Genomic DNA, 115,343 nt, shown 5'->3' with positions numbered 1-115,343 from the left:
GGGCGAAGGTCTTCACCCGCAGGGTGTAGAGCAGCCGCTCTCCGGTGCGTCCGGTGGTGCGGACCTGGGCCACGCCGATCAGCCAGTTCGCCGCGACGACCAGCCCGGCGACGGCGGCGGCCGCCAGCAGCACGCCTCCGGCCTGCCGGGCGACGCCGTGGTCCACCCCATGGCGGACGAGGACCGGTACGGCGATCTGGGCTCCGGCGTCGAGGGCGACCAGCAGCAGTCCGAGGATCAGCGGGAGCCGGAAGGGGCGCAGCAGGGTGCCGAGGTGGAACTCCGGGTCGGCGGCGACGGCCTGTTCGGTGGTGACCTTCGGGTCGGCGGCGGGCAGCGGGAGGCGGGCGAGTCCGGCGATCAGCTCGGGGCTCGGCGGGGCCGAGCCGAGCACTCCGCCGCCGGGTCCGCCGCGTCCCGGCCCGGAGGTGGCGGCGGCCTCGGCGAGCGCCTGGGCGGCCCGGACCGCGGTGCCTTCCTCGGGGTCGACGCCCGCGGCCTCGTCCCGCAGCCACAGGTCCGCGGTGACCCCGCCGGCCGGCGCCTCGGCCACGGGCTCGGAGGCGGTCGGCTCGGCGGTGGACAGCAGCGTACGGAACAGGGCTGAGCGGGACCGGAGTTCGTCCAGCGTGCCGGTGTCCGTGACGCGGCCGCCGTCCAGCACGGCGATCCGGTCGGCGAGCTCCAGGGTGGAGCGGCGGTGCGCCACGATCAGGGTGGTCCGGCGGCGGGTCTCGGCGTGCAGCCCGGCGTGGATATCGGCCTCGACGCGGGCGTCGATGGCGGAGGTCGCGTCGTCCAGGACCAGGATCGCCGGGTCGCCGACCAGGGCGCGGGCGAGCGCGACGCGCTGGCGCTGACCGCCGGAGAGCGTGAGGCCCTGCTCGCCGACGACGGTCTCGTAGCCCTTCGGGAGCCGTTCGACGAACGCGTCGGCGCGGGCGATCCGGGCGGCGGCGCGGATCTGCTCGTCCGTGGCGTCCGGCGCCCCGTAGGCGATGTTGGCGCGCACGGTGTCGGAGACCAGCAGGCTCTCCTCGAAGACGTAGCCGATCCGGGAGCGCAGCGAGGCGAGGGACAGTTCGCGCACGTCGGTGCCGTCGACGGCGACCGTGCCGGAGGGCACGTCGTAGAACCGGGGCAGCAGCGCGGCGGCCGTCGACTTGCCGGAGCCGGCCGCGCCGATCAGGGCGAGGGTCTCGCCGGGGCGGACATCGAGCGTGAAGCCGTCGAGGAGCGGCGGGCCGTCCCCGTAACGAAAGGTGACGTCCCGCCAGGAGAGCGCGGGCGGCCGGTCGGGCAGCTCGCGGGCGTCCGGGGCGTCGGTGATGACGGGGGCCTCGTCGATGACCTCCAGGACGCGTTCGGCTCCGGCGCGGGCCTGCTGCCAGACGGTGAGCAGGGTGGCGACCTGGCGTACGGGGGTGACGAAGGAGCCGAGGTAGGTGGTGAAGGCGAGGAAGGTGCCGAGCGAGATCCGGCCGTGCAGGGCCATCCAGCCGCCGAGGGCGAGGACGGCGACCTGGCCGAGGGCGGGTACGGCCTGGAGCGCCGGGTTGTAGCGGCCGGTGAAGCGGACCACCCGCAGCCGGGAGGCGAACAGGCCCCGGGCGCGCTCCTCAAGACCTGCCAGTTCGCGGTCCTCCTGGCCGAAGCCCTTGACGACGCGGACGCCGGTGACGGTCGCCTCGACGGTGGAGGCGACCTCGGCGGCCTCCTGCTGGGCGTGCCAGTTGGCGGGGAAGAGGTCGCGGCGGCTGCGCAGGGCGATCAGATAGAGCAGCGGGCCGACGACGAGGGCGACGACGGTCAGCAGCGGGGAGAGGAACGCCATGAGGACCAGCGAGGTCAGGAACATCAGGACGTTGCCGGTGAGGTTGGGCAGGAACTGCAGCAGGGTCTGGACGAGGGTGATGTCGGAGATGGACCGGCTCACCACCTGTCCGGTGCGCAGCCCGTCCTGCTGGGCGCCGCCGAGCCGCAGCAGGGCGGCGAAGGCATCGTTGCGCAGGTCGTACTGGACGCCGAGCGAGAGCCGTCCGGAGCGGTAGCGACGGGTGAAGCTCGCGCCGAAGCGGACGGCGCCGAGCCCGGCGAGCAGGGCGATCCACGGGGCGAGGGAGCCGGTGGAGCCGGCGAGGCCGTCCACGACGTGGCGCAGGACGAGGGGCAGGGTGGCGGTGGCCAGGGCGGCGACGAGCGCCGCGCCGAAGGCGAGGAGGAGGTCGGTGCGGTGGCGCAGGCAGTAGGCGAACAGCCGCCGGGCCCAGCCGTGTTCGGGGTCGGGCCGCCGGCCGGCGCCGGTCCCCGGGTGCTGCCGGGGGCCGGCGCCTTCGCGCGCCGTACAGTCCGTCACCGGGCCCCTGCCGTGGCCGGGGCGGCGGCGACGCGGTCCGTGCCGGTGCCGTCGAAGAGCTGGTTGGCGGGGCGCGGCAGGCCGTAGTGCTCGCGCAGGGTGGCGCCGGTGTACTCGGTGCGGAACAGGCCGCGCTCCTGGAGGATCGGGACGACCCGGTCGACGAAGACCTCCAGGCCCGAGGGGAGCACGGCGGGCATGATGTTGAAGCCGTCGGCGGCCCCGCTGTCGTACCAGTGCTCGATGGTGTCGGCGACCTGCTCGGCGGTGCCCGCGAAGGTGCGGTGGCCGCGTCCGCCGCCGAGCCTGCCGATGAGTTGACGTACCGTCAAATTCTCGCGGCGGGCGAGTTCCACGATGAGGGTGTAGCGGCTCTTGGCGCCCTCGATCTCGTCCTCGGTGGGGATGTCCTCGGGGAGTTCGGCGTCGAGGTCGAGGTCGTCCGGGGCGATCTTCAGGCGCAGGGCGAGCTGCCGCTTGGCGTACTCGGGGACGATGAGGCGGTCCAGCTCGGCGTCCAGCTCCCGGGCCTCGGCCTCGGTGTCGCCGATGACGGGGACGATGCCGGGCAGGATCTTGATGGTGTCGGGGTCCCGGCCGAGCGCCACGGCCCGCGCCTTGACGTCCTTGTAGAAGGCGATGCCCTCCTCCAGGGTCTGCTGGGCGGTGAACACCGCCTCGGCGTAGCGGGCGGCGAAGTCCTTGCCGTCCTCGCTGGATCCGGCCTGCACCAGCAGCGGGTGACCCTGCGGCGGGCGCTGGACGTTGAGGGGTCCGTCGACGCGGAAGAACTCGCCGCGGTGCTCGATGGCCCGGACCCGGTCGGCGAGGGCGTGGACGCCCTTCGCCTTGTCGGCGACGACCGCGTCGTCGGCCCAGCTGTCCCACAGTTTGGTGGAGACCTCGACGAACTCGGCGGCACGGCGGTAGCGCTCGTGGTGCAGTGGGGTGTCGTCCAGGCCGAAGTTGCGGGCGGCGTCGGCCCCGGCGGTGGTGACGATGTTCCAGCCGGCCCGACCGCCGGAGACATGGTCCAGCGAGGCGAACCTGCGGGCCAGGTTGTAGGGCTCGTTGTAGCTGGTGGAGGCGGTGGCGATGAGCCCGATGTGCTCGGTGGCCCCGGCGAGCGCGGTGAGCAGAACGGTGGGCTCCAGCTTGGCGGCGGGGCGGCGGCCGGGGTCGCCCATCAGGACCGGGCTGTCGGCGAGGAAGAGGGAGTCGAGGCGGCCGCGTTCGGCGATCCGGGCGAGGTTCTTGTAGTGCTCGATGTCGGAGCCCGCCTCGGCGGGGCTCTCGGGGAGCCGCCAGGACGCCTCGTGGTGTCCGGTGGACATGAGGAAGGCGTTGAGGTGGAGCTGCTTGCGGGGTTCGGCGGAAGGCATGGGTGTCTCCAGGCGGGTGCGGGAGGTGTTCCCGTACGGGTGAGGTGAGTGGGCGGTCGCGCGCCACTGCGGCGGGGGCCGGTGCGGTCTGCGCGTACGGGGCGGGCGGGCGAGCCTGGACGCGTACGGGTCAGGCGGCCGGTGCCGTACGCGTACGGGTCAGGCGGTCGGGGCCGGCTGCTCGACGCCCAGGGCCGCGAGCAGGGCGTCGCGGTACTCCTGGAAGCGGGCGTCCCGGCGGGAGCGCGGGGTGGGCAGGTCGATGGCGAGGTCGACGGAGACCAGGCCGTCCTCCAGGACCAGGACCCGGTCGGCGAGCTCCACGGCCTCGTCCACGTCATGGGTGACCAGGAGCACCGCGGGGCGGTGGCGCTCGTACAGCTCGCGCAGCAGTCCGTGCATCTTGATCCGGGTCAGGGCGTCGAGCGCCCCGAACGGCTCGTCGGCCAGAAGGAGTTCGGGCTCCCGGACCAGGGCGCGGGCGAGAGCGGCGCGCTGCTGCTCGCCGCCGGAGAGCTCGTGCGGCCAAGAGCGGTCCCGGCCGGCCAGGCCCACCTCCTCCAGGGCGGTCAGGCCGCGTTCGCGGGCGGCGGGGCCGCGCAGCCCGAGGATCACGTTGTCCAGGACGCGGAGCCAGGGCAGCAGCCGGGAGTCCTGGAAGGAGAGCGACACCCTTTCCGGGACGGTGAGTTCACCGGAGCCCTCGACCGTGTGGTCCAGCCGGGCGACGGCCCGCAGCAGGGTGGACTTCCCCGAACCGCTGCGGCCGAGGAGGGCGGTGAACTCCCCCGGCGCGATGTCCAGGTCGATCTCCTTGAGGACGACCCGGTCGCCGAACCTCCGTACCAGCCGCTTCGTCCGGACCGCGGGGTGGACCTCGGTGATCAGCCCGCCAGGGTGCGTCGCCATGACAGGGCCCTCCTCTCGATGGCGCGTACGGCCGCGTCCGAGGCGAAGCCGAAGATCCCGTAGGCCACCAGACCCACGATGATCACGTCGGACTGGGCGTACAGCTGGGCCTGGAACATCATGTAGCCGATGCCGCTGGTGGCGTTGATCTGCTCGACGACGATCAGTCCGAGCCAGGACGAGGTAACGCCGAGGCGCAGACCGACGAAGAAGCCGGGCAGCGAGCCGGGGACGACGACCTTGCGGACGAACTGGGCGCGGCTGAGGTCGAGGCCTTCGGCGAGCTCCACGTACCGGCTGTCGATGGAGGTCAGGAAGGCGAAGGTGTTGATGTACATGCTGACCGCGACGCCGAGGGCGATGACGGTCACCTTCATCTCCTCGCCGATGCCGAGCCAGAGGATCAGCAGGGGCAGCATGGCGAGCGAGGGGATGGCCCGCTTGATCTGGAGCGGCCCGTCGATCAGGTACTCGCCGCTACGGCTCAGTCCGGCCGCGACCGCGAGCACCACTCCGCTGGTGACGCCGAAGAACAGGCCGAGCCCGGCGCGTTGCAGGGAGATGAGGACGTTGTCCTGGAGGCGGCCGGTGGCCACCAGGTCGGAGGCGGTGGAGATCACGCTGCCGGGCCCGGACAGGATGCGCGGGTCCAGGTAGCCGGAGGCGGAGGCGGCCCACCACAGGGCGATCAGCAGGACGGGGCCGATGAGCCGGCCGAAGGGCAGGGGCCGGCCGGGACCGAGCCGTCGGCGGGTGCCGCGGGCGACGGTGGGGCCGGGGTCCGGGTGCGGGTCCGCCGGTGGGGCCGCGCCCTTGGTGAGGACGGTGGGCCCGCCGGTGCGGGCGGAGGGCAGCAGGTCGGTCATGAGGTCTCCCGGTACTCGGCGGGAACGGACTCGGCCGCCAGGCGCTCGAAGCGGCGGTCGAACAGGTCGGCGACGTCCTGCTTCGGTACGAAACCGCCCTCGGCCATCAGGTTGGCGGTCTCCTGCTCCCACTGGATGGCCTTGTCCCAACTGAGCGGGAACTGCGGCTTGTTCAGGGAGGAGACGATGCGCTTGCCGTCGGCCGCGGAGACGCCCTGGTCCTTCACGTAGTACGTGTCGATCCACTCGTCCTGGTGCTCCCAGGCCCAGACGAGACCCTTGGCCCACAACGGGACGAAGTTGCGGACAGCGGCGGCCTTCGCCGGGTCGTCGAGCACCGCAACCGGGGCCCACAGGACGGTGAGCAGATCCACCACATCGGTCTTGAGGCCGGTGGCGCCGTCCTTGCCGTACTGATCGAGGTACTTGGTGAGGGTCGGTTCGCCGAGCGGCGCCACGTCGACCTGCTTGGACTGCAGGGCGGTGAGGAACTGGGTGCTGGGCAGGGCGACGAGTTCGACGTCGCTGTTCTTCAGCCCGGCCGCCTTGAGGGCGCGCAGGACGACGACGCCCTGGGCCTGGCCCTGGGAGAAGCCGATCTTCTTGCCGCGGAAGTCCTCGGCCGAGGCGATGTCCGAGCCGGGCGCGGTGGCGAAGGTGTAGAGGGGCAGCGGGCGCACCTGGACGGCGACGATCTTTGTGTCGACGCCGATGGCCTTGGCCTGGATCGGCGGAATTCCCGCATTGGAGGCGAGGTCGATGGATTCGGCCCGGAATCCCTGGATGATATCCGGGCCCGCACTCAGGTTCGGCCATTCGGAAACGGTGAAGGCGAGGTCCTTCTTGAGCCCGGCGGGTTCGAGCTGGAGCCGGGTCTGGCGGACCGCGACGGTCAGTTTCGTACCCGCCGGAGGAGGGCCCGAGGGAAGTTTTCCGGCGGGTTCGGAACTGGCCACGGTCTTCGCCTGCGGAGAGCAGGCGGCGAGGCCGAGAACCGTTCCGGTGGCGAGGGCGAGAAAAGATCTGCGGCCCACGGTTCTCGTGGTGGTGGAGGATTCGTTGGTCCGGTGACGAGGCATGGGGTGAATTCCTGAATCTCAGAGGGAGTGGTAGGCGCCGTCGTGGAACAGCAGCGGGGCCCGGCCCTCGTCGAGCCAGGATTCGGTGACCCGGGCGATGACGATCCGGTGGTCGCCGGCGGGCACGATCTGTTCGGTCTCCAGGCGCAGCCAGCCGGCCACCCCGTCGAGCACCGGCTCGCCCTCCGGCAGCCGCCGCCAGGCGGTGGGGGCGGCGAACCGGTCGATGCCGCTGGTGGCGAAGGTGCGGGCGAGCGATTCCTGGTCGGCGCCGAGGAAGTTGACGACGGTGGAGGACGCCACCTCGACATGCGGCCAGGAGGAGGTCGTGGTGCCGATGCCGTACGAGACCAGCGGCGGGTCCAGGGACAGCGAGGTGAGCGAGGTGGCGGTGAATCCGATGGGCCCGCCGCCGGAGTCGGCGGTGACGACGACCACGCCCGCCGGATAGCGGCGGAACACCTGCTTGAAACGGTCGGGGGCGTAGGCGGGGGCATAGGAGGGCACGGTGACGGTCAACATCTCTCCCGGAGCGGAAGGAGGGGAATACGGGAAATGGGCGCACGGAGGCACGGGAGGACAGCGCGGATCACCCGGCGGGAAGGTGAACATCCCGCGGGTATCGTCCTCTTGCCCTTACACCCGGAAGTCTGCTGGGTTTATCGGGAACCCGGACAGCGGCGACAACGACAGGGCCGGGAGAAAACCCTCACCGGCGCAGCCGTGCGACAGCGGCGAGCCGTGCGGGGCACGCTCTGCTGAATACGCTGTCGGCTGGTCATGAATCCATTGTCCTGTGGTGCTGTCGGGCCGGTCAACAATGCAACGTTCTGAATTAAGTCGGGTTCCGCACCGGCCGCGGACAGGGGTCGGCCCGCGTGGTCAGGACACCGCGGGCAGCGCGGGCCAGGGCCCCAGCGGGTCGGTGTACAGCGCGCCGAGCGCCACCGCGCCGCCCGCCGTGGCCAGCACCGATCCGGTGAAGCTGCTGGGCACCACGGCCCGTTCGGGGTCGTCGCAGACCCAGGAGCGCTGCGCCACCTCCGCCCGGAGGTCCGCCAGGCACTCCGGGATCCGGCCCGCTCCCGGTTCGACGACCACCAGGACCTCCGGGTCGAACATGTCCAGCAGCAGGGCCGCCGCCCGGCCGACGAGCAGGGCCCGGCGGCGGAAGAGCGCCAGGGCTCGCGCGTCGCCGGCCAGGGCGCCGTCGAGCAGTTCGGTGAACGAGCCGACGTACAGGCCCTGTTCGGCGGCGCGGCGCACCATGGCCCGCTCGGAGACCTCCGACTGGAGGCAGCCGGTACGGCCGCACGAACAGGGTTCGGCCCCGCCCGATCCGCCTGCCCCCAGCGGCAGATGGGCCACGCTGCCCGCGCCGGAGCGGGGGCCCAGATGCATCGTTCCGGAGCTGGCGAACGCCGCGTCCACCACGGCTCCGACGAAGAGCAGGACGGTGCTGGCCCGGGTCGAGGCCTCGCCGAACAGCTGCTCGGCACGGGCCAACGCCCGGGAGTGGCTGTCCACATGGACCGGAAGGCCGGTGGCGGCTTCGAGGATCTCGCGCACCGGGACGTCCCGCCAGCCCAGGTGCGGATGCTCGACGACGACTCCGGCGGCGGGGTCGACCCGGTGGCCGGTGGCGAAGCCGAGGGCGAGGACGGTCCGCCCTGCGCCGTGCGCCTCGACGAGCCGGGGCAGCCGGTCGGCGAGGTCGCGCAGCAGGGCCGGACCGCTGGCCAGGCCGCGCGGGGAGCCGCCGGGGACGGTGGCGTACGGGCCCATCGCCCCGATGGCGTGCGGCTGCCGGTCCTCGGCGACGATCCGGCCGCGCAGGTCCATCAGCGCGACGGTGGAGTGCGCGACGGCGACATGGGCCCCGGCGACCAGATAGCGGCCGGTGTCGATCTCCACGGGTATGTGGGGGCGGCCGAGCCCTTTGGGCCCGGCGGTCTCCGCGCCCTCGCGGACGAGGCCGCGCGCCAGCAGTTGCCCGACATGGCCGGTGACCGCCGCCGGGGAGAGGCCGGTGAGCCGGGCGACGGTGGACCGGGCGACGGGCCCGTGGTCGAGGATGGCGCTCAGCACGGAGCCGGAGCCGGTGCCGGAGACACGGCGGGCGGGCCCGGCGGCCGGGATGTCCGAGCGGCGCAGCGGGGCGGGGCGGCGGGCGGGCACGGGCGGACGCTTCACAGGTGTCTTCACAGGTCCTCGATGGCAGCGGGCCGTGCGGGAAGGCGTCCGGACGGAGCCTCGGGCCGAGACCTCCGGCGCCGGGCCGGAGCGGGTTCGGCTTCTCCCATGGAACGGTGGGCCCCGGGTGCGCACGCCGGAAGGGCTCCGGCGGCGGTCGCGACGGGGCGGGTGCGTTCAGGCCCGGTGACACGCCGCGGAGCACACGCGCTTCAGGTCGACATGACCTCGCGTCGTCAGGTGTGCGGATCGCTGCATGGCGCGCAACCTAGTCGGAACGGCGTAACCCGGTCAAACCGTTGACCGCATGGTGGACGGCCGTCTCAGCAGGGCGTGTTGCCCGTCCGTTGCCGCATGTGACAGGCGTGTGGCGGGCGCGCGAAGCGGGGGTGCGGCGATCGGTGCGGGGCGGTGATACCCGCGCTCCATCCGGATGATGCCGGGAATTAACCGATGATGCCTTGTCATGCCCTGTTCTACGCGCATAGCTTTTGCCCCTACTACTCAGTTCAGTTGGGGGCACCTCCCGTGCAGATATACAGATCCGGTTCCGTCCTGCTGACCGGCGCCGTCGCCGTCGCTCTCGCGGTGACCGCCCTGCCCGCCGCCCAGGCGGCCCCGTCCGCCACCGCCGTCATCTCCGAGGTGTACGGCGGCGGGGGCAACTCCGGCGCGACGCTGACCCGGGACTTCGTCGAGCTGGCCAACGCCGGCTCCGCGCCCTTCGAGGTCGGCGGTCTCAGCGTCCAGTACCTGCCGGGCAGCCCGTCGGCCGGTTCGCTGTGGCAGGTCTCCGAGCTGACCGGGTCGATCGCGCCCGGCGGCCGCTATCTGGTCGCCCAGGCCGCGGGCACCGGCGGCACGGTCGCGCTGCCCACCGCCGACGCCACCGGCACGGTCGCGATGGCGGCGGGCAGCGGCACGGTCGCCCTGGTCTCCGGGACGGCCCCGCTCACCTGCAAATCGGCGGCGGACTGCGCGGCGGACACCCGGATCGTCGATCTGGTCGGCTACGGCTCCGCGGTCGTCCGGGAGGGCAGCGGCCCGGTCCCCGGCGCCTCGGCCACCGCGTCCGTGGCGCGGGCCGCCTCGCTCGCCGACACCGACGACAACGCGGCCGACCTCGCCGCGGGCGCCCCGACCCCGGTCAACACGAAGGGCGAGACGTCCGGCGGCGGGCAGGAGCCCGAGGAGCCCGGCCCCACCGAGCCCGGTGACGTACGGATCCACGACATCCAGGGCGCCACCCGCGTCTCTCCGCTCGACGGCTCGACGGTCGACGGCGTCCCGGGCGTCGTCACCGGCGTCCGCACCAGCGGCTCGCGCGGCTTCTGGATCCAGGACACCGCGCCCGACCACGACCCGCGCACGAGCGAGGGCCTGTTCGTCTACACCGGCTCCACCGCCCCGGCCGTGCAGGTCGGCGACGCGGTCCTGGTCAGCGGCAAGGTCGCCGAGTACTACCCGGGCACCGGCACCCAGTCGCTCACCCAGATCACCGCACCGCGCACCACCGTCCTCTCCTCCGGCAACGCGCTGCCCGCCCCGGTCGTCCTCGACGCCCGCTCGGTGCCCGGCCGCTATGTGCCCTCGGCGGACGGCGGGGCGATCGACGCGCTGCCCCTGGACCCGAAGCGCTACGCGCTGGACCTGTACGAGGCGCTGGAGGGCTCCCGGGTCCGGATCGCCGACACCCGGGTGACCGGGGCGACGACCGCGTACGACGAGATCTGGGTGACCGTCAAGCCGAAGGAGAACCCGACCCGGCGCGGCGGCACCCTCTACGCCTCGTACCAGGACCAGAACACCGGCCGGCTCAAGGTGATGTCGCTGGACCCGGCGCAGCCGGTGCCGACGGCCAACGTCGGTGACGTCCTCAAGGGCCGCACCACCGGCGTCCTCGACTACGCGTCGTACGGCGGCTACAACGTGCAGGCCACCGAGCTGGGCACGGTCGTCGACAAGAAGCTGCGGCGCGAGGTGACCCGCAAGCAGAAGAAGGACGAGCTGGCGGTCGCCACGTACAACGTGGAGAACCTCGACGCGAGCGACGACCAGGCCAAGTTCGACACGCTGGCCGCGGGCGTCGCGGTCAATCTCTCCTCCCCCGACATCGTCTCGCTGGAGGAGATCCAGGACGACAACGGCGCGGTCAACGACGGCACGGTGGGGTCCGAGGCCACGCTGAAGCGGTTCACGGACGCGATCGTCGCGCAGGGCGGGCCGCGTTACGCCTGGCGCTACATCGCCCCCGAGAACAACAAGGACGGCGGCGAGCCCGGCGGCAACATCCGCAACGTCTTCCTCTACAACCCCAAGCGGGTCTCCTTCACCGACCGTCCTGGCGGCGACGCCACCACGGCGGTGGAGGCCGTGAAGGCGGGGAAGGGTGTCCGGCTCTCCGCCTCGCCCGGCCGGATCAATCCGGCGAGCGCGGCGTGGGCGGACAGCCGCAAGCCGCTGGTGGGCGAGTTCGTCTTCCGGGGCAAGCCCGTCTTCGTCATCGGCAACCACTTCGCGTCCAAGGGCGGCGACCAGCCGCTGCACGGCCGCTACCAGGAGCCGACGCGCTCCTCGGAGGCGAAGCGCATCCAGCAGGCCGCCGAGGTGAACACCTTCGTCGCCTCGCTGCTGAAGGCGGACAGGTCGGCCAAGGTCGTCGCGCTCGGGGACTTCAACGACTTCGAGTTCTCCCCGACGATGAAGGCCCTGACCAAGGGGAAGGCGCTCAAGCCGCTGATCTCGACGCTGCCCGCGTCCGAGCGGTACAGCTATGTCTTCGACGGCAACTCGCAGACGCTGGACCACATCCTGACGAGCCCCGGCATCCGCCGCCTCGACTACGACGTGGTGCACATCAACGCCGAGTTCGCCGACCAGGCGAGCGACCACGACCCGCAGGTGGTCCGGATCAAGGCCGAGGGCTCGCACGGCCACGGGCACTGAGGCCGTGACCCGGTGGGGCGGACCTGAAGCTCAGGTCCGCCCCACCGGGGCGCCCGCCTGGCGCGGCAGGGTGACCGCGCCGGTCACCGGTTCGTGCCCGGTGAAGAACCGGGAGACCAGCGAGGCCACCTCGTCGGCCCGCTCCAGCACCACCCAGTGGTCGGACTCCCCGATCGTCAGGAACCGGCTGCCCTCGATCGTCGCGGCGAACTCCCGCTGCCGCGCGGGCGAGGTCACCGTGTCGTGCTCCCCGGCGAAGACCAGCGCCGGTACGCCGGTGAGACCGCCGGAGAAGTCGGGCCGGTCGGCCAGCGCCCGGTAGAGCGAGTCCGCCGCGTGCGGCGAGTGGGTGAGCGCGTGCAGGAAGGAGCGCCGCACATAGCGTCGGGCCAACTCACGGCGGTGTACGGGTCGTTCGGGGTCCAGGCACATCAGTGCGTCGGCCGCCGTGGCGGCGAACCCCTCGCGGTCGCCGGCGGCCAGCTGCCGCCGGGCCCGCTCCCAGCAGGCGACCTGGACCGCGTCGATGTGGACCGGGACGCCGCCGAGGGCCAGGCGTGCCACCCGCTCGCGGTGGCGGCGGGCGAAGCCGAAGGCGATGGCCGTGCCGTAGGAGAAGCCGAAGATGTTGAGCCGGGGGGCGCCGAGGTCGTCGGCGATGGAGAGGACGGCCCGGCGCAGCAGATCGGCACTGGGGCCCGGCGGGAGCGGGTCGGCGCTGCCCATGCCCGGCAGGTCGGCGGTGACGACGTCTCCGGCCGGGCCCAGGTGGTCGTCCATCTGGGGCCAGCCGAACATGCCCTGGAGCGCGCCGCCGAGAATGAGCGTCGGTTCGGTGGCCGGGACGCCGCCGGGGCGGGAGTGCGGCAGGACGCGGTAGCTGTAGCGCACTCCGTCGACCGACAGGGTCCGGATGATCTCCTCGGGCATGTGCTCCTGCGTTCCCTTCCGCTCAGGCCCTGGTGAGGACGAGTGCCGCGTTGTGGCCGCCGAAGCCGAGCGAGGTCTTGACGGCGCAGTCGAAGGACGCGCCGCGGGCTTCCTTGGCCACCACGTCGATCGGGATCCGCGGATCGGGCGCGTCCAGGTTGACGGTGGGCGGGACCAGCTGGTGCTGGAGGGCGAGCACGGTGAGCGCGGTCTCGATGCCGCCGGCCGCGCCGAGGGTGTGGCCGGTCATCGCCTTGGTGGAGGTCACCAGCGGGCCGTCGCCGAGGACCCGGCGGAGCATGGTCGCCTCGATCAGGTCGTTGGAGAGCGTCGAGGTGCCGTGTGCGTTGACGTGCCCGACGTCGGCCGGGGCGAGGCCCGCGTCGGCGAGCGCGGTGCGCAACGCCCTTTCGATGCCGAGGCCTTCGGGGTCCGGGGCGACGGCGGAGTGGGCGTCGCTGGAGGCTCCGTAGCCGCTCACCTGGGCGTGGACGGCGGCGCCCCGGGCGCGGGCGTGCTCCGGGTGTTCCAGGACCACGAGCCCGGCGCCCTCGCCGACGACGAATCCGTCGCGGTGGGTGTCGAAGGGGCGGCAGGCGGCCGCGGGGTCCTCGCGGCGGGTGGAGACGGCCTTGAGGCTGCAGGCGCTGGCGATCAGGAGGCGGGTGCAGGTGGACTCGGCGCCGCCCGCGATGACGATGTCGCAGGCCCCGGAGCGGAGCATCTGGTGGGCGGTGCCGATGGCGACGGTGCCGGAGGAGCAGGCGGTGGAGACGGCCTGACTGGGCCCGTGGACGCCGAGATCCAGGCTGACGCTGCTGGCCGCGCCGTTGACGACGCTGAGCGGGGCGAGCTTCGGGGAGACCCGGCGGGGGCCGCGGCCGGCGAGGGCGGCGGCCTGCTCGTCGTAGAAGGGCAACCCGCCGTGGGCGGAGCCGATGACGACGCCGACGCGGCCGCTGTCCCAGACGGACGGGTCGAGGCCGGCGTCGGCGACGGCCTCGCGGGCGGCGATGACGGCGAGCTGGGCGAAGCGGTCCATCAGCCGCTGGGCGGCCACCCCGAGGACGGCCCCCGGGTCGCAGTCGGTGACGGAGTAGAAGAAGTCGCAGGGCAGCTCGGCCAGTTCGGGCCGGGCCGCGGCGCTCGGCACGAGGCCCTCGGTGACTCCGTGCCAGGCGGCGTCCACGCCCGTACCGGCCGAGGTGACCAGGCCGACGCCGGTGACGGCGGCGGCGAACGGGGCGAGCGGCGTCCGCCGGTAGGGCCCCGCTGTCGCCGCGCTCATGCGGTGACCTTCCCGTGGACCGCCTCGACGAGGCGGCCGACGGTGTCGCGCGAGGTGAGCGCGACGTCCTCCAGGTCCACGTCCAGCCGGTCCTCGATGAGCAGCCGCAGCTCCTCCAGCGCGAGGGAGTCCAGCCGCAGCCGGTGCAGCGGGACATCGGGGCTGATCGCCCCGGGGTCGGTTCCGAACTTCGTCACCAGCAGCGTGCTGATCTCTTCCGACGTGCTCATTCGGCTCTCCTGGGCTCGGTGACGCGGTGACGTCGGCCGCGTGGTGAGGGGAGGTGGGGGGAGGGGCCATCGGGGGACGCCGGCTGCTCCGGAAGGACCCTTTATACGCCTTCGCGGACGGGTCCCCGGTCCGCGTTCCCCCGTGCGGTGGGCGTGGTGTCCAGGTGTACGAATCCGGGGCGCGGCGCGGGTGGGTGCCAGGATGGGGGCGGAGCCCGTACGGGACGGCACGAGAGAAGGAGAAACCGATGGCGGCCGAGCAGGACGGCGATCAGGACGGCACCGCGGAGGTCGCATTGAGCCCCGCCGACTGGGTCGCCCGGCAGGCCGAGCTCTACGAGTCCTCCGGCGGCACGAAGGGCACCACCCAGCTCGGGGTGCCGTGTCTGCTGATGGATTACGTGGGACGGCGCAGCGGGACGGTGCGGCGCACGGTGCTGATGTACGGGCGGGACGGCGAGGACTATCTGATCGTGGCGTCCAACGGCGGCTCGGACCGGCCGCCGCTGTGGTATCTGAACCTCCAGGCCAACCCGGACGTCGAACTGCGGGTGAACACCGAGCGGTTCGGCGCGGTGGCGGCGACGCTGCCGGCCGAGGAGAAGGCGCGGGTCTGGCCGGGTCTGGTGGAGCTGTTCCCGCGCTACGGGCAGTATCAGGCGGGCACCGAGCGGGACATCCCGGTGGTGCGGCTGACGCGGCGCTGAGGCGGCGGGGCGCGGCAGCGGCAGGTCACCGCTCCGCGCCCTCCGGGAGCAGGTGGGCCAGCAGCAGCTTGATCACCAGGACGGGGGCGAACCAGGCCAACTCGTCGGGGACGGCCACCGAGGTCGAGGCAGCCGTGATCGCCAGGGCGGAGACGGCGAAGGCGACCGGGCGCCGGAGGTCCAGGGGGGCGATCAGGACAGCGGCCGCCCCGCCGAGCGTGAGTGCGTAGACGACGCAGGCGGAGAGCAGGCCGAACCCCGGGACGAGCAGGGCCAGGACGAACGGCTGGACATGGGCGGCCACGAACGCGAGATGACGCCGGGAGGAGCGTCCTGGGCGGTGGAACCGGCGCTTGGCGGACCGTGTGGCGTTGACGACCGTGCCGCCGAACAGATCGAAGGCCACCACAGCGATCACGATCAGCGACAACCACGTGTGCTGGGCGCGCAGGGCGAGGGCCGTCGCGAACACGGAACCGGCGAGCGCACCCGCGTAACAGATGATCCGCTCACCCCGCTCGGCCCCCGGCGCCACCAACTGTGCGTCGAGCCACCGGGCGGTCGTGACACCCGCGGTCCTCACGCCGCCCCTCCGCGGCGCAGCCCCTCGACGCACACGTCGATGATCGGCGCCGACAGCTCCGCGATCGGCAGCGCGGGATCGACGATCCACTGCAGCACACAGCCCTCGATCGCCCCGACGACCACCGCCGCATGGCCTTCGCCCACCCCCGCGCGGGAGATCCCCTCGGCCTCGGCGTCGGCGAGCAGTTCGGCGATCACCGCGCGGTACTCGCGGTACACGGCCGGGACATCCACCCCGGAGGCCTTCCCCTGCCGTCCGGCGGCCCACAGGTCGATGAGGATCCGGGCGAGCTCGGGCTCGGCCGCGACCATGTCCACCACCGACCGCACCAGCGAGGCGAGCCGCTCCAGCCCGTCCCCCGCACCGCTACGGGCCTGCTGGATCACCTCCTGCGAGCGGGCCGCGTACTCCTCGAAGGCGGCCACGAGCAAGGCGTCCCGGCTGTCGAAGTAGAGGTAGACGCTGCCCTTGGCGACGCCCGCTTCTCCGGCGACGTCGTCCACCCGCGTCGCGGCGAACCCCTGCCGGGCGAACACCCGTACGGCTGCCCTCAGGATCATGTCCCGGCGCGCCACCGAGTCGACTCTCTTGGCCATGTCGTGAGCCCCCAATTGAATGACTGACTGGTCAGTCATCATACGGCAGGCGACCCTTACGGTGTGCCCGTCCGAAACGTAAACTCCGCGATCATGACCATGGAAACAGTTCAGGCCGACCCGTCCGCCCTCGGCGGCCCCGCTCTCTTCGACACCATGTCCACGATGCGCGCCATGCGCCGCCTCAAGCCGGACGCGGTGCCCGAGGAGACGGTCGAGCAGCTGATACAGGCCGCCGTCTGGGGTCCCAGCGGCGGCAACATGCAGTGTTACGAGTACGTGGTGGTGACCGACCGCGAGGTGATGGCGCGGCTCGCCCCGTTGTGGAAGCGGTGCGTGGACGCATATCTGGCGACGACCGGGAAGTACGCCCCCGAGGGCATGGACGAGGCGGCGTACGGGCGGATGGTCGCGGCGATCGAGTATCAGCGCGACCACTTCGCCGACACCCCGGTGCTGATCGTGCCGTGCTACCGGTTCCCCGAGCCGCGGCTGGACGAGGAGGGTCTCGCTGCCTCGGCGCGGGCGCTCGGCCCGGCGGGCACGGAGCACATGATGACCACGCAGACCCGTTTCCAGGCGCTGGCCGAGGGCTCCTGCGTCTATCCGGGGGTGCAGAACCTGCTGCTCGCCGCCCGGGGGCTGGGGCTCGCCGCGAACATCACCATCTGGCATCTGATGCTGGAGCAGGAGTGGAAGAAAGAGCTGGGCATCCCGGACGACATGGCGACGTTCGCCGCCGTTCCGGTGGGGTGGCCCGCGGGCAACTTCGGCCCCGTGCGGCGGCGACCGGTCGCGGACGTGATCCACCGCGACCGCTGGTAGCCGAGGCTTCGTCAACCGGTACCGGCACCCCTGTCGGGTGACGCTCGATGTCACCCGACAGGCTCAGCGGTCCGGGTAACTCCCGTGAATTTGCAGGATGTTGCCAGCCGGATCGACCATTCCCCCCTTTGTCATGTCCCACTCACATCGATAGCCTGGCCGGGTTCGGCATCCCTCTGGCCCACCCGGGCCCGAGGGCTTTTTACTTCCTCCCACGGAGCAGGAGCCCCCATGCCCCCACGCACCGCCGCCCGAACCCGGGTCCGCGTCTGTGCCCTGGCCGTCCTCACCGCCACGGCCCTCCTCGCGACCGGGCAGCCCTCGAACGCCGCCCCCCACGCGGACACGGCCGACCCGGTGAACCGCGCCTTCGCCGAAGCGGCGCACGCGTACGACGTACCACGCGATCTGCTGGCCGCCGTCGGCTACGGCGAGTCCCGGCTGAACGGTCACGGCGGAGAGCCCAGCCAGGCGAACGGCTACGGCGTGATGCACCTGGCGAGCAACCCCGTCAACCGCTCCCTGGAGAAGGCCTCCGAGCTGACCGGCGAGAGCGCCGCCCGGCTGCGCCGGGACACCACGGCCAACATCCTCGGCGGCGCGGCCGTCCTGCGCGACCACGCCGACGCGCTCGGCCTGGACGCCGCCGAGCGCCGGGACGTCGACTCCTGGTACCAGGCGGTGGCCCGCTACAGCGCCGCCGAGGACCAGGCCGCCGCACTCTACGCGGACACCGTCTTCACCTTCCTCGCCGAGGGCGTGACCGCGAAGGTGCCCGGCGGCGAGGAGGTCCTCGTGCCCGCCCGGCCCGTCGACCCGGACAAGGGCGAGCTGTCGGCGTCCGACGTCTACGCCCAGAGCGAGGACTACCCCTCGGCCCGCTGGGTGCCCGCGTACTCCGGGAACTACGTCGTCGACCGCAAGGCCACCGTCGACAAGGTGATCATCCACACCACCCAGGGCTCCTACGCCGGTTCCATCAGCTGGTACCAGAACCCGGAGTCGAAGGTCAGCGCCCACTACACGATCCGCTCGTCGGACGGCGAGGTCACGCAGTCGGTGCGGGAGAAGGACACCGCCTGGCACGCCGGCAGCGTCAACTCCTCGTCCGTGGGCATCGAGCACGAGGGCTACGTCGACGACCCGGCCTGGTACACGGAGGCCATGTACCGTTCCTCGGCCGCCCTGACCAAGCACCTCGCGGCGCGGTACTCCATCCCGAAGAACCGGTCGCACATCATCGGGCACAGCGAGGCGCCCGGCGCCACGCACACCGACCCCGGCCCCAACTGGGACTGGAACCACTACATGGAGCTGATCGACGGCGACCCCGGCAATGGCGGCGACGGCCTGACCTTCCCCGTGTACACGACCCAGCAGTCCGGCTCCTCGGGCCCGCAGGTCTCCGCCGTCCAGACGCTGCTCACCGCGCAGAAGTACCGGCCGGGCACGGTGGACGGCCAGTTCGGCGCCGCCACGAAGAGCGCCACGCAGGCGTTCCAGCAGGACCGTTCGCTCGGCGCCGACGGGATCGTCGGCCCGAAGACCTGGACGGCCCTGCTGTCGGCCGGCTCGACCCCCCTGCTGAAGCAGGGCAGCTCGGGCGAGCCGGTGAAGCGGCTCCAGCGGGCTCTGACGGCGGCGCTCGGCACCACCGTCAACGCGGACGGCAGCTTCGGCCCGGCCACGTACACGGCGGTCCGCAGCTACCAGACCACCCGCGGCCTGGAGGTCGACGGCGAGGTGGGCCCGGCCACCTGGAAGGCCCTGCAGAGCGGAAAGTGAGCGCGGACCCGGGCGGGACTCTCCACCGTACGGAGAGACCGCCCGGGCCTGCCGGGCGCGGGCCCGGCCGTGCCGGGGGCGGACCGACCCCACGTCACGCCCCGCGGCCCACGCTCACTCCCCCGCGCCGACCGGATACCCGATCTCCTCGATGTCCTCGGCCAGTTCGGCGGGCACCCGCTCGGGGTTGAGCGCGGTGATCACCTCGTCGGTGAGCGGCCGCAGCGCGTAGACATGCCGTACGGCTTCGAGGTCGACGGATATCTCGAAGTAGTCCTCGGCCCACTCCTGGTACGACTCGGGGGTGCCCGTGACCAGCAGCTGGAAGAGCCAGTCCGCGCCGTCGGAGTCCTCGCCGTCCTCCGGGAACTCGATGCTGCCCGCCCGCCAGCGGTCGTCGCCGCTCTCGCGCCAGAGGCAGGCGGTGACCACCGGCAGGCCGAACTCGTCGGTGAACGACGGCTCGTCCACGTAACGGCGGAACACCGCGGGCACCTCGTCGAGCACCCCGGGCCAGGGGACGTCGTCCACGTACGGGCTCATCGGCGACTCATGGTCGAAGCCCCGCGCGTACGCCCCGTCGGCGGAGAGGACCACGGAGTACTCCCCGCCCGACCCGTCCCGCATCGAGGCCATCTGCTCCGTCGGCGACCACCGCGCGTCGAAGGCGTGCCAGCGGTGGTCCCACTCCGGGCACAGGATCGCGTCGAGCATCGCCAGCGAACGGCAGAGATCGGTGAGGACGGGTATGCCCGGCAGCCTGCGGGCCACGTCGTGAACGCTCATGGGCTCATCCAACCGCACCGGTGGAAGGCGATACGCACGTGCACCCCCGGCAGCCGTCCGGGCACACTGTTCCGATGAACGCCGACCACCCGCCCACCTCGCCCCGGCGGCGGGCGCTGGAGCATGTCGCCTCGCTGTCCTCGGGCGCCCCGCTGGACGCCGGACTGCGCGTCACCCTGAACTTCCACCCCGACCGTACGGTGGCGGGGCGGCCGATCCTGGACCGGCTGGGCGAGGACGGTCTGTACGTCTCCCAGTTCGTGACCGGCACCGGCAACGGCGGGCTCACCGCGCGCCCCGGCGGTGACCGGTGGCGCTGGGAGAGCCGGATCTTCGGCGGCGCGTACGACCGGGCCGGGCCCGCCGAACGGCCCGTCTACGGGGCGCTGGACGTCCGGCGCGCCTCCTTCGGCGCCGCGCCCCGGTTCGGCTCGGCGCACTTCCGGCTGGTGGCGGACGTCCTCGGCTCGGCCACCTTCTGCTATCCGGACAGCGCGGCGGAGCCCGAGCACTTCGGGGTCGCGGCCCGGATGTCGGGGCTGGTCGAGCTGGCGGCGGCGGACCGCCGTGACGCCCTGGACGACTACATCGAGGCCCAGATCCACGCCCCGGTCCGGCTGGACCGCGACGTGGAGGCGCTCGTGCTCGATCCGGCGTACCGGGGCACGGCGGTGGAGGCCGCGGCCGAGAAGCTGCCGTGCCCGGTCGAGTGGCACGAGGGGTTCCGGCTGGGCGTCGAGGAGTTGCGCCGCCGGCCCGGTTTCCGGGGGCCGGAGTACGTCGAGCTCGGCGCGGCCCTCGCGGTCGACGGGTATCTGGACGCCCGGATCATCGGCGACGCGGCGCGTGCCGGGGGCCATGCGGAGCAGGACCTGAAGAAGGTCTGGCATCTGCTGGCCCGGTTCGGGCGGACGGCGGCGAGCCTGCCGACCGGGGGCTGACGCGTAAGGGCCCGCACCCTCAGGAGGGGTGCGGGCCCAGGTCGCTCAGCGGGTCACTTCAGGCCGAAGGCCCGGATGATCTCCTGGTCGACGACGAGCCCGCCGGGGCCTTCCGCGTGCGCCTTGAGCGAGACCGAGGTCGCGCCCTTCGACGGGGTGCGGAACTTCGCGGCCCACTCGCCGGTCCGCTTCTCGCGGAGGTCCACCTTCGTCCAGTGCTTGCCGTCGTCGTAACTGACCGACAGCGAAGCCTTGTTCGCCTTCACCGCGCCCGGCAGCCATTCCTGCGTGCCGGAGGAGAGGCCGATCTCCGTGGTGCGGCCGGCCCGGACGTCGCCCGCCAGGTCGGTGTCGACGGCGTAGTCCAGCTGGAGCATCGGGATGTCCGTCTGGAGCGGTCCGCCCTCCTCCAGCGCGCCGGAGACGAAGCCCCACTCGGAGTGCGTGCGGGTCGACGTCTTCCAGGTCTCCGCGTCCCGCCGCGAGTCGATGACCAGGCGGTAGGGCAGCTGCTCGGCGGAGAGGTCACCGATGTAACCGGCCCGGCCCGCGCCCTTCTTGAGCTCCTTGTCGCCCTGGTAGAAGGCGTACGAGGTGGTGTCGTACTCGTTCTCCGGCATCGAGCCGGAGTGGCCCGCGCCGGCGTCCGTCCACGGGGTGATGTTGAACTGGAGGTCGTTGTAGACCGTGCGGAACGGACCCCAGTAGCCGGTGCCGAGACGGGGGCGGGTGACCGGGGCGAACCACTCGGCGCGGTAGTCCTTGCCCGCCCGGTAGTCCAGCTCGGCGCTGCGCATCTCGTGCGCCCGGTCGGACTGCTCGGCGTTGAGGACCGAGTGGTTCTCGTACCAGAACGAGTCGCCCGGCAGCGGGTTGACCCATTCGGTGCGGACGTCGGGGAACTGCTCGTACTCCTCGAAGCCCAGGCCGGGACCGTAGTCCGGGATGTCGTAGCGGTAGCCGCCGCCGAGCGTCTTCTCGTGGCCGTAGAAGGTGTTCTCCACCTTCGCCAGCTGCCGGGCCGAGGGGGCGAAGGCCAGCGAGCGGTCCGGGATCGTGCCGTCGTGGCGGTCCACCAGGTCGTACAGGTAGTCCGCGAACTTCTTCTGGTCGACCTGGACCTTCTTGCCGCGCTGCGCCGCCCTGATCAGCGTCTCGCCCGCGGCGGCCTGGACGGAGGCGACGGGGATGGTGGTCTGCTCGCCGTAGGGGGTGTAGCTCTCCATCGCCACACCGCGTCCGTCGTTGACGACGAACAGGGCCTTGGCTCCGGCGGCCAGTGCGGCCGCGAGGCGTTCGGCGGGGGTGACGTCGGCGCTGCGGGTGATCACGACGGCCTTGCCGCGCGCGTTCAGGCGCTTGTAGTCCGCCGGCGCGCCCTTGCCCGCGTACACCGCGTTCAGCTTCTGCCGGCGGTCCTCGGCGATCGCCGCGCCGCCCTGGACGAAGACCGGTACGTCACGGCCGTCGGCCTCGACGTCGATCAGCTCCTCGCCCTGCCGCCAGCGGGTCAGGAAGCTGAAGCTGCCCTGGGTGACCTTCTTCGTGGGGCTCGCCCACAACTGGTCGTACGTCAGCGGGATCTGGAACGCGTCGCGCTGGACGGTACCGTCCGGGGCGGTGCGTGCCATGTCGTAGCGGAGCTGGCGGGTCTCGGTCTCCTTCGGGGTGCGCACGCTCACCTTGCGGGCCTTGGAGGCGTCGAGGGTGACGGTGGTGGAGCCGGTGAGGATCGTCTCGGGGGCCGCGAGGAACGCGACGGCCTTGGAGTCGGGGCGGTCGCCGTCGATGTCCACCGACGCCCAGGCGGTGTAGTTGCCGGGCGGCAGACGCAGCGTGGTTTCGCCGCCGCTGACCTGGACGAGGCCGAGCTGCGGGTCGCCCAGCTCGGCGAGGACGACCAGGCCGTCCATCGGCTTGCCCGACCGGTCGCGGAGCTTCAGCGTCAGATCGTGCAGCTCCTTCTCCTTGGTGAGCGCGAAGCCGGTGTGCGCGACGGTGGCGCCCGCCGCGTCGGTGGCGATGACCTGGCCGGAGAAGACGGTGTCGTTGGCGACCTTCGACGGGTCGAGCGACAGGACGGCTTCGGCGGTGCCGCCAGCCGGGACGGTCAGCGTGTCGGTGGAGAGCGTGTAGGCCGCTTCGTCCGTGTCGGTGGCGAGGTTCAGCGTGACGTCCGTGTCACCGGAGTTGCGGTAGGTGACAGTGCGCTCGGCGACCTCGTCGGACGGGCCGTGCGGCCAGGCGTAGGAGGCGACCTCCACCGACCCGGTGGCCTCGATCGTGGTGTCGATCGCCGCCTTCACATCGAGCCGGCCGGTGCCCTGCTCGTACGGGGTGTACGCGTCGAGCTTCCTGGACGAGGTCATCAGCGCGTCCTTGATGCGCTGACCGGTCCAGTCGGGGTGACGCTGCTTCAGAATGGCCGCCGCGCCCGCGACATGGGGCGTCGCCATCGACGTACCGGACATCGACCGGTACATGCCCTCGGTGCCGGGGACGGACTGCGAGGCGGCGGCGTTGATGTCGACGCCGGGGGCCGAGAGGTCGGGCTTCAGGCCGTGGGAGCGGACGAGCGGGCCCATGGAGGAGAAGTCCGCGCGGCCGTCCTGCTTGTCGACGGCGGCGATGGTGAGCGCCCGCTCCGCCGAGCCGGGCGAGCCGATCGTGCCCGCTCCGTACGCGTTGCCGGCGGCGATCACGAACAGCGGACCGCCGTCCGCCGAGAGGGAGTCGACCGCCTGGGACATCGGGTCGGTGCCGTCGTCGGGCACCGGGGAGCCGAGGCTCATGGAGACGACGTCGGCCCCTTCGGCCTTGGCCCACTCCATGGCCTCGATGATCCCGGAGTCCGCGCCGGAGCCCTCGTCGCCGAGGACCTTGCCGACGAGCAGGTCGGCGCCCGGGGCGACGCCCTTGTTCGCACCGTCGGACGCCGCGCCGGATCCGGCGATGGTGGAGGCGACGTGGGTTCCGTGGCCGTGCTTGTCGTCGACCTCCTCGCCCGGGACGAAGCTGCGGGAGCCGACGAGGCGGTCCTTGACGTCCGGGTGGTCGGCGTCGATACCGGTGTCCAGGACGGCGACCTTGGCGCCCTTGCCGTCGAATCCGTCGGCCCACGCCTGCGGGGCGTTCACCTGCGGCACCGAATCGCTGAGCAGCGCCTCGGAGCGCCCGTCCAGCCAGAGCTTCGCGATCCCGCTGTCGAGCGAACGCGCGCTCGGAGTACGGGTGATGGCGCTCCAGAACGTGCGTGCGTCGTCCTTGTCGGCGGTGAGCGCGGCCCCGTGGATCGAGGCGAGGGTGCGGACCTTCTTCGCACCGCGCGGGGCGGCGGGCAGGGCCTTGGCCTTGGCGTCGCCCTTGCCCGCCGGGTAGGTGGCGATGAGCGGGATGGCGCCGGTGCCCGCGTCGTCGTAGCCCATGCGCACCAGGGCCGAGACGTTGAACAGCCGGCGGTCCAGGGTGCCCGCCGCGATCAGCGCGGTGGCCTCGTCGGGCAGGACGTACACGTCCTCGCCCGCCTGCTGGATGTGGACCCCGCCGCTCGCGCCGTCCGGGCGGTCCACGGTGACGGTGTCCTGGTCTCCGGGGCCGTCGACGTACCGCACGACGTCGCCGGTGACCAGGGTGACGGTGTGGCTCTCGGTGCGTATGTCGGAGCGCGGGGCTTCGGCGCCCGGCGCGGGGGCCGCGCCGGCGGCGCCCGCACCGGCGAAGGGGACCAGCATGCCGCCCATGAGGGCCGCCGAGGTCGCCAGGAGCAGGGCTCTGCGTCCTGGGCGAGCGGATCTCGCCCGGCCGGATACGGAGGAGGGGGAAGAAGTCATGCAGCTGATCTACCGGTAAATCCGGGGTGATCGCTGCGTTCACGGCGGGCGGGAAACCGCCGTGGCGGTAACCCGCCCGAGGTGGACGGGGTGTTGACGGGCGGTTCAGGCCACCTCAGGCCACCGAGGCGAGCGGCTGTCCGCTGCTGTCGTGGTGGATGGGGGTGTGGGCCCCGGTGAGCGGTACGCCGCTGCCGCCGCGCCGGACCGCGACGATCTCGGCGGCGATGGACAGGGCCGTCTCCTCCGGCGTACGGGCGCCGAGGTCGAGGCCGATCGGCGAGTGCAGCCGGGCCAGTTCGCGGTCGGTGAGGCCGACCTCGCGCAGCCGCTCGTTGCGCTCCAGGTGGGTGCGGCGCGAGCCCATCGCGCCGACGTAGGCGACCGGGAGGCGCAGGGCGGCTTCGAGCAGCGGTACGTCGAACTTGGCGTCGTGGGTGAGGACGCAGAGCACGGTACGGGCGTCGGTGGTGGTGCCGGCGAGGTAGCGGTGGGGCCAGTCGACGACGATCTCGTCGGCCTCGGGGAAGCGTGCCGCGGTGGCGAAAACGGGTCGGGCGTCGCAGACGGTGACCCGGTAGCCGAGGAACTTCCCGGCGCGCACGAGCGCGGCGGCGAAGTCGATCGCGCCGAACACGATCATGCGGGGCGGCGGCACGCTGGACTCGACCAGGAGCTCGATGGGCCGGCCGCAGCGCGAGCCCTCCGCGCCGATGGCGAGCGGCTCGGTGCGGCCCGCGTCGAGCCGGGCGCGGGTCTCGGCGGCGGCGGTCCGGTCGAGCGCCGGGTGGCCGCCGAGCCCGCCCTCGTAACTGCCGTCGGCGCGGACCAGGAGCGGGAGTCCGAGGAGTTCCTCGGGTCCGTCCGTGACCCGTGCCAGCGCGGCCGCCGACCCCTCCGCGGCGGCCGCGAGCGCTGCGGCGAACACCGGGCGGGCGGGGTCGTCCGCCCGTACCGGTGTGACCAGGATGTCGATGATGCCGCCGCAGGTCAGGCCGACCGCGAAGGCGTCCTCGTCGCTGTAGCCGAAGCGCTCGCGGACGGACTTCCCGTCATCGAGTGCCTGTTGGCACAGTTCGTACACCGCCCCCTCCACGCATCCGCCGGACACCGACCCGATGGCCGTGCCGTCGCGGTCGACCGCGAGGGCGGCGCCGGGCTGCCGGGGCGCGCTGCCGCCGACCGCCACCACGGTGGCGACGGCGAACTCGCGTCCCTGCGAGACCCACCGGTGCAGCTCTTCGGCGATGTCCAGCATGGCGTATCTCCTTAAGCGGGAAGAGGGCGGCGCGGGGCGCGTCAGTGGACGCCCAGCCAGCTCTCGATCGGGTTGAGGGCGAAGAAGACGATGAAGATCACCGTCAGCCCCCACATGAAGGCCCCGACCTCGCGGGCCCGGCCCTGGGCGAGCTTGATGGCGCTGTACGCGATGACACCCGCGGCGACACCGGTGGTGATGGTGTACGTGAAGGGCATCAGGACCACGGTCAGGAAGACCGGGATGGCGACCGAGCGGTCGCCCCAGTCCACGTGCCGGGCGTTCTGCATCATCATCGCGCCGATGACGACGAGGGCGGCGGAGGCCACCTCGGTCGGCACGATCGCGGTGAGCGGGGTGAAGAAGAGGCAGGCGGCGAAGAAGAGGCCGGTGACGGCGGAGGCGAGCCCGGTCCGGGCTCCTTCGCCGACGCCGGTGGCCGATTCGACGAAGACCGTCTGGCCGGAGCCCGAGGCGACACCGCCGATGACGCCGCCGGCGCCGTCGATGAACAGCGCCTTGGAGAGGCCCGGCATGCGGCCCTTGTCGTCGGCGAGCTTGGCCTCGGTGCCGACGCCGATGATGGTGGCCATCGCGTCGAAGAAGCCGGCCAGCACCAGGGTGAAGACGATCATGCCGACCGTCATCACGCCGACGTCGCCCCAGCCGCCGAACTCGACGTTCCCGAAGAGCGAGAAGTCGGGCGTGGAGACCGCGCTGCCCTCCAGCTCCGGCGGGCCGCTGCTCCACGACTTGGGGTCGATGTCGACGATCGCGTTGACGACGATGGCGACCAGGGTGCCGACGACGATGCCGATGAGGATCGCGCCGGGGATGTTGCGCGCCTGGAGCATGAAGATGAGGAGCAGGGTCACGCTGAAGATCAGGACGGGCCAGCCGGCCAGTTCACCGGCCGGGCCGAGCGATACGGGGGTCGCACCGGCGCCCTTGTGGACGAATCCGGCCTTGAAGAGGCCGATGAAGGCGATGAAGAGCCCGATGCCCATGGTGATGCCGTGCTTGAGCGCGAGCGGGATCGCGTTCATGATCATCTCGCGGAGGCCGGTGACCACCAGGAGACAGATCACCACACCGTAGATCACACACATGCCCATGGCCTGCGGCCAGGTCATGTTGGGCGCGACCTGCGAGGCGAGCACACCGGAGACGCTGAGTCCGGCGGCGAGCGCCAGGGGCACCTTGCCGACGAAGCCCATGAGCAGGGTCGTCGCGGCCGCCGCGAAGGCGGTGGCGGTGATCAGGCCGGGCTGGCTGAGGAGGTTGCCGTTGACGTCCTCCCCGCCCAGGATCAGCGGGTTGAGCAGGAGGATGTACGCCATGGCCATGAAGGTCGTGACGCCGCCGCGCACCTCGCGCGCGACCGAGGATCCTCGTTCGGATATGTGGAAGTACCGGTCGAGCCATGATCTTCCGGCGGGAACGCGCGAGCCGGGGCCCGCACCTTCCGGACTGGTCTTCGGTTCCACTGACTGCTGGGTCATGATGCCTGACTCCCAAGGTTCACAGGGGCACCCGCGTGGAGATTCCTGAATGCGGGATTTGGGATGACTGCGTCGGCTGCACGACCCGGGGACGGCCGGGACGGACTGTTGAAGCAGAACGGATGTGCCGGCGGCACGGATGATCCGTGAGGCGCTGCCGTGCCCTCGGGCACGGCGGTGAAGAACCGCGAGCGGTGCGGTACTTGGGCCTCCGGGCGGTGCGGGGTGCGGAAAAGTGTGACGTTCTCGGCTCTGCGCACCGCCCGGAGAGTTCGGGGGGGACCGCTCGGAGCGGCTGCCGGGCGACGACGGGTGGGAGGTCGCCCGGCAGGCTCTCAGGTGCTGGTGAGGTGTTCGGGCCGCACCGGAGTCCTGTTGAGCTCAAGACCCGTCGCGTTCCGGATCGCCGCGAGGACGGCCGGGGTGGACGACAGGGTGGGGGCCTCGCCGATGCCGCGCAGCCCGTACGGGGCGTTCTCGTCGGCGAGTTCGAGCACGTCGACGGGGATGGTCGGCGTGTCGAGGATGGTGGGAAGCAGGTAGTCCGTGAAGGACGGGTTGCGCACCTTCGCGGTCTTCGGGTCGACGATGATCTCCTCCATCACCGCGACGCCCATGCCCTGGAGGGTGCCGCCCTGGATCTGGCCGAGGACGGAGAGCGGGTTGAGCGCCTTGCCGACGTCCTGGGCGCAGGCCAGTTCGATGACCTTGACCAGGCCGAGCTCGGTGTCGACCTCGACGACCGCGCGGTGCGCGGCGAAGGAGTACTGGACGTGGCCGTTGCCCTGTCCGGTACGCAGGTCGAACGCCTCGGTGGGGCGATGGCGCCACTCCAGCTCGATGTCGATCGCCTCGTCCTCCAGGACGTCGGCCACATCGGCGAGCACCTCGCCGCCGTCGGTGACGACCTTGCCGCCCTCCAGGAGGAGTTCGGCGGTGGCCCAGGCCGGGTGGTAGGTGCCGAACTTGGTGCGGCCCAGCTCCAGGACCTTCTCCCGTACGGCTTCGCAGGAGTTCTTGACCGCGCCGCCGGTGACGTACGTCTGACGGGAGGCGGAGGTCGATCCGGCGGAGCCGACGCGGGTGTCGGCGGGGTGGATGGTGACCTGGTTGACACCGAGTTCGGTACGGGCGATCTGGGCGTGGACGGTGACGCCGCCCTGGCCGACCTCGGCCATCGCGGTGTGCACGGTGGCGACCGGCTCGCCGTTGATGACCTCCATCCGCACGCGGGCGGTGGAGTAGTCGTCGAAGCCCTCGGAGAAGCCGACGTTCTTCAGACCGACCGCGTAGCCGACACCCCGCACGACGCCTTCGCCGTGGGTGGTGTTGGAGAGCCCGCCGGGCAGGGCCCGTACGTCGATGGAGGTGCCCTCGCTGCCCGCGGCCAGCCACTGCTGCTCGGGCGGCAGCGGCCGGGACTTGACCCGGCGCAGCAGCTCGGCGACCGGGGCCGGCGAGTCGCAGGGCTGTCCGGTGGGCAGCAGGGTGCCCTGCTCCATGGCGTTGAGCTGCCGGAACTCCACCGGGTCCATGTCCAGCTTCGCGGCGAGCTTGTCCATCTGCGCCTCGTAGGCGAAGCACGCCTGGACCGCGCCGAAGCCGCGCATCGCGCCGCAGGGCGGGTTGTTGGTGTAGAGGGCGATCGCCTCGATGTCGACGTCCTCGATCTTGTACGGACCGACCGAGAGCGAGGAGGCGTTGCCGACGACCGCCGGGGAGGCGGAGGCGTAGGCGCCGCCGTCCAGGACGATGCGGCACTTCATGTGCGTGAGCTTGCCGTCCTTGGTGGCACCGTGCTCGTAGTGGAGCTTCGCCGGGTGCCGGTGGACGTGTCCGAAGAAGGACTCGAACCGGTTGTAGACGATCTTGACCGGCTTGCCGGTGCGGAGCGCCAGCAGGCAGGCGTGGATCTGCATCGAGATGTCCTCGCGGCCGCCGAAGGCCCCGCCGACGCCGGAGAGCGTCATGCGGACCTTGTCCTCGGGCAGGCCGAGGACGGGGGCGATCTGGCCGAGGTCCGAGTGCAGCCACTGGGTGGCGACGTACAGCTCGACGCCGCCGTCCTCGGACGGCACGGCGAGACCGGACTCGGGGCCGAGGAAGGCCTGGTCCTGCATGCCGAAGACGTACTCGCCGGTGACGATGACGTCGGCGCGCTTGGCGGCCTCGTCGGCGTCGCCACGGATGATCGGCTGGCGGTGCACGATGTTGGGGTGCGGGACGTGGCCGATGTGGTGGTCGTCGCGGCCCTCGTGCACGAGTACGGCGTCCGGCGCGGTCGCCGAGGCCTCGTCGGTGATGAGGGGCAGCTCGCGGTACTCGATCTTGATCTTGGCGGCGGCGCGGCGCGCGGTCTCCGGGTGGTCGGCGGCGACGATGGCGACCGGCTCACCGTGGTGGCGGACCTTGCCGTGCGCGAGCACCGGGGTGTCCTGGATCTCCAGGCCGTAGTTCTTCATCTCGGCCGGGAGGTCGTCGTAGGTCATCACCGCGTAGACACCGGAGGTGGCAAGCGCCTCGGAGGTGTCGATGGAGACGATCTCGGCGTGCGCGACGGTGGAGCGCAGCGTCTGGCCCCACAGCATGTCCTCGTGCCACATGTCGGAGGAGTACGCGAACTCGCCGGTGACCTTGAGGGTGCCGTCGGGGCGGAGCGTGGACTCGCCGATGCCGCCCTTGGTGGGCGAACCCTGGGTGATCTTGGTGGGCGTGCCGGCCGGTACGTTCTGTGCCTTCGGGGTGGTCGTCATGACTGGACCGCCTCTTCCTGACGGGCGGCCGCGAGGCGGACCGCGTCGAGGATCTTCTCGTAACCGGTGCAGCGGCACAGGTTGCCGGAGAGCGCCTCGCGGATGTCCTGGTCGGACGGCGAGGGGGTGTTCTCCAGCAGCTCGTCGGCGGCGACCAGCAGGCCGGGGGTGCAGAAGCCGCACTGGACGGCTCCGGCGTCGATGAACGCCTGCTGGATCGGGGACAGCTCGACGGCCTCGCCGGTCTGGCCGTCGGTGGGCTTGGACTGCCAGCGCTTGGCGGCGTCCAGGGTGGTGCCGCAGGATCCGGTGGCGCAGCCGCCGCCGGGGTGGGCGTCCTCGCGGTGCTTGGCGTAGTCGGCCAGGCCCTCGACGGTGACGACCTCGCGGCCCTCGACCTGACCGGCGGCGACCAGGCAGGAACAGACCGGGACACCGTCCAGGCGGACCGTGCAGGAACCGCACTCGCCCTGCTCGCAGGCGTTCTTGGAGCCGGGCAGGCCCATGCGCTCACGCAGGACGTACAGGAGGGACTCGCCCTCCCACACGTCGTCGGCTTCCTGCGGACGGCCGTTGACCGTGAAATTGACTCGCATGGTTACGCAGCTCCTTCCAGCGTGCGGCCCGCGCCGCGGTACTGCTCCCAGGTCCAGCCGAGCGTGCGGCGGGCCATGATGCCGACCGCGTGCCTGCGGTACTTCGCCGTGCCCCGTACGTCGTCGATCGGGTTGCAGGCGCCGGACGCGAGGGCGGCGAACTGCTTGGCGATCGCGGGAGTGATGATCTTGCCGTTCTCCCAGAACCCGCCCTCGTCGAGCGCGGCGTTCAGGAACTCCTCGGCCTCCTTGGCCCGGACCGGGGTCGGGGCGGCGGAGCCGATGCCGGTGCGCACGGTGCGGGTCTCGGGGTGCAGCGCGATACCGAACGCGCAGACGGCGATGACCATGGCGTTGCGGGTACCGACCTTGGAGTACTGCTGCGGCCCGTCGGCCTTCCTGATGTGCACGGCGCGGATCAGCTCGTCCGGCTCCAGGGCGTTGCGCTTGACCCCTGTGTAGAAAGCGTCGATAGGAATCAGCCGCGTGCCGCGTACGGATTCGGCCTCGACCTCGCAGCCGGCCGCGAGCAGGGCCGGGTGGGCGTCACCGGCCGGCGAAGCGGTACCGAGGTTGCCGCCGACGCCGCCGCGGTTGCGGATCTGCGGCGAGGCGACGGTGTGCGAGGCGAGCGCCAGACCGGGCAGCTCGGTGCGCAGGTGCTCCATGATGCTGCTGTACGGCACGGAGGCGCCGAGCCGCACGCTCTCCTGGCCCACCTCCCACTCGGACAGCTCACCGATGCGGTTCAGGTCCAGGAGGTACTCGGGCCGCCGGTGGTCGAAGTTGATCTCGACCATCACATCGGTGCCGCCCGCGATGGGCACAGCCGTGGGGTGCTCGGCCTTGGCGGCGAGCGCCTCCTCCCAGCTGGCGGGGCGAAGGAAGTCCATGAGTGGCTCTCTTCTTCTCAATCGGGTCGTTCGCTGGGGCTGGGGGACGGCCGGCCCTCGACTGGCTCGTTCATATGGTGTTCACGTGGTGTGTGGCCCAGTACACAAGCCCAGCCCCTGCCGGTGCAGTCACCGAAACACTGAAGGAGTTGGCTGGTCTCCGTCCTCGTCTTGTAGATTCGAACGAATGGCGGGGATCAGTAACCTCACCGCAATTCACAGATACCCGTTCGTCCCACGGCTCCCCACTCCACGACCTCCTTCACCCACCTCCCTCTTCCTTCCCCTTCCTTCACCCACTCCCTCTTCCACTCCCCTCTACCACTCCCCTCTACGGAAAGATCGGCGGCGACGAGATGCGGCTGCGCGCACTGCTGGAGACCGACGCGCTGGGCCTGCGGCTGCTCGGCGGCGAGGACGAGCTGGACCGCACGGTCCGGGGCGTCATGACGACCGACCTGCGCGACCCCAGCCGCTATCTCTCCGGCGGTGAACTGGTGCTCACGGGCCTCGCCTGGCACCGGGACGCGGCGGACTCCGAGCCGTTCGTCCGGATCCTGGCGGGCGCCGGGGTGGCCGGTCTCGCGGCCGGCGAGGCGGAGCTCGGCGACATCCCCGCCGATCTGGTCGAGGCGTGCCTGCACCACCGCCTCCCCCTCTTCGCCGTGCACGAGACCGTGGCCTTCGCAACGATCACCGAGTACGTCGTACGCCAGGTCTCCGGCGAGCGGGCGGGCGATCTCGCCGCCGTGGTGGACCGGCACCGGCGGCTGATGACCTCGGGCCCGGCGGGCGGCGGCCCCGAGGTGGTCCTGGACCTCCTCACCTCCGACCTGGACCTGCGGGCCTGGGTCCTGTCCCCCACCGGCCGCCAGATCGCCGGGGCGGGCGCCCCGCTGCCCGGTCCGCTGGGCGCGGCGCTGGCCGGGCACCATCTGGCCGCGACCCGCACCGGCCGCCGGGGTCCGTACCGGGCCGCGGTCGCCGGCACGACGTATTCGCTCTTCCCGATCCGGAACACCGGGCGTGGCGCGGTGCCGGCCGCCCGCGACGTACGGGAGTCGGTGCTCTCCGACTGGCTGCTGGCGGTCGAGGCGGACGCCTCGGACTGGCCCGCCGCCCGGCTCGACCTGCTCCAGGGCGTCACCCAGCTGATCGCGGTCGAGCGCGACCGCCGCGACGCGGCCCGTACGGTACGCCGCAGGCTCGCCCAGGAGGTTCTGGAGCTGGTCCAGGCGGGCGCCGCCCCCGCCGAGATCGCGGCCAGGCTGCGGGTGGCCGCACCGGTCCTGCTGCCCGGCCTCGGCGTGGCCCCGCAGTGGCAGGTCGTGGTGGCCCGGGTCGACTGGAGCGCCTCGGGCCAGGCCGCCGCCGCGGGCGACATCGCGAGCGGTCCGGTGGCCCAGGCGCTGCTGGAGGAGATCCTCGTCGACCCGGCGGTCAGCGGCCCCGACTCCGCCGACCGGATCGCCGTCGCCCACACGGGCGAGGAGGCCATCGCCCTGGTGCCGCTGCCCGCGCTCACCACCGTGCCCGCGGAGTCCGGGGAGGGCGCGGAGGGCGATGCCGCGGTGGCGGGCGGTGAGGACGCCGACGCCCTCGCCGGGGAGCCCGGGCTGCACGCCGACGCGCTGCTCGCCTCCGTACGCGAACCGCTCTCGGCGGGACTCGCCGACGACGGCCGGCTGACACTCGGTGTCAGCGCGGCTGTGCATTCCGCCGAAGGTCTGCGCGGTGCGCTGGAGGAGGCCCGGCACGCCCGCCGGGTGGCCGCGGCCCGTCCGGGGCGGGTCTGCGCGGCCGGTCACCACGAACTGGCCTCGCACGTGCTGCTGCTGCCCTTCGTCCCCGACGACGTGCGGCGCGCCTTCACCGCCCGGCTGCTGGACCCGCTGCGCGACTACGACCGGCGCCACCGGGCGGAGCTGATCGAGACGCTGGAGGCGTTCCTGGACTGCGACGGGTCCTGGACCCGCTGCGCGGCCCGGCTGCACCTGCACGTCAACACACTGCGCTACCGCGTCGGACGAATCGAGCAGTTGACGGGGCGTGACCTTTCGCGCCTGGAGGACAAGCTCGACTTCTTCCTCGCCCTGCGCATGAGCTGATCTTCCGGCCGCGCACGGGGTCCGGCGGGGCGCCGTCGCACTCCGACCGATTGTGAAATCTTTCACCTGACATTGTCCGGACCCCTTGGCCCGGCGTGCCATTCCATGCTGTGATGCGCCGTACCCAACAGCACAATGGCGCGCTCGGGGAGGGCAATGTGGCGCATACCGCCATGTCTGGTTCCGGAACGACAGCAGATGACGATCCGCCGCTCCAGACCGCGGTATGGCGGCTGCGGTCACGCGCCTGCTGGACGGACGCGGCCGCACTGCTGGAGCACCACGCGCAGACCGACCCGGCGGCGGCGCTCCAGCGCACCGCCCTGCTGACCGAGCGCTGCCTCTACACCGGACAGGGCTGGACCGACGCCGAGGACGCCCTGCGCACGGCGGAGGCCATCGCCCGCGGCGACGACGAGCGCGGCGCGGCCGCCTCCGAGCGGGGCCATCTGGCGTACGCCTCGACCCTCCTGGCGGTACGGGACCGGGCCGACGAGGCGAGCGTGGCGCTGAGCCGGTCCGCCGCGCTGCTGGCTCCCGCGTCCCCGGCCCGGCCGCTGCTGGACTTCCGGCGCGGGCTGATCGCCCAGAACATCGCGGAGTCGCCGGAGTCGGCGCGCGCCGCGTTCCGCCGGGCGCACGCCGGTGCGGCGGCCCGGGGCGACGAACTGCTGCTCTCGTCCACCTGGCGGCATCTGGCCGCGCTCGCCCTGCGCGAGGGCGAAGTGGCCGAGGCCCGGCACGGTTTCGCGGAGTCGCTGCGGATCCGGGAGGAGCTGGGCTTCCTGGTCGGTACGGCCCCGGCGCTGATCTCCCTCGCGGAGGCGGAGGAGGAACCGGAGGCGGCCCGGCTGCGCGCCGAGGCCGGCCGGCTGTTCCGGCTGCTGGGCGGTGTGCCGACCTGGCTGGCCCCGTATCTGGGGCCGCCCGCGCCGCGCACCGCGCAGGCGAGCTGAGCGGACGGTACGAGGGCGGGCGCGGGGGGCCGCCCCGGTCAGCCGCGTCCGGTCAGCCGCCGGTCCGGTCGTCGACCGGGTCCCCCGGCTGCCAACGCGCGTCGGTCCAGTCCGGCTCGGGAACCGGGCGGGGCGGAGCGGGCGGCGGGTTCGGGCCCCGGTTGGGGTTCTGCGGTACGGCTGTGGTCCCGGAGCCCGAGCCGCCGCCGTCCCGGCGCGGCGGGATCACCGGTGTCTTCGGCGGTACGGGCCTGCTGGTGCGCGGCACGGGCAGCGGCGCATCGGGCGTGGACCGGGGCGGTGTGGTGGGCGGAGCGGTCGTCGCGGGGGCGGTGGTGGGGCTCGGCGAGGCGCTGGGACTCGGGCTCGCGCTCTCCTCGCTCGCGCCGGGCGTCGGCGTGGCCGAGGCGCTCGTCGCGGACGGCGTCGGGGCCGGAGGCGTACGGTCGTCCGCCCCGTCCGAGCAGCCCGCGAGCCCTGTGACCAGCGTGGCCGCCACCATGGCTACCGCCACCGGACCCCGCGGTCGTCTTCGTGCCTTCGCCGTACCCGCCATGCCCCGCCCCTGCTTCTCTCGCGCCTCGTGCGTCCGGTGGGCGACGCGCGGAAACGATCATGCTCGCGCGGCGCGGGCACACCTTATCCGGCGGGGCGGAAGCCCGGGGTGGGCCGTCCGGGTCAGCCGTCGGCGCCGGTGAAGTGTTCGCGGACCAGCGACTGGACGACGTTCAGGTCCTGGGCGATGAGGGCGTCGAGCAGGGCGGTGTGCTCGGAGGCGTCCGCCAGCAGGTCGGCCCGGCGGGTGGCCGGGTTGGAGACCAGCGGCCACTGGGAGCGCCGGTGCAGTTCGTCGGCGACGGTCACGAGCTGCTCGTTGCCCGACAGGGTGAGGACCGCGCGGTGGAAGGCCCGGTCCGACTCGGCGTAGGCGGCCCGGTCGCCCACGGCCGCCGCCGTGACCGTGGCCTCCGCCAGCGGCCGCAGGACGCTCCAGCGGTGCGCCGGGACCGTACGCGCCAGGCTCAGCATCACCGGCACCTCGATCAGGGCCCGCACCTCGGCCAGCTCGGCCAGCTCGCGGGGGCCGCGTTCGCTCACCCGGAAGCCGCGGTTCGGCACGACCTCGACGGCACCCTCGACCGCCAACCGCTGCATGGCCTCGCGCACCGGCGTCGCGGAGACCCCGAAGCGGGCGCCGAGCGCGGGGGCGGAGTACACCTGGCCGGGCACCAGCTCGCCGTCGACGAGGGCGGCGCGCAGGGCGTCCAGGATCTGGCCGCGCACGGAGTGGCGCTGGACGGCACGCGGCGCGGGAGGCTCACTGTGGGTGTGCTCGCCCCTGGCCTGTTCGCCCCTGGCCTGTTCGCTCCGGCCCTGCTCGCCCCGGGCCTGCTCCGGCACCCGGCTCTCCGGAATCCGTCGCTCCGCCGAGGCGTGCGGGAACACTCCGGGGGCGTACGCCGGACGTGCGCCCTCACGCGCGCTGCCCTGCTCCACCCGGACCTCCTCCGCCTGCCGCGGGCCGACTCGCGTACGCCGGACCTCCTGTGCACGATAGATGCAGGAGGCTGCAGTTCAAACATCGATGACGTCGGGTAAGGTAAGCCTTACCTGCAAACGATCCCGATTCGGTGGTCCCCTGCATGACCCTCTCCCCGCCGTTCACCGGTACCGCGACGTCCCCCGTGACCGCCGCGTACGCCCGCCTGACCGAGGTGTTCCCCGGTCTGCGGGCCGACGTGCTCGACGGCGACGCCGTCGCCCCGTCCGGCGCGGGCTGGGTCGGCGCGGCGGAGCTGGCCGCCGGCGGCTCCGCCGTGGACACCTTCCTCGCCTGGGACAACGCCCAGGTGCTGCGCGACTACGGCCAGCAGGCCCGCCCGGACGTGGTGGCCAGCTTCGGTCTGCACCGGTACGCCTGGCCCGCCTGCCTGCTGGTGACGGTGCCCTGGTTCCTGCAGCGCCGGGTGCCCCGGATCCCGGTCGAGGACGTGGCCTTCCAGCGGGCACTCGGGCACCTGACCGTGCGGGTCCGGGAATTCGCCTGTCTGCCGGACGACCCGGCCGCCTCGCTGCCCGGGGCCCGTGTGGTCGCCGACGAGACGGCGCTGCGGGCCGAGGTCCTGGACTCCCTGACCGAGCACCTGACTCCGGTGCTGGAAGGCTTCGGCCCGCGCATGCGGCGCGGAAAGCGGGCCCTGTGGGGAATGGCGACGGACGAGATCGTCGAGGGCCTCTGGTACATCGCGCATCTGCTGGGCGAGGAGCGCCGGGCGATGGCCGAGCTGGAGCTGCTGCTCCCCGGCACGACCAAGCCGTACGCCGGCGCCGCCGGCTTCCGCGAGCTGACCGGACCCGAGGGCCAGTCGCTGCCGACCCGGGACCGGGCGAGCTGCTGCCTCTTCTACACCCTGCGCCCCGAGGACACCTGTGTGACCTGCCCGCGCACCTGTGACGCGGACCGGGTGCGGAAGCTGAGGGCTGCCCCCTGATCCACACCGCCCGTCCGGATGACATGGAATCGAACGCAACTCGGCTTCACCGTGCAGCCGTTCGAGAAGATTCCACCCATCGATAGCCTCTCCCACCCCCAAGGCGTGCTCTTGTCCCGAAACCACCGGAGCGGGACGGGAATTCCGTCACGATGGCGCACGAAACGCCCTACGTGACGCAAGGGACCGCGCATGAGACTGACCGACATATCGCTTGACTGGCTGCTTCCGGGCGCCGTACTGCTCGTGGGAGTCATGGCGGCGGTGACGGTGGTCGCACGCGGCAAGCGTGCCGCCGGCAAGGCCGCGGCCGACGACTCCTGGGAACGCAGCGAGGAACGCCGCAGACGCAAGGAAGCGCTGTACGCCACCGCCAGTTACGTCCTGCTGTTCTGCTGCGCGGCGGTCGCCGCCGCGCTCTCCTTCCACGGGCTCGTCGGCTTCGGCCGGCAGAACCTGAACCTCACCGGAGGCTGGGAGTATCTGGTCCCGTTCGGACTGGACGGCGCCGCGATGTTCTGTTCCGTGTTGGCCGTACGGGAGGCGAGCCACGGAGACGCGGCCCTCGGCTCCCGACTGCTGGTGTGGACGTTCGCCGGGGCCGCCGCCTGGTTCAACTGGGTGCACGCCCCCCGGGGCATGGACCACGCGGGCGCTCCGCACTTCTTCGCGGGGATGTCCCTCTCGGCCGCGGTGCTCTTCGACCGCGCGCTGAAGCAGACCCGCCGCGCCGCGCTGCGCGAACAGGGCCTGGTGCCCCGTCCGTTGCCGCAGATCCGGATCGTCCGCTGGCTGCGGGCGCCCCGGGAGACCTTCGGCGCCTGGTCGCTGATGCTCCTGGAGGGCGTCCGCACCCTGGACGAGGCGGTGGACGAGGTACGGGAGGACCGCAGGGAGCGCGAGCAGGACCGGCTGCGCCGACGCGACCAGGAGAAGCTGGACCGGGCCCGCATCAAGGCCCTGAACCGGCAGAACCGGGTCTGGGGGCGCGGCGGCCGGGGCGGGCAGCAGGTGGACGTGCCCGCCCTCGCTCCGGCCTCGGGCGGCGCGCCGGCCGTCGCGGAGCCCGCCATAGCAGAGCCGGGTCAGCTGCCTCTGCGACCCCGGCCATCCCTGCAAGCCGTCGGCCCGAAGCAGGCGGCGGACGGTTCGAGCTCGAAGAGCCTGGACGCACCGAACCAGGGAAGTGACCCGCGGACCGTCGACCTCACCGCCGAGGACGACACCCAGGCACTCCCCCGGCTCGACTCGCTGGAACAGAAACTGAAGGATCTGGAGCAGCAGTTCGGCTGATCGCGCCCCGCGGCGGAGGGCCCCTCAGGGCCTTCCGCCGTGCAGCTCGAACCAGACGACCTTGCCCAGGGCCTGTGCCTCCACGCCCCAGGCGTCGGCCAGGCTCCGGACCAGGATCAGGCCCCTGCCGTGCGTACCGTCGTCGGCGTTCGGTACGTACGGCGCGGGCAGATCCTCCGAAGCGAAGTCCTGGACCTCCACACGCAGTCGGGCGGGTGTCGCCGTGGCGGTGACCACGGCCCCGTTCCGGGTATGGATGAGGGCGTTGGTCACCAACTCGCTCACCAGCAGCTCCGCCGCGTCGGTCTGCTCCTGGCCGGAGCGATGTCGGAGGAACTCCCGCAGCTCCCGGCGCACTTCCCCCACCGCCGACCGTTCGGTGTGGCCGACTCTTCGGCGCATTCGGGCCGGCAGCGGCGCCTCACCCGGTCTCCGGCCCCGGGGGCCGCGCCCCTCGACGGTCGCGGTCCTCTTCTGACGCTTCGTCATTTCCCCCGCCCGCACAGTGAACCGACCTCCTCCACTCAGGCTGTCCGTCGAACAGCCTCACGGGATGCATGCCCCTGTACGCACACGGTCACGCTTGTCGACTCATCAATAAGTGAACGGTCAGGAGCGGCGAGGGGCGCACGGAACATCCCACCCGCGCACGCCATCACCACATAGGCGCAGCTCCGGTTAACGTCCGGCGAATACAGCCGAGTTGGCGTTGACGGCCCGACTTCTACGCGCGTCATCATGATGGCATGCGCATCCCCCCACGCATCACCCGGCTCGGCGGCTCGGCCGCCCTCCTGTCCCTTCTCCTCGCCTCGGGCCCGGTCACGGCCCAGGCCGCCACTCCGGCGACGACCTCCACCACCGCCTACTCCGCGACCGCCTTCCGGGCGGCCGCGGTGGGCAGCGTCTGCTACTCCGCCCTGCCGTCCCAGGCGCACGACACCCTGGATCTGATCGAGCAGGGCGGGCCGTTCCCGTACGAGCAGGACGGCACCGTCTTCCAGAACCGCGAGGGTCTGCTGCCCGGCCAGTCCACCGGCTACTACCACGAGTACACGGTCATCACGCCCGGCTCCGACAACCGCGGCGCCCGCCGGATCGTCACCGGTGAGCAGGTGGAGGAGGACTACTACACCGCCGACCACTACGCCTCCTTCGACCTGGTCGACCACGACTGCTGATCCCCTGAAGCAGGGGTGTGTCCCATGCTCCGAGGGGAAGGGAACCTGAGCCACGCCGCCAGGACCCGGTCCCGTTCGAGGAGCTGTGATGCACGACGACCGCACCCTGGTGGAGGGCCGCCTGGAGAGGGCCCTCCACCAGTTCATCCGCCCGGCCCAGTACGCCGCCCGCACCCCGCTCACCCTGTCCGTCTGGCACGTTCCGGGCGAGCCGGTGCCGGTGGCCGAGGCCCTCGGGGCGGACTTCGAGCCGTTCACGGCCGGTACGGAGTGGGGGAAGCCCTGGTCCACCAGCTGGTTCCGGCTCCGGGGGGCGGTGCCCGGTCAGTGGTCGGGGCGTCGGGTGGAGGTGGTCGTCGACCCGGGGTTCACCGGTCAGGGGCCGGGCTTCCAGGCGGAGGGCATGCTGTACGACCATCTGGGCGTCCCTCTCAAGGGTGTTCATCCCCGCAACCGGCACCTGACGCTCGCGGACCCGGCGGCGGGCGGGGAGCCGGTCGATCTGCTGCTGGAGGCGGCGGCCAATCCGGCGGTCCTGGAGCACGGCTTCGCACCGACGCCGCTCGGCGATGTGCTGACCGCCGGCGACCGCCCGCTGTACCGCTTCGCCTCCGCCGACCTCGCGGTCCTGGACGAGGAGGTCTGGCATCTGGTCCTGGACATCGAGGTGCTGTCCGAGCTGATGCACGAGCTGCCCGCCGATCGCTCGCGGCGGCACGAGATCCTGCGGGCACTGGAGTCGATGCTCGACGCGCTGGACCTGCACGACGTCTCCGGCACCGCGGCGGCGGGCCGGGCGGCGCTGGCCGGGGTACTGGCGCGGCCCGCCTCGGCGAGCGCGCACCGGATCTCGGCGGCCGGGCACGCCCACATCGACTCGGCCTGGCTGTGGCCGTTGCGCGAGACCGTCCGCAAGGCCTCCCGTACGTTCGCCAATGTCACCGCCCTCGCGCAGGACTACCCGGAGCTGGTCTTCGCCTGCTCGCAGGCCCAGCAGTACGCCTGGGTGAAGGAGCACCAGCCGCACATCTGGGAGCGGATCAAGGAGGCGGTGGCGGCGGGGCAGTGGTCGCCGGTCGGCTCGATGTGGGTGGAGTCGGACGCCAATATGCCGGGCGGCGAGGCGCTGGCCCGCCAACTCGTGCACGGGAAAAGGTTCTTCGCCGACGAACTGGGCGTGGACACGGAGGAGATCTGGCTGCCCGACTCCTTCGGCTACACCGCCGCCTTCCCCCAACTGGCCCGGCTGGCCGGGGTGCGGTGGTTCCTCACCCAGAAGCTGTCGTGGAACCAGCACAACAGCATGCCGCACCACACCTTCTGGTGGGAGGGCATCGACGGCACCCGGGTCTTCACCCACTTCCCGCCGGTCGACACCTACAACGCACAGCTCCACGCCCGCGAACTGGCACACGCCGAGCGGAACTTCGCCGACAAGGGCCGGGCCACCCGCTCGCTGGTGCCGTTCGGCTGGGGCGACGGCGGGGGCGGGCCGACCCGCGAGATGCTGGAGCGGGCCCGCCGGCTGCGGGACCTGGAGGGCTCGCCGCGCGTGACGGTCGAGAAGCCCTCGGCGTTCTTCGCGGCGGCCGAGGAGGAGTACGGACAGCGGGCACCCGTCTGGTCGGGCGAGCTGTATCTGGAGCTGCACCGGGCGACGTACACCACCCAGGCGAAGACCAAGCAGGGCAACCGCCGCAGCGAACATCTGCTGCGCGAGGCCGAGTTGTGGGCGACGGCGGCCGCACTGCGCTCGCCCTCCTACCGCTATCCGTACGAACGTCTCGACCGGGTGTGGAAGACGGTGCTGCTGCACCAGTTCCACGACATCCTGCCCGGCTCGTCGATCGCCTGGGTGCACCGCGAGGCCCGCGACACCTATGAGGAGGTGCGCGCCGAGCTGGCGGACCTGGTGGCCGGGGCGGTGACCTCGCTGGGCGCGGCCGAGGGCATGGTGGCGCTCAACTCCTCGCCGTACGACCGGGTTCAGGTGATCGAGCTGGACGCGGAGGCGGCCGGGGTGCTGCCGTCCGGGGCGCGGGTCCAGGAGCTGGGCGAGGGCCGGGCGGCGGTGCTGGCACGGAGCCCGGGGCTCGGGGCGGGGCCGCTGGACGGTGCGGCGGTCCCGGAGCACCCGGTGACGGCGGAAGCCTCGGACGCGGGTGACATCGTCCTGGACAACGGGCTGTTGCGGGTCGTGGTGGACGGGGACGGGCTGGTCTCATCGGTCCACGATCTGGTCGCCGGTCGCGAGGCGCTGGTGCCCGGGGCCCGCGCCAACCTCCTCCAGCTGCACCCGGACCACCCCAACCACTGGGACGCCTGGGACATCGACCGGCATTACCGCCGCACCCGCACCGATCTGACCGCCGCCGACTCCGTGTCCCTGGTGGAGGACGGTCCGCTGCGGGCGGCCGTGCGGGTGGTGCGCTCCTTCGGGAAGTCGACCGTGGTGCAGGAGCTGCGGCTCGCGGCGGGGGCCCGGCAGCTCGACATCGACACCGAGGTGGACTGGCAGGAGTCGGAGAAGGTCCTCAAGGCGGCCTTCCCGCTCGATGTGCACGCCGAACGGTCGACGGCCGAGATCCAGTTCGGCCATGTCCACCGGGCGACCCACGACAACACGTCCTGGGACGCGGCCCGTTTCGAGATCTGCGCCCACCGCTGGCTGCGGGTCGCCGAACCGGGCTACGGCATCGCACTGCTCAACGACTCGACGTACGGCCACGATGTGACCCGCACCCCGCACGAGGACGGTCTCGGCACCACGGTCCGGCTGACGCTGCTGCGCGCCCCGCACAGCCCGGATCCGCACACCGACCTGGGCGTGCACCGATTCCGCTACGCGCTCGCGCCCGGTGCGGAGGTGACCGACGCCGTACGGGAGGGCCTGGCGCTGAACCTTCCGCTGCGGGCGGCGGTGGCCCCGGTCGTGCCCGCGCTGGTGTCGACGGGGCATCCGGCGGTGACGGTCGAGTCGGTGAAGCTCGCCGAGGACCGGGGCGGCGATGTGATCGTACGGCTCTACGAGTCGGCGGGCGGCCGGGCGCGGACCCGGCTGACGGTGTCGTTCCCGGTCGCCGAGGCCCGGATCACCGATCTGCTGGAGCGGCCGCTGCATCCGGCGGCGGCCGACGAGGACGGGCTGGTCATCGACCTGCGGCCGTTCCAGATCCTGACGGTGCGCCTGACTCCGGCCTGAGGGACCTCAAGGACGCGGCACGTTACGGATGTTGGAGCGGGCCATCTGGAGCATCCGGCCCACTCCGCCGTCCAGCACGATCTTGCTGGCGGAGAGCGCGAAGCCGGTGACCATGTCGGCGCTGATCTTCGGCGGGATGGAGAGCGCGTTCGGATCGGTGACGACGTCGACGAGCGCGGGGCCCTTGTGCTTGAACGCGTCCTTGAGCGCGCCCTGCAACTGCTTGGGCTTCTCCACCCGTACGCCGTAGGCGCCGGCCGCGCGGGCGATGGCGGCGTAGTCGGTGTTCGCGTTGGTCGTCCCGTACGACGGCAGGCCCGCCACCAGCATCTCCAACTCGACCATGCCGAGCGAGGAGTTGTTGAACAGGACGACCTTCACCGGCAGGTCGTACTGGACCAGCGTCAGGAAGTCGCCCATCAGCATGGAGAATCCGCCGTCCCCGGACATCGCGACGACCTGCCGGCCCAGGTCGGTGAATTGGGCGCCGATCGCCTGCGGGAGGGCGTTGGCCATCGAGCCGTGGCTGAACGAACCGATCACCCGGCGCTTGCCGTTGGGGGTCAGATAGCGGGCGGCCCACACGTTGTTCATGCCGGTGTCGACGGTGAACACGGCGTCCTCGTCGGCCATCTCGTCCAGCACGGAGGCCACGTACTCGGGGTGGATCGGGACGTGCTTCTCAACCTTGCGCGTGTAGGCCTTGACCACGCCCTCCAGGGCGTTGGCGTGCTTCTTCAGCATCCGGTCGAGGAACTTGCGGTCGGACTTGGGCTTCACCCGAGGGGTGAGACAGCGCAGGGTCTCGCGCACATCGCCCCAGACCGCGAGGTCGAGCTTGGATCGGCGGCCGAGGTGTTCGGGCCGCACATCGACCTGGACGATCTTCACATCGTCCGGGAGGAAGGCGTTGTAGGGGAAGTCGGTTCCGAGCAGGATGAGGAGGTCGCACTCGTGGGTCGCCTCGTACGCGGCGCCGTAGCCGAGCAGCCCGCTCATCCCGACGTCGTACGGATTGTCGTACTGGATCCACTCCTTGCCGCGCAGCGCGTGCCCGACCGGAGACTTGATCTTCTCGGCGAACTCCATGACCTCGGCGTGCGCCCCGGCCGTGCCGCTGCCGCAGAACAGCGTCACCCGTTTGGCCTCGTCCACCATGCGGCAGAGCTTGTCGATCTCGTCGTCGCCGGGCCGCACCGTCGGCCGTGTGGTGACGAGGGCGTGCTCGATGGACTTCTCGGGGGCCTGCTTGGAGGCGACGTCGCCCGGCATGGTGACGACGCTGACGCCGCCCCGCCCGATGGCGTGCTGGATCGCCGTCTGGAGCAGCCTCGGCATCTGCTCCGGGTTGGAGATCATCTCGTTGTAGTGGCTGCACTCCTGGAACAGCAGCTCCGGATGGGTCTCCTGGAAGTAGCCGAGGCCGATCTCGCTGGAGGGGATGTGCGAGGCGAGGGCCAGCACCGGGGCCATGGAGCGGTGTGCGTCGTACAGACCGTTGATCAGGTGCAGATTGCCCGGCCCGCAGGAGCCGGCGCAGGCCGCGAGCGAGCCGGTGACCTGCGCTTCGGCTCCGGCCGCGAAGGCGGCGGTCTCCTCGTGCCGGACGTGGATCCAGTCGATGGCCGAGTTACGCCGGATGGCGTCCACGACGGGGTTCAGGCTGTCGCCGACGACGCCGTACAGGCGTTTGACGCCCGCCCTGGCGAGGATGTCGACGAACTGCTCCGCCACGTTCTGCTTGGCCATGGGTGCGCACCCTTCCTTGCCCCGTGCTCCGTGCACTTCGGCTGTCCGGACTCCGGAGCCCGAAACACCGTTGCGCCGGACTCCGGAATCCATCAACCCACGGCGTGCGCGGTTACGCCTCCCAGACGGCGGCGCAGGTGCGGTCGTCGGCGTACCCCTTGATCCGGAGCTGGGTGTCGGCGAGGAAGGCGGGCAGTCCGGGCGGTCCGGCGCTCCCCCAGCGCTCGGCGAGCTCACCGGGGAGCGCGGCCTCGCCGCGCATCGGCTCGGCGAGTCCGTTGCTGCACAGCATCAGCGTGTCGCCGGGGCGCGCCACGGAGGCCCGGAAGCGGAAGGGCTCGGCGGGCGGCTGCACGGGCCCCTCGACGTTCGGGGACGGTGGTGCGGTGATCTGGAGATCCATGGTCAGCCGGTCCCCGTCCGGCCCTTCTTCCTGCTCGTCGCCCGGCTGCGGGCCGCCGCGCTCCGGGATGAAGGGTTCCAGGTCCTGCCAGAGTCCGTCGCGGAGCCGGAAGAGGCCGCCGCTGCCGACGCCGAAGAAGACCCGGGTGCGGCAGTCGGGGTCGGCGGAGAGCAGGAGGCAGCGGAGGCTCGCGGTGTACGCGTCCGGTTCGACGCCGAGTTCGGCGGCGCGGGCGCGCAGCTTGCCGTACGTACGGTCGGTGAGCCGGTGCAGCCCGGACTTCAGATCGCCCCGGCGGCCCGCTCTTATGTCCTCGGAGAGCCGGACATGGCTGCGGGCGACGGCCCCGCCGATCCACCGGCAGGCGTCGGCCGCGGCGAGGTGCGCCGCTTCGGCGTCCCGCCTGCCTCCGGCCACGGCGACGAGGACGAGGGCGCTCTCGGCGGCCCCGAAGCGGGCGGTGAGCAGCCCGTCGCGCCGGGGCTCGCCCCGGAAGCGGGCGGAGTCGCCGCGTACGGAGACGGCCCGCAGGGTGTACGTCCCGTACCGCGCGCCGTCCAGGACGGTGTCTGGGACGAGGCCGTCCAGATTCTCCGAGGTGGCGGAGGGCAGGGCGGCGGGCTCGGCGTCATAGGTGGGCGGCCGGTCCCCGAGATGCCCGACGGCCGGCCGGCCGTCGCCCGCGACGCCGTCGGCGAGGTCCGGCGGCAGCCGGTGCAGGGCGCTGGGGTCGGGCGCGAGGCCGGGCTCGGGCGGTTCCGCCACCCGCGGCACGGCGAACGTCCGGGGCCCCGGCTGCCCGGCGGGCGCCTCCCAGGGGGCGGGAAAGGCTGTGGTGCGGGGCGCGGCCGGTGGGACGGGCGGGGGCGGAGGCGGCGATACGGGTGGGGGCGTCGGTCTCGGCCCGGGCTCCGGAATCGGAGCCCGTACAGCGGAAGCAGCCGGTGCGGGCTCCGGCCGCGGGTCACGCCTCGCATCCGGGTCCCAGGCCAACCGCGGGTCCGGCATGGGGTCCTGAGCCACTGTCTGGTCCGGGTCCTGAGCCGCCGCCGGGACCGCCTCCGGGGCCAGGCCAGGAGCCGCTGCCGGGGCCGGGGGCGGAGGCGTAGGCGGGGGCGGAGGCAGAGACGGAGGCGGGACAGCGTCCGCCACCGGCCTCGGGTCCGGGTCCGCTCCCGGGGCCGGGGCTTGGGCCGGGGCCGGGCCCAAGCCCTCGTCCGGACCCAGACCCGGACCCGGATCCGAGCCCGGGCCCGGCCCCCGCTGTGCCACCACGGACCGGCCCGGCTCCGGCAGCCGGTACGCGTCCGGCGCGTGCGGGCCCTCGTAGCGTTCCGCGTCCGGTTCCTCGTAGCGGTCCGCGAACGGGTCCTCGTACGCCTCCGCGTACGGGTCCCGGACGGTCTCGCGCACGGTGTCCGTGTCCCGGTGGTCGTCCACCGGCCTGCTCACCGTGTCCGACACGGAGTCGAAGCGGTCGTCGAGGCTGTCGGCCGCGCTGCTGGGACCGGTGTCCGGCGCGGTCTCGTCGTACAGCTTGCGCCACCAGTCGTCCTCGTGGGCGGCGGGCTTCTCCCCCTGCTGACTCATGCCCTTATTGTCCACCGCGAAGGTGCTCCGAAAACGGGGCATCAGGAAAAAGTGGCCCGTAAAAGAGGTCCGCCGGGCGGCCCCACCCCCCACGGGAAGGGTCGCCCGGCGGACCGGTCGGAGTGATCGGCGGATCAGCGTTTCAGCGCCTCAGTCGTTCGTACGAACAACCGATCACAGGTTCAACGGCTCATCGGCCGCGCCGCTTCACCGCACGGCGTACGCGTCGTCGACGGTCTGGACGACGGAGTTGCCGTTCGCGTCGGTCAGTTCCGTCCGCAGGGCGACGGACTTCCCGCTCGCGTCCGCGTGGTCGACGGTCGCGGTCCAGCGGCCGCCCTGCCGCGCGGTGGTGGCCGCGTGCCAGGTCTCGCCGCCGTCGTAGCTGAAGGAGACCTTCGCGCCGGTGAGTTCGCCGGGGGTGTATCCGGCGTGCCCGGTCGCGTCGAGCCCGATCTTCTGGCCGTTCTTCGCGGGCACCGTCTTCATCCCGTCCTCCGGCACGTCGTAGCGCGGGAAGAGCAGCGGGAGGCCCTGCGACACCACGTCCGGCTTCAGCTCGGAACGGAACTTCCAGGTGGTCTCCGTCTGCGTGGACCGCTTCCAGACCGCGGCGGGCGAGCCGATCTTCGTGGTCATCATGGTGAGTTCGTACGCGGCGGCCTCGGCGGGCACGTCGAAGACGCCGAACGGATAACCGCTGCTGCCGACGAGTTCACCCTCGCGCTTGAGCTGCACATTGCCGATGTCGCCGAACGAGCCCTGCTGGCCGATGTGTTCGGAGTCGGTCGTGAACGCCGGGGCGACGCCGATCACGTTGTCCTGGCGCTCACCGGCGAGCAGTTCCTCGCCCTCGGCGTCGCGCGGGGCGCCGGGGACCAGCAGGCCCCGGTACCACTCCTCCGCCGTGGCCCGACCTGCCCGGTACGTACGGGCGTCGCCCGTCATCAGCTCGCCCCAGGGGAAGCTGGAGGAGAGCATCTTCTGCCAGACGGTGTCGCCCGCCGTGTAGTACTCGGTGCGCTTGCCGGGGGCGGAGACCAGGGCGAGCGAGGACGCGCCGAAGGTCGCGCCGTAGGGGCGGGAGACCAGGAGCGTGTCGACGTAGTCGGCGGCCACCCCCATGGCCGCGTGGGTGGAGACGACCGAACCGAGCTTCTTGTCACGGACCTTGTAGGTGCGGTCCGAGGTGATCTGTCCGTTCTCCGGGAACGACAGGTTGTAGACGAACGGGCTGACGGCCGTGGCCGTCCAGGAGACCTCCGCCTTGCCCTTGCCGAGTGCCTTTTTCAGCACGGCGGCCTCGTCGGCGCGCAGTCCGAGGACCGGCAGGGGCGCGGCCCCGTAGCCGAGGGACGGCTGCCAGTCGCCGACCGAGGGCCGGTGCACCAGGAGCGCCGTGGCCCCGGCGGCCTGTGCGGCCCGCGCCTGGGTGAGGACGGCCGAGGAGTCGTCGCCGACCTTCACCAGGGCGATCCGGCCCTTCGCTCCGGCGGCCTCCAGCTCGGCGGCGCTGCCCGCACCGGCGTCGACGACCTCGGCGCGGCCGGTGCCGTCCAGGTTGACCGAGCCCGTGGTGGCGGGCCGGGGGTGCAGGGCCGCTCCGCCGGCCAGGGCGAACTTCTGGATCTGCGGGGCGTAGGCGCGCCAGAAGGAGGCGAACTCGAAGTCCCCGTCACGGGCCTTGCCCTGGACGTCGACCAGGTAGTCCTTGACGATGCCGGTGCCGGAGACGGTCCCGGAGTGCAGCCAGGTGTCGTCCCAGGAGCGCCCGAACGCGAGGGTCGCGCCGCGGGTCTCGGCGACCTTGTCCTCGGTCCGCACCTTCAGGCGGTGGGCCTTGCGGGCGTCGAGGACGAGGGTAGTGTCCTTGGTGACGTTCAGCTGAGGGCGTGCCAGATAGCCCACGGAGCCGACGAGTTGACCCGTCGGGTCGGTCGTGTCGGGCGAGGCGATGAAGCTGGAGACGAAGTACGCGCCGGGCCGGACCTGGTAGGTCTGGTCGGTGGCGCCTTCGTTGAAGCGGCGTTCGCCGGAGGCGGTGTCGGTGCCGATGAGGTCGAGGGAGGAGACGCCGTCGGCGGGCTTGCCGTTGCGGTCGACGAGCTTGACACGCAGGGTGACCGTCTCCGGCTGCACGTACAGCGAGAACGGGGTGGAGACCCGCACTCCCCCGGAGGCCGTGGCGAGCACGCGGCCGGTGACGTCGCCGTACTGGGCGGCGGTCAGCCGGGCGTCCGGGTCGAGGTCGAGCGGCACCTCGACGGTCGCTCCGGCGGGCACGGTGACGGACTTCCGGCCGAGCGAGGCGATCTTGGATCCGACGGTCGAGCCGTCGTTGCCGGTGACGCCCGCGACCTTCAGCGAGAGCTTCACGGGCTTGCCGCTCGTGTTGGTGTACGGCACGGCGGCGGTGGTGCGGTCGCTCTTGTCCTGCGGCCAGTTGAAGGTGCCGCCCTGCACGGCCGGTGCGCCGAGCACGGGCGTACGGATCGCGCGGTCGACGTCGAGACGGCCGCCTCCGGTCTCGCGTACGTCACCGGGAACGGCACTGTGCGCCGAGGAGACGAGGGCCGCCTTGACCTGCTGGGCGGTCCACTCGGGGTGACGCTGCTTCACCACGGCCGCCGCGCCCGCGACATGCGGGGTCGCCATCGACGTACCGGACATGGAGCGGTACGCCTGCGAGCCCCGGCCGCCCGCGGCGGCGGCGGAGATCGCGACGCCGGGCGCGGCGATCTCGGGCTTGAGGGTGTGCGAGACGATCGCCGGGCCGCGGCTGGAGAAGTTCGCGGTGGAGTCGTCGCGGTCGACCGCGCCCACGGTCAGCACGCCGGGGGCGCAACCGGGCGAGGAGACGGTGTTCAGGGACGGGCCGAGGTTTCCGGCGGCGACCACGAACAACGTGTCCTTGTTCTTGCCGAGTTCGGTGGCGGCCAGGCTCATCGGGTCGGTGCAGTCGGTCGGTTCGGCGCTGCCGAGGCTCATGGAGACGACGTCGGCCTCGTGGTCGACGGCCCACTGCATGCCCGCGATGATCCAGGACGCGGCACCGGATCCGCCGTCGTTGAGGACCTTGCCGACCAGCAGATCGGCGCCGGGCGCCACGCCCTTGTTCTTGCCGTCGCTCGCCGCGCCGGAGCCGCCGACGGTGGACGCGACATGGGTGCCGTGGCCCTGGCGGTCCTCGGTGTCGGCGGAGTCGGTGAAGTTCTCGGATGCGGTGATCCGGCCCTGGAGATCGGGGTGTTCGGCGTCCGCCCCGGTGTCCAGGACGGCGACCTTGGTGCCGGTGCCGTCGTAGCCGGCGGCCCAGGCGAGATCCGCGCCGACCTGTTTCGTCGACTTGTCGAGACTGGCCTGAACCTTGCGGTCGAGCCAGAGCTTCTTGAGTCCGGAGCCCGACCGGGAACGGGGTGCGGTGAGGTCGGCCCAGAAGTCGGCGGCCTTCTTCTTGTCGGCCTTCAGCGCGAGTCCGCCGATGACGTCGAGGGCCGCTCCGCGCTCGGCCCCGCGCGGGGTGAGCGGGGCGCGGCGGGCGGTGTCGCCGGTGTAGGTGGCGATCAGCGGGACGGAGTCGGTGCGGCTGTCGTCGTAGCCCTGGCGGATCAGCCCGGTGACGTTGAACAGCTCCTCGTCCACGGTGCCCGCGGCGAGCGCGGGGACGGCGGACTCGGGGTAGACGTACAGGTCCGGGCCGGACTGCCGGGTCTGGACGAGCGGGACGGCGCCGTCCTCGCGGGGCAGGGCGGTGGCGGTGGCCGCGCCCGAGGCGTCCGTGGTCACCAGCACCGTGTCGCCGGTGACGAGCGTCAGGGTGACGGGCTTCGGGTCCGTGCCGGCGGCGGCCGCGCTTCCGGTGATCGGTCTGTTCGCGTCCCGCTCGTCCGGTGGCGCGGCCACCGACGGCGCGATCACGGTGACGGCGAGCACGGCGGCGGTCGCCACTCCGAGTGCCGTACGCGATATCGGGCGCATCGCTCTCCCCAGGTCAATCCGGAACGAAGCAGCCCAAGAGGCCGCATCCCGGAGGTTGTTGGTGCTGCGGTGGCGCCACAGTGGCAGAGGGGCCAGGGGTACAGGGGATGATGTGGGCGGCGGGTTTACGCCGTGGCCCTTTCCCGCCACCCAGGACCCGCCGCAGGGGCGCCGTGATGCGCGATCACCACACCCGGGGAGGTCGGGAGAATGCTGGGGGCCATAGGTCTCGACGAGAGGCAGGAGAGCGCGTACCGCGCGCTCGTCGCGGCGGGAGCCGCGGAGCTCACCGATCTCGCGCACCGGCTGTCGCTTTCGGAGGCGGAGGCCGAACGCGTGCTGCGACGGCTGGAGCAGCAGGGCCTGGCCGCCCAGTCCTCGGCCCGTCCCGGCCGCTGGGTGGCGGCGCCGCCCGGTGTGGCGCTGGGCGCGCTGCTGATCCAGCAGCGGCACGAGCTGGAGCAGGCGGAGCTGGCGTCCGCGCTGCTCGCCGAGGAGTACCGGGCCGAGGCGAGCGAACCGGCGGTGCACGATCTGGTGGAGGTGGTGACGGGGGCGAGCGCCGTCGCGCAGCGCTTCCACCAGTTGCAGCTCGGGGCGGTGTCCGAGGTGTGCGCCCTGGTGACGGGCAAGCCGATCGCGGTGACCGGGATGGAGAACGAGTCCGAGGAGCGGGCCACCTCGCGCGGGGTGAGCTACCGGGTGGTGGTCGAGCGGGAGGTGCTGTCGACGCCCTTCGGGATCCTGGAGCTGTCGGCGGCGCTGAGCCGGGACGAGCAGTGCCGGGTGGTGGACCGGGTGCCGACGAAGCTGGTGGTGGCCGACGGGAGCCTCGCGATGGTTCCGCTGACCGGTCGCGGCGAGGAGCCCGCCGCCCTGGTCGTGCACGCCAGCGGACTGCTGGAGTCGCTGATGGGCCTCTTCGAGGCGGTGTGGCGGGAGGCGATGCCGCTGCGGCTGGGCGAGGGCGGCGGCGGGGTGCGCGAGGACGGGGTCGGGCCGGATCCGACGGACCTGGAGATCCTGTCGCTGCTGCTGGCGGGGCTGACGGACGCCAGTGTGGCCAAGCAGCTGGATCTGGGGCTGCGGACCGTGCAGCGCCGGGTCAAGGGCCTGATGGAGCTGACCGGGGTCTCGACCCGGCTGCAGCTGGGCTGGCACGCGTACGAGCGTGGCTGGGTGGCCCGTACCGGGCCGGCCTGAGGCATACCGCCCCGGGCGGCATCGGCGCAGGTGGCCGCGGGTGGCCGGGGTGCGCTGACGGGCGGAGCGGGGCACTCTCCGGCAGGCTGGTCAGATGAGTGTGTGGCAGCTCGTCGCCGTGGGCCTGGTCATGCTGCTGGGTCTGGTCGGGGTGCTGGTGCCGGGCGTGCCGGGTCAGGCGATCGTCTGGGCGGCGGTGCTGTGGTGGGCGCTGACGGACATGACTCCGGCCGCCTGGGGCGTCCTGATCGGCGCGACGGCCCTGATGCTGCTGAACCAGGCCCTCAAACCGCTGCTGCCGCCGCGCCACCCGGGTGAGTCGGGGGCGCCGCGCCGGACGTTGATGATCGGCGGGGTGGCGGGGATCGTGGGCTTCTTCGTGGTGCCCGTGGTGGGCGGGATCCTCGGGTACGTGGGGGCCATCTTCGGGGCGGAGCGGCTGCGGCTGGGCAGTCGCGGCGCGGGCTGGGCGTCGGTGCGCTCGGTGATGCGGGCGACGGGCTACGCGGTGCTGGTCGAGCTGTTCTGCTGCCTGCTGGTGGCGGGCGCGTGGCTGGGCGCGGTGCTCTGGGCCTGACCGGAGCCCCTTCGACGGCCGGGTCGAGCAGGATCAGGCGATGGCAGGCCGGGGCCAGGCGGGATCAGGCCGGGGCCACCGTCTCCGCCGCACCCGCCGCTTCCAGGTGTCGGACGGCGTACGAGCGCCAGGGCCGCCACCGCTCCGCGCCCGGCGTTCCGTACGGGTCCACGTCGGGGTCGCCGAGCGCCCGCAGCCGGATCAGGGCAGCGGTGCGCCGGCCGATGCCGGGCAGCGTCAGCAGCGTCCGTTCCGCCTCGTCCCGGTCGGCCCCGGCGTCCAGCCGCAGCCGACCGTCGGCGAGCGCGGCGGCCAGGGCCGCGAGCGCCGGATCCTCGGCGGAACCGGCGAGCACGTCCGGCTCAGGGAACACATGGGTGGGCCCGCCGCACGGCACGTCCAGCGCCTTCCCGTACCGCTCGACCAGTTCCGCGGCGTCCGCGCGCCCCACCAGGGTCCGCAGCGCGGCCTCCTCCGGGTCGGCCGCGCCCGGCGAGCGCAGCCCGGGGCGGGCGGCGACCAGCGGGGCGAGCCGGGGGTCGGCGGCAAGGGCCTCGTCCACGGCGTACGGATCGGCGTCCAGGTCGAACAGGCGGCGGACCCGCTGGACGGCGGTGGTCAGATCGCGCAGGTCGGTGAGCTGGACCCGGGCCTCCAGCCAGGGGCCGCCGGGCGACGCCTCGTCGACCGCGACGAGCCCGGTGCCGTACGGCAGCCGCAGGGTGCGCCGGTAGGTGCGGCGGCCGGGCGGACCCGCCACTTCCTCCACGCGCGCGACCGCCTCGGCGGCCAGCAGGTCGAACAGGGCGCCGGTGGCGTACGGGCCCCGATGGGCGAGCCGCAGCGGAATCCCGGCCCGCAGCCCCTCGCGGCGCCCGCCGCCGAGCCCCGTACCGGCCTCTGCGCGCAGGGCGCTGGGGGTGCGGGCGTAGATCTGCCGGATGGTGTCGTTGAACTGCCGGACACTGGCGAACCCGGCGGCGAAGGCGATCTCGGTGACCGGAAGCCCGGTGGTCTGGAGGAGCACCCGGGCGGTGTGGGAGCGCTGGGCCCGGGCCAGCGCGACGGGCCCGGCGCCCAGCTCGGCGTTGAGCTGGCGCTGGACCTGCCGGGCGCTGTAGCCGAGCCGCCCGGCGAGTCCGGGAACGCCTTCGCGGTCCACGACGCCGTCGCCGATCAGCCGCATGGCCCGGCCGACGACGTCCGCGCGGACGTTCCACTCGGCGGAGCCGGGCACGGCGTCCGGCCGACAGCGGCGGCAGGCCCGGAAGCCGCCCGCCTGGGCCGCCGCCGCGGTCGGGTAGAAGCGCACGTTGACGCGTTTGGGGGTGACGGCGGGGCAGCTCGGCCGGCAGTAGATGCCGGTGGTCACGACGGCGAAGAAGAACGCGCCGTCGAACCGTGCGTCGCGGCTGCTCACCGCCTCGTACCTGGTCCGTTCGTCCATCACACCGTCCAGTGTGCGGCAGCCGGAGCCGCCGCACTCGCGGAATTCGGACGTCGAACCCGTGCACCCCCGGGCTACCGCACCCGGCCGCGCTTGGCCTGCATGGCCGCGCGCCCCTCCGCGCCCTTGCGCTTCCAGTCCCGCAGGATCTCGGCGCGCATCCGGGCATCGGTCTTGGCGGCGATCCGCTGGTTCTCGCGGATCAGCTTGCGGTAGCTCTCCAGCCGCCGCTCGGGCAGGGCCCCGGACTCCAGTGCCCCGAGGACGGCGCACCCCGGTTCCGCCTCGTGGGCGCAGTCGTGGAACCGGCAGCGCCCGGCCAGCTCCTCGATCTCGGAGAACACCTCGCCGACCCCGGTCGCGGCGTCGAAGAGGCCGACCCCGCGCAGGCCGGGGGTGTCGATGAGGACGCCCCCGTGCGGCAGGAGCAGCAGATTGCGGGTCGTGGTGGTGTGCCGGCCCTTGCCGTCGACGTCACGGGCGGCCCGCACCTCCATCACGTCCATGCCGAGCAGGGTGTTGGCCAGGGTGGACTTGCCCGCTCCGGAGGTGCCGAGCAGCACGCTCGTGCCGCCGGAGACGACGGCCCCGAGGACGTCGAGCCCCTCGCCCGTGGTGGAGCTGACGGGCAGCACCTGGACACCGGGGGCGATGGCCTCGACGTCCTGGACGAGGTGGGACAGGGTGACCGGGTCGGGCACCAGGTCCGCCTTGGTGAGCAGCACGATCGGTTCGGGGCTGTGGCCCGCGTCCCCGCCGTCACCGAGCAGGGCGGCGCCGCTGGAGCTGGACAGGGCCAGCGCGAGGAAGCGCTCCAGGCGGCCGAGGTCCAGCTCGACGGCGAGCGAGACGCAGATGGCGATGTGGTCGATGTTGGTGGCGAGCACCTGCCCCTCGGACCGCTGCGACGAGGTCGAGCGGACGAAGGCGGTCCGACGCGGCAGCAGCGTACGGACGAAGCGCGGGTCGCCGCCCGTGTCGAGCGCCACCCAGTCGCCGGTGCAGACGATCCGCATCGGGTCACGGGGCACCACGAACGCGGTGTCGGCGCGTACAGCACCGTCGGCGGTGATCACGTCGCACTGACCGCGGTCCACCCGCACGACCCGGCCCGGCACGAGCCCCTGCTCGGCGTACGGGGAGAAGGCGGCCGCCCAGTCCTCGTCCCAGCCGTACGGAGTCAGCGGGTGCGAGGAGGAAGGAGCGGAGGAAAAAGAGAAAGACAAGGGAAACCCTTCACAGGGTGGCCCCGGCACGCGCGCTCGGCGCGGGACATACGGGAGAAGTGGTTCAGCCGGTGGCCACGGGGATGAGGACGATGCTCTTCCGGTTGTGGGCAGTGCCCATCGCAACGACAGTCATCAATGTCCTCACCTCCTGATTCCTCTGGTTCCTGGCGATTCTCCGGTTCCTCCGGCTTCCGGCGGAACGGGAATCACCGTAGCCCGGCCCCCGGGAGCACCGTCAACCGATTTATCCCGGCCCACGGTCGAGGGATGTTCGAGCAGGCACATTCGCGAGAGATAACCGCAATCTCCCTCGATCGGGTGATAAGCATGCATTGAGCCTGGTCCGTGGCCGTTAAGGTGCCGAGCATGACCACACCCCAGTCCTCCACCGTCACGTTCACACAAGCCCAGTTGGGCACCCAGATCCTGATCGGCTGGAGCGGCCGGCAGCCCGACGCCGACCAGGACACCGCCTTCCTCCTCGCCTACTCGCTGGGCGACGGGCAGGACGGCCCGGTGGTCGGCCGCGAGGCCATGCGCGCCGCGCTGGAGCGCGCGGGCCTCCATGTCGGCGGCTCGATCCAGGACGCGGCCGAGACCCCGGGCATCCAGGCGAAGCTCCTCGTCCAGGCGGGACGGGCCGTCCTGACACTGCCTCACCTCACGGCGCAGTACCCGGCCCCCGCGGAGTGGCTGGCCGCCGCCCAGGCGCAGGGCCAGGTGTACGGGATGTTCGCCACCGCCCCCTGGCCGGAGGCCGTTCCCGGGCAGCCGGTCGGCGAGGACCAGCTGCGGGCCTTCGCCGCCGACGAGGAGGTCGTCCGCACCGCCGCCCACTGCCTGCTCCCGGTCCGCTCCCTGGGCTGAGCGACGCCACCGGCCGCCCCGCACGGACGACGAGGCCCACCACCCCCCGTGGAGTGGTGGGCCTCGCCCGTGCCGCCGTGTCGCGGTGGCCGCGAAAACGAGGACGGGCGGCCCGGAGTGTGATCTCCGGACCGCCCGCGCTCGGTACGTCAGTTGTTGCCGACGCCGTTGCCCGAGAGGACCGGGATGTCGTCCAGGACGTGCGACAGCGGCTCGTCACCCTTGGCCTGGGTGGAGTTGTCGGCGCACTGCTGGTTCTGCGGGTTGGACAGGACGTTGATGTCCTGGACCGCGACCGGCACGAGGCCGACGAGCGAACCGACATTGGCCTTGGCCGGCAGGCCGATGCAGAGCTTGTTCAGCGTGCCCTGCACGAGCTGGTTCTGCGGGCTCCAGTCACCCTTGGTCTCGGCGTTGCCGAATTCCTGCTCGGCGCCGTTGCCGTTGACCGTGGTGGTGCCACCGTCGTTGCCGATCGCCATGGCCGTGGGAGCCGCGGCTGCGGACAGACCGAGCAGGGACACAGCCACTGCCGCGCCGGCCATCATCTTCTTCATCAAGCTTCACCTTTCGGAACGTCCCGTTGTGGAACGCACTGATCAACCGACGCGGACCGCGATCGGTTGCGCAGTACCACTCAAATGGGTTCGATCCGGCGCAAGGTCGACGCCGTCGTTCACGTCCCGGCGGCCTCGTCCGAGGAGCGGGCCGCCGGGACGAAGCCGGTGCGGGGGGCGGTCGGTTGCCGGGGGGCCTCCGGCAGGGGGTCGTGTCCGGAGGCCTGCCACTCGGCGACGAGCCGGTCGTAGATCGGCGTGCCGCTCGGTGCGGGCTGCTGCTCTCTGCGCTGCGGGGGCTGACTGCCGTACGGATCCATGGAGATGCTCTACCCGGGCACGGGCGGACCGTCAGCGGGTGCTACGGCATCCGGCCCAACCGCCCAACGCCCGTCTCCGCGCGTCTCCGCCGTCTCCGCGCGGCAGATGCGCCGGTACACGCCGAAGGGCCAGCCCGTCCGGTCCGGCGAAGAACGGTCGCCGTACGGAGGGGCTGGCCCCGGGGTCGTGCCGGGTGGCGTCAGTTGTTGGCGACGCCGTTGCCCGAGAGGATCGGGATGTTGTCCAGGATGTGCGACAGAGCCTCGTCACCCTTGGCCTGGGTGGAGTTCTCGGTGCACTGCTGGTTCTGCGGGGAGGACAGGACGTTGATGTCCTGGACCGCGATCGGCACGACGCCGACGAGGGAGCCGAGGTTCGCCTTGGCGGGCAGGCCGATGCAGGGCTTGTTCAGCGAGCCCTGGATGAGCGCGAACTGCGGGCTCCAGTCGCCGTGGGTGGCGGAGTTGCCGTAGGCCTGCGAGGCGCCGTTGCCGTTGATCGACGTGGTGCCGCCGTCGTTGCCGATGGCCATGGCGGAGGGGGCGGCCGCAGCGGAGGCACCGACGACCGAGGCAGCGACGGCTGCCGAGGCCATAATCTTCTTGATCATGAAAAGCCCTTCTGGATGAAACGTGTGCCCGCCTGTCCGGAGCGATCTGATCAACTCGTCCCGGCGGGGTCTGGTTATGCCCATTCACTCGAACGGTGCTTTTCCTTCCGGGTGTCCACGAGAAGGAAGTCCGGCACCGGAGGAATGGGATCGGTGAAAGAGACCGGCGGAACCGCCGTCCTGGACGGTCAGCCGCCGAGGGGCACTCCACCGAGCAGCGGGGCGGCGCCCCCGGCCACGCCGGTGGCCTCGCCCGCCAGCTTGCCGACCGTGCCGTCCTTCGAGACCGTCTCGGTGGTGTCGCCGACGGTCTCGACCAGCGGGTCCACGACCTGCGGGGCACTGGCCATGACCTGGTTGAGGCCGCGGTCGAGGCTGAAGTTGGGGGCCGTGACGTCAGTAGCGGCGAAGGCGGGAGCAGCCGCTCCGAGGGCGGCCACGGAACCGGCAACGAGCGCGGCGGTCTTCGCGTACTTCACTGGGGAATCCCTTCTGCGCGGCATCTGTTTCGGTCACGTTCCCGTGCCGCACACAAGCCTTCTTTACCTGTGACTTCTGCCGCTTTCTCCTTGAATAACGATCAGGCCGCATTCTGGAAACTGTGGGGCGACGTTTTTCTCCGACGGCGCACGAAAAGAGCCCCGGGCGGCGAATGCCGTCCGGGGCCCACCGGTTGCGGGCGCGGGGCCCGGCCGGTCAGAGGTTCACTTGTTGATGCAGGTGTTGCCGAAGGCCGGGTTCAGCAAACCGATCACGTTGACGGTGTTGCCGCAGACGTTCACCGGAATGTGGATCGGGGCCTGGAGGATGTTGCCCGACAGCACACCCGGGGAGTGCGCGGCAACGGCCTCGGCACCCGAGTCGGCCATGGCCGGCGCGGCGGCGCCCATCGCCATGAGCGTTCCGGCGGCGACGGCGGCAATCTTGGTGTACTTCACGTTTTCTTCCCTTTCCTCGGCGGAGTCCGGTGCGGTCACGACATTCGTGACGCCCGAGCCGGGTCCTGATCGCTCGTGACTCCGGCGCTGTTATTCGTAACGATGGAGTTCTGTGATCGAAACTCTCCCGGGAGCGGATTTCCGGAGAACCGCCCGAATGCCGCAACGCCCGGGACAGCAGCGGGCCCGAGCCGCTCGGTGGAGGAACGCCGAGGGCCCGGGCCCGGGTATTTCAGCCGTATCAGCCGTTGTTGGCGCCGTTGCCCGACAGGATCGGGATGTCGTCCAGGATGTGCGACAGGGCCTCGTCACCCTTGGCCTGGGTGGAGTTCTCCGTGCACTGCTGGTTCTGCGGGGAGGACAGGACGTTGACGTCCTGGACCGAGATCGGCACGAGGCCGACGAGCGAACCGGCGTTGGCCTTCAGCGGCAGACCGACGCAGGGCTTGTTCAGCGAGCCCTGGACCAGGCCGAACTGCGGGCTCCAGTCGCCGTGGGTCTCGGCGTTGCCGAAGGACTGCGAGGCGCCGTTGCCGTTGACCGAGGTCGTGCCTCCGTCGTTGCCGATCGCCATGGCCTGCGTCGCGCCGAGACCGAGGATGGAGGCGGCCACAGCGCCCGTAGCCAGAACCTTCTTGATCACGATGAACCCTTCTCGTACCGATTGCCCCGCGGCGGAGCCCCCTGACCAACTCACCGCCCGGCGTTTGGTTCCGCCCATTCACCCGAATGCCGGACAGGGGGCAGTCCCCCACCTCTGTTCGTACGGCCGTCCGTTCGTGAAGAAATTGCGCATGCCCTCCCCGGCCTCCTTCGCCCGAACGGGTGGACGACGATCGAGGGCCCTGACGCCGCGACGCATCCGGAGTGAGCATTTTCCCGGGGTCAACACCGGCGGACCGCACCCCAGTTGAGGGCGAATCGTTTTTCTCGCTCTGCGCACCGGGATGCACGGGATCGACGGACACCACCCGTTCGGGTGATTACACAATTTCCACGCAATTCCAAGTTTCCCGTAAGGACCCGAATCGTTATGGCAGTCGTCCAGCGCGCACGTCTTCATCACTTTCACCATGGCTTCCCGCAGGATCCGGCTGTGCAGCGGCTCCGCCCGATGGCTGCCCGTCTCCGCGCGCGAAGCACCCACGCGATGTCCTCGCGAATGTCCTAAGGAAGGGCAAGTAATGCGACAGGTCTTGAACAAAAGCATTATCGTCATGGCGGCCGCATCGGGCCTCCTGGCGGCGGTGGGCGGCACCGCGCACGCCGACGCGTCGGCCGAGGGGGCGGCCGTCGGTTCGCCGGGGGTCGGATCGGGCAACGCCGTGCAGGTGCCGGTGCACGTCCCGGTCAATGTGTGCGGCAACACCGTCAACGTCATCGCTCTGCTGAACCCGGCCTTCGGCAACAAGTGCGTGAACGCCGACGGCCCGAAGCACAACCACCCGCCGGTCAAGCCCCCGGTGGACGAGCCGCCCGTGGACGAGCCGCCGGTCGATGAGCCTCCGGTCGACGAACCGCCGGTGGACGAGCCCCCGGTGGACGAACCGCCCGTGGACGAGCCGCCGGTCGATGAGCCGCCCGTGGACGAGCCCCCGGTGGACGAACCGCCCGTGGACGAGCCGCCGGTCGACGAGCCCCCGGTGGACGAGCCGCCGGTCGACGAGCCCCCGGTGGACGAGCCTCCGGTCGACGAGCCGCCCGTGGACCAGCCGCCCGTCGACCAGCCGCCGACCGACACCCCTGGTACCGACACCCCCGGCTCGAACACTCCCGGGTCCGGCACGCCCGGGGCCAACACCCCGGACGCGCACCTCGCCGACACCGGTGCCGCCGACCTCGGCCTGGCGGCCGGCGCGAGCGCCGCGCTGCTGCTCGGCGGTGCGGTGCTGATGCGCCGCACGCGCAACGCGCGGGACTGACAGAGCTCCCGCGGAGGAACCAGGTCCGGCCGGACAGCGGGGACTGTCCGGCCGGACCTTTCCGTGTGCACGGCGGCCCGTTCGCCCCGGGCCCCGGGCGCGGCGATGGAACGATGGCCCGGGGCACCGCGCGCCGCGCGGCAGGCCGGGAGCGAGCGGGACGACGGGAAGGGCCGGGGACGTGGCAGCAGCGTTACGCATCGGGGTGATCGGCGGCAGCATCGCGGGGTGCGCGGCGGCCGTCGCGGGCCGGCGGGCCGGGGCGGACGTCACCGTGTACGAACGGAGCGACGCCGAGCTCCAGGACCGGGGGTTCGGCATCGTGATCCCGCCGCCGCTCCACACGGAGCTGGTCGGGTCCGGGTATCTGGACGCGGCGATGCCGACGGCCCCGGTGGGCACGCGGGTCTGGCTGACCCGGGAGCCCGGCGGCCGGTCGGCGCGGGAGCTGGCCCGGCAGTCCTCCCCCGTCACCCCGTGCAACTGGGGTCTCCTGTGGCGGTCGTTGCGCGCGAGCGCCGGGGCCGTGCGCTATCTCCGGGGGCAGCCGGTGGCCTCGGTCGGCCGGGGCGGAACCGGCGGGGCGGTGATCACCACCGCGCGGGGCGAGGAACCGTACGACATGGTCGTGGGCGCCGACGGGTACGCCTCGGCCACCCGGCAGCTGCTCGCCCCGGGGCTGCGGCCGGAGCCCGCCCCCTATCTGGTCTGGCGCGGCGCGATCCCGCTCGGCGCGCTGTCCGGGCACCCCCGGGAACTGGAGCTGTTGCGCGGCGCGTGGGTGACGCTGGGGTTCCCCGGCGGGCACGGCATCTTCTACCTGATCCCGGGCGGCCCGCAGGACGGCGACGGAAGCGGCGGTGCGAGCAACCGGCTGCTGGCGTACGCCATTTACGGCCGCCCTCCCGAGGGGGCCGAGCCGGGGCCGTACGTGCACGAGCTGGCGAAGGAGCACTTCCCGACGGCGTGGGCGGAGATCGTCGCGCGGGGCGGGCGGCGGGCGGCGGTCTGCCACCCGGTCGCCGATGCGCAGGCCCCCCGGGTCGCCCGCTCGCCGCTGCTGCTGGCCGGGGACGCGGCCGGGGTGACCAGGCCGCACACCGCCACCGGCGCGGTCAAGGCCCTCCAGGACGCCCTGTGCCTGGAACGGGTGCTCCGCGAGGGGCCGGACCTCGCCGCGGCGCTGGAGCGGTACGCGGACGAACGCACGGCGGCGGGCGCCCACTTCATGGAGCTGGGCCGTCGGATGGGGCGCGCCCTGGTCGAGGAGACCCCGGACTGGCCGGCGATGGGGCAGGACGAGGTGGACGGGTGGTTCCGCGAGGTGCTGGCCGGGACGCGGCACTACTTCTACGAGGAGGCCGCCGCGGCGGAGGCCGAGCCTGGTGCCCGTACGGCTGCGGATACCGGCCCGGGCACGGGTGCGCAGGCGGCCGTCGTCCGGTGAGGCGGAGGGGGCGGCCCGACCTCCGTCAGTGCGCGATGCGTTCGAAGATCGCGGCGAGGCCCTGGCCGCCTCCGATGCACATGGTCTCCAGGCCGTACCGCGCCTCGCGGCGGTGGAGTTCGCGGGTGAGGGTGGCGAGGATGCGGGCTCCGGTGGCGCCGACCGGGTGGCCCAGCGAGATGCCCGAGCCGTTGACGTTGATCCGCTGCTCGTGATCCTTCTCGCCGAGGCCCAACTCCCTGGTGCAGGCCAGCACCTGGGCGGCGAACGCCTCGTTCAGCTCGATCAGGTCGAGGTCGGCGAGGGTGAGTCCCGCCCGGTCGAGAGCGGTGCGGGTGGCGGCGACGGGGGCGATGCCCATCGTCGCGGCGGGCACCCCGGCGCGGGCGAAGGAGACGAGCCGGACGAGCGGGGTGAGGCCGAGGCGTTCGGCGGTGTCGGCGCTGGTGACCAGGCAGGCGGCGGCCGCGTCGTTCTGGCCACTGGCGTTGCCCGCGGTGACGGTGGCGTCCGGGTCGGACTTCGCCATCACCGGGCGGAGGGCGGCGAGTTGTTCGGCGGTGGTGTCGGGCCGGGGGTGCTCGTCGGCGGTGACGGTGCTCTCGCCCTTGCGGGTGCGTACGGTGACGGGCACGGTCTCCGCGTCGTAACGGCCCTCGGCGGCGGCGCGGGCGGCCCGCGCTTGCGAGCGCAGGGCCAGGGCGTCCTGGTCGGCGCGGCCGATGCCGTACTCCCGGCGCAGGTTCTCCGCCGTCTCGATCATGCCGCCGGGCACCGGGTGGTTGACGCCTCCGGCGGTGACGCGGCCCCGGGCGAGGGCGTCGTGGAGCTGGAGGCCCGGGCCCTTGATGCCCCAGCGTCCGTCGTGGGTGTAGTAGGGGGCGGCGCTCATCACGTCGACGCCGCCCGCGATCACGACCTCGCTGAATCCGGCCCGGATCTGCATCGCCGCGTCCAGCACCGCCTGGAGCCCGGAGCCGCAGCGGCGGTCGATCTGGGTGCCGGTGACCGTGGTGGGCAGTCCGGCGTCCAGGGCGGCGACCCGGCCGATGGCGGGGGCCTCGCTGGTCGGGTAGGCGTGGCCGAGGATCACCTCGTCGACCCGGGCGGGGTCGACGCCGGTACGGGCGACGATCTCCGCGATGACGTGTGCGGCCAGCGCGGCCGGGGTCTGCTGGGCGAAGGCCCCGCCGAACCGGCCGATGGGGGTGCGCAGGGGTTCGCAGATGACGACGTCGAGCGGCACGGCGGAGCCTTTCCTTCAGGGCGACGGGCGGGGCGCGGGTGGCGGAGTGCGGGGAGCGGCGGGTGCTGGGGTGACCTTCGCATCCGGTGACTGAGCCGGTCCAATACCGGATGCGTCCCCCATCGAGAGGCCCGGCGTCTCAATCGGTTCGCCGCCCGGTCCGCGTACGGGAGTGGGCAGGGCGTCCTGGGCGACGGCGAGCACGGCGTGCAGGGCGGCGGAGGGGTTGTCGGCACGCCAGGCCAGGGCCGCTTGGCGGCGGATGGGCGGTCCGGCGAGGGGCCGGTAGGTCAGTCCGCTCTGCTGGATGTGGCGTACGGAGGTGACCGTGAGGGTGACGCCGACCCCGGCGGCGACGAGCGCCATGATCGTGTACGAGTCGGGGGCCTCCTGGACGACGCGCGGGGTGAACCCTGCGCTCTCGCAGGCCTCGGTCATGGCGTCGCGCACGGTGGAGCCGGTGTTGGCGGGGAAGGAGACGAACGGCTCGTCCGCCAGCTCGGCGAGCGGCACCGCCGCGTGCCGGGCGAGCGGATGGTCGAAGGGCAGGGCGCACAGCAGCTCCTCCTCGTCGATCACCCGGTGGGCCACTCCGGGCCGGGTCACCGGCAGCCGGACGAAGCCGAGGTCGAGCGAGCCGTCGGCGACCCGGGACAGCGCGACGTTGGCGTACGTCTGGCCGGTCATGACCAGTTCGAGCCCGGGGTGTGCGGCGCGCACGGCGCGGGTGAGGCGGGGCAGCGTCTCGTGGCTGGAGGCTCCGGCGAAGCCGATGGTCACCCGGCCGTACTCGCCCCGGCCCGCCGAGCGGGCGGCCCGGACGGCGGTGTCGAGGTCGTCGAGGACGGTGCGTACGGGGTCGAGGAAGGTCTCTCCCGCGCCGGTGAGCCGGACGGAGCGGGTGTTGCGGCGGAAGAGCTGGACGCCGAGTTCCTTCTCCAGCTGCCGGATCTGCTGGCTCAGGGGCGGCTGTGCCATCTGGAGGCGTTTGGCGGCCCGGCCGAAGTGCAGCTCCTCGGCCACGGCGAGGAAGGCCTTCAGGTGGCGCAGTTCCATACGGGTGCCCGCTCGGCTCTCTTCCGGTGAGTGAGACCTGATGCCTCTCAATGCGAGCCTAATTCGGTATTGGACACCGATCAATGGCCCCTGGCACGGTGGGGCGACCTGTACACCGACGTCGGGGAGCGCTGTGGAACGGACGGCCGGCAAGGTCGTGTCGATGCGGGAGGCCGTCGCACGCTTCGTGCGCGACGGGCAGACCGTGAGCCTGGAAGGGTTCACCCATCTCATCCCGACCGCCGCGGGCCACGAGATCATCCGGCAGGGCCGGCGCGGGCTCACCGTCGTACGGATGACGGCGGACATCGTGGTGGACCAGATGCTGGCGGCCGGCTGTGTGACGCGGCTGGTCTCGTCCTTCGTGGGCAACTCCTCCGCCGGTTCGCTCGGTGAGCTGCGGCGGCGGATCGAGCGGGCCGATCCGGAGCCGCTGGCGTTCGAGGAGTACAGCCATTACGGGATGGTGTGCCGGTATCTCGCCGGTGCGCAGCGGCTGCCGTTCCATCCGCTGCGCTCGTACGGCGGCAGCGACCTGCCCTCGGTCAACCCGGGTATCCGTAAGGTGACTTCGCCCTTTCCCGGGCCGGACGGGCAGGAGCCCGAGCAGATCTATGTGGTGTCGCCGGTCAACCCGGACGTGACGTTCGTCCATGCGCAGCGCGCCGACCGCCGGGGCAACACCCAGATCTGGGGGCTGACCGGGGTCCAGGCCGAGGCGGTGTTCGCGGCGGACCGGGCGGTCGTGGTGGTGGAGGAGCTGGTCGCGGACGAGGTGATCCGCTCGGACCCGAACCGCACGCTGATCCCGGCGCACGCGGTCGACGCGGTGGTGGTCTGCCCGCGCGGGGCGCACCCCTCGTTCGCGCAGGGCTACTACGACCGGGACAACGCCTTCTACCGGTCCTGGTCCGCGATCAGCGCGGACCCGGTGCGGCTGCGGGAGTGGCTGGAGGAATGGGTGTACGGAACGGCCGACCACGCGGAGTACGTGGCGAAGCTGGGCGAGGGGTTCTGGGCGGGGCTCGCGGTCGGCGAGGCGCTGAGCGAGCCGGTCGACTACGGGCGGCGGCTGTGAGCGGCCGGCCCACGGAGTCCGGGAAGCCCACGGAGTCCGCGGAGTCCGGGGAGCCCACGGAGTCCACGCGGTCCGTGACCTCCTCGGAGCTGCTGTCCGTCGTCGCCTCGCGTGAACTGGCCGGGCGCCGCACGGTGTTCGCGGGCATCGGGCTGCCGACGCTGGCGGCCGAGCTGGCGCGGCTCACCGTGGCACCGGACATCGAGGTGGTGTACGAGTCCGGGGTCTGCGGGGCGCACCCCTCCCATCTCCCGGAGACCATCGCGGACGCCGTCCTGATCACGGGCGCCGAGGCGGTGGTGTCCATGCCGACCCTGTTCGGCTCGGTGCTCCAGGGCGGGCACATCGACGTGGGTTTCCTGGGGGCCGCGCAGATCGACCGGTGGGGCAGCCTCAACACCTCGGTCATCGGGGACTGGGACCGCCCGTCGGTGCGGCTGCCCGGTTCCGGGGGCGCGGTCGAGGTGATGGCGAACGCCCGGGAGGTGTTCGTGGTGATGCGCCGCCACACGCCGCGTTCCTTCGCCGGTGAACTGGACTTCTGCACCACGCCGGGCCCGGAACGCGCGCTGGCGGACGGGATCCGTCCGCTGGGCGTCGGCGTCACCCGGGTCGTCACCGAGCTGGGCGTCCTCGCCCGGGAAGGCGTCGGCGACGAGCTGCGGCTGGTCGCCGTGCATCCCGGGGTCACCGTGGAGCAGGTCCGGGCCGCGACCGGCTGGGACCTGGAGGTGGCCGACACGGTCGCGACGACGGCCCCACCCACCCAGGCGGAGCTGCTGCTCCTGCGCGACGATGTCGACCCCGACCGTGTCTATCTCCGCTGAAAGGGCTCTTACCGCCATGCGTATCAGGATCGTCGGAGCCGGGGCCATGGGCCGCGGTATCGCCCAGTGGGCGGCCAGCGCCGGACACACCGTCGAGCTCGGGGACGTACGGCCCGAGGCGGTGACGGAGGCGCTGGGCTTCGTCGCCTCGATGCTGGACCGGGCGGTCGCCAAGGGCCGGATGTCGGCCGCCGACCGGGACGGGGCCGTGGCCCGGCTGGTGCCGCTCGCCGAGCCGTGGGCGGCGGGTCCGGAGGTGGAGCTGGTGATCGAGGCCGTACGGGAGGATCTGGGGACCAAGGCGGAGGTGTTCGGGAAGCTGGAGCGGGTGCTGCCCTCCTCCGCGGTCTTCGCGACCAACACCTCCTCCCTGTCGGTGACCCGGATCGCCGCGACGCTCCAGGACCCCTCGCGCCTGGCCGGGCTGCACTTCTTCAACCCGGTGCCGTTGATGAGGATCGTCGAGGTGGTGCCGGGCGCGGCCACCCGCCCGGAGATCCCGGCCCTGCTGACCGAGCTGGTGGAGGGCTGCGGGCACCGGGCGGTCACCGTGGCCGACACCCCCGGATTCCTGGTGAACCACGCCGGGCGGGGGCTGGTGACCGAGGCGCTGGCGCTGCTGGAGGAGTCGGTGGCGGACCCGGCGGAGATCGACCGGATCGCCCGGGACGTGCTGGGGCTGCGGATGGGCCCCTTCGAGCTGATGGATCTGACCGGTCTCGATGTGACGGCCGCGGTGATCGACTCGATCTGGCAGGGCTTCCGGTACGAGGACCGGCTGCGCCCGTCCTTCCTGACCCCGAACCGGGTGGTGGCGGGGCTGCACGGCCGCAAGACGGGCCGGGGCTGGTACGCGTACGGCGACGGGGCGTCCGGTCCCGCGCCGGAGAGCGCCGTCACCGGGGACGCGGGGCGTCCGGTGTTCCTGGTGCCGGGCGGCCGGCCGGAGACCGCCGCGTACGAGGAGGCGCTGGCCGGTTCGCTGGAGGCGGCGGGGGCCCGGGTGGAGCGGGGTGCGGGGCCGTCGGCGCAGGCCGTGGTGCTGGTGCCCGTCTGGGGGACGACGGTGTCGGCCGCGGTCGCGGCGGGCGCGCTGCCCCGGGAGCGTACGTTCGGCGTCGAGGTGCTGCCGGCGGCGGGGCGGCGGCGGGTCCTCGCGGTGACGGCGGCCGGCGATCCGGCGGCCGCCCGGGACGCGCGGGCCGTGCTGGCGCGGGGCGCCGAGGGCGGTGAGCCGTACGCGGTGTCGGTGGTGCGGGACACCGCGGGTTCGGTCGCGCAGCGGCTGCTGTCCTCGGTCGTCGCGGTCGGCTGTTCGATCGCGGAGCGCTCGCTCGCCGCGCCCGCCGACATCGATCTGGCGGTGACCACGGGGCTCGGCTATCCGGCCGGTCCGCTGGCCTGGGGCGAGCGGGTCGGGGCCGCGAGGGTGCTGGAGCTCCAGCGGTCGCTGCACGCGACGACGGGCGACCCGCGCCACCGGCCGACGCGGTGGATCACGGAGCGGGCGGCCCTGGGCCTCGCGCTGACCGATCCGGGTACCTCGCCGGCCGACTGCCTGGGGTGAGGGCCGCGCCACGCGTTCCCGTGCGACCGATTCGTACAAGACAGCGGGAGCGCCGGGTGCCTACGGTCGGGGCATGACTCCACGACTCGACGCGATCAGCATCATCACGGCGGACCTGGCGGCCTCGCTCGCCTTCTACCGCAGGCTCGGCCTCGACATCCCCGACGGGGCGGAGTCCGCGCCCCATGTCGAGGTGACCCTGCCGGGCGGGCAGCGGCTGCTGTGGGACACGGAGGAGGTCATCGCCTCGTTCGATCCCGACTGGGAGCGCCCGGCGGGCGGTGAGCGGGTGGCCCTGGCCTTCGTCTGCGACAGCCCGCAGGAGGTGGACTCGGTGTACGCGGAGCTCACCGGGGCCGGGTACACCGGGCATCTGAAGCCCTGGGACGCGGTGTGGGGGCAGCGCTACGCGGTCGTGCTGGACCCGGACGGGTGCGGGGTCTCGCTGTTCGCCGCGGCCGACGCCTCGTAGCGCCCGAAGTGGGCCCCGAGCGTCGTCCCGGCGAGGTCGCGCATCTCGCGGGCCAGGTGCGCCTGGTCGGTGCAGCCCGCCCGGTGGGCGGCCTCGGCGTACGGGACGCCGGTGCGGACCAGGGCAAGGGCGCGCTGGAGGCGGAGGACCCGGGCCAGGGTTTTGGGGCCGTAGCCGAAGGCGGCCAGTGAGCGGCGGTGCAGTTGGCGGGCGCCGAGGCCGACCTCGGCGGCCGTCGACGCGACGGACCTGCCGCGCCGCAGCCGGTCGGCGACGGCCACCGTGAGCGGGTCCGGCGGGCCGGTGTCGGCGGCCCGGCCCAGGGCGAAGTCCTCCAGGGCGGTGGCGGGGTCGGCGGCCCGGTCGATCCGGCCGGTGAGCTGCCGGACGGTGGTGCGGGGCCAGAGGTCGGCGAGTTCGACCCGGTGGTCGCGCAGTTCGTACGCCGGTACGCCGAGCAGGACGGGGGCGGTGCCGGGCCCGAAGCGGATCGCGGCGCAGGAGCCGCGGTTACGGGGGTCGACCTGGAAGGCGTGGGTGTCGGGTCCGGCGACGACCAGGCGTCCGGCCGTCCAGATCAGGTCCATGCAGCCGTCGGGCAGGACGGACCGGGCGGGCTGTCCTGGGCCCTGCGGGACGTCCAGGGTCCAGACGACGGCCCCGTCCAGCCGGGAGGGCCGTTCCCGGTAGCGCCGGTGTTCCTGGTCGCGCTGGTGTTCCCGGGGCATGCTTCCACGCTAGCGCGAGGGCGGGCCATCGGCTTCCCCGGTGTCCTTGGCGTCCTTGGCGTGCTTGGGTTCTCTGGGCTCCTGCGGGTCCTTGGGTTCCTTCTCCCAGGTCGCGTGCAGCCGGGACTTCACGTCGTCCGGCGGCAGGAAGCGGGACCAGCGCTCGGGGAACTCGGAGGGCATGTACGCCGGGCCGTCGTCCTCGTCCTCGTCGTCTTCCGTGCCCTCGTAGACGGCCGAGCGGGTCCGGGCGACGAACTCGGCGGCCTGCGCGGCCCGGACGCGTTCGGTGGCCTCGCGGGCGGCGGCGGTGGCGAGCGAGGGCCACACCCGGTCGATGGCCGCGTTGACCGCGGCGCCGACCAGGACCGCGAAGGCGGAGATGCCGATCCACAGCAGCACGGCGATGGGCGCGGCCAAGGAGCCGTAGATGGTCGGGCCTTCGACCGTGTTGGTCAGATAGATACGCAGCAGGAAACTGCCGAGGACCCACATGCCGAGCGCCACCAGCGCCCCGGGCACGTCCTCGATCCAGGGTGAACGCACCGGCACGGACACGTGGTAGAGCGTCGTGAGGAACGCGACGGTCAGCAGCATCACCAGCGGCCAGTACAGGACGGCTATGACCTCGGTGCCCCAGGGCACGAACTCGACCACCCGGTCCGGGCCGACGACCAGCAGCGGCAGCACCACCGCACCGAGCAGCAGGGCGACGACGTACAGCAGGAAGGCCAGCAGCCGGGTCTTGACGATGCCTCGGTGGCCGTCGAGTCCGTACATGACGGTGATGGTGTCGATGAAGACGTTCACCGCGCGGGAGCCGGACCACAGGGCGATGGCGAAGCCGATGGAGATGACGTCGGGGCGGGCCCCGGTCGTGACGTCGGCGAGCAGCGGTTTGGCGAAGTCGTTGACCCCGCGTTCGGACAGCACGGTCTGCGCGGCGGAGAGGATGTTGCGCTCGATGGAGGCGACCGTGGTGGTGGTCGTCCACTCGTCGACGTAGCCGAGCAGTCCGATCATGCCGAGCAGCAGCGGGGGCAGCGAGAGCAGGGTGAAGAACGCCGCCTCCGCCGCGAGCCCCAGAATGCGGTACTCGATGCACGAGTTGACGGTGTCCTTGAGCAAGTGCCACGCCATCCGTCGTTTGGAGACGTTGCGGTAGAGCACTCGCGCCCGGTGGAGCCGGCCCGGTGGCCGCTCGGGTGTTTCATTTGCTGCCTGCACGTCCTTACCGTATCGGCATGGCAGCCACCACCCACACCGTGACCAATCAGGTTCCGCCGCTGGTCGGCTATGACGTCTTCGCCGCCGACCGGGCGCTGTCCGAGGCCGTCGAGCGGCATGTCGAGCCCGGCGTCCGGCCCGTGGCACTGGAGGAGCTCGGCGAGCTCGGCCGGTCCGCGGGCTCCGCCCAGGCGCGGGAATGGGGTGTGCAGGCGAACGCGTACCCGCCCGTACTGCGCACCCATGACCGTTATGGGCATCGCGTCGACGAAGTGGAGTTCCATCCGTCCTGGCACCGGCTGCTGGGGCACGCGGTCGCGGCCGGGCTGACGGACGCCTGGGGGCGTCCGGCCGGTCATGTCCGGCGTGCGGCGGGGTTCCTGGTCTGGACGCAGGCCGAGGCGGGGCACGGCTGCCCGCTGTCGATGACGCACGCGGCGGTGCCCGCGCTGCGGACCGATCCGGCGCTGGCCGCCGAGTGGGAGCCGAAGCTGACCTCGTACGTCTACGAGGAAGGGCTCCGGCCCGCCTCGCAGAAGGCCGGGGTCCTCTTCGGGATGGGCATGACCGAGAAGCAGGGCGGCACCGATGTGCGGTCCAACACCACGCGGGCGGAGCCGGTCTCCGGCGAGGGCGAGTATCTGCTCACCGGGCACAAGTGGTTCTGCTCGGCGCCGATGTCGGACGGTTTCCTGGTGCTGGCGCAGGCGCCGGGCGGGCTGAGCTGCTTCCTGGTGCCGCGCGTGCTGCCCGACGGTACGCGCAACGTGTTCGCGCTCCAGCGGCTCAAGGACAAGCTCGGCAACCGGTCCAACGCCTCCGCCGAGGTCGAGTTCGACGGGACCTGGGCCCGCCGGGTCGGCGAGGAGGGGCGCGGGGTGCGCACCATCATCGAGATGGTGGCGGCCACCCGGCTGGACTGCGTGGTGGGTTCGGCGGCGCTGATGCGGCAGGCGGTGGCGCAGGCGATCCATCACAGCACGTACCGCAGCGTGTTCGGCGGGCTGCTCGTCGACAAGCCGCTGATGCGCAACGTCCTGGCGGATCTGGCGCTGGAGTCGGAGGCGGCGACGGTGCTGGCGATGCGGCTGGCCGCCGCGTACGACACGGACACCGAGGAGGAGCGGGCCTTCCTGCGGCTCGCGGTGCCCGCCGCGAAGTACTGGGTCACCAAGCGCTGTACGGCCGTGGTGGGCGAGGCGCTGGAGTGCCTGGGCGGAAACGGGTACGTGGAGGAGTCCGGGATGCCCCGGCTGCTGCGCGAGGCGCCGCTCAACTCAATCTGGGAGGGCTCGGGCAACGTCCAGGCGCTGGACGTGCTGCGGGCGTTGCAACGGGAGCCTCGGGCGCTGGACGCGTTCCTGCGGGAGGTGGGGAAGGCGCGCGGGGCCGATCATCGGCTGGACGCGGCGATCAAGGACCTGCTGACGGAGCTGGCGGACCTGGAGGGCGTCGAGGCGCGGGCGCGGCGGCTGGTGGAGCGGATCGCGCTGGTGCTCCAGGGTTCGCTGCTGGTGCGCTGGGCTCCGCCGGAGGTGTCCGACGCGTTCTGCGCCTCGCGGCTGGACCGGGACCGGTGCGCGGGGTTCGGGACGCTGCCGCACACGCTGGATCTGGCCTCGGTGGTGGCGCGGGCCCGGCCGGTCGTCGACTAGCGACCGCGCGGCGGCAAAGCGACGGAGGGTGGTGCTGCGCCGACACGGCACCACCCTCCATGCTTGTGCAACACCGGGCGACGGGTCAGGCCCGGCGCACAGTGTTCTGCCACTCTGCTACGGACCCGCGGGGCATCGCCAGAGTTGCAAAGGGTTGCAACCATTGTGTGGACTGATCGGCGGCCCGGGGCCGGTGGACGGCAGGATGGGCCGGACCGGGGGTCGGGAAGCGTTCGGGGGGAACGGGGACCATGACGGATACAGGTTCTGCGGGGGTGGTGCGGGTGACGGGCCAGGGGGCGGGCCGCCAGGCGACCCGGCTGCTCCACCGGGCGCGGGAGGCCCGGCTGGCGGGCGCCCGGTCCGCCGTCGCGCCCCGGGCGGAGATCGACGCCTCCTGGGACCGGGTGGTGCGCAGCGGCATCGACCCCGACCAGTCGCCGGAGAGCCGGCTGCTGGAGGCGGAGGAGATCGAGCACCGGCGTCGCAGCACCGCGCTCGGTGAGCTGATGCCGCTGCTGCGGGCCGGGCTGGCCTCGATAGCGGACGCCGCGCAGCAGATCATGGTGGTGACCGACACCGAGGGCCGGGTGCTGTGGCGGCAGGGCGACACCGGGGTGCTGCGGCGGGCCCACGACATCTGTCTGGAGGAGGGGGCCTCCTGGGCCGAGGCGGCGACCGGGACGAACGCGATCGGGACGGCGCTGGCCGCCCGCGTCCCCATCCAGGTCCACTCGGCCGAGCACTTCATCCGGGCGCTGCACGGCTGGACCTGTGCGGCGGCCCCGGTCCGGGATCCGCGTGACGGCCGGCTGATCGGGATCGTGGACATCAGCGGACCGGCGTCCACCTTCCATCCGGCGACGCTGGCCCTGGTCGACTCGGTGGCCCGGCTCGCCGAGGGCGAGATCCGCACCCGGCATCTGGCGGAGATCGAGCGGCTGCGGGCGGTGGCCGCGCCGATCCTGTGCCGGGTCGGCGGGCGGGCGCTGGCGGTGGACGTGCACGGGCGGCTGGCGGCGGTGACGGGCATGGCTCCGGTGGACCGGCTGCCGCTGCCGAAGTCGCTGCGGCCGGGTCCGGTGTGGCTGCCCTCGCTCGGCATGTGCCAGGTGGAGCCGCTGCCGGGCGGCTGGCTGGTGCAGGTGGACGACGGCGGGGCGCAGGGGGCGCCGCGCCGGGTGGTGCTGGATCTGAGCCGGCCCCGGGCGCTCGCGGTGCATCTGACCGGGCCGCTGGGGAACCGCACCGAGCGGCTCTCGCCGCGTCACGCGGAGCTGCTGTACGCGCTGGCGGTGCACCGGCAGGGGCGGACGGCCTCGGAGCTGGCGCGGGACATCTTCGGGGACGCGACCCGGACGGTGACGGTCCGGGCCGAGGTCTCCCGGCTGCGGCGTCATCTGGCGGAGGTGCTGGCCCACCGCCCGTACCGCTTCGGCGACGGGGTCGAGGTGGAGGTGGTCCACCCGGAGCACGGCGCGGATCTGCTGCCGCACTCGATGGCGCCGGTGGTCGCGGAGGCCCGCAGGGCGGCTCGGGCCACCTGAGCCGGGGCCGCTGTGCGCGGGCGGGCGGCGGCATGGTTTTCTGGCCGTCATGAGCGACATCCAGCAGCCCGCAGCGCCGACCACCGAGGTGACCGTCTGGTCGCTGGAGCAGACCTCGCCGGCCGATCTGCGTCCGGCGCGCGAGCCGGAGGGCGATGTGCGCATCGTCCGGTCCGAGGTTCCGCTGCCGGAGTTCAGCCGCTTCCTCTACTCCGCCGTGGGCGGGGACATCCGGTGGACCGACCGGCTGAGCCTGACGTACGCCCAGTGGCAGGAGGCCCTGGAGCGGCCCGGGGCGGAGACCTGGGTGGCGTACGAGAACGGGACGCCGGCCGGGTACGTCGAGCTGGACGCGCAGGACGACGGCGTGGTCGAGATCATGTACTTCGGGCTGATCCCGGCGTTCCGGGGGCGGCGGATCGGCGGTCACCTCCTGAGTTACGGGGTGGCGCGCGCCTGGGACCTGGCGGAGCGCTGGCCGGAGCGGCCTGCGACGAAGCGGGTGTGGCTGCACACCTGCTCGAAGGACGGCCCGCACGCGATGGACAACTACCTGCGGCGCGGCTTCCGGCTCTTCGACACGAAGACCGAGGTGGAGCCCGAGGTGGCGACGCCCGGTCCATGGCCCGGGGCGTACGCCTCCTGATCGTCGGTGTTCCGAGGGGCGGTGGAGCCACCGCCCCTCCTTCGACGGTCCACGCCCGGGCGATTTGTCACCAATGCCGGGGCCGTGCTCCGTGACGAGCACCACACCATCTCACCCCTCGAGACCCAGCCGTCCACATGGCGGATAGTGGTGGACTGCCCCGAGATGCGCGTGACACGCTTCCGTCATGTCTGGAACTGGAATTGCCTTGGTGAGTCGACGCCACGTCGACCTCGGCCGCATGTCCAGCGCCATCTGTCCGGCGAGCTGACAGACCCAGCGCCGCCGCACCTCTCTTACCTCTGAACCGCCCTGCGCACCGCCGCGCCTCAGCGCGAGTGTGCCGCTCAGAGCCGCCCTCCCGCAGTCCCGAAGGACGTATTGCCATGGCCGCTACCCCGGAACAGCCTGCGACCGCCACGCCCCGCCGCAAGGCCGGACGGCACCGTGGTGAAGGTCAGTGGGCCGTGGGCCACCACACGCCCCTCAATGGGAACGAGCAGTTCAAGAAGGACGACGACGGTCTCAACGTACGGACACGTATTGAGACGATCTACTCCAAGCGCGGCTTCGACTCCATCGACCCCAACGACCTGCGCGGACGCATGCGCTGGTGGGGGCTGTACACCCAGCGCAAGCCCGGCATCGACGGCGGCAAGACCGCTGTGCTGGAGCCGGAGGAGCTGGACGACAAGTTCTTCATGCTCCGCGTCCGGATCGACGGAGGCCGGCTGACCACGCAGCAGCTGCGGGTGATCGGAGAGATCTCCCAGGAGTTCGCGCGCGGCACCGCCGACCTCACCGACCGGCAGAACGTGCAGTACCACTGGATCCGCATCGAGGACGTGCCGGAGATCTGGCGGCGGCTCGAAGAGGTGGGCCTCTCCACCACCGAGGCCTGCGGTGACACGCCCCGCGTGATCCTCGGCTCCCCCGTCGCGGGCATCGCCGAGAACGAGATCATCGACGGCACGCCCGCGATCGACGAGATCCAGCGCCGGTTCATCGGCAACCCCGACTTCTCCAACCTGCCCCGCAAGTTCAAGTCGGCGGTCTCCGGCTCGCCGCAGCTGGACGTGGCGCACGAGATCAACGACATCGCCTTCGTCGGCGTGAACCACCCGGAGCACGGCCCCGGCTTCGACCTCTGGGTCGGCGGCGGCCTCTCCACCAACCCCAAGCTCGGCGTGCGGCTCGGCGCCTGGGTGCCGCTGGACGAGGTGGCCGATGTGTACGGCGGGGTCATCGGGATCTTCCGTGACTACGGCTACCGGCGGCTGCGCACCCGTGCCCGGCTGAAGTTCCTGGTCGCGGACTGGGGTCCGGAGAAGTTCCGCCAGATCCTGGAGGACGACTACCTACAGCGCAAGCTGATCGACGGCCCCGCGCCCGAGCAGCCCACCCAGACCTGGCGCGACCACCTCGGGGTGCACCGGCAGAAGGACGGCCGCTTCTACGTCGGCTTCGCCGCGCGGGTGGGCCGGGTCGACGGCGCCACGCTCACCAAGATCGCCGAGGTGGCGGAGGCGCACGGCTCGGGCCGGGTCCGGACCACCGCCGAGCAGAAGATGATCGTGCTGGACGTGGCCGAGGAGCAGGTCGAGTCCCTGGTCTCCGGACTGGAGGCGCTCGACCTCAAGGTCACGCCGTCGCCGTTCCGGCGCGGCACGATGGCCTGCACCGGCATCGAGTTCTGCAAGCTGGCGATCGTCGAGACGAAGGCGCGCGGCGCCTCGCTCATCGACGAACTGGAGCGCCGCATTCCGGAGTTCGACCACCCGATCACCATCAACATCAACGGCTGCCCGAACGCCTGCGCCCGGATCCAGGTCGCGGACATCGGTCTCAAGGGCCAGTTGATGCTGGACGAGAACGGCGAGCAGGTCGAGGGCTACCAGGTGCACCTCGGCGGGGCGCTCGGCCTGGAGGCCGGGTTCGGCCGCAAGGTCCGTGGCCTGAAGGTCACTTCGGCCGAACTGCCGGACTACGTCGAGCGGGTGCTCGGCCGCTTCCAGGAGGAGCGCGAGGACGGCGAGCGCTTCGCGACCTGGGCGGCGCGCGCCAGTGCGGAGTCGCTGTCATGAGCGAGCGAGCCGCCCCGTTCTACTGCCCGTACTGCGGCGACGAGGACCTGCGCCCCAACGAGACCGGTCACGGCGCCTGGGAATGCGCTTCCTGCAACCGTGCGTTCCAGCTGAAGTTCCTGGGTCTGCTGACCCGGGGCGTTCAGCGCAACGACGGTGAAGGGGACCGGATATGACGGGCACTCTGCTGAGTGGCGAGCTCACCGACCGCGAGCTCCAGGAGCTGGCCGAGCAGGCCGGACGGGAGCTGGAGGACGCCTCCGCCACCGAGATCCTGAAGTGGGCGACCGACGCCTTCGGGCCGCGCTTCTGCGTCACCTCCTCGATGGAGGACGCCGTGGTCGCGCACCTGGCCTCGCGGGTGCTGCCGGGCGTGGACGTGGTGTTCCTGGACACCGGCTACCACTTCCCGGAGACCATCGGGACCCGGGACGCGGTGGACGCGGTGATGGACGTCAACGTCATCACGATCACCCCCCGGCAGACGGTCGCCGAGCAGGACGCGGAGTACGGCGCGAAGCTGCACGACCGCGACCCGGACCTGTGCTGCGCGCTGCGCAAGGTCAAGCCGTTGGAGGACGGCCTGACCGCGTACGCCGCGTGGGCGACGGGGCTGCGCCGCGACGAGTCCCCGACCCGGGCGAACACTCCGGTCGTGGGCTGGGACGCCAAGCGCCGCAAGGTGAAGGTCTCCCCCATCGCCCGCTGGACCCAGGACGACGTGGACGCCTACGTCGCCGAGCACGGGGTGCTCACCAACCCGCTGCTGATGGACGGTTACGCCTCCGTCGGCTGCGCGCCCTGCACCCGCCGGGTGCTGGAGGGCGAGGACGCACGGGCCGGCCGCTGGGCCGGACGGGGCAAGACCGAATGCGGGCTGCACGGCTGATGACGACTGATCAGGAGACTTCGATGAGCGTGACGGAGACGGGAGCCACGATCTGGCTGACCGGTCTGCCGAGCGCGGGCAAGACCACCATCGCGTACGAGCTGGCGGGCCGGCTGCGGACCGAGGGCCACCGGGTGGAGGTGCTCGACGGCGACGAGATCCGCGAGTTCCTCTCCGCGGGCCTCGGCTTCTCCCGCGAGGACCGGCACACCAACGTGGCCCGGATCGGCTTCGTCGCCGAACTGCTCGCGGCCAACGGCGTGAAGGTGCTGGTCCCCGTCATCGCCCCGTTCGCCGACAGCCGCGAGGCCGTCCGCAAGCGGCACGCCGCCGAGTCCACCACCTATCTGGAGGTGCACGTCGCGACGCCCGTCGAGGTGTGCTCCGTACGCGATGTGAAGGGGCTTTACGCCAAGCAGGCGGCCGGCGAGATCAGCGGACTCACCGGGGTCGACGACCCTTACGAGGCCCCCGAATCGCCCGACCTGCGGATCGAGTCGCACCAGCAGACCGTGCAGGAGTCAGCGGCGGCGCTCCACGCGCTGCTCACCGAGAGGGGCCTGGCGTGAGTGCCGTCACCACCACCGTGTCCGAGGACACCGCGAACCCGTACGCGCTCAGCCACCTGGACTCCCTGGAGTCGGAGGCGGTCCACATCTTCCGTGAGGTGGCGGGCGAGTTCGAGCGGCCGGTGATCCTGTTCTCCGGCGGCAAGGACTCCATCGTGATGCTGCACCTGGCGCTCAAGGCGTTCGCGCCCGCGCCGGTGCCGTTCACGCTGCTGCACGTGGACACCGGGCACAACTTCCCCGAGGTACTCGACTACCGCGACCGTACGGTCAAGAAGCACGGGCTGCGGCTGCACGTCGCCTCCGTGCAGGAGTACATCGACGCCGGGAAGCTCCGCGAGCGCCCCGACGGCACCCGCAACCCGCTCCAGACGGTCCCGCTCACCGAGGCGATCCAGCAGCACCGCTTCGACGCGGTGTTCGGCGGCGGGCGACGCGACGAGGAGAAGGCGCGCGCCAAGGAGCGGGTGTTCTCGCTGCGCGACGAGTTCTCGCAGTGGGACCCGCGCCGCCAGCGGCCCGAGCTGTGGCAGCTGTACAACGGCCGGCACGCCCCGGGCGAGCACGTCCGGGTCTTCCCGATCTCCAACTGGACCGAGCTGGACGTCTGGCAGTACATCGAGCGCGAGTCGATCGAGCTGCCGGAGATCTACTTCGCCCATGAGCGCGAGGTGTTCAACCGCAACGGCATGTGGCTGACCGCCGGGCACTGGGGCGGCCCGAAGGAGCACGAGGCCACCGAGACCCGTCTGGTGCGCTACCGCACGGTCGGCGACATGTCCTGCACCGGCGCCGTCGACTCCGACGCCACCACGCTGGACGCCGTGATCACCGAGATCGCCGCCTCCCGGCTCACCGAGCGGGGCGCGACCCGCGCCGACGACAAGATGTCCGAGGCCGCGATGGAAGACCGCAAGCGCGAGGGGTACTTCTAACCATGACCACCCAACTTCAGTCGGCCGAGCAGCTGTCGGCCACCACTCTGCTGCGGTTCGCCACCGCCGGGTCGGTCGACGACGGCAAGTCCACCCTCGTGGGACGCCTGCTGCACGACTCCAAGTCGATCCTCACCGACCAGCTGGAGGCCGTCGAGCAGGCCTCGCTGAACCGCGGCCAGGAGGCGCCGGACCTGGCGCTGCTGACGGACGGGCTGCGGGCCGAGCGCGAGCAGGGCATCACCATCGATGTCGCCTACCGCTACTTCGCCACCACGCGGCGCCGGTTCATCCTCGCGGACACCCCGGGCCATGTGCAGTACACCCGCAACATGGTGACCGGCGCCTCCACGGCCGAGCTGGCCGTGGTGCTGGTCGACGCCCGCAACGGGATGGTCGAGCAGACCCGCCGGCACGCCGCCGTCGCCGCGCTGCTGCGCGTCCCGCACGTGGTGCTGGCGGTCAACAAGATGGACCTGGTCGACTACGCGGAGCCCGTGTTCGCCGCGATAGCCGAGGAGTTCACCGCGTACGCCGCATCGCTCGGCGTCCCGGAGATCACCACGATCCCGATCTCGGCGCTGGCCGGGGACAACGTGGTGGAGCCGTCCGCGCACATGGACTGGTACGGCGGGCCGACCGTCCTGGAGCACCTGGAGACGGTGCCGGTCAGCCATGACCTCACCGCCTGCCACGCGCGCTTCCCCGTGCAGTACGTGATCCGCCCGCAGTCCGCCGAGCACCCCGACTACCGGGGTTACGCCGGTCAGATCGCGGCCGGGGTGTTCCGGGTCGGCGAGTCCGTCTCCGTACTCCCCTCGGGGCGCACCACCACGATCACCGGCATCGACGCGCTCGGCGAGAGCGTCGACATCGCCTGGGCCCCGCAGTCGGTGACGCTGCGGCTGGCCGACGACATCGACATCTCGCGCGGCGACCTGATCGCACCGGTGGACGACGCGCCGCCGGTCACGCAGGACGTCGAGGCGACCGTCTGCCATGTGGCCGACCAGCCGCTCTCGGTGGGCCAGCGGGTGCTGCTCAAGCACACCACCCGCACGGTCAAGGCGATCGTCAAGGACATCCCCTCGCGGCTCACCCTCGACGACCTCTCCCAGCACCCGGCCCCCGGACAGCTGGTCGCCAACGACATCGGCCGGGTCGTCGTGCGCACCGCCGAGCCGCTCGCGCTCGACGCGTACGCCGACTCCCGCCGCACCGGTTCGTTCCTGCTGATCGACCCGGCGGACGGTACGACGCTGAGCGCCGGCATGGCGGGATCCGCGTTCGCCGCGGCCCCGGAACCGGTCGTGGCCGACGACGACGCCGAATGGGACTTCTGACCGTGACCGACTTCTTCTCCACCTTCGCGAAGGAGGGCGGCCGGGTGGGCAGCGGCGCCCTCGGCAGCGGCCAGGGCGGGGTCGGGCGATGTGCGTGATGACGTACGCGCACCGCTCGCGCGCCCTGAGCCCCCCGCACCCGTACCGCCGAAGACCTGCCGACCTCCCGGCCGCGCCCCCCTGACCACCAGCGGGACGCGAGTACCGGGCCAACGAGAGGAAAGCCTCCCGTGCCTGCCCCCCGTTCCACCGTTCGCCGCTCCATCGCCGCGGTGGCGGCCCTGCCGCTGCTCGCCCTGGCCGCCACCGCCTGCGGTTACGGCTCCGACGCCAAGGACGACGACGCCAAGAAGGCGAACGTCTCCGCCGGAGGGAAGAAGCTCTCCGCGGACACCGTGAAGATCGGCTACTTCCCGAACCTCACGCACGCCACGGCCCTGGTCGGTATCCAGGAAGGCACCATCCAGAAGGAACTGGGCGGCACCAAGGTCGAGTCCACGACCTTCAACGCGGGCCCCTCCGAGATCGAGGCGCTGAACGCCGGATCCATCGACATCGGCTTCATCGGCCCCTCCCCCTCCATCAACGCCTACACCAAGTCCCAGGGCAAGGGGCTGCGGATCATCTCCGGTTCGGCCTCCGGCGGCGTGAAGCTGGTCGTCAACCCGGACAAGATCAAGACCCTGGACGACCTCAAGGGCAAGAAGATCGCCACCCCGCAGCTCGGCAACACCCAGGACGTGGCCTTCCTCAACTGGATCTCCGAGAAGGGCTGGAAGGTCGACGCCCAGAGCGGCAAGGGCGACGTCTCCGTGGTCCGCTCGGACAACAAGGTGACGCCGGACGCCTACAAGTCCGGTGACCTGGACGGCGCGTGGGTGCCCGAGCCGACCGCCTCCAAGCTGGTCTCCGAGGGCGCGAAGGTGCTGCTCGACGAGACGGACCTGTGGCCGGACAAGAAGTTCGTGATCACGAACATCATCGTGTCGCAGAAGTTCCTGGAGGAGCACCCGGACGTGGTCGAGGCGGTGCTCAAGGGTTCGGTGTCCACCAACAAGTGGATCAACGCCAACCCGGAGGAGGCCAAGGCGGCCGCCAACAAGGCGCTGGAGACCCTGAGCGGCAAGCCGCTGCCCAAGGAGATCCTCGACCCGGCGTGGGAGTCCATCGAGATCACCGACGACCCGCTGGCCGAGACGCTCAAGACGCAGGCCGGGTACTCGGTCAAGTCCGGTCTGCTCAAGGACCCGAACCTTGAGGGCATCTACGACCTGGGCCCGCTGAACAAGATCCTGAAGGCCGAGGGTCAGCCCGAGGTCGCCGACGCCGGTCTCGGCGTCAAGTAGCCCACCCGCCCGTACCAGGATCCAGGATTCCCAGGAGGTGACGACCATGGCGACCACCACCCTCACCAAGGCCGAGGACCGTACGACGGTCGAGCACGCCGCCCGTCTCGCGCACGTCTCGAAGTCCTTCGCCGGACCCACGGGTCAGCAGCTCGTCCTGGACGACATCACGCTCGATGTCGCTCCGGGCGAGTTCGTCACCCTCCTGGGAGCCTCCGGGTGCGGAAAGTCGACACTGCTCAATCTGGTGGCCGGACTCGACCGCCCGTCCGCGGGGTCCATCGAGACCCCGGGCGGGCGGCCGGCCCTGATGTTCCAGGAGCACGCCCTCTTCCCGTGGCTGACCGCGGGCAAGAACATCGAACTGGCCCTGCGGCTGCGCGGGGTGCCGAAGTCGGAGCGCCGCACCGAGGCGGAGCGGCTGCTCGAACTCGTCCGGCTCGGCGGGGCGTACGGCAAGCGGGTGCACGAGCTGTCCGGCGGTATGCGGCAGCGTGTGGCGATGGCCCGCGCGCTCGCCCAGGACAGTCAACTGCTGCTGATGGACGAGCCGTTCGCGGCGCTGGACGCCATCACCCGCGATGTGCTGCACGACGAGCTGACCCGGATCTGGCGGGAGACGAACGCCTCGGTCCTCTTCGTCACGCACAACGTGCGCGAGGCCGTACGGCTCGCGCAGCGCGTCATCCTGCTCTCGTCCCGGCCGGGCCGGATCGCCCGGGAGTGGACGGTCGACATCGAGCAGCCGCGCCGTATCGAGGACACCGCCGTGGCGGAGCTGTCCGTCGAGATCACCGAAGAACTGCGTGGGGAGATCCGCCGACATGGCCAGCACTGACATCACGTCCGACCGGAAGCGGCCGGACGGGGCCGGACCGGTCGACGCGAAGCCCGACGATCTGGCGGGCCTGGAGGCCGGGCTCGACGCCCTGGACGCGGTGCAGATCCGCCGCACCCCGGTGCGCGAGGTCCTGCTCCGCAAGGTGCTGCCGCCGGCCGTGGCGGTCGCCCTGGTCCTGGTGGTCTGGGAGCTGCTGGTCCGCGCCCAGGTCACCGAGGTCTACAAGCTGCCGCCGCCGTCCGCGGTGTGGGACAGCGCGCAGGAGATGTGGCTCAAGGGCACGCTGCTGGAGGTCGTCTGGACCAGCGTCTCGCGCGGTCTGCTGGGCTTCCTGCTCGCGGTCGCCATCGGTACGCCGCTGGGGCTGCTGGTGGCCCGGGTGAAGCTGGTCCGGGCCGCGATCGGCCCGATCCTGGCCGGGCTCCAGTCGCTGCCCTCGGTGGCGTGGGTGGCCCCGGCGGTCATCTGGCTCGGTCTGAACGACCAGATGATGTACGCGGTGATCCTGCTGGGCGCGGTGCCCTCGATCGCCAACGGGCTGGTCTCCGGCGTCGACCAGGTGCCGCCGCTGTTCCTCCGGGCGGGCCGCACGCTGGGCGCGACCGGGATCCGCGGGACGTGGCACATCGTGCTGCCGGCCGCGCTGCCCGGCTATCTGTCGGGCCTCAAGCAGGGCTGGGCGTTCTCCTGGCGTTCGCTGATGGCCGCCGAGATCATCGCCTCCTCGCCCGAACTGGGTCTGGGGCTCGGGCAGTTGCTGGAGAACAGCCGCAGCAGTTTCGACATGCCCGGGATCTTCCTCTCGATCCTGCTCATCCTGTTCGTCGGCATCGCCATCGACCAGCTGATCTTCAGTCCGCTGGAGCGGTGGGTGCTGCGCAGCCGCGGTCTCCTCGTCAAGAACTGAGTCACGCCATGTCTCCCACGCTTCTCGTCATCGCCCACGGCAGCCGCGACCCCCGGCACGCCGCGACCGTGCACGCGCTCACCGAGCGGGTACGGGCCGAGCGGCCGGGGCTGCGCGTGGAGACCGGGTTCCTGGAGTTCAACGCCCCTTCCGTGCCCCGGGTGCTGGAGCGCCTGGCCGCGGAGGGGGCGGACGAGGTCATCGCCCTGCCGCTCCTCCTGACCCGGGCGTTCCACGCCAAGACCGACATCCCCTCGGTTCTGCGCGAGGCCCGCGCCCGGCTGCCCCGGCTGCACATCCGGCAGGCCGACGTCCTCGGCCCGTCCCCGCTGCTCAACGCCACCCTGGGGCGGCGGCTGCGGGAGGCCGGGATCCGTCCCGGCGATCTCCCCCGGACCGGGCTCGTCCTGGCCTCGGCGGGATCCACAGACCCGGAGGCGATCGCAGTGATCGCTGAAATCGCGCGGGAGCTGCGGCACACCGGTTGGTGCGCCGTGCGGCCTGCGTTCGCCTCCGCTGTTCATGCCGGCGGCTTCTCCCGTACCGAGGACGCGGTACGGGCGCTGCGCGCCGAAGGGGTGGCCCGGGTGGCGGTGGCCCCGTACGTCATCGCGCCCGGCCGGCTCCCCGACCGCATCGCGGCGGGCGCCGAGGCGGCCGGGGCGGATGTGCTCGCCGATGTCCTCGGCCCCGCGCCGGAGTTGGCGCGGCTGCTGCTGGACCGGTACGACGAGGCGCGGGTGCGGGAGCGGGCCTCGCTGTCGGCGTGAGGGCCTGCGGCGGCCGCCGAGATTTCGGGGCCGGGTCAGCGGATGGACCGGCCCCGTCGACCCGGGTGCCCGGGTCGCGGCACCACGGGGTGCCCGGGAAAGCGGAGGCGCCGCTGCCCGTGCGCCTTCTATCATCGGCCCGCACCGACCTGTCGAGTATCACCAAGGACTCCGTGAACCGCTCCGATCTCTCCGCCAAGGCTCCCTCGCTCGCGGCCGGCATGGCCGCCGCCGATCACAGCCCGGCCGACCAGCTCGTCCAGACCCGCCACCGCGCCACGCTCGTGGCGAGCTGGGACATCGCGCCCGGCTCGACCGTCCTGGAACTGGGCTGCGGCCAGGGCGACATGACCGCTGTCCTCGCAGAGGCGGTCGGGCCCGAGGGGCGCGTCGTGGCCATCGACGTGGCCGACCCCTCCTACGGGTCACCGGTCACGCTCGGGGAATCGGCGGCCCGGCTCGCGGCGGGCCCGCTCGGGCCCCGCATCGACTTCCGTTTCCGCACCGACGTCCTCGACCCGTCCGTCGACTTCCCCGCCGGCGCTTTCGACCATGTGGTGCTCGCGCACTGTTCCTGGTACTTCGCCTCGCTCGGGCAACTGCGGGACACCCTGGCCCGGGTACGGCGGTGGGCGCGGCAGCTGTGGTTCACCGAGTGGGACTTGACGCCCGCGTCCGGCGACCAGCTGGCGCACCTCCTCTCCGTGCTGATCCAGGGGCAGATCGAGGCCGCGGGAGCGCGTGGCCGGGGCAACGTTCGCACGCCCTTCTCCCGTGAGGAGCTGCTGCGGCTGCTGCCCGATGCCGGCTGGGCCGCCGCAGGCAGCGGGCCGGTCGATACCGAAGGTCTTCAGGACGGCGACTGGGAAGTCGCCGCCTGTCTGGACCTGGTCGGAACGAGGGAGCGTCTGGCGTCGCTGCCCGAGCCGGTGCGCCGGCTCGTCCTCAGCCAGGCCGACGTCCTCCGGGCCGTCGCCGTGCCACGCGGCAATCGTCCGCTCGCCGCGTACTCGGTCACCGCGCGCTGACCCGCATCCCGGCGGTGGCGGACGAGCGGCCGGTCAGTCGTAGGAGAGGCCGCCGGACCGGGCGCGCTTGAGTTCGAAGAAGTTCGGGTGGTTCGCCAGCACCCGGAAGCTGTCGAAGAGTTCGGCCGCCTCCTCGCCGCGCGGGATCGCGTTCAGGACCGGGCCGAACCACACCGTGCCGTCGACGTGGATCGTCGGCGTGCCCACGTACGCGTCCTGCTCCGGATCCTTGCCCGCGTCGTGGCTGCGGGCGACCTCGTCGTCGTACGCCTCGGAGTGCGCGGCCTCGGCCAGCTCGGCGGGCAGCCCGAGTTCGGCGAGGGAGGCGGTGACGACCGCGTCGAAGTCCTCCTCCTTGTGCCGGTGGATACGGGTGCCCAGGGCGGTGTAGAGGTCCCGCAGGGCTCCGTCGCCGTGGGCTGCGGCCGCGGCGACGGCGACCCGGACCGGGCCGATCGACTTGTCGACCAACTCGCGGTACCAGCCGGGCAGCTCGTTGCCCTGGTTGTGCAGATACAGGCTCATGGGGCGGAAGCGCAGGTCGATGTCCCGGTGCCGCTCCACCTCCAGCATCCAGCGGGAGGCGATCCAGGCGAACGGGCAGGCGGGGTCGAAGAAGAAGTCGACGGTCGTGCGGGCAGCGGGCCCGGTGGTGGGGTGCTGTGTGCTCATGCGTCTCAGCCTAGGCAGCGAGTGGCATGAGATCCCGGGCCAATCCGCGACCGGCGCGATGGGCCATTTCCGTACGCCGTCCGGGGCGCGGAACGGCCGAACAGGCGCCGTTGACGGGCAACGGGCCGCATGTCAGCGTCGGTTCGCGCGGAGCGACCGCGCGCTGTCCCGCCGGTACGGCGGGCGACCGGGAGGGGAACAATCATGAGAAGACGCGGGTCCACGACGCTTCCGGCGTTGGCGCTGGTGCTGTCCGGGGCGATGCTCACCGCCGGGGCGGCCGCACCGGCCCTGGCCGTCGGCGGCGGGTACACCGGAGCACCGCCGACCGCCGAGGCGTTCCGGCTGCAGGCCGATCCGACGCCCGAGGAGCAGGAGCACCTGCGGGAGATCGCGGGCGCCATCTGGACGCCCCAGCTCGCCGCCGGCTGGAACATGAACGCCGAGGTCGCCGACGTACTCTCGCAGGCCACCGACCAGATCCTGCGGTGCTCCGAGGCGTTCGCTCTGGTGCCCCGGCCGCCGGGCTTCGTCCCGGGCCTCGGCTATCTCGTCCAGTACTGGAAGAACCTGCGCGACTACTTCCTCGTGGTGAAGGACAACCGCACCTACCGCGCCTGTGTGGTCGCGACGGCCGCCAACTACCGCTCCGTCATCGAGATGGCGTCGGCGGGCATCTGACCGGGGCGGGCCGCCGTACCGGCCGAGAGGTGCGGCGGCCCGTCAGGCGAGCGTCTCCCGCGGCCGGTCGGGGTCCGGGGTGTGGTGGCGGCCGACCGGGATGACCAGCGGGGTGCGGCTCACCGGGTCGGTGGCCACCTGGCAGCGGAGGCCGAAGACGTCCTCGACCGTTTCGGCGGTGATCACGTCGGCGGGCGCGCCCTCGGCGACGATGCGGCCCTTCTTCATCGCGATGACGTGGTCGGCGTACCGGCAGGCCTGGTTGAGGTCGTGCAGGACCATGACGATCGTGCGTCCCTCGCGCCGGTTGAGGTCGACGACCAGGTCCAGGACGTCGATCTGGTGGGCGAGGTCGAGGTAGGTCGTCGGCTCGTCGAGGAGGAGGACCGGGGTGCCCTGGGCGACGGCCATGGCGATCCAGGCGCGCTGGCGCTGGCCGCCGGAGAGTTCGTCGACCGCGCGGTCGGCGAGGTCGGTGGTGCCGGTGGCGGCGAGCGCCTCGTGCACCGCCTGCTCGTCGGCCTTGGTCCACTGCCGCCACCAGGTCTGGTGCGGGGAGCGGCCCCGGTTGACCAGGTCGATGACGGTGAGGCCCTCGGGGGCGACCGGCGACTGCGGGAGGATGCCGAGCCGCTGGGCCAGCTCACGGGTCGGAATGGTGTGCAGGGCCCGTCCGTCCAGGCTGACCGCGCCGTCGCGCGGGGCCAGCAGCCGGGCCAGGGCGCGCAGCAGGGTCGACTTTCCGCAGGCGTTGGCGCCGACGATGGCGGTGATCCGGCCCGGCGGCACGGCCAGGTCGAGGTCGCTGACGACGGGCCGGTCGTCGTAGCCCAGGTGCAGGCCCTCGGCCCGCAGTTCGGGTTCGGCGGTGGACATCGGTCAGCCTCCTGAGCCCGCGTGGTTGACGCGGATGAGCAGCCAGAGCAGGACCGGGGCGCCGAGCACTCCGGTGACGATCCCCACGGGCAGTTCGGTGCCGGGGATCAGTTCGCGTGCGAGGACGTCGGACGCGAGGACGACGAGGGCGCCGGTGAGTCCGGCGGCGAGCGGCGGCGGCCAGGCGGTGCGGCACAGCCGCTGGGCGATCTGCGGGGCGGCGAGCGCCACGAAGGCCACCGGTCCGGCCGCCGCGGTGGCGAAGGCGACCAGGCCGACGCCGGTGAGCAGCACGGTGAGGCGGACGGCCTGGACCCGGGTGCCGAGGCCCTTGGCGACGTCGTCGCCGAGTTGCAGCGTACGCATCAGCCGGCCGATGAGCAGGGCGGCGGGCGCCAGGACGACGAGTGCGTACGCGAGCGGCGCGGCCTGCTGCCAGTCGCGGCCGTTGAGGTTGCCGACGAGCCAGCCGAGCGCGGCCTGCGCCTGGAAGCGGCCGCCCCGGGCGAGCAGGTAGTCGGTGGCGCTGAGGCAGATCCAGGAGACGCCGATGCCTACGAGGATGATCCGGTAGCCGGTGGTGCCGCGCCGCCAGGCGAGGCCGTAGACCAGGAGGGCGCTGGCGAGGGCGCCGAGGAGGCCGAGGGCCTGGGTGCCGAGGCCGAAGTCCCAGCCGAGCACGATGCCCGCGACGACGGCCGTTCCGGCGCCCTGGGTGAGGCCGATCATGTCGGGACTGGCCAGCGGGTTGCGGGTCATCGTCTGGAACAGCGCGCCGGACATGCCGAACGCGATGCCCGCGAGGAGGCCCGTCATGGCGCGGGGCAGCCGCAGCTCCTGGACGACGAGGAGGGTGCCCGCGTCGCCGGAACCGGTGAGCGCGCGGGCGACGTCGGCGAGCGGGATTCCGTACTCGCCGATGGAGACGTGGCAGCACAGCGCCGCGAACACGGCGAGCAGGAGGCCCGCGCAGACGGCGAGCTGACGGGGGCGCAGGGTGCCGGAGACCGGCGGGAAGGCGAGCCGGAAGGGCCGGGCGGCTGCCTTCGGGTGCGGGGCGCGGGTCTTGGTGATCTTCTCGGGCACGGTGTCGGTCGTCATGGTCAGATCTCCGCGAGGCGACGTCGGCGGACCAGGGCGATGAAGAAGGGTCCGCCGATGAAGGCGACGATGATTCCGGCCTGGACCTCGACGGGCCGGGCGATCACCCGGCCGAGGATGTCCGCGCCGAGCAGCAGCCCCGCGGCGAGCGCGGCCGAGAGCGGCAGCAGCCAGCGGTGGTCCGGGCCGAGTCCGGCGTACTGGGCGAGGACCCGGGCGACATGCGGGACGACCAGGCCGATGAAGACGACCGGGCCGATCACCGCGACCGCCGCGCCGGTGAGGAGCGTGACGGCGACGACGCCCTGGAGGCGGACGAGGCCGAGCTTCCGGCCGAGCGAGGCGGCCACGTCGTCGCCGAGGGCGAGGCTGTTGAGGGCGGGGGCGCCGGCCAGGGCGAGGAGCGCGCCGAGGCCGAGGAAGGGCAGGATCCGCAGCACGGTGGAGGCGTCCTGGTCGGCGAGCGATCCGGCCGACCAGAAGCGGAAGCGGTCCAGCGCGGCCGGGTCGGTGAGGACGACGGCGCTGGTCAGCGAGGACAGGACGGCGGTGACCGCGACTCCGGCCAGGGCCAGTTTCACCGGGGTCGAGCCCGAACGCCCCAGCCGGCCCAGGAGATAGACGGCGACGCTCGCCGCCATCGCCCCGGCGAACGCGAACCAGATGTAGCCGAGCAGCGAGCCGATTCCGGCGACCCCGGCGGCGAGCACGATCGCGAAGGCCGCACCGGCGCTGACCCCGAGGATGCCGGGGTCGGCGAGCGGGTTGCGGGTCAGCGCCTGCATCACACAGCCGGAGAGCCCGAGCGCCGCCCCGGCGGCCAGGCCCAGCGCCGTACGCGGAACGCGCACCGACCAGATCACGTCCTCGATCCGGGGGCCGGTCGGCCGGCCCGTCAGGGCCTTGACCACGTCGCCGGGCGGGATGCTGAGCGCCCCGAGGCCGAGCGAGAGCAGGCACAGCAGCACCAGCACCGCGCCGAGCACGGCCACGAGCAGGGCGGGTCGCCATCGGGCGGGGCGGGTCACGGGGCTGGCTCCACGGTCCGGTTCCTCACGGGCGGTTGAGAGAGAGGGGGCCGGGCCGCCCTGCCGGTGCGGGACGGCCCGGAGGGTTGTCAGGACGCGGGGTGCTCGACCTCGGTGCCGGTCTTGCCGTCGACGGCGGCCGCCAGCATCGGGACCAGGCGGTCGACGGTGTACGGGAGGCTCAGCGGGCTCACGAAGGAGATGGCGCTGCCGAAGTGGCTGCTCTCCTTCACCATGACCTCTCGGCCCTCCTTGGCCACGCCGAGCTTGCCGTAGAGCGGGTCGGCGTGGAGCTTCTCGGTGTCCTTGGCGGGGTCGGTGACGATCCAGACGACGGCGTCGGTGTCGAGGAGGTCGGTGCGCTCCTTGCTGATGTTCGCGCCGAACGCGTCGCCGACGACCGTGTTCAGGTCGGTGGGGAGCTGGAAGCCGAGGCCGTTGAGCAGGCGGGAGCGGTTGTCCTGCGGGCCGTAGACGTACATGCCCTCGTACGGGGTGGCCATGACGGCGCTCTTGCCCTGGAACTCGGGGTGCGCGGCGGCGGCGTCGGTGATGTGCTTCTCGGTCTTCGCGACCAGCGCCGTGGCCTCCTTGCTCTTGCCGAGGGCCTTGCCGACCTGCTCGGTCTGGTCCTGCCAGGAGATGGACCAGTCCGGGCCGTCCTTGGGCTGGGCGACGACCGGGGCGATCTTGGAGAGGGTGCGGTACTGGTCCTTGGTGAGGCCGGAGTACAGGGCGAGGATCAGGTCGGGGCGCAGCGAGGCGATCTTCTCGACCTGGGGTCCGGTGCCGTCGTCGTGCAGGACGGTGGGCCGCGGCTTGTCGCCGAGCGCCTTCTCGGCCCAGGGGCCGATGGCGCCCTTGAACTCGCCGAGCCATTCGGTGGTGCCGACCGGGACCTTGCCGAGGGCGAGCACGGCGTCCTGGTCGGAGAGGCCGACGGTGACGATGCGCTGCGGCTCGGACTTCAGGGTGGTGGCGCCGTACTTGTGGTCGAGGGTGACCGGGTAGGCGCCCTTCTGCGCGCTGTCGGCGGGCGGGGCGGCGGCGTCGCCGCTCTCGCCGGACCCGCAGGCCGCGGCTCCGAACAGCAGCAGGGCGGACGCGGCCACGGCGGTCAGCCGGGTGCGCTGGAACATGCGGAACATGACGGATTCCTTCAGGGATTCGGCATACGCCGGGGACGGGGCGAGGGGGTGCCGTGGGGGTCAGGGGTGCGGCGCGGTGCGGCTGCCGGACCAGGCGCGCCACAGGGCGGCGTACGGGCCGTCCGCGTCGCGCAGTTCGTCGTGCGGGCCGCTCTCGACGACGCGGCCTGCCTCCAGCACGACGACCCGGTCGGCGGCGACGGCCTGGGTGAGGCGGTGGGCGACGACCAGGGCGGTGCGGCCGGCGAGGGCGGCCTCGGCGGAGCGTTCCAGGACCCGGGCGCCCGCGCTGCCCGCCTCGGCGGTCGCCTCGTCGAGGACGGCGAGGGCGGGGTCGGCCAGGACGAGCCGGGCGAGGGCGAGTTGCTGGGCGCGGGCGGGGTCGAGGCGGTGGCCGCCCTCGCCGACGACGGTGTCGAGCCCGTCCGGGAGCGCTTCGGCCCAGTCGAGGGCGTGCACCGTGGCGAGGGCCGCGCGCAGGTCGGCGTCGGTGGCGTCGGGGCGGGCGAGCCGGAGGTCCTCGGCGAGGGTGCCGGTGAAGACGTGGACCTCCTGGGTGACCAGGACGACCGACGGTTCTCCGGCGCCCGCCGGTGCGGTGACCGTGCCCGAGGTGGGCTGCTGGACGCCCGCGACGATCCGGGCGAGGGTCGATTTGCCGGCTCCGCTGGTCCCGACGAGCGCGACGTGTTCGCCGGGCTTCAGGGTGAGGGAGACCTCGTGCAGCACGGGGCGGCCGGGTCCGTAGGCGTGACCGACGGCGTGCACGGTGACGGCGGCAGTGCCGGGCGCAGTGCGCTGGTGCGGTACGGACTTCCGGTGCGGTACGCCGACGGGCTCCGGCTCCTCCGCGAGGTCGGTCACCCCGACCAGCCGGGCCAGTCCGGCCGCCGCCGACTGGGCGTCGTCGAGCAGCACCAGTGCGGCGTTGACGGGTCCGAAGAGGCTGTGGAAGTAGAGGGCGGCGGCCGTGGCCGTGCCGATCGACACCGCGCCGTCGCCGACCAGGAGGAATCCGGCGACGAGGACGGCGGCCAGGCCGATGTACTCGGCGATGTGCAGCCGCCCGTAGAAGCCCAGCACCAGGTTGACGCTGCGCATGGTCAGGTCGACGGCCTTGCGCGAACGTCCGGCACTGCGCTCGGTGTGCTGCGCCTCCAGCCGGTGGCCGCGTACGGTCACGGCGCCGCCGATGGTCTCCAGGAGCTGTTGCTGCTGGGCCCCGTTGGCGACCCGCTGGTCGGCGTAGAGGGTGAGGGCCCGGCGTACGTACCACCGGGCGGTGAGCAGCTGGACCGGGACGGCGAGGAGCGCGGCGAGCAGGAACCGTACGTCCAGGAGGGCCAGCGCGCCGAGGGTGAGGACGATCGCGAGGACGGAGCGGGCCATCTCGGGCAGCGCGGAGCGGACGGCCTCGGCGACCCGGGCGACGTCGCCGGTGACGCGGGCGGTGAGGTCGCCGGCCCCGGCGCGTTCCAGGCGGTCGGCGGGGAGGTTCAGGGCGCGTTCGACGAACTGCTCGCGCAGCCGGGCCAGTACGGTCTCGCCGAGCCGGGCGACGCGGGTCAGCCCGATCGTCGTGGCGACGCCCTGGACGGCGGCGACCGCGACGAGGAGGACGACCGGGAGGGTCAGGTCGGCGGCGGGGCGGCCGTCGGCGACGATGTCGACGATCCGGCCCAGCAGCGGCTGGACGAGGAGGCCGACGGCGGTGGCCGCGACCAGGACGCCGATGCCGGTCAGGGCGAGGCCCCGGTCGGGGCGGATCAGTGCGCGCAGGGCGGCCCTGGTGCGGGCGGGGGTGGCGACGGGGAGCAGTTCGGCGCTGTCGCCGTCGCTCTCCGCGAGCTCGGGTATGTCCGCTGTCGTGGTCATGTGAGCACCGCCGTGCGGTAGACGGGATGGTCGCGTACGAGGTCCTCGTGCGGGGCCTCGGCGGTGATCGTGCCGCCGTCGACGAGGACGACGCGGTCGGTCGCGGCGAGCAGCGCGGGGCTGCTGGTGACCAGGACGGTGGTGCGGCCGGTGCGGGCGCGCCGGATGCCGGCGGCGATCCGGGCCTCGGTCGCGGCGTCGACCGCGGTGGTCGGATCGTGGACGACGAGGACCCCGCGGTCGGCGGCGAGCGCCCGGGCCAGGGCGACACGCTGGCGCTGGCCGCCGGAGAGCGAGCTACCGCGCTCGCCGATCCGGCCGCCGGTGCCGCCGGACAGGGCGGAGGCCACCTCGTCGACGGCGGCGGCGTCCATCGCGGGCCGCGGGTCGGCCCCGGCGGGGGCGGCGGCGGTGACGTTCTCCAGGAGGGTGCCGTCGAAGAGCTGGGCGTCGTGCTCGGCGACGAGCAGCGCGGAGCGCAGGGCGGCGGGGGCCAGTTCGGTGAGGGGTACGCCGTCGAGCTCGACGCTTCCCCGGTCCGGGTCGCAGCGGCGGGCCAGGCAGTGCAGCAGGGTGGCGGCGTCGGCCGGGTCGGTGACGGCGATGCCGAGGTGTTCGCCGGGGCGGACGGTCAGGTCGAGGGCGTCGAGTCCGGCGTGGCCGAGTCCGTTCAGGCGCAGTTCGCCCGGGGCGGGGGCGGCCGGTTCGGCGGTGCCGCCGGTGGTCTCGCCCGGGGCGGCCAGTACGTCGGCGATCCGGGCGGCGGAGGCGCGGCCCTTGGCCAGTTCGGCGCCGACCCAGGCCAGCACGCTGATCGGGCCCGGCAGGAAGAGGGCGAGGCCGACGGCGGAGACGAGGGCGCCGAGGCCGATGGAGCCGCTGAGGACCAGCCGGCCGCCGACGAGGGCGACGAGCGCGATGAACGAGCCGGTGAGGGTGAGCATCAGGCCGGTCTGGAGGGCGGCGGCCCGGGCGGCGCGCACATTGGCCTCGCGGGAGGCCTGGCTGGTGGCGCGGTAGCGGTCGACGGCGGCGCGCTCGGCCCGCAGGCCCTTGAGCACGCGGACCCCGGCGACCAGGTCGGCCGCCACTCCGGAGGCGTGCGCGGCCTGTTCCTGTTCGGCCTCGCTGCGGTGCTCCAGGGGGCGGGCCAGGAAGTGGCCGAGCGCCATCAGGACCGGGGCGCCGATCAGGACGAGGAGCCCGAGGGGCAGGGAGGCACGGAGCAGGAGCACCGCGCCCGCGACGACTCCGACGACGGCGGCGATGCCGAGGGTCAGGGCCATGTTGACGGCGCCGACCCGGCGGGCGTCCTCGGTGGCCACGTTGACCAGCGCACCGGGCGGGCGGCCCGCCTCGGCGCCGCCGTGCGGGGCGAGGACCCGGCGTACGACGTCGAGGCGCAGCTGGTGGGCGGCCTGCTCGGCGGCGCGTTCACCGGCGCGGGCGCCGAAGCGGAAGCCGAAGGAGAGCAGGGTGTAGACGACGGCGAGGACCACGAGCCAGATCGCCAGCGCTCCGCCGTCGGGGCGGACCACCGCGCGGTCGACGATCAGCCCGATGAGTACGGGGACGAGCGCCTCGCCGATCTGGTGGCAGGCGCCCAGCAGTGATCCGACGACGACGTCCCGCCGCTGCCCGGCGACGGCCCGGCGTATGACGCCGCGCCCGGCGGTATCAGCCCCCACTTCATCTGCTCCTCAGCGTGTCACCAACAGTGGAGAGGCGATTTCCGGCCACCCGTCTCCAGCCAAACGAAGGCAAGGCTAACCTGTATCCGCCGCAGCCGGGACCCCCGGCCCCCGCACTCGGCGCTCCCGCCGCCGACGCCCCGGCCCCGGGGGCGATGCCCTCTCCCCTGCCGCACGCCCCTCGGACCACGCGAGTGCGATGATAGGAAGACGCTTACGGCGCGGCCGAGTTGGACGTTTCAGGGGGGCTCATGCTTGCGGAGGGGCTGGTCGCAGTGGCGGCGACGGCCGGGGCGGGTCTGGTTCAGGCCATGACCACGGACGCGTGGCAGCAGTGCAGGGACCGGGCGGCCCGGCTGCTGGGGCGCGGCGACGCCGCGGAGGAGTCCCGGCAGCAGGCGCGGCTGGAGCGGGCCCGCGCCGCGCTCACCCAGGCGGCCGAGGAGGGCGACGAGGAGGGCCGGCAGCTCGTCGCGCGGCAGTCCGCCGCGTGGCAGACCCGGTTCGAGGATCTGCTGGAGAGCTCACCGGAACAGGAAGCGCGGATGCGGGAGCTGCTGGGCTTCCTGCACGAGCACCTTCCGTCGGCCGTCGCCGGGACGGTCACCGTCGACGCGACCGCGACCGGGCGGGCCCGCCAGGCCGTCCAGGGCCAGGGCACCCAGCACAACTACTTCTACGGCGACTCGGGCGCGGCCCGGCCCGGGGTCGTCCTGAGCACGCTGATCCCGCCGCCCTCGATCCTCGTCGGCGGCCAGGACCCCCCGGCATCGCTCGCGGCCCGGTTCCGGGCGGGGTTCGCTCCCGGCAAGCCCGCTCTGGCGCTGCTGCACGGCCCCGGAGGAGCGGGCAAGTCGGCGACGGCCCGGGCCCTCGCGGCGGAGCTGGCCCCGGAGTTCACCGATGCCCGGCTGGAGGTCGATCTGGCGGGCTTCACCCCCGGGAGCGCTCCGCGGCCCGCGGGCGCGATGCTGACCGAGCTGCTGCGGCTGGCCGGGTTCGACGGGTCCGACATCCCCGGCGAGACGGCCGGGAAGAGCCAGCTGTGGCGGGCCTGGGCGGCGGACAAGAAGGTGTTGCTGCTGCTGGACAACGCGCGCGACGCCGGGCAGATCGAACCGCTGCTGCCGAGCTCCTCGTTCCACGGCCGGTGCGTGGTCGTCGTCACCAGCCGCAACCGGCTGCGCGGCCTGGACACCACGCTCGACATCCCCGTCGAGCTGCTGGAGCCCGAGGCCGCCGTCGAGCTGCTGGTGCGGGTGGCCGGCCTCGACGGCGACGAGGCGTCCTCCGACGCCCTCGCCGAGCTGGCCCGCCTGTGCGGCTACCTTCCGCTGGCGCTGCGCCCCGTGGGCGCCCTCCTCGCCGATCTGGACGCCGCGACGCTCGTGCGGGTCATGCGCTCGGCGAACCGGCCCCTCGAACAGCTGGCCGAGGTGGACCAGGAGGCGGCGGCCGCCTTCACCGTCTCCTACGAAGCGCTGACCGCGGATCTCCAGCGCACGCTGCGGACCTGTGTCTGGCATCCCGGACCGGACTTCGACGCCGGTTCCATCGGCGCGCTCGCCGGCATCCCGGCGGAGCTGGCCACGGTGCAGCTCGTCCGGCTCCTCCAGCGCAGCATGCTGACCGCCCTGCCCCACCGCCGATACGTCTTCCACGACCTGTTCCTGTCCTACGCGCGTCAGCAGCTGGCCACCCTGGACCAGCAGGACGCGATGCGGATGAGCCGCCGCGATCTCTACCGCCATCTCGCCCGGGTCGTCGCGACCGTCCACACGCTCCTGTCGGCGGCGGCGGACCCCACGGCCGGCACCGGCCCCTTCGACAACCCCGAACACGCCCGCCACTGGCTGGAGGCGGCGGCCGGGGAGCTGGTCGGGGCGGCGGGCAGCGCACTGTCCGACAGCTGGGAGCTGGGCGGGGACTTCGCCGTACGCACCGCACAACTGCTGTACGTGCAGGGGCAGTACGAACGTTCCGCCGCCCTGTACGAGCAGGTGCGCGCGGCGGCCTCGGAGGCCGGCGACGAGCGGGCGCACGGGCGGGCGGTCACCGCGCTCGGCGACCTCGCGCGCAGCACCGGGCGTTTCGACGAGGCCGACGACCTCTTCCGGACCGCCCTGCGGACCCTGGGCGGCGTCGCGGACACCGCGGGCGAGGCGGACGCGCTGCGCGGTCTGGGCGAGTCGGCGCGGGCCCGAGGCGAGCGGGACGAGGCCTCCGCCCACTTCACCGAGGCGCTGGCGCGCGCCCGGCAGGCCGATGACGCGGCCGGGCAGGGGTACGCCCTGACCGGGCTGGCGCACCTGGCGCGTCAGCGCGGGGACCTGGACACGGCCGGGCTCCGTTTCGCCGAGGCCGCGGAGTTGCAGCGGCGGGCGGACGACGGCGTCGGTCTGGCCTACGCCGTGCGGGGGCTCGGACATGTCAGGCGCGCCCGACGGGAGCTCCAGGATGCCGAGCGCTGCTTCCGGGACGCGATGGCGCTGCACCAGCGGGCCGGCAACCGCTTCGGCCAGGCCTATGCGCTGACCGCGTTGGGCGGCGTGACGAGAGAGGCCGGCCGGCTCGAAGAGGCCGCGGCCCACCTGGACGACGCCCTGGCGCTGCACCGGGCGACCAACGACCGTACGGGGCAGGCCCGGACCCACACGGAGCTGGCGGCCCTGGCCGACGCGCGCGGCGACGACGTCGCGGCCCGTCACCACGAGACCGCCGCCGCCTCTCTGCTCGGGCGGAGCGGCGGGGTGTGAGGCCGGAGCCCCGCCCGCCGGGTCAGACCTCGGCGGCGGGGCCGGCCAAGGGGTCGTCGAGGACATCGTCGCTGAACGGCGTCGCCTGGTGGAAGTAGAGCCGCCAGCCCTCCGGGGTCAGCCGCCACAGGGAGCTGCGGTGCGAGCGGATCCCCTTGGACTCGGTATCGAAAGTGAGGTGCACCAGGTCGGCGCAGAGCTGCTCGCCCCGCATCCGGGAGGCGGTGAGCGGGCCGGGGCGCGGGGCGTCGTCCGCGGTGAGCGAGGCGATGATCGTCTCCCGGGTCCAGAGCCGGCCGCTGGTGCCGATCTCCCGGAAGTCGGTGTGCAGCAGGGAGGCGAGGAGCTCGACGGAGGCCCGTACCGCCGGGTCCAGCAGGCGGAGCTCGCCCTCGATGGCTGCGGCCACGGCGGGCGACGGCTCAGACACGGGTCATCTCCACGAGTTTCGCCACGGTGTTCCAGTTACGGGTGGTGGCGGTGAGGCCTTTGACATGGCGCGGGCGTCCCAGCGCGACGGCCAGCTTGGAGCGGCCGAGTCCGTCGGGGGCGTACAGATACATACAGCGGTCGCCGAGCCGGAACTCCTCCGGCAGGAACTCCGCCGCCGCCAGGTCCGCGAAGCGGTCGGCGTCCACGGGCCGGTCGAAGTAGGTGACGTGGAGCTGCTTGCCCTCCAGCTCGGCGGCGGGGAAGGGGCAGGCGTCGGCGACGGCGGCGAGATAGCCGGCGTCACGGACGAGGCAGTCGACGGCGAATCCGAACCGTCGGCGCAGGGCCTGCTCCAGATCGGCGGCCAGCGCGTCCTCGTCGCCGCTCCCGCTCCGGAAGACGGCGTTCCCGCTCTGCAGATAGGTGGCGACACCGGTGTGTCCCAGTTCGGTGAGCACGGTGCGCAGTTCGGGCATCGGGACCCGTTTGCCGCCGCCCACGTTGATCCCCCGCAGCAGCGCCGCGTACGTCGTCGTCATGGCCACCCACCCTAGGGGGTGTCCGGCCGTTCCACGTGGATCGGCGAGGGTCGGTGGACCAGGCCGTTCCGGTAGGCGTGGAAGGGCCTTGAAGAGGGCGCGGAACGCGGGAAAGCCTCCGCGGGCGTCGCGGGGACGGCCGCGTCGGGTCCACGCCCGGAAACGGCGCAGCCGCCGCGCCCCGTGGGGGAGAGCGCGGCGGCTGCTGTGCGCGAGGCCGGGCGGCGAGGGTACGTGACCACCCGCCGCCCGGCGTCCGGTCGGAACCGGGGTGGTTACTCGACGACCTTGAGGAGCAGGTTCGCCGTGCCCTCGGTGGCATTGCTGATGGCGTCCGGGGTGGCTCCCTCGGTGAGCGCCGTGGCGACGGCCTCCGGGGTCGCGTCCTGGTGGCCCGCCAGGTAGACGGCGGCCGCGCCGACGACGTGCGGGGTGGCCATGGACGTACCGGAGATGGTGTTGGTGCCGGTGTCGCTGTCGTTCCAGGTGGACGTGATGTCCGAGCCCGGGGCGTAGATGTCCACGATCGAGCCGTAGTTGGAGAACGAGGACTGCTCGTCGGCGTCCGTGGACGAGGCGACGGTGATCGCCTCGGGGACACGGGCGGGCGAGCCCTGGCCGGCGTCGCTGGACTCGTTCCCGGCGGCCACGCCGAAGGTGATGCCCGCGGCGATGGCCTTCTGGACCGCCTCGTCGAGCGCCGGGTCGGCCCCGCCGCCGAGGCTCATGTTGGCGCCGGACGGGCCCTTGGCGTTGGCGGCGACCCAGTCGATCCCGGCGATGACCTGCTCGGTGGTGCCCGAGCCGTTGTCGTCCAGGACGCGGACGCCCACGATGTTCGCCTTCTTGGCGACGCCGTGCGCGGCCCCGGCTATGGTGCCCGCCACGTGGGTGCCGTGCCCGTTGCCGTCGTCTGCGTCGTCGTCGTTGTCCACGGCGTCGAAGCCCGAGGTGGCCCGGCCCTCGAAGTCCTCGTGGGTGACGCGGACACCGGTGTCGATGACGTACGCGGTGACGCCCTCGCCGCCGGCGTCCGGGTAGGTGTAGGCGTTGTCGCCCGCGGTCTCGGTCTGGTCGATGCGGTCCAGACCCCACGACGGCGGGTTGTCCTGGGTGGCGTCGATGCTGAACTTCTTGTTCTGCACCACCTTGGCGACGGCCGGGTCGGCGGCGAGGCGCTTGGCCTCGGTCTCCGAAAGGCCGCTGGCGGAGAAGCCGTTGATGCTGGAGCTGTAGTTGCGCTTGAGCTTGCCGCCGTACTCCTCGGCGAGCTTGGACTTGTCGGCCTTCTTCTCGTCCAGCATCACGATGTAGCTGCCGGACACTGCGGTCGCGGCGTCCGCGCCGTAGACCGTGCCCATGGGAGCCGGTGCGGCTCCCGCGAACGAGGTACCGAGAAGGGTGACTCCCGCGGCGGCCGCCACGGCGGTGATCGCGGCGGTCAGCTTGATGCGACGGGTGCGCTGGTGCTTTGCCATGAAGAGGGCACTCCTCGTCATTCTTTGTGGGGGGATTGGCCCTCGGCCGGACGATCTCCGGGGGCTGGCTCGAAACCCTGACCGATTGACGAGCACAGATCAAGGCCTTCATGGAGGTGTGACTTCCTCAACAAGGTTTCGTAAGAGGAAATCGGCCATGGCTGGTCACACGGGTCACGGAGGGCCGACGGGCGCCCCACCCGCCCGGACCGACCGATTCCGCGCCACTCCGGGAGGGCGCCCGAACCTCCCATACCTCCTGCTCAGAGCCGCCCTTGAGGCGTCGGAGGCCGTCCGCCCGACCGTCGGCCGCACCCCGCCGAGAGCCCTATGGGGCAGGAGTGACCATGCGTGAAGACACGTGAAGACCCGTGAAGGTGTGCGCGCGAGGCGTGAACACCCGGTTCCGGGTGTGAAATCGCCAGGGCGTGCGTGCAGATGCGCCGACCGCCCCCGTCGCGACAGAGGCTTCACAGAGCCGAAACACAGACGTCCCGCCCCGGAAAACCGCAGGGTGCGGCACACGGGGCGGGACGGAGAACGTCCGGATAGCAGTCAGTCGATTCCGCTCAGCGCGACAGTTCCGCCTCGATGAGGTCGGCGGCCCTCGGAGTGCCGCCCTCCCGCGCCGTCTGCTCGCTCAGGCGCCCGCACCGGGCGGCGACTTCGGGATCGTCCACCAGGGCGAGCACCGCCGCGCGCAGGGTCGCGGCGTCGGCCTCCTCCATCGGCAGATGCCGGGCCACGCCCAGCGACTGGAGCATGTCGGCGTTGCCGAACTGGTCGACGGCCTGCGGGACGGCGACCATCGGGGTGCCGGTGGCGAGGCCCTCCTGGCTTCCGCCCGCGCCGGCGTGGGTGATGAAGGCGTCGGCCTGCTTGAGGACGGCCAGCTGCGGCACCCAGGTGCGTACCTCCACATTGCCCGGTACGTCGCCGAGTTCGGCGGGGTCGACGTGCGCGCCGATCTGGAGCACCACATGCCAGCCGGGCAGCCCGCCGAAGGCTTCGACGCACTCGCGGTAGAAGGCGGGCTGCTTGGTGAACGAGGAGCCGAGCGACACCAGCAGCACCTTCTCCGCACCGGCCGGCCGGGCCCACTCCCCCTGATCCGCGCGGTCGCCCTGGCAGGCGCCGACGAAGGTGTACATCTCACGGTTCACCCGGTCCGCGTTCGGCTGGAGCGCCTCGGGGATCAGGACGAGGCCGCGTCGCGGACGGGCCACGAAGTCGTCGCTGGAGACATGGCCGAGGCCGTTCTCGGCGAGCCAGTCGTCGAAGCGCGCGTAGTACGCCTTGCCGCGCTCGGTCTGCTTCAGCTCGGCGGTCATGGGCTCCCCGACCTCCTCCTCGTACCCCTCCCAGGGCACCAGGTTGGGCCAGAGGGAGACGGCGGGGACGCCCCAGCGGTGGGCGAGGACCCGGGCGGGATAGGAGGTGATGTCGTGCAGGACGAGGTCGGGCTCGTCGCCCGCGAAGGCCTCGGCGAGCCGCGGGAGCGCCTGGACGGCGTCGTTCAGGAAGGGTTCGATGTTGTCGATCAGCTCGGTGCCCCAGGCCTCGGGGTCCTCGTCGGTCGGCAGGGTCGAGGTGTAGATCACCGGCTCGGCGCCGGTGGCGGCGACCTTCTCGGCGAAGGAGGCCGGGATGGCGTAGCTGACACGGTGTCCACGGTCGACGAGCTCGCGGATGACGTCGAGGCTCGGGTTCACATGTCCGTGGGCGGCGATGGAGAACATGGCGATGTGGGCACGCGGGGATTCCGTCATGCCGCAGACCCTAAACGAGACGAGACGTCTCGTGCAACCTCTTTCCGTGCCCGGATCCTTCCGTGCCGGGGTCAGCGTTGATAGCGGGCCAGCACCCGATTCCCGTCCTCCACCAGCCGTTTGCTCAGCTCGCCGGCGTCGATCGCGCCGCTGTAGTACTCCTGGAGCGCGGGCGTCGCCACCTTGTCCTTCCACTCCGGATAGCCCCGCACCGACTGGGCCGGGGCCGGCCGCAGCCCCTCGGCGAGCGCGGTGCCGACGGCCCAGCCGTGCTCGGCCGTGCGCAGCGACGGATCGGCCAGCGCCTCGGTCCCGGTCGGCAGCATCCAGTCGCCGCGCGCCAGGCGCACCATGTTCGACGGCCGCAGCAGGAAGTCGATGAACGCGACGGCCTCCTTCTTGTGCGGGCTGTCCTCGGCGACCGACAGCGTCTGCGGGCTGACGCCCTGGACCGCGCCGCCCGGACCGGCCGGCATCGGCAGCACCGTCCACCCGAACCCTTCGGGGGCCTGCTGGATGACCTGCTGGCGGTAGGAGAACCCGAGCGGGAGCATCGCGTACTTGCCGCCGAAGAACCCGGGCAGCGCGTCCGACCCGCCCATGCCCAACGCGCCGCGGGCGGCGCTGCCGTCGGTGTTGACCTGGTCGTGGATGGTGCCGGCCACCACGCCGTCGCCCGGCTCGAAGCGCAGGACCGCCTTGCCCTCGTCGTCGCGGTGGAAGAGCCGGCCGCCGCCGGACAGGCCGAGGTTGAGGGTGACGGAGACCGGCTCCTTGAGCGGCCAGGCGATCCCGTACCGCCCCTGGCCCGTCAGCTCCTTCGTCACCCGCCGGAACTCCTCCCAGCTCCAGGGGCGCTCCGGGGTCGGGATGCGGGCGCCGGAGGCCTTCAGCAGTTTCGTGTTGGCGATCAGGACCCGGGGCTCCTGGAGGAAGGGCACCCCGTGGACGCCCTCACCGAACGTGGTGGTGCGCCAGGACCGTTCGGGGATGTCGGCCTTGAGCCGGTCGGTCAGGAAGGGGCGCAGGTCGGCGAGGTAGCCCCCGTACGCGAAGTCGGCGAGGTCGTCGGAGGCGTCGTGGATGACGTCGGGGGCCTCGCCGCCTTCGAAGGAGGTGAGCAGCTGGTCGTGGACGCTGTCCCAGCTGCCCTGGACGTAGTCCACCTGGACGTCGGGGTGGGCCGCGTTCCACTCCTTCACCAGCTGCCTGTTGGCGTCGACGGACTCCTTCTGCCAGGCCAGCGACTGGAACCTGAGCCGGATCGTGCCGTCCGGGTCACGCCCGTCGTCGCCTCCGGAGCAGCCGGTGAGCAGCAGGGCCAGTACGGCGACGGCGGCGGCCGCCCGGCGGATCGGCGCGCGCATCAGTTCTTCACCGCCCCGGCCGTCATCCCGCCGGTGATCCGCCGCTGGATGAAGGCGAAGAGGACGAGGGAGGGCAGGGTGGCGAGGAACGCGGCGGCGGCGAGCGGGCCGAGGTCGGCCACGCCCTCCGCGCCGAGGAAGTGGGTGAGGACGACCGGCAAGGTCTGCTTCTCCGGGGTCTTGAGCAGGACGAGCGCGAAGAAGAACTCGTTCCATGCGGTGATGAACGCGAACAGCGCGGTGGCGACGATGCCGGGGGCGAGCAGCGGGGCCACGACCGATACGAGGGTCCGCACCCGGCCCGCCCCGTCGACGGCGGCGGCCTCCTCCAGCTCGGTCGGCACGGCCCGTACGTATCCGGCGAGCATCCACAGCGCGAAGGGCAGCGACCAGACGACATAGACGAGGATCAGGCCCCACAGGGTGTTGATCAGATGCAGGTTCTTCAGGATCAGGAAGAGCGGAATGATCACCAGGACGAACGGGAACGCCTGGCTGACCACGACCCAGCCGGTCGCCGCGGTGGCGAGGCGGCCCCGGTGGCGGGCCATCACATAGGCCAGCGGGGTGGCGATCACGACGGCGATCACGGCCGCGCCGACGGCGGCGAGCAGGGAGTTGGCCGCGGCCTGGAGCAGCGGCTGCTCGTCGAAGGCCTGCCGGAAGTTGTCCAGGGTGGGGTTCTCGGGGATCCAGGTGGGGTGCAGGGAGCCCAGTTCGCGGGCGGGTTTGAAGGCGGTCGAGATCAGCCACACGAACGGGAACGCGAGGAAGACCAGGTATGCCAGGAGCGCCAGATACTGTGCGGCCCGCGCGGGCCCGCGGGTGCGCAGCCCGGTGGATTCACGCCTCGCCGGCTTCCGCCGCACCGTTCCTCGCCGCACCGTTTCCCGCTTCGCCGTTTCCCGCTCCGCCGTTTCCCGCCTCATCGGTCCTCGCCTCCCCTGAGCCGGCCGACGAGGTGGATCGCGAGGAGCACGGAGATCACCGCGACCATCACACAGCCCATCGCCGCGGCGTAGCCGAACTGTCCGTAGCGGAAGGCCTCCTCGTAGGCGAAGAGCATCGGCAGCCGGGTCCGGCCGCCGGGTCCTCCGCTGGTCAGGACATAGACCAGGGCGAAGGAGTTGAAGTTCCAGATCAGGTTGAGCGCGGAGATGGCGAGCGCGATCGGCTTCAGGGCGGGCCAGGTGACCGTACGGAACCGGCGCCAGGCGCCCGCCCCGTCCAGGGCCGCCGCCTCGTGGAGTTCGCGCGGGGTGTTCTGGAGCCCGGCGAGCAGGGCCACGGTGGTCTGCGGCATGCCCGCCCAGATGCCGACGAGGATCACGGCGGGCAGCGCGGTGGCGAGGCCGGTCAGCCAGTCGCGGCCGTCGCCGAGTCCGAGGTCGCGGATGGTCTCGTTGAGGATGCCGGCGTCCGGGTTGTAGACGAGCCGCCACATGATGCCGACGACGACCTCGGGCATCGCCCAGGGAACGATCGCCAGCGCCCGGGCCAGCCAGCGCATCCGCAGGTTCTGGTTGAGCAGCAGGGCGAGACCCAGCGCCAGGAGGAACTGCGGGACGGTGACGCCCACGGCCCAGAGCAGGCCGATCCGGAACGAGTCCCAGAACAGGGTGTCGTGCAGCAGGTCCTGGAAATTGAGGGTGCCAATCCACTGGGTGGAGCGGGTCCGGCCGGACTGCGCGTCGGTGAAGGCGAGAGCGATGCCGTAGAGGAGCGGTCCGACGCTGAGGATCAGGATCGGGATGAGCGCGGGCAGCACCAGGAACCAGGCGGCCCGGTCCCCGAACGCCTTGCGTTCCGGATGCTCCGGCCGCCCGGGCCGCCAGAAGCTCCCCGCACGCCCGCCCTGCCCGCTTCCGCCGCGCCCGCCCTGCCCGTCCCGTCCGTCCCGGCCGTTGTGCCCGTCGTGCGGGCCGTCCGGTCCGGAGCGCTTCGCCGCGGTCACCGATGTCACGAAGAAGACCCCTCTGTCCCGTATGTCACTGATGCACCTGAGGTGGACTTCATCCCGTTCTGACGTTCCGGGAGGCCTCCGTCATCGTGCTGACGGTCCGTCGGTTCGTCAAGGTGGCCGCCAGGGGTGCGAAAATCGCATCCATGAACGAGATGCGAGCGCGCGAGGTGCTCACGGCCGCCGGTTTCCCCGGCACGGCGGAGTTGCTCGCGCTGGGCGAGAACGCGGTCTTCGCGGCCGGCGACCTGGTGGTCAAGGTCGGCCGGGACGCCTCCGGCCACCCCGAGCTCCGCGAGCGGGCCGAGCGAGAGGTGGCCCTCGCCGACTGGCTCGCCGCGTCCGGTGTCCCGGCCGTCCGCGCGGCCGAGCGGCGCCCCCGCCTGGTCGAGGGCCACCCCGTGACGCTGTGGCACCGGCTTCCCGACCCCGTACGCCCCGCCGAGCCGCGTGACCTCGCCCCGCTGCTCTCCCTGGTGCACGCGCTGCCCGCCCCGACGGAGCTCACACTGCCGCGCCGCGAACTGCTGGGCGGTGTGGAGCGGTGGCTGAGCCTGGCGGGGGACGCGATCGACCCGGCGGACGCCGACTACCTCCGCGAGCGCCGCGACGGCTTCGCGGCCGCGGCCGCCGCTCTCGTCCCGCATCTGCCCCCGGGCCCGATCCACGGCGACGCGCTCCCGCGCAACGTCCATGTCGGGCCCGACGGCCCGGTCCTGGTCGACCTGGAGACGTTCTCCACCGATCTGCGGGAACACGACCTGGTCGTCCTCGCCCTCTCCCGCGACCGCTACGGCCTCGACCCCGCGGCCTACGACGCCTTCACCTCCGCGTACGGCTGGGACGTCCGGGAGTGGGAGGGGTGCGCGGTGCTGCGCGGCGCCCGCGAGACGGCCAGCTGCGCCTGGGTCTCCCAGCACGCCCCGGCCAACCCGAAGGCGCTCGCCGAGTTCCGCCGCAGGGTGGCCTCGCTGCGCGACGGCGATCCCGAGGTCCGCTGGTACCCCTTCTGAACGCCCCGGCGGGCTCCGAGCGGTACGGCCGCTCAGCGGCTCAGCGGCTGCGCGGGATCAGCGGCCAGGAGGACTCGACGACCGCCGCCGGGTCGGCCGTGCGACGCAGGTACGCCTGGAGCGAGGCCGACTGCTCGGCGGCCGCCCGGATCTGAAGGGCGTGCAGCTCGGCGGGCGGCAGGGCGCCGACCGGCCGGTGGCGCTCTCCCATCCGGCGCACCACACGCACGGCGGCCACCGCGTCGGCGCTCGCGTCATGGGCTCCGTCGAGCGTGACCCCGTAGTGGTCGCACAGCGCCTGGAGGGCCCGCTTGCCCTTGCGGTACTTGTCGACGTGCTTGTCGATCACCAGCGGATCGATGACGGGCGAGGGCGCCCCGCCGACCCGCTCCTCGACCGACGGCAGTCCGTACCTGCGGCATTCGCGGTCCAGCAGCGAGAGGTCGTAGCGCGCGTTCATCACGACCAGCGGGATGCCCGAGCGCAGCACGTCGGCGACCGCGTGGGCGATCTCCTCGACCGCGGAGGCGGCCCGCGCCCCATGCTTGCGGGCGTGGTCCGTGCCGATGCCGTGGATCGCGGACGCCTGTTCGGGTATGGCCACCCCCGGGTCGAGCAGCCAGGTCCGCTGCTCGGCGACCGCCCCGTCCGGCTCCAGCCGGACGAGTGCGGCGGTGACGATCCGGTCGCTCTCGACGTCGGTCCCCGTCGTCTCCAGGTCGAAGCCGACCAGTGTGCCCTGGTGCCAGCTCATCCCGATACCTCCTTCGTGACGCTCCCCCGTGGTGCTCCCCCCGAGTGATGACCACCTTCGCACGGGCCACTGACAGCGCCCGAAGTCCCCCTGCGGCCCACAGCCCGTCAGGGTCGCAGGGCGCATGCCCGTCAGGACCACCGGGCGCGCGTCCGTCAGGAGACCGGCCGGGAGTCCGTCCAGACCGACTCGAACTCCTCGCGGTAGGTCTCGAAGAGGCCGTGCTCGCTGTCCTGCCCCGCCCGCACCACCGTGCGCCTGCCGCCGCCGCGCAGCACCAGCACGGGCGCTTCCATGCCCCGGGCCCGGCGCAGATAGGGCTGGACGACGCCCACGGCGTCCGGTCCGTCGCCGTCCACCAGGTAGGCGGTGAAGCGCGGCGTCTCGTCGAAGACCTGGATCTCGAACGCGCCCGGGTCGCGGAGCTTGGAGCGGACCCGGCGCATGTGCAGGATGTTCATCTCCACCGAGCGGCTCAGCTCGCCCTTCTTGAGGCCGAGTTCCCGCTCGCGGCGGCGCACCGCGCTGCTGGCCGGGTTGATGAACAGCAGCCGGACCCGGCAGCCCGACTCGGCGAGCCGGACGAGCCGGCGGCCGGAGAAGTTCTGCACGAGCAGGTTGAGGCCTATGCCGATGGCGTCGAGCCGCCGCGCCCCGCCGAACAGGTCCTCGGCGGGCAGCTGGCGCTGGAGCCGGACCCGGTCGGGGTGGACGGAGACCACGTCCGCGTACCGGTCGCCGACCAGCTCCTCGACCGCGTCCACCGGCAGCCGGTCGGCGGAGGGCACCCCCGCCCCGCTGCCGAGGATGTCCAGCAGCCGGGCCGAGGCGCGTTCCGCCTGGGCGAGGACCGCCTCGTTCAGCGCGCGGTTGCGGGAGACGACGTTACGGGCGACCTCCAGCTCGTCGAGGGCCAGCTCGACATCGCGCCGGTCGTCGAAGTACGGCTCGAAGCACGGCCAGTGCTGGACCATCAGCTCGCGCAGCTGCGGCAGCGTCAGGAAGCTGAGGACGTTGTCGTCGGCCGGGTCCAGCAGATAGCCCTTGCGGCGCGAGACCTCGCGTACGGCGACGGCGCGCTGCACCCACTCCTGTCCGGCCGGTCCGGCCGCGGCCACCACCCACTCCTCGCCGTGCACCGGCTCGTAGATCGGCCGGAGCACCGCGGCGACCACCGCCCGTAGGCGCTGTTCGACCAGATTCAGCCAGATATAGGCCCGCCCGGCCCGCTGGGCGCGGGTCCGTACCTCGCTCCAGGCCTCCGATCCCCAGTCCAGCTCGGCGCCTATCTCCATGGGCTGCGCGAGGGACACCGCCCCGGGCGGGGCATCGGTCGATTCCCCCTCGTGACCTGCGTCACCTGGGGGTAGCTCGAACCCTCCCGAGCTCACCCGCGTACCGCCTTCCACTCCCCCACCCAACGATCACGGAAGGGTACTCCGGCAGCGCGATCCGACGCAGCCCGATCCGCAGGCGACTTTCTCAACTCCCCCACTGCGGAGGCTTGTTCCTTGCGGCGAGATCGGGTGGAGTGAGCTGATTCATAGTGATTGGGACCCCTGCCCCGGGGCGGGAACCGGACGCCCGCCGGGTGACGCGGTCCGGATGCGTGTCCGGGGCGGCACGGGAGTGTCCGAAGTTGACCGGTGCGGCCGGAACGGGCGACGGGACCCGGCCGCACCGCGTGACGTCCTAGGTGAGCACCGTGTTTTCGGGGAGTATTCGGGAAGTAACGGGCCGAGGAAAGCCACCGCACCCGGATCAGAAGTGGAAGAGTCTTCATCATGCAGGTCTGGCCGGGACACGCTTATCCCCTCGGCGCCACGTACGACGGCGCCGGTACCAACTTCGCGGTCTTCTCCGAGGCCGCCCACCGGATCGAGTTGTGCCTGTTGCACGACGACGGTTCGGAGACAGCGGTGGAGCTCCGCGAGACCGACGCGTTCGTGCGCCACGCCTATCTGCCCGGGGTGATGCCGGGTCAGCAGTACGGCTTCCGGGTGCACGGACCCTACGAACCCCAGCACGGGCAGCGGTGCAACTCCGCGAAGCTGCTGCTGGACCCGTACGCCCGTGCGGTCGCCGGGAAGATCGACTGGGGCGAGGCGGTGTACGGCTACCCCTTCGGGAGGCCGGACGCCCGCAACGACCTCGACTCCGCCCCGCACACCATGAGCTCGGTGGTGGTCAACCCCTACTTCGACTGGGGTGACGACCGCCGCCCCCGGACGGACTACCACCGCACGGTGATCTACGAGGCCCATGTGAAGGGCCTGACGATGCTGCACCCGGGCCTCCCGCCCGAGCTGCGCGGTACGTACGCGGGCCTCGCGCACCCGGAGGTGATCGCCCATCTGACCGAACTGGGTGTCACCGCGATCGAACTGATGCCCGTCCACCAGTTCGTACAGGACCACCGGCTCTCCGACATGGGGCTCACCAACTACTGGGGCTACAACACCATCGGCTTCTTCGCCCCGCACAACACCTACGCCTCCTGGGGCGACCGCGGCGAACAGGTGCTGGAGTTCAAGCAGGCGGTGAAGGCGCTGCACCAGGCGGGGATCGAGGTCATCCTCGACGTGGTCTACAACCACACGGCGGAGGGCAACCACCTCGGGCCCACGCTCTCCTTCCGCGGCCTCGACAACGCCTCCTACTACCGGCTGACCGATGATCAGCGCTACTACATGGACACCACGGGCACCGGGAACTCGCTGCTCATGCGGTCCCCGCACGTCCTCCAGATGATCATGGACTCGCTGCGGTACTGGGTGACCGAGATGCATGTGGACGGCTTCCGCTTCGATCTCGCGGCGACGCTCGCCCGCCAGTTCCACGAGGTGGACCGGCTCTCCTCGTTCTTCGACCTGGTGCAGCAGGACCCGGTGGTCAGCCAGGTGAAGCTGATCGCCGAGCCGTGGGACGTCGGCGAGGGCGGCTATCAGGTGGGCAACTTCCCGCCGCTGTGGACCGAATGGAACGGCAAGTACCGCGACACGGTCCGCGATCTGTGGCGGGGCGAGCCGCGCACCCTGGCGGAGTTCGCCGGGCGGCTCACCGGCTCCTCCGACCTCTACCAGGACGACGGCCGACGGCCCCTCGCCTCGATCAACTTCACCACCTGCCACGACGGCTTCACCCTCCACGACCTCGTCTCGTACAACGACAAGCGCAACGACGCCAACGGGGAGGACAACCGGGACGGCGAGAGCCACAACCGCTCCTGGAACTGCGGCGCGGAAGGCGAGACCGACGACCCGGAGGTCCTGGAGCTGCGGGCCCGCCAGATGCGGAACTTCATCGCCACGCTGATGCTCTCGCAGGGCGTGCCGATGCTGAGCCACGGCGACGAGTTCGCCCGTACGCAGCAGGGCAACAACAACGCCTACTGCCAGGACAACGAGCTGGCCTGGGTGCACTGGCCCGATCCGGACGAGCCGGCCGACGCGCCGGCCTCCACCCTGCTGGAGTTCACCCGGGCCATGGTGTGGCTGCGCCGCGACCACCCGGTCTTCCGACGCCGCCGCTTCTTCCACGGCCGGCCGGTGGAGGGCACCCACGACGAGCTGTCCGACATCGCCTGGTTCACGCCCGAGGGCGAGGAGATGACGCAGCAGGACTGGCAGGCGGCCCACGCGAAGGCGATGACCGTGTTCCTGAACGGCCACGCGATCTCGGAGCCCGGACCGCGCGGCGAGCGGATCGCCGACGACTCGTTCCTGCTGATGTTCAACGCGAGCGCCGAGACGCTGGAGTTCGCCGTCCCGGTCGACCACGGGGAGCAGTGGCAGGTCGTCGTGGACACCGCGCGGCCGGACGGGGTGCCGCCGGGGACCGGGCCGAAGGTGGCCGAGGGCGAGCAGGTCACGCTGATCGGCCGCAGCCTGACCGTGCTGAAGCGGCCCGCCTGAGGGGTGGGCGGAGAGAAATACCTGGAGTGAGTGTTGCGCCCGGGGTGACACGGATCGCCCCGGGCGGGGTACGTAGGAGTCCATGACGCCCTCCGCCACGTACCGGCTTCAGCTCCAGCCCGACTTCCCGTTCGCCGCCGCCGAGAAGGCCGTGCCGTACCTCGCCGAGCTCGGCGTCTCGCACCTGCATCTGTCGCCCGTGCTGGAGGCGGTCCCCGGCTCCCGGCACGGTTACGACGTGGTCGACCACAGCCGGGTCCGGGCGGAGCTGGGCGGTGAGGAGGGGCTGCGGTCGCTCGCCTCGGCCGCCCGGGAGCACGGGCTCGGCCTGGTCCTGGACATCGTGCCCAACCACATGGCGGCCTCGCCCCGGCACAACCGCCAGCTGTGGGAGGTGCTGCGCGAGGGCCCGGCCTCCCGGTACGCCCGTTGGTTCGACATCGACTGGGCGGCGGGCGGCCACCGGGTCCTGCTGCCGGTGCTCGCCGGGCCGCTCGGCCGGGAGCTGGAGCACCTGACCGTGGACGGTGCCGGGGAGGTGCTGCGCTACCACGACCTGGAGTTCCCGTTGCGCGCCGGCACGGCGGGCCTTCCGCTGCCGGAGCTGCTGGACGCCCAGCACTACCGGCTCGGCTGGTGGCGCCTCGCCCGCACCGAGCTGAACTACCGGCGGTTCTTCACCGTTCCGGAGCTGATCGGGGTGCGCGTCGAGCACCCGGAGGTCTTCGACGCCACGCACGCCAAGGTCCTCGAACTGCTCCACGACGGGGTGCTGGACGGGCTGCGCATCGATCATCCGGACGGTCTCGCCGCGCCCGCCGCCTATCTGGAGCGGCTGAACGAGGCCACCGGCGGCCGCTGGACGGTGGTGGAGAAGATCCTCACCGGCGACGAACACCTCCCGGCGGACTGGGCGGTCGCGGGCACCACCGGGTACGACGCGCTGCACCGGATCGACGGGCTGTTCACCGACCCGTCCGGCACGGCGGAGCTGGTCGGCCGCTACCGGGAGTTCGCGGGCCCGCCCGGCGACCGGGGCGGCGACTGGCCGGCGACGGTGCGCCGGGCCGCGTACCGGGTGGCGACCCATGAACTGGCCGCCGAGACGGCCTGGCTGACCCGGCAGGCCACCGGAGTCTGCGAACAGGATCCCGCGCTGCGCGACCATGCGCCGTGGGCGCTGCGGACGGCGGTGCGGGAGCTGCTGGTACGGGTCCCGGTCTACCGCCCGTACGTCACGGCGGGCGAGCCGCCGACGCGGATCGCCCGGGAGACGCTGACCGACGAGGCGGTACGGGAGGCGAAGGCGGTGTTCTCCGTGCCGGAGGAGGCGGCGGCCGTCGACGTCGTACGGGATCTGGCGCTCGGGCGGCTCGGTGGCGGGGAGCAACAGGCGGCGTTCTGCGCCCGGTTCGCCCAGACCGCGTCCGCGCTGCACGCCAAGTCGGTGGAGGACACGGCGTTCTACCGGTACGTACCCCTGACCTCGGCCACCGAGGTGGGCGGGGACCCGGGGCGGCCCGCGGTGTCGCCGGAGGAGTTCCACGCCTTCGCGGCCCGGATCGCCCGCGACCGGCCGGCCACCGGCACGGTCCTGACCACGCACGACACCAAGCGCAGCGCGGACGTGCGGGCCCGGATCGCGGTGCTGACCCAGTGCCCGGAGCGGTGGGCGGCGCTGGTGGCGCAGCTGACGGCGGCCACCACCGTCGCGGCCCCGGACCCACAACTGGCCTGGGCCGCCTGGCAGTCGGCGTACGGCTGCGCGGAGCTGCCGGCCGAGGAGCTGTTCGAGCGGCTGGAGCCGGCCCTGCTGAAGGCGGTGCGCGAGGCGGGCCTCTTCACCAGCTGGACGGAGCCGGATCCGGCGTACGAGCGGGCGGTGTCGGAGTTCGTCGCCGCCGGTCCGGGCGACGGGTCGGGCGTGGCCCGGACGCTGATCGCCGAGTTCGCGGACGCGCTCGCCCCGCATGTGCGCGCCCAGGTGCTGGGGGCGGCGCTGGTGCATCTGACGATGCCGGGCGTGCCGGATCTCTACCAGGGCACGGAGAGCGAGTATCTGGCCCTGGTCGACCCGGACAACCGGCGGCCGTTCCGGCGGCCCGAGGCGCCGGACGAGAAGCAGGCGCTGACGGCGGTCGCGCTGGGGCTGCGACGCGAACTGCCTCACGTGTTCGGCGAGTCGGGTACGTACGCGCCGCTGGCGGCCCATGGCCCGGCCGCCGCCCATCTGCCGGCGTTCTGCCGGTCGGGCGAGGTGGTCACGGCGGTGACCCGGCTGTCGCTGCGGCTGGCCGAGGGCGGCGGCTGGCGGGACACGGTGCTGGAGCTGCCGGCCGACGGCCGCTGGCAGGACCTGCTGTCGGCCTCGCCCGGCCGGGAGTTCCCGGGCGGCGCGGTGGCGGCGGCCGAGCTGTTCGCCGAGCGGCCGGTGGCGCTGCTGCGGCGGGTGGGGGGCTGACGACCACCGGGGCCATGGCCCTGCCCGTCAGGACGGGCATACGAGCAGGGTGCGCGGGCCCCGGGTGAGGAGGCCGCCCGCCACCGGGCGGAAGCCCTCGGCCCAGCGGATGCCGGGCATCGCCGTCAGCAGGGCGCGCAGGCCGTGTTCGGCCTCCAGTCTGCCGAGGAGCGCGGCGGGGCAGCCGGCCGGGCCGATGAGCAGCGGGTCGGCGTCGGTGCGCAGCGGGTCGAACCGGTCGGGCGCGCCGAACCGGGCCGGGTCGCGGCCCGCCGCACCGATGAGGCAGGCGACGGGCGCGTCGGCGGGGAGCGTGCCGCCGCTGACGGTCACCTCGGTACGGGTGCGGCGCAGCACGATCTGGACGGGCGGATCGCGGCGCAGCGTCTCGGTCCAGGCGCGCCCCAGCAGCGTCCCGGGGCCTGTTCCGGTCCCGGGTCCGGCCGTCGCCGCGGCCAGCAGGTCCGGGTCGTCCAGCATGTTCGCGAGGAACGAGGCGAGCGCGCGCTCGCGGAGTGCGGTCGGTCCGGAGCAGTCGTCGGCCGCCCCGCCGGCCCACCGCTGGCGGGCGGGCCGGGGCAGGGTGCTCAGGTCCGGGTAGGAGAGCCCGGCCGCCGCAGCCGCGGCCCCGGCGGGCAGCCAGCGGCAGAAGTCGGCGACCAGGTCCGCCCGGTCGCGCCCGGCGATCCGGCGGGCCAGGACGTACGCGGTCCGCTCGACGGCGGGTTCGGCGGCGCTCCAGGGCACGGCGGACGGGCCGCAGACCAGGCTGCCCCGGCAGAGGCCGAGCGGGACGGGGGCCCGGCCGCGCGGGGCCCCGTCGTGCGGGTAGCCGGTGAACCGGGGGTCGGTGAGGGCCTGGGCCACATCCGCGTACCGGCTCAGCAGCCAGGCGCCGAGGCCCGGGTCGTAGCCGAGGGGGTAGTCGGTGCGCAGCAGGCGGTAGAGGCGCAGCCGGTACGGATCCGTCGTGGCCCCCGGCGCCAGCAGTCCCGGCTGCCCGCCCGCGAGCCGGTGCGGACGGCGGGCGGCGGGCAGGGCCTCGGGGCGGTCGACCGGCATTCCGCGCCCCCTGGAATCGGTGCGCCGGCTGCCGGCGCGCGTCCTCTCAGGGGACCACCGCAGGGGGCGCGGCGCAGTCGGCGTACGCCCGTTCGGGTGAGGGTGCGGTGGGGTGCGGCGGGCGTATCCCGGTGACCGGCAGGGTGGCGAGCAGCTCGGTGAAGGCGGCCGCCGCCCCGGTCAGGGGGACGCGGGAGAAGACGGCCAGGGCGCGCAGCCAGGGCGGGTCGACGCTCAGGACCGCGCAGTCCTCGCCGAGAGCGCCGCGGACGGTGTGGCCGGGTGCGGTGGAGACGCCGACCCCGGCCGCCGCCATCCGGATCGCGGTCGAGGTGTGCTCGGTCCGCACGGCCGTACGGGGCTCGAAGCCCGCCGCGCCGCAGATGCCGTCGAGGAAGGGGCGGCCGTCGACGACCGGTTCCATCGCGCACCGGACCCAGGCCCGGTCGGCGAGCTCGTGCAGAGCGACCGAGGAGCGCCCGGCCAGCGGGTCGTCGAACGGGACGACGAGCACGATCTCCTCCTCGCCCACCGGGACGAGGGGCCCGCTCCACCGCTCGGGCACCGGCCCGAGGGCGAGGTCGGCGATGCCGCGTTCCACCTGCTCCTCCAGGGCGTCGGCGCTGGCGTACTCGTGGAGGACCAGGCAGACGCCCGGGTGGGCGCGCCGCCAGTGCGCGAAGACGTCGGGGAGGACACCGACGGCCACCGAGTGCACGGTGGCGATGTGGAGTTCGCCGCCCTCCGCCCCGGCGGCCGCGCGGGCGGCACGGCGGGCCTGGGCGGCGCTGCGGACGGAGCGTTCGGCGTGCGGGAGGAATGCCCGGCCCATCTGGGTGAGCAGGACGCCGCGCGGCAGCCGTTCCAACAGCTCGCCGCCGACCGCCCGTTCCAGCGCCTTGATCTGGTGGGAGAGGGCGGGCTGGGTGACGTGGAGCCGTTCGGCGGCACGGGTGAAGGAGGACTCCTCGACCACCGTGACGAAGTACTCCATCTGACGCAGGCTCATCAGCCCCCCTTCCACAGGACTTCACGCATCACCACGCCGAAGCACGTCCACGTGCCATGAACGTTGTGCATCGACTCCACACGCATTCTGCCTTGGACGCATGACCGGGCCGGGGGCGAGGGTGGATCCCATGACGCGGACGAACACGGAGCAGGCGACGGACGTACTGGTGATCGGCGGCGGCACGGGGGGCTACTCCACGGCGTTGCGCGCGGCGGCCCTCGGGCTGAAGGTCGTGCTGGCCGAGCGGGACGCGATCGGGGGCACCTGTCTGCACCGCGGCTGCATCCCGAGCAAGGCGATGCTGCACGCGGCCGAACTGGTCGACGGCATCGCCGAGGCACGGGAGCGGTGGGGGGTGAAGGCGACGCTCGACTCGGTGGACTGGCCGGCGCTGGTCGCGACCCGGGACGACATCGTGACCCGTAACCACCGAGGGGTCGAGGCACAACTGGCGCGGGCCGGCGTGGAGGTGGTGCGGGGCGGCGCCGAGCTGACGGGCCCGCGTTCGGCCCGGATCGGCGGGTACGGGGAGGTCGTGGCCCGGCGGGGCGTGGTGCTGGCGACCGGTTCGCGGCCGCGGATGCCGCCGGGTCAGGCGGTGGACGGGCGGCGGGTGGTGACGAGCGACGACGCCCTGCACGCACCGGGGCTGCCCGGGTCGGTGCTGGTGGTCGGCGGCGGGGCGATCGGCGTCGAGTACGCCTCGTTGCACCGGTCGATGGGGGCCGAGGTCACGCTGGTGGAGGCCGCCGACCGGCTGGTGCCGCTGGAGGACGCGGAGGTGTCGCGGCATCTGCTGCGGGGGCTCAAGAAGCGGGGCATCCGGGTGGAGGCGGGCGCGCGGCTGCTGGAGTGGACGGTGGTGGACGAGGGGGTGCGGGCCGTCGTGCGGACCGCCCGGGGCGAGAGCGTCACGGTGGCGGCCGAGCGGCTGCTGGTCGCGGTCGGCCGGGAGCCGGTGACCGAGGGCCTGGGGCTCGCGGCGGCGGGGCTGGCCACGGACGGACGGGGCCATGTCGTGCCCGCCGACTGGTCGCGTCTTGAGACGGCGGTGCCGGGCGTCCATGTGGTGGGCGACCTGCTGCCGCCGCCCTCCCTGGGGCTCGCCCACGCCTCGTTCGCCGAGGGGCTGTTGGTCGCGGAGACGCTGGCCGGGCTGCGTCCCGCCCCGGTCGACTACGCCGCCGTGCCCCGGGTCACGTACTCCTCGCCGCAGACCGCCGCGGTGGGGCTGACCGAGGCGCAGGCCCGGGACGCGGGGCACGATGTGGTGGTGAACATCCTGCCGCTGACCGCCGTGGCCAAGGGCATGGTGCACGGCCGGGGCGGCATGGTGAAGGTGGTGGCCGAGCGGGCGGGCCGGGTGCTGGGCGTCCATCTGGTCGGCCCGCAGGTGTCGGAGATGATCGCGGAGAGCCAGTTGGTGGTCGGCTGGGACGCGGAGCCCGCCGATGTGGCCCAGCACATCCACGCCCATCCGACGCTCTCCGAGGCGGTGGGCGAGGTGTTCCTGACGCTGGCCGGGCGCGGGCTGCACCAGCAGCACTGATCAGCGGCGCCGACCAGCGCACCGACCCACCGGCGCTGAACCGGGCGGTCCGCTCAGGCGGTCGGAGCGCCGGGGCCCGGCGGCGGGGGCGGCAGCTCGGGCGGCTGGGCGGCGGGCCGGGGCGCGTGCGGCGGCAG

96 protein-coding genes (1 of these 96 running past the window's edge) are annotated in these 115,343 nt (G+C 72.7%); 41 read left to right on the top strand and 55 right to left on the bottom strand.

What is annotated here, in order from left to right; genetic code table 11:
* From G3I54_RS38755 to G3I54_RS38725, 7 genes are all read right to left on the bottom strand, one after another.
* Positions 1–2,356, bottom strand: the 5' portion of a protein-coding gene (locus tag G3I54_RS38755; RefSeq protein ID WP_164622132.1) for an ABC transporter ATP-binding protein. Its footprint begins 1,505 nt before the window's first position; the window shows 2,356 of its 3,861 coding nt (coding positions 1–2,356); it begins with the start codon at positions 2,354–2,356; its stop codon lies off the left edge, out of view.
* A complete protein-coding gene (locus tag G3I54_RS38750; protein WP_164622130.1) occupies positions 2,353–3,738 on the bottom strand; it encodes an LLM class flavin-dependent oxidoreductase in 1,386 nt (461 codons plus the stop codon). Before G3I54_RS38750 ends, G3I54_RS38755 begins: the two co-directional genes overlap by 4 nt.
* A gap of 159 nt (positions 3,739–3,897) precedes the next feature.
* Positions 3,898–4,647: an ABC transporter ATP-binding protein gene (locus tag G3I54_RS38745; protein ID WP_164622127.1), complete on the bottom strand. Its 750-nt coding sequence runs from the start codon at positions 4,645–4,647 to the stop codon at positions 3,898–3,900.
* Positions 4,623–5,513, bottom strand: coding sequence for an ABC transporter permease (locus G3I54_RS38740; RefSeq protein WP_164622125.1), 891 nt, complete (start codon positions 5,511–5,513; stop codon positions 4,623–4,625). The genes G3I54_RS38745 and G3I54_RS38740 overlap by 25 nt, the downstream gene beginning before the upstream one ends.
* A complete protein-coding gene (locus G3I54_RS38735) occupies positions 5,510–6,592 on the bottom strand; it encodes an ABC transporter substrate-binding protein (RefSeq protein WP_164622123.1) in 1,083 nt (360 codons plus the stop codon). The genes G3I54_RS38740 and G3I54_RS38735 overlap by 4 nt, the downstream gene beginning before the upstream one ends.
* Before the next feature lie 18 nt (positions 6,593–6,610).
* Entirely contained in the window at positions 6,611–7,114 is a 504-nt protein-coding gene (locus G3I54_RS38730; RefSeq protein ID WP_164622120.1) for a flavin reductase family protein, read from the bottom strand.
* A gap of 360 nt (positions 7,115–7,474) precedes the next feature.
* Positions 7,475–8,785 carry an ROK family transcriptional regulator gene (locus G3I54_RS38725; protein ID WP_164622116.1) on the bottom strand — a complete coding sequence of 437 codons (1,311 nt, stop codon included), beginning with the start codon at positions 8,783–8,785 and terminating at the stop codon, positions 7,475–7,477.
* 528 nt (positions 8,786–9,313) lie between these two features.
* On the opposite strand from G3I54_RS38725, the gene G3I54_RS38720 reads away from it, so the two are divergent.
* Positions 9,314–11,731: an endonuclease/exonuclease/phosphatase family protein gene (locus tag G3I54_RS38720; RefSeq protein ID WP_164622113.1), complete on the top strand. Its 2,418-nt coding sequence runs from the start codon at positions 9,314–9,316 to the stop codon at positions 11,729–11,731.
* A 30-nt stretch (positions 11,732–11,761) separates the two neighbouring features.
* Here G3I54_RS38720 and G3I54_RS38715 read toward each other — a convergent pair whose 3' ends face one another.
* The 3 genes from G3I54_RS38715 to G3I54_RS38705 are packed head-to-tail and all read right to left on the bottom strand — an operon-like array spanning position 11,762 to position 14,179.
* Complete coding sequence (locus tag G3I54_RS38715) at positions 11,762–12,661, bottom strand: alpha/beta fold hydrolase (protein WP_164622111.1); 900 nt, start codon at positions 12,659–12,661, stop codon at positions 11,762–11,764.
* Between the two features lie 22 nt (positions 12,662–12,683).
* On the bottom strand, positions 12,684–13,949 hold the full coding sequence (locus G3I54_RS38710; protein ID WP_164622109.1) for a beta-ketoacyl-[acyl-carrier-protein] synthase family protein: 1,266 nt from the start codon (positions 13,947–13,949) through the stop codon (positions 12,684–12,686).
* Positions 13,946–14,179: an acyl carrier protein gene (locus G3I54_RS38705; protein ID WP_103511227.1), complete on the bottom strand. Its 234-nt coding sequence runs from the start codon at positions 14,177–14,179 to the stop codon at positions 13,946–13,948. The genes G3I54_RS38710 and G3I54_RS38705 overlap by 4 nt, the downstream gene beginning before the upstream one ends.
* A gap of 248 nt (positions 14,180–14,427) precedes the next feature.
* Between G3I54_RS38705 and G3I54_RS38700 the strand changes: the two genes are divergently transcribed.
* The gene (locus tag G3I54_RS38700) at positions 14,428–14,886 is read left to right on the top strand and encodes a nitroreductase family deazaflavin-dependent oxidoreductase (protein ID WP_164622107.1); all 459 of its coding nucleotides are present in this window, start codon (positions 14,428–14,430) and stop codon (positions 14,884–14,886) included.
* 25 nt (positions 14,887–14,911) lie between these two features.
* Here G3I54_RS38700 and G3I54_RS38695 read toward each other — a convergent pair whose 3' ends face one another.
* Positions 14,912–15,469 (bottom strand): hypothetical protein, encoded by a 558-nt coding sequence (locus G3I54_RS38695; RefSeq protein ID WP_164622105.1) that lies wholly within the window; start codon positions 15,467–15,469, stop codon positions 14,912–14,914.
* Entirely contained in the window at positions 15,466–16,068 is a 603-nt protein-coding gene (locus G3I54_RS38690) for a TetR/AcrR family transcriptional regulator (RefSeq protein ID WP_164622103.1), read from the bottom strand. The genes G3I54_RS38695 and G3I54_RS38690 overlap by 4 nt, the downstream gene beginning before the upstream one ends.
* Before the next feature lie 93 nt (positions 16,069–16,161).
* Between G3I54_RS38690 and G3I54_RS38685 the strand changes: the two genes are divergently transcribed.
* Complete coding sequence (locus tag G3I54_RS38685; RefSeq protein WP_164622101.1) at positions 16,162–16,893, top strand: nitroreductase family protein; 732 nt, start codon at positions 16,162–16,164, stop codon at positions 16,891–16,893.
* A gap of 231 nt (positions 16,894–17,124) precedes the next feature.
* On the top strand, positions 17,125–18,678 hold the full coding sequence (locus G3I54_RS38680; protein ID WP_164622099.1) for an N-acetylmuramoyl-L-alanine amidase: 1,554 nt from the start codon (positions 17,125–17,127) through the stop codon (positions 18,676–18,678).
* A gap of 114 nt (positions 18,679–18,792) precedes the next feature.
* On the opposite strand, the gene G3I54_RS38675 is transcribed toward G3I54_RS38680, so the two are convergent.
* A complete protein-coding gene (locus G3I54_RS38675) occupies positions 18,793–19,464 on the bottom strand; it encodes a hypothetical protein (RefSeq protein ID WP_164622097.1) in 672 nt (223 codons plus the stop codon).
* Positions 19,465–19,538: 74 nt separating this feature from the next.
* Here G3I54_RS38675 and G3I54_RS38670 point away from each other — a divergent pair, with 74 nt between their 5' ends.
* The gene (locus G3I54_RS38670) at positions 19,539–20,405 is read left to right on the top strand and encodes a DUF3626 domain-containing protein (RefSeq protein ID WP_164622095.1); all 867 of its coding nucleotides are present in this window, start codon (positions 19,539–19,541) and stop codon (positions 20,403–20,405) included.
* A gap of 53 nt (positions 20,406–20,458) precedes the next feature.
* Here G3I54_RS38670 and G3I54_RS38665 read toward each other — a convergent pair whose 3' ends face one another.
* From G3I54_RS38665 to G3I54_RS38640, 6 genes are all read right to left on the bottom strand, one after another.
* Positions 20,459–24,136, bottom strand: coding sequence for a S8 family serine peptidase (locus G3I54_RS38665; protein ID WP_203687786.1), 3,678 nt, complete (start codon positions 24,134–24,136; stop codon positions 20,459–20,461).
* Positions 24,137–24,350: 214 nt separating this feature from the next.
* Positions 24,351–25,493, bottom strand: coding sequence for an XdhC/CoxI family protein (locus G3I54_RS38660; RefSeq protein WP_164622091.1), 1,143 nt, complete (start codon positions 25,491–25,493; stop codon positions 24,351–24,353).
* A gap of 41 nt (positions 25,494–25,534) precedes the next feature.
* Positions 25,535–26,995 (bottom strand): NCS2 family permease, encoded by a 1,461-nt coding sequence (locus G3I54_RS38655; protein ID WP_164622089.1) that lies wholly within the window; start codon positions 26,993–26,995, stop codon positions 25,535–25,537.
* 335 nt (positions 26,996–27,330) lie between these two features.
* Complete coding sequence (locus G3I54_RS38650; RefSeq protein ID WP_164622087.1) at positions 27,331–29,748, bottom strand: molybdopterin cofactor-binding domain-containing protein; 2,418 nt, start codon at positions 29,746–29,748, stop codon at positions 27,331–27,333.
* The gene (locus tag G3I54_RS38645; RefSeq protein ID WP_164622085.1) at positions 29,745–30,344 is read right to left on the bottom strand and encodes a (2Fe-2S)-binding protein; all 600 of its coding nucleotides are present in this window, start codon (positions 30,342–30,344) and stop codon (positions 29,745–29,747) included. Before G3I54_RS38645 ends, G3I54_RS38650 begins: the two co-directional genes overlap by 4 nt.
* Before the next feature lie 2 nt (positions 30,345–30,346).
* The gene (locus tag G3I54_RS38640; protein WP_164622083.1) at positions 30,347–31,237 is read right to left on the bottom strand and encodes a xanthine dehydrogenase family protein subunit M; all 891 of its coding nucleotides are present in this window, start codon (positions 31,235–31,237) and stop codon (positions 30,347–30,349) included.
* 356 nt (positions 31,238–31,593) lie between these two features.
* Here G3I54_RS38640 and G3I54_RS38635 point away from each other — a divergent pair, with 356 nt between their 5' ends.
* Together G3I54_RS38635 and G3I54_RS38630 are read left to right on the top strand one after the other, a co-directional pair.
* Entirely contained in the window at positions 31,594–33,345 is a 1,752-nt protein-coding gene (locus G3I54_RS38635; protein ID WP_164622081.1) for a PucR family transcriptional regulator ligand-binding domain-containing protein, read from the top strand.
* Positions 33,346–33,518: 173 nt separating this feature from the next.
* On the top strand, positions 33,519–34,301 hold the full coding sequence (locus G3I54_RS38630; protein ID WP_164622079.1) for a hypothetical protein: 783 nt from the start codon (positions 33,519–33,521) through the stop codon (positions 34,299–34,301).
* Positions 34,302–34,353: 52 nt separating this feature from the next.
* Here the strand turns inward: G3I54_RS38630 and G3I54_RS38625 are convergent, their stop codons facing one another.
* Positions 34,354–34,803 (bottom strand): hypothetical protein, encoded by a 450-nt coding sequence (locus G3I54_RS38625; protein ID WP_164622078.1) that lies wholly within the window; start codon positions 34,801–34,803, stop codon positions 34,354–34,356.
* A 176-nt stretch (positions 34,804–34,979) separates the two neighbouring features.
* Positions 34,980–35,798: a GntR family transcriptional regulator gene (locus G3I54_RS38620; RefSeq protein ID WP_164622076.1), complete on the bottom strand. Its 819-nt coding sequence runs from the start codon at positions 35,796–35,798 to the stop codon at positions 34,980–34,982.
* A 146-nt stretch (positions 35,799–35,944) separates the two neighbouring features.
* Between G3I54_RS38620 and G3I54_RS38615 the strand changes: the two genes are divergently transcribed.
* Together G3I54_RS38615 and G3I54_RS38610 are read left to right on the top strand one after the other, a co-directional pair.
* Positions 35,945–36,793 (top strand): (2Fe-2S)-binding protein, encoded by an 849-nt coding sequence (locus tag G3I54_RS38615; protein ID WP_164622074.1) that lies wholly within the window; start codon positions 35,945–35,947, stop codon positions 36,791–36,793.
* Between the two features lie 192 nt (positions 36,794–36,985).
* Complete coding sequence (locus G3I54_RS38610; RefSeq protein ID WP_164622072.1) at positions 36,986–38,086, top strand: DUF2637 domain-containing protein; 1,101 nt, start codon at positions 36,986–36,988, stop codon at positions 38,084–38,086.
* A gap of 24 nt (positions 38,087–38,110) precedes the next feature.
* On the opposite strand, the gene G3I54_RS38605 is transcribed toward G3I54_RS38610, so the two are convergent.
* Positions 38,111–38,488, bottom strand: coding sequence for an ATP-binding protein (locus G3I54_RS38605; RefSeq protein ID WP_164622167.1), 378 nt, complete (start codon positions 38,486–38,488; stop codon positions 38,111–38,113).
* A gap of 344 nt (positions 38,489–38,832) precedes the next feature.
* Between G3I54_RS38605 and G3I54_RS38600 the strand changes: the two genes are divergently transcribed.
* Positions 38,833–39,267: a ribonuclease domain-containing protein gene (locus G3I54_RS38600; RefSeq protein ID WP_164622070.1), complete on the top strand. Its 435-nt coding sequence runs from the start codon at positions 38,833–38,835 to the stop codon at positions 39,265–39,267.
* A gap of 88 nt (positions 39,268–39,355) precedes the next feature.
* The gene (locus G3I54_RS38595) at positions 39,356–42,469 is read left to right on the top strand and encodes a glycoside hydrolase family 38 C-terminal domain-containing protein (RefSeq protein WP_164622068.1); all 3,114 of its coding nucleotides are present in this window, start codon (positions 39,356–39,358) and stop codon (positions 42,467–42,469) included.
* Between the two features lie 6 nt (positions 42,470–42,475).
* Here G3I54_RS38595 and G3I54_RS38590 read toward each other — a convergent pair whose 3' ends face one another.
* From G3I54_RS38590 to G3I54_RS38580, 3 genes are all read right to left on the bottom strand, one after another.
* The gene (locus G3I54_RS38590) at positions 42,476–44,218 is read right to left on the bottom strand and encodes a pyruvate dehydrogenase (protein WP_164622066.1); all 1,743 of its coding nucleotides are present in this window, start codon (positions 44,216–44,218) and stop codon (positions 42,476–42,478) included.
* A 112-nt stretch (positions 44,219–44,330) separates the two neighbouring features.
* Positions 44,331–46,211: a protein phosphatase 2C domain-containing protein gene (locus G3I54_RS38585; protein WP_164622064.1), complete on the bottom strand. Its 1,881-nt coding sequence runs from the start codon at positions 46,209–46,211 to the stop codon at positions 44,331–44,333.
* Positions 46,212–46,418: 207 nt separating this feature from the next.
* Positions 46,419–50,189, bottom strand: coding sequence for a S8 family serine peptidase (locus G3I54_RS38580; RefSeq protein ID WP_164622062.1), 3,771 nt, complete (start codon positions 50,187–50,189; stop codon positions 46,419–46,421).
* Positions 50,190–50,399: 210 nt separating this feature from the next.
* On the opposite strand from G3I54_RS38580, the gene G3I54_RS38575 reads away from it, so the two are divergent.
* Complete coding sequence (locus G3I54_RS38575) at positions 50,400–51,392, top strand: LuxR family transcriptional regulator (protein WP_164622060.1); 993 nt, start codon at positions 50,400–50,402, stop codon at positions 51,390–51,392.
* A gap of 94 nt (positions 51,393–51,486) precedes the next feature.
* Entirely contained in the window at positions 51,487–51,969 is a 483-nt protein-coding gene (locus G3I54_RS38570; RefSeq protein WP_164622058.1) for a DUF456 domain-containing protein, read from the top strand.
* Between the two features lie 64 nt (positions 51,970–52,033).
* Here G3I54_RS38570 and G3I54_RS38565 read toward each other — a convergent pair whose 3' ends face one another.
* Both G3I54_RS38565 and rsgA read right to left on the bottom strand, forming a co-directional pair.
* Positions 52,034–53,416, bottom strand: coding sequence for a DNA-3-methyladenine glycosylase 2 family protein (locus G3I54_RS38565; RefSeq protein ID WP_164622055.1), 1,383 nt, complete (start codon positions 53,414–53,416; stop codon positions 52,034–52,036).
* Between the two features lie 74 nt (positions 53,417–53,490).
* Complete coding sequence (gene rsgA, locus G3I54_RS38560; RefSeq protein WP_164622053.1) at positions 53,491–54,642, bottom strand: ribosome small subunit-dependent GTPase A; 1,152 nt, start codon at positions 54,640–54,642, stop codon at positions 53,491–53,493.
* Positions 54,643–55,011: 369 nt separating this feature from the next.
* On the opposite strand from rsgA, the gene G3I54_RS38555 reads away from it, so the two are divergent.
* On the top strand, positions 55,012–55,512 hold the full coding sequence (locus G3I54_RS38555; RefSeq protein WP_164622051.1) for a DUF5949 family protein: 501 nt from the start codon (positions 55,012–55,014) through the stop codon (positions 55,510–55,512).
* A 149-nt stretch (positions 55,513–55,661) separates the two neighbouring features.
* On the opposite strand, the gene G3I54_RS38550 is transcribed toward G3I54_RS38555, so the two are convergent.
* The 6 genes from G3I54_RS38550 to G3I54_RS38525 form a co-directional block, all read right to left on the bottom strand.
* Positions 55,662–56,069: a rodlin gene (locus tag G3I54_RS38550; RefSeq protein WP_030083890.1), complete on the bottom strand. Its 408-nt coding sequence runs from the start codon at positions 56,067–56,069 to the stop codon at positions 55,662–55,664.
* Between the two features lie 119 nt (positions 56,070–56,188).
* Positions 56,189–56,389, bottom strand: a complete 201-nt coding sequence (locus tag G3I54_RS38545; RefSeq protein WP_164622049.1) for a hypothetical protein — start codon at positions 56,387–56,389, stop codon at positions 56,189–56,191.
* Between the two features lie 200 nt (positions 56,390–56,589).
* Entirely contained in the window at positions 56,590–57,000 is a 411-nt protein-coding gene (locus G3I54_RS38540; RefSeq protein ID WP_164622047.1) for a rodlin, read from the bottom strand.
* A gap of 188 nt (positions 57,001–57,188) precedes the next feature.
* Positions 57,189–57,479, bottom strand: coding sequence for a hypothetical protein (locus G3I54_RS38535; RefSeq protein ID WP_030083884.1), 291 nt, complete (start codon positions 57,477–57,479; stop codon positions 57,189–57,191).
* A gap of 225 nt (positions 57,480–57,704) precedes the next feature.
* Positions 57,705–57,938, bottom strand: coding sequence for a chaplin (locus tag G3I54_RS38530; protein ID WP_164622045.1), 234 nt, complete (start codon positions 57,936–57,938; stop codon positions 57,705–57,707).
* 241 nt (positions 57,939–58,179) lie between these two features.
* Positions 58,180–58,581: a rodlin gene (locus G3I54_RS38525; protein ID WP_030625336.1), complete on the bottom strand. Its 402-nt coding sequence runs from the start codon at positions 58,579–58,581 to the stop codon at positions 58,180–58,182.
* 541 nt (positions 58,582–59,122) lie between these two features.
* Here G3I54_RS38525 and G3I54_RS38520 point away from each other — a divergent pair.
* Positions 59,123–59,860: a chaplin family protein gene (locus tag G3I54_RS38520; RefSeq protein WP_164622043.1), complete on the top strand. Its 738-nt coding sequence runs from the start codon at positions 59,123–59,125 to the stop codon at positions 59,858–59,860.
* A gap of 181 nt (positions 59,861–60,041) precedes the next feature.
* Complete coding sequence (locus G3I54_RS38515; protein WP_343240526.1) at positions 60,042–61,307, top strand: FAD-dependent monooxygenase; 1,266 nt, start codon at positions 60,042–60,044, stop codon at positions 61,305–61,307.
* A gap of 25 nt (positions 61,308–61,332) precedes the next feature.
* On the opposite strand, the gene G3I54_RS38510 is transcribed toward G3I54_RS38515, so the two are convergent.
* Both G3I54_RS38510 and G3I54_RS38505 read right to left on the bottom strand, forming a co-directional pair.
* Positions 61,333–62,553: an acetyl-CoA C-acetyltransferase gene (locus G3I54_RS38510; protein ID WP_164622041.1), complete on the bottom strand. Its 1,221-nt coding sequence runs from the start codon at positions 62,551–62,553 to the stop codon at positions 61,333–61,335.
* Positions 62,554–62,568: 15 nt separating this feature from the next.
* Positions 62,569–63,609, bottom strand: a complete 1,041-nt coding sequence (locus G3I54_RS38505; protein ID WP_239144792.1) for a LysR substrate-binding domain-containing protein — start codon at positions 63,607–63,609, stop codon at positions 62,569–62,571.
* 133 nt (positions 63,610–63,742) lie between these two features.
* Here G3I54_RS38505 and G3I54_RS38500 point away from each other — a divergent pair, with 133 nt between their 5' ends.
* From G3I54_RS38500 to G3I54_RS38485, 4 genes are all read left to right on the top strand, one after another.
* Positions 63,743–64,687 carry a CoA-transferase gene (locus G3I54_RS38500; RefSeq protein ID WP_343240525.1) on the top strand — a complete coding sequence of 315 codons (945 nt, stop codon included), beginning with the start codon at positions 63,743–63,745 and terminating at the stop codon, positions 64,685–64,687.
* Positions 64,688–64,761: 74 nt separating this feature from the next.
* Complete coding sequence (locus G3I54_RS38495) at positions 64,762–65,514, top strand: CoA-transferase (RefSeq protein WP_164622039.1); 753 nt, start codon at positions 64,762–64,764, stop codon at positions 65,512–65,514.
* Positions 65,515–65,530: 16 nt separating this feature from the next.
* Entirely contained in the window at positions 65,531–67,081 is a 1,551-nt protein-coding gene (locus G3I54_RS38490) for a 3-hydroxyacyl-CoA dehydrogenase (protein ID WP_164622037.1), read from the top strand.
* Between the two features lie 73 nt (positions 67,082–67,154).
* Positions 67,155–67,553 carry a VOC family protein gene (locus G3I54_RS38485; RefSeq protein ID WP_164622035.1) on the top strand — a complete coding sequence of 133 codons (399 nt, stop codon included), beginning with the start codon at positions 67,155–67,157 and terminating at the stop codon, positions 67,551–67,553.
* On the opposite strand, the gene G3I54_RS38480 is transcribed toward G3I54_RS38485, so the two are convergent.
* Positions 67,487–68,281, bottom strand: a complete 795-nt coding sequence (locus tag G3I54_RS38480; RefSeq protein WP_164622033.1) for a DUF6597 domain-containing transcriptional factor — start codon at positions 68,279–68,281, stop codon at positions 67,487–67,489. The genes G3I54_RS38485 and G3I54_RS38480 overlap by 67 nt on opposite strands.
* 9 nt (positions 68,282–68,290) lie before the next feature.
* Positions 68,291–69,451 (bottom strand): YihY/virulence factor BrkB family protein, encoded by a 1,161-nt coding sequence (locus G3I54_RS38475; protein ID WP_164622163.1) that lies wholly within the window; start codon positions 69,449–69,451, stop codon positions 68,291–68,293.
* Between the two features lie 74 nt (positions 69,452–69,525).
* On the opposite strand from G3I54_RS38475, the gene G3I54_RS38470 reads away from it, so the two are divergent.
* The 15 genes from G3I54_RS38470 to G3I54_RS38400 all read left to right on the top strand — a co-directional run bounded on the left by G3I54_RS38470 (position 69,526) and on the right by G3I54_RS38400 (position 84,068).
* Positions 69,526–71,163 carry an acyl-CoA dehydrogenase family protein gene (locus G3I54_RS38470; RefSeq protein WP_164622031.1) on the top strand — a complete coding sequence of 546 codons (1,638 nt, stop codon included), beginning with the start codon at positions 69,526–69,528 and terminating at the stop codon, positions 71,161–71,163.
* Positions 71,164–71,414: 251 nt separating this feature from the next.
* Complete coding sequence (locus G3I54_RS38465) at positions 71,415–72,710, top strand: GAF domain-containing protein (RefSeq protein ID WP_164622029.1); 1,296 nt, start codon at positions 71,415–71,417, stop codon at positions 72,708–72,710.
* Between the two features lie 49 nt (positions 72,711–72,759).
* Complete coding sequence (locus tag G3I54_RS38460; protein WP_030083853.1) at positions 72,760–73,356, top strand: GNAT family N-acetyltransferase; 597 nt, start codon at positions 72,760–72,762, stop codon at positions 73,354–73,356.
* Between the two features lie 187 nt (positions 73,357–73,543).
* Entirely contained in the window at positions 73,544–73,627 is an 84-nt protein-coding gene (locus G3I54_RS40235) for a putative leader peptide (RefSeq protein WP_309486338.1), read from the top strand.
* A gap of 115 nt (positions 73,628–73,742) precedes the next feature.
* On the top strand, positions 73,743–75,440 hold the full coding sequence (locus G3I54_RS38455; RefSeq protein ID WP_164622026.1) for a nitrite/sulfite reductase: 1,698 nt from the start codon (positions 73,743–73,745) through the stop codon (positions 75,438–75,440).
* Positions 75,437–75,616, top strand: a complete 180-nt coding sequence (locus G3I54_RS38450) for a hypothetical protein (RefSeq protein WP_007449013.1) — start codon at positions 75,437–75,439, stop codon at positions 75,614–75,616. The genes G3I54_RS38455 and G3I54_RS38450 overlap by 4 nt, the downstream gene beginning before the upstream one ends.
* Positions 75,613–76,329: a phosphoadenylyl-sulfate reductase gene (locus G3I54_RS38445; protein ID WP_164622024.1), complete on the top strand. Its 717-nt coding sequence runs from the start codon at positions 75,613–75,615 to the stop codon at positions 76,327–76,329. The genes G3I54_RS38450 and G3I54_RS38445 overlap by 4 nt, the downstream gene beginning before the upstream one ends.
* Complete coding sequence (gene cysC, locus G3I54_RS38440; protein ID WP_078968857.1) at positions 76,329–76,898, top strand: adenylyl-sulfate kinase; 570 nt, start codon at positions 76,329–76,331, stop codon at positions 76,896–76,898. Before G3I54_RS38445 ends, cysC begins: the two co-directional genes overlap by 1 nt.
* Positions 76,895–77,833, top strand: coding sequence for a sulfate adenylyltransferase subunit CysD (gene cysD / locus G3I54_RS38435; protein WP_032775246.1), 939 nt, complete (start codon positions 76,895–76,897; stop codon positions 77,831–77,833). The genes cysC and cysD overlap by 4 nt, the downstream gene beginning before the upstream one ends.
* A gap of 2 nt (positions 77,834–77,835) precedes the next feature.
* Positions 77,836–79,176 (top strand): GTP-binding protein, encoded by a 1,341-nt coding sequence (locus tag G3I54_RS38430; protein WP_164622022.1) that lies wholly within the window; start codon positions 77,836–77,838, stop codon positions 79,174–79,176.
* A 230-nt stretch (positions 79,177–79,406) separates the two neighbouring features.
* Positions 79,407–80,522, top strand: a complete 1,116-nt coding sequence (locus G3I54_RS38420; RefSeq protein WP_164622020.1) for an aliphatic sulfonate ABC transporter substrate-binding protein — start codon at positions 79,407–79,409, stop codon at positions 80,520–80,522.
* A gap of 46 nt (positions 80,523–80,568) precedes the next feature.
* Positions 80,569–81,360: an ABC transporter ATP-binding protein gene (locus G3I54_RS38415; RefSeq protein WP_164622018.1), complete on the top strand. Its 792-nt coding sequence runs from the start codon at positions 80,569–80,571 to the stop codon at positions 81,358–81,360.
* Positions 81,347–82,270, top strand: a complete 924-nt coding sequence (locus G3I54_RS38410) for an ABC transporter permease (RefSeq protein WP_164622016.1) — start codon at positions 81,347–81,349, stop codon at positions 82,268–82,270. Before G3I54_RS38415 ends, G3I54_RS38410 begins: the two co-directional genes overlap by 14 nt.
* A complete protein-coding gene (locus G3I54_RS38405) occupies positions 82,267–83,040 on the top strand; it encodes a sirohydrochlorin chelatase (protein ID WP_164622161.1) in 774 nt (257 codons plus the stop codon). Before G3I54_RS38410 ends, G3I54_RS38405 begins: the two co-directional genes overlap by 4 nt.
* 173 nt (positions 83,041–83,213) lie before the next feature.
* The gene (locus G3I54_RS38400; protein WP_164622014.1) at positions 83,214–84,068 is read left to right on the top strand and encodes a class I SAM-dependent methyltransferase; all 855 of its coding nucleotides are present in this window, start codon (positions 83,214–83,216) and stop codon (positions 84,066–84,068) included.
* A gap of 33 nt (positions 84,069–84,101) precedes the next feature.
* Here the strand turns inward: G3I54_RS38400 and G3I54_RS38395 are convergent, their stop codons facing one another.
* On the bottom strand, positions 84,102–84,740 hold the full coding sequence (locus G3I54_RS38395) for a DsbA family protein (protein ID WP_164622012.1): 639 nt from the start codon (positions 84,738–84,740) through the stop codon (positions 84,102–84,104).
* Positions 84,741–84,944: 204 nt separating this feature from the next.
* On the opposite strand from G3I54_RS38395, the gene G3I54_RS38390 reads away from it, so the two are divergent.
* Entirely contained in the window at positions 84,945–85,421 is a 477-nt protein-coding gene (locus tag G3I54_RS38390; protein ID WP_239144791.1) for a hypothetical protein, read from the top strand.
* 42 nt (positions 85,422–85,463) lie between these two features.
* Here G3I54_RS38390 and G3I54_RS38385 read toward each other — a convergent pair whose 3' ends face one another.
* The 6 genes from G3I54_RS38385 to G3I54_RS38360 form a co-directional block, all read right to left on the bottom strand.
* Positions 85,464–86,297 carry an ABC transporter ATP-binding protein gene (locus G3I54_RS38385; RefSeq protein ID WP_164622010.1) on the bottom strand — a complete coding sequence of 278 codons (834 nt, stop codon included), beginning with the start codon at positions 86,295–86,297 and terminating at the stop codon, positions 85,464–85,466.
* 3 nt (positions 86,298–86,300) lie between these two features.
* A complete protein-coding gene (locus G3I54_RS38380; RefSeq protein WP_164622008.1) occupies positions 86,301–87,398 on the bottom strand; it encodes an iron chelate uptake ABC transporter family permease subunit in 1,098 nt (365 codons plus the stop codon).
* A gap of 2 nt (positions 87,399–87,400) precedes the next feature.
* Entirely contained in the window at positions 87,401–88,426 is a 1,026-nt protein-coding gene (locus tag G3I54_RS38375) for an iron chelate uptake ABC transporter family permease subunit (RefSeq protein ID WP_164622006.1), read from the bottom strand.
* Positions 88,427–88,515: 89 nt separating this feature from the next.
* A complete protein-coding gene (locus G3I54_RS38370; protein WP_164622004.1) occupies positions 88,516–89,574 on the bottom strand; it encodes an iron-siderophore ABC transporter substrate-binding protein in 1,059 nt (352 codons plus the stop codon).
* Between the two features lie 60 nt (positions 89,575–89,634).
* Positions 89,635–91,449, bottom strand: a complete 1,815-nt coding sequence (locus tag G3I54_RS38365) for an ABC transporter ATP-binding protein (RefSeq protein WP_164622002.1) — start codon at positions 91,447–91,449, stop codon at positions 89,635–89,637.
* Positions 91,446–93,137 (bottom strand): ABC transporter ATP-binding protein, encoded by a 1,692-nt coding sequence (locus G3I54_RS38360; protein WP_164622000.1) that lies wholly within the window; start codon positions 93,135–93,137, stop codon positions 91,446–91,448. The genes G3I54_RS38365 and G3I54_RS38360 overlap by 4 nt, the downstream gene beginning before the upstream one ends.
* Positions 93,138–93,451: 314 nt before the next feature.
* Here G3I54_RS38360 and G3I54_RS38355 point away from each other — a divergent pair, with 314 nt between their 5' ends.
* Entirely contained in the window at positions 93,452–95,896 is a 2,445-nt protein-coding gene (locus tag G3I54_RS38355; protein WP_203687773.1) for a tetratricopeptide repeat protein, read from the top strand.
* A gap of 22 nt (positions 95,897–95,918) precedes the next feature.
* Here the strand turns inward: G3I54_RS38355 and G3I54_RS38350 are convergent, their stop codons facing one another.
* The 7 genes from G3I54_RS38350 to G3I54_RS38320 form a co-directional block, all read right to left on the bottom strand.
* Positions 95,919–96,326: a nuclear transport factor 2 family protein gene (locus tag G3I54_RS38350; protein WP_164621996.1), complete on the bottom strand. Its 408-nt coding sequence runs from the start codon at positions 96,324–96,326 to the stop codon at positions 95,919–95,921.
* Entirely contained in the window at positions 96,319–96,867 is a 549-nt protein-coding gene (locus G3I54_RS38345; protein ID WP_164621994.1) for a DUF1697 domain-containing protein, read from the bottom strand. The genes G3I54_RS38350 and G3I54_RS38345 overlap by 8 nt, the downstream gene beginning before the upstream one ends.
* Positions 96,868–97,142: 275 nt before the next feature.
* A complete protein-coding gene (locus G3I54_RS38340) occupies positions 97,143–98,345 on the bottom strand; it encodes a S8 family peptidase (RefSeq protein WP_164621992.1) in 1,203 nt (400 codons plus the stop codon).
* A 569-nt stretch (positions 98,346–98,914) separates the two neighbouring features.
* Entirely contained in the window at positions 98,915–100,114 is a 1,200-nt protein-coding gene (mgt, locus tag G3I54_RS38335) for a macrolide-inactivating glycosyltransferase (protein ID WP_164621990.1), read from the bottom strand.
* 71 nt (positions 100,115–100,185) lie between these two features.
* Complete coding sequence (locus G3I54_RS38330) at positions 100,186–101,481, bottom strand: sugar ABC transporter substrate-binding protein (protein WP_164621988.1); 1,296 nt, start codon at positions 101,479–101,481, stop codon at positions 100,186–100,188.
* Entirely contained in the window at positions 101,481–102,350 is an 870-nt protein-coding gene (locus G3I54_RS38325) for a carbohydrate ABC transporter permease (RefSeq protein ID WP_343240524.1), read from the bottom strand. Before G3I54_RS38325 ends, G3I54_RS38330 begins: the two co-directional genes overlap by 1 nt.
* Before the next feature lie 56 nt (positions 102,351–102,406).
* The gene (locus tag G3I54_RS38320) at positions 102,407–103,444 is read right to left on the bottom strand and encodes a sugar ABC transporter permease (protein ID WP_164621986.1); all 1,038 of its coding nucleotides are present in this window, start codon (positions 103,442–103,444) and stop codon (positions 102,407–102,409) included.
* A gap of 143 nt (positions 103,445–103,587) precedes the next feature.
* Between G3I54_RS38320 and G3I54_RS38315 the strand changes: the two genes are divergently transcribed.
* Positions 103,588–104,454, top strand: coding sequence for an aminoglycoside phosphotransferase family protein (locus G3I54_RS38315; RefSeq protein ID WP_164621984.1), 867 nt, complete (start codon positions 103,588–103,590; stop codon positions 104,452–104,454).
* Positions 104,455–104,494: 40 nt separating this feature from the next.
* Here G3I54_RS38315 and G3I54_RS38310 read toward each other — a convergent pair whose 3' ends face one another.
* A complete protein-coding gene (locus G3I54_RS38310; RefSeq protein ID WP_164621981.1) occupies positions 104,495–105,208 on the bottom strand; it encodes a 3'-5' exonuclease in 714 nt (237 codons plus the stop codon).
* Between the two features lie 155 nt (positions 105,209–105,363).
* Complete coding sequence (locus G3I54_RS38305) at positions 105,364–106,599, bottom strand: SAV2148 family HEPN domain-containing protein (protein WP_164621980.1); 1,236 nt, start codon at positions 106,597–106,599, stop codon at positions 105,364–105,366.
* 393 nt (positions 106,600–106,992) lie between these two features.
* On the opposite strand from G3I54_RS38305, the gene glgX reads away from it, so the two are divergent.
* Positions 106,993–109,122 (top strand): glycogen debranching protein GlgX, encoded by a 2,130-nt coding sequence (gene glgX / locus G3I54_RS38300; RefSeq protein ID WP_164621979.1) that lies wholly within the window; start codon positions 106,993–106,995, stop codon positions 109,120–109,122.
* Between the two features lie 82 nt (positions 109,123–109,204).
* Positions 109,205–111,583, top strand: coding sequence for a malto-oligosyltrehalose synthase (treY, locus tag G3I54_RS38295; RefSeq protein ID WP_164621978.1), 2,379 nt, complete (start codon positions 109,205–109,207; stop codon positions 111,581–111,583).
* A gap of 27 nt (positions 111,584–111,610) precedes the next feature.
* Here the strand turns inward: treY and G3I54_RS38290 are convergent, their stop codons facing one another.
* The gene (locus G3I54_RS38290) at positions 111,611–112,645 is read right to left on the bottom strand and encodes a cytochrome P450 (RefSeq protein WP_164621977.1); all 1,035 of its coding nucleotides are present in this window, start codon (positions 112,643–112,645) and stop codon (positions 111,611–111,613) included.
* Between the two features lie 46 nt (positions 112,646–112,691).
* The gene (locus G3I54_RS38285) at positions 112,692–113,654 is read right to left on the bottom strand and encodes a LysR family transcriptional regulator (protein ID WP_164621971.1); all 963 of its coding nucleotides are present in this window, start codon (positions 113,652–113,654) and stop codon (positions 112,692–112,694) included.
* A gap of 130 nt (positions 113,655–113,784) precedes the next feature.
* Between G3I54_RS38285 and lpdA the strand changes: the two genes are divergently transcribed.
* On the top strand, positions 113,785–115,206 hold the full coding sequence (lpdA, locus tag G3I54_RS38280) for a dihydrolipoyl dehydrogenase (RefSeq protein ID WP_164621969.1): 1,422 nt from the start codon (positions 113,785–113,787) through the stop codon (positions 115,204–115,206).
* The last annotated feature ends 137 nt before the right edge of the window (positions 115,207–115,343 follow it).

The organism is Streptomyces sp. SID14515 (assembly GCF_010548505.1).
Classification (GTDB): Bacteria; Actinomycetota; Actinomycetes; order Streptomycetales; family Streptomycetaceae; genus Streptomyces; species Streptomyces caviscabies.
Note: the sequence above shows the minus strand (reverse complement) of the source record. Positions and strands in the feature narration are given on the sequence as shown.

Coding starts and splice junctions, on each gene's coding strand:
- G3I54_RS38750 (WP_164622130.1), bottom strand. CDS start 3,738: ATGCCTTCCGCCGAACCCCGCAAGCAGCTCCACCTCAACGCCTTCCTC.
- G3I54_RS38745 (WP_164622127.1), bottom strand. CDS start 4,647: ATGGCGACGCACCCTGGCGGGCTGATCACCGAGGTCCACCCCGCGGTC.
- G3I54_RS38740 (WP_164622125.1), bottom strand. CDS start 5,513: ATGACCGACCTGCTGCCCTCCGCCCGCACCGGCGGGCCCACCGTCCTC.
- G3I54_RS38735 (WP_164622123.1), bottom strand. CDS start 6,592: ATGCCTCGTCACCGGACCAACGAATCCTCCACCACCACGAGAACCGTG.
- G3I54_RS38730 (WP_164622120.1), bottom strand. CDS start 7,114: ATGTTGACCGTCACCGTGCCCTCCTATGCCCCCGCCTACGCCCCCGAC.
- G3I54_RS38715 (WP_164622111.1), bottom strand. CDS start 12,661: ATGCCCGAGGAGATCATCCGGACCCTGTCGGTCGACGGAGTGCGCTAC.
- G3I54_RS38710 (WP_164622109.1), bottom strand. CDS start 13,949: ATGAGCGCGGCGACAGCGGGGCCCTACCGGCGGACGCCGCTCGCCCCG.
- G3I54_RS38705 (WP_103511227.1), bottom strand. CDS start 14,179: ATGAGCACGTCGGAAGAGATCAGCACGCTGCTGGTGACGAAGTTCGGA.
- G3I54_RS38700 (WP_164622107.1), top strand. CDS start 14,428: ATGGCGGCCGAGCAGGACGGCGATCAGGACGGCACCGCGGAGGTCGCA.
- G3I54_RS38690 (WP_164622103.1), bottom strand. CDS start 16,068: ATGGCCAAGAGAGTCGACTCGGTGGCGCGCCGGGACATGATCCTGAGG.
- G3I54_RS38685 (WP_164622101.1), top strand. CDS start 16,162: ATGACCATGGAAACAGTTCAGGCCGACCCGTCCGCCCTCGGCGGCCCC.
- G3I54_RS38680 (WP_164622099.1), top strand. CDS start 17,125: ATGCCCCCACGCACCGCCGCCCGAACCCGGGTCCGCGTCTGTGCCCTG.
- G3I54_RS38675 (WP_164622097.1), bottom strand. CDS start 19,464: ATGAGCGTTCACGACGTGGCCCGCAGGCTGCCGGGCATACCCGTCCTC.
- G3I54_RS38670 (WP_164622095.1), top strand. CDS start 19,539: ATGAACGCCGACCACCCGCCCACCTCGCCCCGGCGGCGGGCGCTGGAG.
- G3I54_RS38665 (WP_203687786.1), bottom strand. CDS start 24,136: ATGCTGGTCCCCTTCGCCGGTGCGGGCGCCGCCGGCGCGGCCCCCGCG.
- G3I54_RS38660 (WP_164622091.1), bottom strand. CDS start 25,493: ATGCTGGACATCGCCGAAGAGCTGCACCGGTGGGTCTCGCAGGGACGC.
- G3I54_RS38655 (WP_164622089.1), bottom strand. CDS start 26,995: ATGACCCAGCAGTCAGTGGAACCGAAGACCAGTCCGGAAGGTGCGGGC.
- G3I54_RS38650 (WP_164622087.1), bottom strand. CDS start 29,748: ATGACGACCACCCCGAAGGCACAGAACGTACCGGCCGGCACGCCCACC.
- G3I54_RS38645 (WP_164622085.1), bottom strand. CDS start 30,344: ATGCGAGTCAATTTCACGGTCAACGGCCGTCCGCAGGAAGCCGACGAC.
- G3I54_RS38640 (WP_164622083.1), bottom strand. CDS start 31,237: ATGGACTTCCTTCGCCCCGCCAGCTGGGAGGAGGCGCTCGCCGCCAAG.
- G3I54_RS38635 (WP_164622081.1), top strand. CDS start 31,594: ATGCGGCTGCGCGCACTGCTGGAGACCGACGCGCTGGGCCTGCGGCTG.
- G3I54_RS38630 (WP_164622079.1), top strand. CDS start 33,519: ATGTCTGGTTCCGGAACGACAGCAGATGACGATCCGCCGCTCCAGACC.
- G3I54_RS38625 (WP_164622078.1), bottom strand. CDS start 34,803: ATGGTGGCGGCCACGCTGGTCACAGGGCTCGCGGGCTGCTCGGACGGG.
- G3I54_RS38615 (WP_164622074.1), top strand. CDS start 35,945: ATGACCCTCTCCCCGCCGTTCACCGGTACCGCGACGTCCCCCGTGACC.
- G3I54_RS38610 (WP_164622072.1), top strand. CDS start 36,986: ATGAGACTGACCGACATATCGCTTGACTGGCTGCTTCCGGGCGCCGTA.
- G3I54_RS38605 (WP_164622167.1), bottom strand. CDS start 38,488: ATGCGCCGAAGAGTCGGCCACACCGAACGGTCGGCGGTGGGGGAAGTG.
- G3I54_RS38600 (WP_164622070.1), top strand. CDS start 38,833: ATGCGCATCCCCCCACGCATCACCCGGCTCGGCGGCTCGGCCGCCCTC.
- G3I54_RS38595 (WP_164622068.1), top strand. CDS start 39,356: ATGCACGACGACCGCACCCTGGTGGAGGGCCGCCTGGAGAGGGCCCTC.
- G3I54_RS38590 (WP_164622066.1), bottom strand. CDS start 44,218: ATGGCCAAGCAGAACGTGGCGGAGCAGTTCGTCGACATCCTCGCCAGG.
- G3I54_RS38585 (WP_164622064.1), bottom strand. CDS start 46,211: ATGAGTCAGCAGGGGGAGAAGCCCGCCGCCCACGAGGACGACTGGTGG.
- G3I54_RS38580 (WP_164622062.1), bottom strand. CDS start 50,189: ATGCGCCCGATATCGCGTACGGCACTCGGAGTGGCGACCGCCGCCGTG.
- G3I54_RS38575 (WP_164622060.1), top strand. CDS start 50,400: ATGCTGGGGGCCATAGGTCTCGACGAGAGGCAGGAGAGCGCGTACCGC.
- G3I54_RS38570 (WP_164622058.1), top strand. CDS start 51,487: ATGAGTGTGTGGCAGCTCGTCGCCGTGGGCCTGGTCATGCTGCTGGGT.
- G3I54_RS38565 (WP_164622055.1), bottom strand. CDS start 53,416: ATGGACGAACGGACCAGGTACGAGGCGGTGAGCAGCCGCGACGCACGG.
- G3I54_RS38555 (WP_164622051.1), top strand. CDS start 55,012: ATGACCACACCCCAGTCCTCCACCGTCACGTTCACACAAGCCCAGTTG.
- G3I54_RS38550 (WP_030083890.1), bottom strand. CDS start 56,069: ATGAAGAAGATGATGGCCGGCGCGGCAGTGGCTGTGTCCCTGCTCGGT.
- G3I54_RS38545 (WP_164622049.1), bottom strand. CDS start 56,389: ATGGATCCGTACGGCAGTCAGCCCCCGCAGCGCAGAGAGCAGCAGCCC.
- G3I54_RS38540 (WP_164622047.1), bottom strand. CDS start 57,000: ATGATCAAGAAGATTATGGCCTCGGCAGCCGTCGCTGCCTCGGTCGTC.
- G3I54_RS38520 (WP_164622043.1), top strand. CDS start 59,123: ATGCGACAGGTCTTGAACAAAAGCATTATCGTCATGGCGGCCGCATCG.
- G3I54_RS38505 (WP_239144792.1), bottom strand. CDS start 63,609: ATGGAACTGCGCCACCTGAAGGCCTTCCTCGCCGTGGCCGAGGAGCTG.
- G3I54_RS38490 (WP_164622037.1), top strand. CDS start 65,531: ATGCGTATCAGGATCGTCGGAGCCGGGGCCATGGGCCGCGGTATCGCC.
- G3I54_RS38485 (WP_164622035.1), top strand. CDS start 67,155: ATGACTCCACGACTCGACGCGATCAGCATCATCACGGCGGACCTGGCG.
- G3I54_RS38480 (WP_164622033.1), bottom strand. CDS start 68,281: ATGCCCCGGGAACACCAGCGCGACCAGGAACACCGGCGCTACCGGGAA.
- G3I54_RS38470 (WP_164622031.1), top strand. CDS start 69,526: ATGGCAGCCACCACCCACACCGTGACCAATCAGGTTCCGCCGCTGGTC.
- G3I54_RS38465 (WP_164622029.1), top strand. CDS start 71,415: ATGACGGATACAGGTTCTGCGGGGGTGGTGCGGGTGACGGGCCAGGGG.
- G3I54_RS38460 (WP_030083853.1), top strand. CDS start 72,760: ATGAGCGACATCCAGCAGCCCGCAGCGCCGACCACCGAGGTGACCGTC.
- G3I54_RS40235 (WP_309486338.1), top strand. CDS start 73,544: ATGTCTGGAACTGGAATTGCCTTGGTGAGTCGACGCCACGTCGACCTC.
- G3I54_RS38455 (WP_164622026.1), top strand. CDS start 73,743: ATGGCCGCTACCCCGGAACAGCCTGCGACCGCCACGCCCCGCCGCAAG.
- G3I54_RS38450 (WP_007449013.1), top strand. CDS start 75,437: ATGAGCGAGCGAGCCGCCCCGTTCTACTGCCCGTACTGCGGCGACGAG.
- G3I54_RS38445 (WP_164622024.1), top strand. CDS start 75,613: ATGACGGGCACTCTGCTGAGTGGCGAGCTCACCGACCGCGAGCTCCAG.
- cysC (WP_078968857.1), top strand. CDS start 76,329: ATGACGACTGATCAGGAGACTTCGATGAGCGTGACGGAGACGGGAGCC.
- G3I54_RS38430 (WP_164622022.1), top strand. CDS start 77,836: ATGACCACCCAACTTCAGTCGGCCGAGCAGCTGTCGGCCACCACTCTG.
- G3I54_RS38415 (WP_164622018.1), top strand. CDS start 80,569: ATGGCGACCACCACCCTCACCAAGGCCGAGGACCGTACGACGGTCGAG.
- G3I54_RS38410 (WP_164622016.1), top strand. CDS start 81,347: ATGGCCAGCACTGACATCACGTCCGACCGGAAGCGGCCGGACGGGGCC.
- G3I54_RS38395 (WP_164622012.1), bottom strand. CDS start 84,740: ATGAGCACACAGCACCCCACCACCGGGCCCGCTGCCCGCACGACCGTC.
- G3I54_RS38390 (WP_239144791.1), top strand. CDS start 84,945: ATGAGAAGACGCGGGTCCACGACGCTTCCGGCGTTGGCGCTGGTGCTG.
- G3I54_RS38385 (WP_164622010.1), bottom strand. CDS start 86,297: ATGTCCACCGCCGAACCCGAACTGCGGGCCGAGGGCCTGCACCTGGGC.
- G3I54_RS38380 (WP_164622008.1), bottom strand. CDS start 87,398: ATGACGACCGACACCGTGCCCGAGAAGATCACCAAGACCCGCGCCCCG.
- G3I54_RS38370 (WP_164622004.1), bottom strand. CDS start 89,574: ATGTTCCGCATGTTCCAGCGCACCCGGCTGACCGCCGTGGCCGCGTCC.
- G3I54_RS38365 (WP_164622002.1), bottom strand. CDS start 91,449: ATGACCACGACAGCGGACATACCCGAGCTCGCGGAGAGCGACGGCGAC.
- G3I54_RS38355 (WP_203687773.1), top strand. CDS start 93,452: ATGACCACGGACGCGTGGCAGCAGTGCAGGGACCGGGCGGCCCGGCTG.
- G3I54_RS38345 (WP_164621994.1), bottom strand. CDS start 96,867: ATGACGACGACGTACGCGGCGCTGCTGCGGGGGATCAACGTGGGCGGC.
- G3I54_RS38340 (WP_164621992.1), bottom strand. CDS start 98,345: ATGGCAAAGCACCAGCGCACCCGTCGCATCAAGCTGACCGCCGCGATC.
- mgt (WP_164621990.1), bottom strand. CDS start 100,114: ATGACGGAATCCCCGCGTGCCCACATCGCCATGTTCTCCATCGCCGCC.
- G3I54_RS38330 (WP_164621988.1), bottom strand. CDS start 101,481: ATGCGCGCGCCGATCCGCCGGGCGGCCGCCGCCGTCGCCGTACTGGCC.
- G3I54_RS38315 (WP_164621984.1), top strand. CDS start 103,588: ATGAACGAGATGCGAGCGCGCGAGGTGCTCACGGCCGCCGGTTTCCCC.
- G3I54_RS38310 (WP_164621981.1), bottom strand. CDS start 105,208: ATGAGCTGGCACCAGGGCACACTGGTCGGCTTCGACCTGGAGACGACG.
- glgX (WP_164621979.1), top strand. CDS start 106,993: ATGCAGGTCTGGCCGGGACACGCTTATCCCCTCGGCGCCACGTACGAC.
- treY (WP_164621978.1), top strand. CDS start 109,205: ATGACGCCCTCCGCCACGTACCGGCTTCAGCTCCAGCCCGACTTCCCG.
- G3I54_RS38290 (WP_164621977.1), bottom strand. CDS start 112,645: ATGCCGGTCGACCGCCCCGAGGCCCTGCCCGCCGCCCGCCGTCCGCAC.
- G3I54_RS38285 (WP_164621971.1), bottom strand. CDS start 113,654: ATGAGCCTGCGTCAGATGGAGTACTTCGTCACGGTGGTCGAGGAGTCC.
- lpdA (WP_164621969.1), top strand. CDS start 113,785: ATGACGCGGACGAACACGGAGCAGGCGACGGACGTACTGGTGATCGGC.